General features: G+C 45.7%; 99 protein-coding genes, 1 tRNA gene and 3 pseudogenes. 52 read left to right on the forward strand and 51 right to left on the reverse strand.

What is annotated here, in order from left to right; all coding sequences use genetic code 11:
- From GXP22_09845 to GXP22_09860, 4 genes are all read right to left on the reverse strand, one after another.
- Positions 1–560, reverse strand: a 560-nt coding sequence (locus GXP22_09845) for a hypothetical protein (protein NOX09767.1), incomplete at its 3' end; no start/stop codon positions are given.
- A gap of 72 nt (positions 561–632) precedes the next feature.
- Positions 633–1160, reverse strand: a complete 528-nt coding sequence (locus GXP22_09850; GenBank protein ID NOX09768.1) for a prepilin-type N-terminal cleavage/methylation domain-containing protein — start codon at positions 1158–1160, stop codon at positions 633–635.
- A 3-nt stretch (positions 1161–1163) separates the two neighbouring features.
- The gene (locus tag GXP22_09855) at positions 1164–1574 is read right to left on the reverse strand and encodes a prepilin-type N-terminal cleavage/methylation domain-containing protein (GenBank protein ID NOX09769.1); all 411 of its coding nucleotides are present in this window, start codon (positions 1572–1574) and stop codon (positions 1164–1166) included.
- Positions 1571–1981 (reverse strand): type II secretion system protein, encoded by a 411-nt coding sequence (locus GXP22_09860; GenBank protein NOX09770.1) that lies wholly within the window; start codon positions 1979–1981, stop codon positions 1571–1573. Before GXP22_09860 ends, GXP22_09855 begins: the two co-directional genes overlap by 4 nt.
- A 144-nt stretch (positions 1982–2125) precedes the next feature.
- Between GXP22_09860 and GXP22_09865 the strand changes: the two genes are divergently transcribed.
- Complete coding sequence (locus tag GXP22_09865; GenBank protein ID NOX09771.1) at positions 2126–2506, forward strand: type II secretion system protein; 381 nt, start codon at positions 2126–2128, stop codon at positions 2504–2506.
- Positions 2507–2566: 60 nt separating this feature from the next.
- Here GXP22_09865 and GXP22_09870 read toward each other — a convergent pair whose 3' ends face one another.
- From GXP22_09870 to GXP22_09915, 10 genes are read right to left on the reverse strand one after another with little or no spacing between them, the layout of a single operon-like run.
- A complete protein-coding gene (locus GXP22_09870; GenBank protein NOX09772.1) occupies positions 2567–3799 on the reverse strand; it encodes a type II secretion system F family protein in 1233 nt (410 codons plus the stop codon).
- A gap of 14 nt (positions 3800–3813) precedes the next feature.
- A complete protein-coding gene (gene cpaF, locus GXP22_09875; GenBank protein ID NOX09773.1) occupies positions 3814–5688 on the reverse strand; it encodes a Flp pilus assembly complex ATPase component in 1875 nt (624 codons plus the stop codon).
- A 17-nt stretch (positions 5689–5705) separates the two neighbouring features.
- Positions 5706–6338: a hypothetical protein gene (locus GXP22_09880; GenBank protein ID NOX09774.1), complete on the reverse strand. Its 633-nt coding sequence runs from the start codon at positions 6336–6338 to the stop codon at positions 5706–5708.
- Between the two features lie 18 nt (positions 6339–6356).
- Positions 6357–6938: a PilN domain-containing protein gene (locus tag GXP22_09885; protein ID NOX09775.1), complete on the reverse strand. Its 582-nt coding sequence runs from the start codon at positions 6936–6938 to the stop codon at positions 6357–6359.
- Between the two features lie 14 nt (positions 6939–6952).
- Positions 6953–7909, reverse strand: a complete 957-nt coding sequence (locus GXP22_09890) for a pilus assembly protein PilM (GenBank protein NOX09776.1) — start codon at positions 7907–7909, stop codon at positions 6953–6955.
- A 3-nt stretch (positions 7910–7912) separates the two neighbouring features.
- Entirely contained in the window at positions 7913–8929 is a 1017-nt protein-coding gene (locus GXP22_09895; protein NOX09777.1) for a tetratricopeptide repeat protein, read from the reverse strand.
- A complete protein-coding gene (locus GXP22_09900) occupies positions 8926–9837 on the reverse strand; it encodes an AAA family ATPase (GenBank protein ID NOX09778.1) in 912 nt (303 codons plus the stop codon). Before GXP22_09900 ends, GXP22_09895 begins: the two co-directional genes overlap by 4 nt.
- 6 nt (positions 9838–9843) lie before the next feature.
- A complete protein-coding gene (gene mshL / locus GXP22_09905) occupies positions 9844–11577 on the reverse strand; it encodes a pilus (MSHA type) biogenesis protein MshL (protein NOX09779.1) in 1734 nt (577 codons plus the stop codon).
- Positions 11577–11927, reverse strand: a complete 351-nt coding sequence (locus GXP22_09910; protein ID NOX09780.1) for a hypothetical protein — start codon at positions 11925–11927, stop codon at positions 11577–11579. The genes mshL and GXP22_09910 overlap by 1 nt, the downstream gene beginning before the upstream one ends.
- A gap of 41 nt (positions 11928–11968) precedes the next feature.
- Positions 11969–12907: a dihydroorotate dehydrogenase gene (locus tag GXP22_09915; protein NOX09781.1), complete on the reverse strand. Its 939-nt coding sequence runs from the start codon at positions 12905–12907 to the stop codon at positions 11969–11971.
- A 56-nt stretch (positions 12908–12963) separates the two neighbouring features.
- On the opposite strand from GXP22_09915, the gene trmL reads away from it, so the two are divergent.
- Positions 12964–13428: a tRNA (uridine(34)/cytosine(34)/5-carboxymethylaminomethyluridine(34)-2'-O)-methyltransferase TrmL gene (gene trmL / locus GXP22_09920; protein NOX09782.1), complete on the forward strand. Its 465-nt coding sequence runs from the start codon at positions 12964–12966 to the stop codon at positions 13426–13428.
- On the opposite strand, the gene GXP22_09925 is transcribed toward trmL, so the two are convergent.
- From GXP22_09925 to GXP22_09940, 4 genes are read right to left on the reverse strand one after another with little or no spacing between them, the layout of a single operon-like run.
- Complete coding sequence (locus GXP22_09925) at positions 13425–14432, reverse strand: NAD(P)-dependent glycerol-3-phosphate dehydrogenase (GenBank protein ID NOX09783.1); 1008 nt, start codon at positions 14430–14432, stop codon at positions 13425–13427. The genes trmL and GXP22_09925 overlap by 4 nt on opposite strands.
- A gap of 21 nt (positions 14433–14453) precedes the next feature.
- Positions 14454–14948 carry a protein-export chaperone SecB gene (gene secB, locus GXP22_09930; protein NOX09784.1) on the reverse strand — a complete coding sequence of 165 codons (495 nt, stop codon included), beginning with the start codon at positions 14946–14948 and terminating at the stop codon, positions 14454–14456.
- A 28-nt stretch (positions 14949–14976) separates the two neighbouring features.
- On the reverse strand, positions 14977–15402 hold the full coding sequence (locus GXP22_09935; GenBank protein ID NOX09785.1) for a rhodanese-like domain-containing protein: 426 nt from the start codon (positions 15400–15402) through the stop codon (positions 14977–14979).
- 25 nt (positions 15403–15427) lie between these two features.
- Entirely contained in the window at positions 15428–15748 is a 321-nt protein-coding gene (locus tag GXP22_09940) for a winged helix-turn-helix transcriptional regulator (GenBank protein NOX09786.1), read from the reverse strand.
- A gap of 92 nt (positions 15749–15840) precedes the next feature.
- Here GXP22_09940 and GXP22_09945 point away from each other — a divergent pair, with 92 nt between their 5' ends.
- The 5 genes from GXP22_09945 to GXP22_09965 all read left to right on the forward strand — a co-directional run bounded on the left by GXP22_09945 (position 15841) and on the right by GXP22_09965 (position 21331).
- On the forward strand, positions 15841–17388 hold the full coding sequence (locus tag GXP22_09945; GenBank protein ID NOX09787.1) for a 2,3-bisphosphoglycerate-independent phosphoglycerate mutase: 1548 nt from the start codon (positions 15841–15843) through the stop codon (positions 17386–17388).
- Between the two features lie 58 nt (positions 17389–17446).
- Positions 17447–18565, forward strand: coding sequence for a peptidoglycan DD-metalloendopeptidase family protein (locus GXP22_09950; protein NOX09788.1), 1119 nt, complete (start codon positions 17447–17449; stop codon positions 18563–18565).
- 41 nt (positions 18566–18606) lie between these two features.
- Positions 18607–19995, forward strand: coding sequence for a S41 family peptidase (locus GXP22_09955; GenBank protein NOX09789.1), 1389 nt, complete (start codon positions 18607–18609; stop codon positions 19993–19995).
- A 128-nt stretch (positions 19996–20123) separates the two neighbouring features.
- Positions 20124–20828, forward strand: a complete 705-nt coding sequence (locus GXP22_09960; protein ID NOX09790.1) for a divergent polysaccharide deacetylase family protein — start codon at positions 20124–20126, stop codon at positions 20826–20828.
- Entirely contained in the window at positions 20783–21331 is a 549-nt protein-coding gene (locus GXP22_09965; protein NOX09791.1) for a DJ-1/PfpI family protein, read from the forward strand. The genes GXP22_09960 and GXP22_09965 overlap by 46 nt, the downstream gene beginning before the upstream one ends.
- Positions 21332–21335: 4 nt before the next feature.
- Here GXP22_09965 and GXP22_09970 read toward each other — a convergent pair whose 3' ends face one another.
- Complete coding sequence (locus tag GXP22_09970; protein NOX09792.1) at positions 21336–22628, reverse strand: MinD/ParA family protein; 1293 nt, start codon at positions 22626–22628, stop codon at positions 21336–21338.
- 326 nt (positions 22629–22954) lie between these two features.
- On the opposite strand from GXP22_09970, the gene GXP22_09975 reads away from it, so the two are divergent.
- The 10 genes and pseudogenes from GXP22_09975 to GXP22_10020 all read left to right on the forward strand — a co-directional run bounded on the left by GXP22_09975 (position 22955) and on the right by GXP22_10020 (position 31827).
- Positions 22955–23167, forward strand: coding sequence for a hypothetical protein (locus tag GXP22_09975; protein NOX09793.1), 213 nt, complete (start codon positions 22955–22957; stop codon positions 23165–23167).
- Positions 23149–23598, forward strand: coding sequence for a WYL domain-containing protein (locus GXP22_09980; GenBank protein ID NOX09794.1), 450 nt, complete (start codon positions 23149–23151; stop codon positions 23596–23598). The genes GXP22_09975 and GXP22_09980 overlap by 19 nt, the downstream gene beginning before the upstream one ends.
- Position 23599: 1 nt before the next feature.
- Positions 23600–26995, forward strand: coding sequence for a TM0106 family RecB-like putative nuclease (locus GXP22_09985; GenBank protein ID NOX09795.1), 3396 nt, complete (start codon positions 23600–23602; stop codon positions 26993–26995).
- A gap of 91 nt (positions 26996–27086) precedes the next feature.
- Positions 27087–28613, forward strand: coding sequence for a DNA recombination protein RmuC (gene rmuC, locus GXP22_09990; GenBank protein NOX09796.1), 1527 nt, complete (start codon positions 27087–27089; stop codon positions 28611–28613).
- A complete protein-coding gene (locus GXP22_09995) occupies positions 28603–29073 on the forward strand; it encodes a hypothetical protein (protein NOX09797.1) in 471 nt (156 codons plus the stop codon). Before rmuC ends, GXP22_09995 begins: the two co-directional genes overlap by 11 nt.
- Before the next feature lie 109 nt (positions 29074–29182).
- A complete protein-coding gene (locus GXP22_10000) occupies positions 29183–29416 on the forward strand; it encodes an AbrB/MazE/SpoVT family DNA-binding domain-containing protein (GenBank protein NOX09798.1) in 234 nt (77 codons plus the stop codon).
- Complete coding sequence (locus GXP22_10005; GenBank protein NOX09799.1) at positions 29416–29817, forward strand: type II toxin-antitoxin system VapC family toxin; 402 nt, start codon at positions 29416–29418, stop codon at positions 29815–29817. Before GXP22_10000 ends, GXP22_10005 begins: the two co-directional genes overlap by 1 nt.
- 198 nt (positions 29818–30015) lie before the next feature.
- Positions 30016–30087: pseudogene (locus tag GXP22_10010) on the forward strand (hypothetical protein).
- A 976-nt stretch (positions 30088–31063) separates the two neighbouring features.
- On the forward strand, positions 31064–31528 hold the full coding sequence (locus tag GXP22_10015) for a hypothetical protein (protein NOX09800.1): 465 nt from the start codon (positions 31064–31066) through the stop codon (positions 31526–31528).
- Positions 31519–31827 (forward strand): nucleotidyltransferase domain-containing protein, encoded by a 309-nt coding sequence (locus tag GXP22_10020; protein NOX09801.1) that lies wholly within the window; start codon positions 31519–31521, stop codon positions 31825–31827. Before GXP22_10015 ends, GXP22_10020 begins: the two co-directional genes overlap by 10 nt.
- Before the next feature lie 213 nt (positions 31828–32040).
- Here the strand turns inward: GXP22_10020 and GXP22_10025 are convergent, their stop codons facing one another.
- Positions 32041–33045 carry a WYL domain-containing protein gene (locus GXP22_10025; protein NOX09802.1) on the reverse strand — a complete coding sequence of 335 codons (1005 nt, stop codon included), beginning with the start codon at positions 33043–33045 and terminating at the stop codon, positions 32041–32043.
- Positions 33046–33170: 125 nt separating this feature from the next.
- Here GXP22_10025 and GXP22_10030 point away from each other — a divergent pair, with 125 nt between their 5' ends.
- The 6 genes from GXP22_10030 to GXP22_10055 all read left to right on the forward strand — a co-directional run bounded on the left by GXP22_10030 (position 33171) and on the right by GXP22_10055 (position 38087).
- On the forward strand, positions 33171–35306 hold the full coding sequence (locus GXP22_10030; protein NOX09803.1) for an ATP-binding protein: 2136 nt from the start codon (positions 33171–33173) through the stop codon (positions 35304–35306).
- A gap of 174 nt (positions 35307–35480) precedes the next feature.
- On the forward strand, positions 35481–36161 hold the full coding sequence (locus GXP22_10035; protein NOX09804.1) for an ADP-ribosylglycohydrolase family protein: 681 nt from the start codon (positions 35481–35483) through the stop codon (positions 36159–36161).
- Positions 36162–36635, forward strand: coding sequence for a gamma-glutamylcyclotransferase (locus tag GXP22_10040; protein NOX09805.1), 474 nt, complete (start codon positions 36162–36164; stop codon positions 36633–36635).
- A 263-nt stretch (positions 36636–36898) separates the two neighbouring features.
- The gene (locus tag GXP22_10045) at positions 36899–37057 is read left to right on the forward strand and encodes a hypothetical protein (protein ID NOX09806.1); all 159 of its coding nucleotides are present in this window, start codon (positions 36899–36901) and stop codon (positions 37055–37057) included.
- Between the two features lie 161 nt (positions 37058–37218).
- A complete protein-coding gene (locus tag GXP22_10050) occupies positions 37219–37623 on the forward strand; it encodes a HipA domain-containing protein (GenBank protein NOX09807.1) in 405 nt (134 codons plus the stop codon).
- On the forward strand, positions 37620–38087 hold the full coding sequence (locus tag GXP22_10055) for a HipA domain-containing protein (GenBank protein NOX09808.1): 468 nt from the start codon (positions 37620–37622) through the stop codon (positions 38085–38087). Before GXP22_10050 ends, GXP22_10055 begins: the two co-directional genes overlap by 4 nt.
- Before the next feature lie 70 nt (positions 38088–38157).
- Here the strand turns inward: GXP22_10055 and GXP22_10060 are convergent, their stop codons facing one another.
- On the reverse strand, positions 38158–38523 hold the full coding sequence (locus GXP22_10060) for a DNA-binding protein (protein ID NOX09809.1): 366 nt from the start codon (positions 38521–38523) through the stop codon (positions 38158–38160).
- Positions 38523–38762, reverse strand: coding sequence for a type II toxin-antitoxin system HigB family toxin (locus GXP22_10065; protein ID NOX09810.1), 240 nt, complete (start codon positions 38760–38762; stop codon positions 38523–38525). Before GXP22_10065 ends, GXP22_10060 begins: the two co-directional genes overlap by 1 nt.
- A gap of 190 nt (positions 38763–38952) precedes the next feature.
- Between GXP22_10065 and GXP22_10070 the strand changes: the two genes are divergently transcribed.
- On the forward strand, positions 38953–39465 hold the full coding sequence (locus tag GXP22_10070) for a hypothetical protein (GenBank protein ID NOX09811.1): 513 nt from the start codon (positions 38953–38955) through the stop codon (positions 39463–39465).
- Between the two features lie 19 nt (positions 39466–39484).
- Positions 39485–40195, forward strand: coding sequence for a flagellar biosynthesis protein FlgJ (locus GXP22_10075; GenBank protein NOX09812.1), 711 nt, complete (start codon positions 39485–39487; stop codon positions 40193–40195).
- Positions 40196–40280: 85 nt separating this feature from the next.
- Here GXP22_10075 and ubiB read toward each other — a convergent pair whose 3' ends face one another.
- Genes ubiB through GXP22_10095 form a run of 4 tightly spaced genes read right to left on the reverse strand, consistent with a single transcriptional unit; the run spans position 40281 to position 43714 of the window.
- On the reverse strand, positions 40281–41939 hold the full coding sequence (ubiB, locus tag GXP22_10080; protein NOX09813.1) for a ubiquinone biosynthesis regulatory protein kinase UbiB: 1659 nt from the start codon (positions 41937–41939) through the stop codon (positions 40281–40283).
- 7 nt (positions 41940–41946) lie between these two features.
- Complete coding sequence (locus GXP22_10085) at positions 41947–42567, reverse strand: Sterol-binding domain protein (protein ID NOX09814.1); 621 nt, start codon at positions 42565–42567, stop codon at positions 41947–41949.
- 14 nt (positions 42568–42581) lie between these two features.
- Positions 42582–43328, reverse strand: coding sequence for a bifunctional demethylmenaquinone methyltransferase/2-methoxy-6-polyprenyl-1,4-benzoquinol methylase UbiE (ubiE, locus tag GXP22_10090; GenBank protein ID NOX09815.1), 747 nt, complete (start codon positions 43326–43328; stop codon positions 42582–42584).
- A 23-nt stretch (positions 43329–43351) separates the two neighbouring features.
- Entirely contained in the window at positions 43352–43714 is a 363-nt protein-coding gene (locus GXP22_10095; protein NOX09816.1) for a DUF971 domain-containing protein, read from the reverse strand.
- Positions 43715–43772: 58 nt separating this feature from the next.
- Between GXP22_10095 and GXP22_10100 the strand changes: the two genes are divergently transcribed.
- The gene (locus GXP22_10100; protein NOX09817.1) at positions 43773–43931 is read left to right on the forward strand and encodes a hypothetical protein; all 159 of its coding nucleotides are present in this window, start codon (positions 43773–43775) and stop codon (positions 43929–43931) included.
- Here the strand turns inward: GXP22_10100 and hslU are convergent.
- The 5 genes from hslU to dapF all read right to left on the reverse strand — a co-directional run bounded on the left by hslU (position 43912) and on the right by dapF (position 48344).
- Positions 43912–45240: an ATP-dependent protease ATPase subunit HslU gene (gene hslU, locus GXP22_10105; protein ID NOX09818.1), complete on the reverse strand. Its 1329-nt coding sequence runs from the start codon at positions 45238–45240 to the stop codon at positions 43912–43914. The genes GXP22_10100 and hslU overlap by 20 nt on opposite strands.
- A 40-nt stretch (positions 45241–45280) precedes the next feature.
- Positions 45281–45820 carry an ATP-dependent protease subunit HslV gene (gene hslV, locus GXP22_10110; protein ID NOX09819.1) on the reverse strand — a complete coding sequence of 180 codons (540 nt, stop codon included), beginning with the start codon at positions 45818–45820 and terminating at the stop codon, positions 45281–45283.
- A gap of 74 nt (positions 45821–45894) precedes the next feature.
- Positions 45895–46806 (reverse strand): tyrosine recombinase XerC, encoded by a 912-nt coding sequence (gene xerC, locus GXP22_10115; GenBank protein ID NOX09820.1) that lies wholly within the window; start codon positions 46804–46806, stop codon positions 45895–45897.
- A gap of 6 nt (positions 46807–46812) precedes the next feature.
- On the reverse strand, positions 46813–47517 hold the full coding sequence (locus tag GXP22_10120; protein ID NOX09821.1) for a DUF484 family protein: 705 nt from the start codon (positions 47515–47517) through the stop codon (positions 46813–46815).
- Positions 47514–48344, reverse strand: coding sequence for a diaminopimelate epimerase (gene dapF / locus GXP22_10125; GenBank protein ID NOX09822.1), 831 nt, complete (start codon positions 48342–48344; stop codon positions 47514–47516). The genes GXP22_10120 and dapF overlap by 4 nt, the downstream gene beginning before the upstream one ends.
- Positions 48345–48519: 175 nt before the next feature.
- Here dapF and GXP22_10130 point away from each other — a divergent pair, with 175 nt between their 5' ends.
- Positions 48520–49200 (forward strand): VPLPA-CTERM sorting domain-containing protein, encoded by a 681-nt coding sequence (locus GXP22_10130; protein ID NOX09823.1) that lies wholly within the window; start codon positions 48520–48522, stop codon positions 49198–49200.
- Here GXP22_10130 and lysA read toward each other — a convergent pair.
- Positions 49184–50434, reverse strand: a complete 1251-nt coding sequence (lysA, locus tag GXP22_10135; GenBank protein ID NOX09824.1) for a diaminopimelate decarboxylase — start codon at positions 50432–50434, stop codon at positions 49184–49186. The two genes, GXP22_10130 and lysA, sit on opposite strands and share 17 nt — an antisense overlap.
- Before the next feature lie 4 nt (positions 50435–50438).
- Positions 50439–50564: a lipoprotein gene (locus tag GXP22_10140; GenBank protein NOX09825.1), complete on the reverse strand. Its 126-nt coding sequence runs from the start codon at positions 50562–50564 to the stop codon at positions 50439–50441.
- 208 nt (positions 50565–50772) lie between these two features.
- On the opposite strand from GXP22_10140, the gene GXP22_10145 reads away from it, so the two are divergent.
- Positions 50773–51435 (forward strand): alpha/beta fold hydrolase, encoded by a 663-nt coding sequence (locus GXP22_10145; GenBank protein NOX09826.1) that lies wholly within the window; start codon positions 50773–50775, stop codon positions 51433–51435.
- Here GXP22_10145 and GXP22_10150 read toward each other — a convergent pair.
- The 3 genes from GXP22_10150 to argH form a co-directional block, all read right to left on the reverse strand.
- Positions 51421–54279 carry a class I adenylate cyclase gene (locus GXP22_10150; protein ID NOX09827.1) on the reverse strand — a complete coding sequence of 953 codons (2859 nt, stop codon included), beginning with the start codon at positions 54277–54279 and terminating at the stop codon, positions 51421–51423. The genes GXP22_10145 and GXP22_10150 overlap by 15 nt on opposite strands.
- 37 nt (positions 54280–54316) lie before the next feature.
- Positions 54317–55132 carry a sensor domain-containing diguanylate cyclase gene (locus GXP22_10155; protein ID NOX09828.1) on the reverse strand — a complete coding sequence of 272 codons (816 nt, stop codon included), beginning with the start codon at positions 55130–55132 and terminating at the stop codon, positions 54317–54319.
- A gap of 97 nt (positions 55133–55229) precedes the next feature.
- On the reverse strand, positions 55230–56621 hold the full coding sequence (argH, locus tag GXP22_10160) for an argininosuccinate lyase (protein NOX09829.1): 1392 nt from the start codon (positions 56619–56621) through the stop codon (positions 55230–55232).
- 98 nt (positions 56622–56719) lie between these two features.
- Here argH and GXP22_10165 point away from each other — a divergent pair, with 98 nt between their 5' ends.
- Together GXP22_10165 and GXP22_10170 are read left to right on the forward strand one after the other, a co-directional pair.
- Positions 56720–57778, forward strand: a complete 1059-nt coding sequence (locus GXP22_10165; GenBank protein NOX09830.1) for a sensor histidine kinase — start codon at positions 56720–56722, stop codon at positions 57776–57778.
- A complete protein-coding gene (locus GXP22_10170) occupies positions 57778–58503 on the forward strand; it encodes a response regulator transcription factor (GenBank protein NOX09831.1) in 726 nt (241 codons plus the stop codon). Before GXP22_10165 ends, GXP22_10170 begins: the two co-directional genes overlap by 1 nt.
- Before the next feature lies 1 nt (position 58504).
- On the opposite strand, the gene GXP22_10175 is transcribed toward GXP22_10170, so the two are convergent.
- On the reverse strand, positions 58505–58993 hold the full coding sequence (locus tag GXP22_10175; GenBank protein ID NOX09832.1) for a thioredoxin fold domain-containing protein: 489 nt from the start codon (positions 58991–58993) through the stop codon (positions 58505–58507).
- Positions 58994–59035: 42 nt separating this feature from the next.
- On the opposite strand from GXP22_10175, the gene hemC reads away from it, so the two are divergent.
- From hemC to GXP22_10195, 4 genes are all read left to right on the forward strand, one after another.
- Positions 59036–59965 (forward strand): hydroxymethylbilane synthase, encoded by a 930-nt coding sequence (gene hemC / locus GXP22_10180; GenBank protein NOX09833.1) that lies wholly within the window; start codon positions 59036–59038, stop codon positions 59963–59965.
- A gap of 133 nt (positions 59966–60098) precedes the next feature.
- Positions 60099–60878 (forward strand): uroporphyrinogen-III synthase, encoded by a 780-nt coding sequence (locus GXP22_10185; GenBank protein NOX09834.1) that lies wholly within the window; start codon positions 60099–60101, stop codon positions 60876–60878.
- Between the two features lie 11 nt (positions 60879–60889).
- Positions 60890–61987, forward strand: a complete 1098-nt coding sequence (locus tag GXP22_10190) for a hypothetical protein (protein ID NOX09835.1) — start codon at positions 60890–60892, stop codon at positions 61985–61987.
- A gap of 1 nt (position 61988) precedes the next feature.
- Entirely contained in the window at positions 61989–63203 is a 1215-nt protein-coding gene (locus GXP22_10195; protein NOX09836.1) for a hypothetical protein, read from the forward strand.
- A 43-nt stretch (positions 63204–63246) separates the two neighbouring features.
- Here GXP22_10195 and GXP22_10200 read toward each other — a convergent pair whose 3' ends face one another.
- Positions 63247–63957, reverse strand: a complete 711-nt coding sequence (locus GXP22_10200; protein ID NOX09837.1) for a DUF445 domain-containing protein — start codon at positions 63955–63957, stop codon at positions 63247–63249.
- 57 nt (positions 63958–64014) lie between these two features.
- Between GXP22_10200 and GXP22_10205 the strand changes: the two genes are divergently transcribed.
- From GXP22_10205 to GXP22_10225, 5 genes and pseudogenes are all read left to right on the forward strand, one after another.
- Positions 64015–64998 carry a response regulator gene (locus GXP22_10205; GenBank protein ID NOX09838.1) on the forward strand — a complete coding sequence of 328 codons (984 nt, stop codon included), beginning with the start codon at positions 64015–64017 and terminating at the stop codon, positions 64996–64998.
- A gap of 5 nt (positions 64999–65003) precedes the next feature.
- Positions 65004–65969 carry a diguanylate cyclase gene (locus tag GXP22_10210; protein NOX09839.1) on the forward strand — a complete coding sequence of 322 codons (966 nt, stop codon included), beginning with the start codon at positions 65004–65006 and terminating at the stop codon, positions 65967–65969.
- Between the two features lie 153 nt (positions 65970–66122).
- Positions 66123–69797 carry a methionine synthase gene (gene metH, locus GXP22_10215; protein ID NOX09840.1) on the forward strand — a complete coding sequence of 1225 codons (3675 nt, stop codon included), beginning with the start codon at positions 66123–66125 and terminating at the stop codon, positions 69795–69797.
- Positions 69798–69969: 172 nt separating this feature from the next.
- Complete coding sequence (locus GXP22_10220; GenBank protein NOX09841.1) at positions 69970–71028, forward strand: mechanosensitive ion channel family protein; 1059 nt, start codon at positions 69970–69972, stop codon at positions 71026–71028.
- 264 nt (positions 71029–71292) lie between these two features.
- Positions 71293–71715 (forward strand): annotated as a pseudogene (locus GXP22_10225) (HipA domain-containing protein).
- A gap of 23 nt (positions 71716–71738) precedes the next feature.
- Here the strand turns inward: GXP22_10225 and GXP22_10230 are convergent.
- Positions 71739–71822, reverse strand: a pseudogene (locus GXP22_10230) (VPLPA-CTERM sorting domain-containing protein).
- 901 nt (positions 71823–72723) lie between these two features.
- Entirely contained in the window at positions 72724–73329 is a 606-nt protein-coding gene (locus GXP22_10235) for a peroxiredoxin (GenBank protein NOX09842.1), read from the reverse strand.
- Positions 73330–73495: 166 nt separating this feature from the next.
- Here GXP22_10235 and GXP22_10240 point away from each other — a divergent pair, with 166 nt between their 5' ends.
- Positions 73496–73801: a hypothetical protein gene (locus GXP22_10240; GenBank protein ID NOX09843.1), complete on the forward strand. Its 306-nt coding sequence runs from the start codon at positions 73496–73498 to the stop codon at positions 73799–73801.
- Between the two features lie 10 nt (positions 73802–73811).
- Here GXP22_10240 and spoT read toward each other — a convergent pair whose 3' ends face one another.
- The 5 genes from spoT to GXP22_10265 all read right to left on the reverse strand — a co-directional run bounded on the left by spoT (position 73812) and on the right by GXP22_10265 (position 79365).
- A complete protein-coding gene (gene spoT / locus GXP22_10245; GenBank protein ID NOX09844.1) occupies positions 73812–75968 on the reverse strand; it encodes a bifunctional GTP diphosphokinase/guanosine-3',5'-bis pyrophosphate 3'-pyrophosphohydrolase in 2157 nt (718 codons plus the stop codon).
- A gap of 116 nt (positions 75969–76084) precedes the next feature.
- Entirely contained in the window at positions 76085–76384 is a 300-nt protein-coding gene (locus GXP22_10250; protein NOX09845.1) for a DNA-directed RNA polymerase subunit omega, read from the reverse strand.
- 64 nt (positions 76385–76448) lie between these two features.
- Positions 76449–77063 carry a guanylate kinase gene (gene gmk / locus GXP22_10255; GenBank protein NOX09846.1) on the reverse strand — a complete coding sequence of 205 codons (615 nt, stop codon included), beginning with the start codon at positions 77061–77063 and terminating at the stop codon, positions 76449–76451.
- Positions 77063–78415 carry a Fic family protein gene (locus GXP22_10260; protein NOX09847.1) on the reverse strand — a complete coding sequence of 451 codons (1353 nt, stop codon included), beginning with the start codon at positions 78413–78415 and terminating at the stop codon, positions 77063–77065. Before GXP22_10260 ends, gmk begins: the two co-directional genes overlap by 1 nt.
- Positions 78416–78498: 83 nt before the next feature.
- The gene (locus GXP22_10265; GenBank protein ID NOX09848.1) at positions 78499–79365 is read right to left on the reverse strand and encodes a YicC family protein; all 867 of its coding nucleotides are present in this window, start codon (positions 79363–79365) and stop codon (positions 78499–78501) included.
- A 229-nt stretch (positions 79366–79594) separates the two neighbouring features.
- On the opposite strand from GXP22_10265, the gene rph reads away from it, so the two are divergent.
- Complete coding sequence (rph, locus tag GXP22_10270) at positions 79595–80311, forward strand: ribonuclease PH (protein NOX09849.1); 717 nt, start codon at positions 79595–79597, stop codon at positions 80309–80311.
- The gene (locus tag GXP22_10275; GenBank protein ID NOX09850.1) at positions 80308–80916 is read left to right on the forward strand and encodes an XTP/dITP diphosphatase; all 609 of its coding nucleotides are present in this window, start codon (positions 80308–80310) and stop codon (positions 80914–80916) included. The genes rph and GXP22_10275 overlap by 4 nt, the downstream gene beginning before the upstream one ends.
- 85 nt (positions 80917–81001) lie before the next feature.
- Here GXP22_10275 and GXP22_10280 read toward each other — a convergent pair whose 3' ends face one another.
- On the reverse strand, positions 81002–82048 hold the full coding sequence (locus GXP22_10280; protein NOX09851.1) for an efflux RND transporter periplasmic adaptor subunit: 1047 nt from the start codon (positions 82046–82048) through the stop codon (positions 81002–81004).
- 95 nt (positions 82049–82143) lie between these two features.
- Positions 82144–83013, reverse strand: a complete 870-nt coding sequence (locus tag GXP22_10285; protein NOX09852.1) for a phosphoribulokinase — start codon at positions 83011–83013, stop codon at positions 82144–82146.
- A 348-nt stretch (positions 83014–83361) separates the two neighbouring features.
- Here GXP22_10285 and sulP point away from each other — a divergent pair, with 348 nt between their 5' ends.
- The gene (gene sulP / locus GXP22_10290; GenBank protein NOX09853.1) at positions 83362–85125 is read left to right on the forward strand and encodes a sulfate permease; all 1764 of its coding nucleotides are present in this window, start codon (positions 83362–83364) and stop codon (positions 85123–85125) included.
- On the opposite strand, the gene trmB is transcribed toward sulP, so the two are convergent.
- The 3 genes from trmB to thiS are packed head-to-tail and all read right to left on the reverse strand — an operon-like array spanning position 85115 to position 86845.
- Positions 85115–85804 carry a tRNA (guanosine(46)-N7)-methyltransferase TrmB gene (gene trmB, locus GXP22_10295; GenBank protein ID NOX09854.1) on the reverse strand — a complete coding sequence of 230 codons (690 nt, stop codon included), beginning with the start codon at positions 85802–85804 and terminating at the stop codon, positions 85115–85117. The genes sulP and trmB overlap by 11 nt on opposite strands.
- A gap of 4 nt (positions 85805–85808) precedes the next feature.
- The gene (locus GXP22_10300; protein ID NOX09855.1) at positions 85809–86603 is read right to left on the reverse strand and encodes a thiazole synthase; all 795 of its coding nucleotides are present in this window, start codon (positions 86601–86603) and stop codon (positions 85809–85811) included.
- A 41-nt stretch (positions 86604–86644) separates the two neighbouring features.
- Entirely contained in the window at positions 86645–86845 is a 201-nt protein-coding gene (gene thiS, locus GXP22_10305) for a sulfur carrier protein ThiS (protein NOX09856.1), read from the reverse strand.
- A 171-nt stretch (positions 86846–87016) separates the two neighbouring features.
- Between thiS and GXP22_10310 the strand changes: the two genes are divergently transcribed.
- Genes GXP22_10310 through GXP22_10330 form a run of 5 tightly spaced genes read left to right on the forward strand, consistent with a single transcriptional unit; the run spans position 87017 to position 91359 of the window.
- On the forward strand, positions 87017–88129 hold the full coding sequence (locus GXP22_10310) for an HD domain-containing protein (protein NOX09857.1): 1113 nt from the start codon (positions 87017–87019) through the stop codon (positions 88127–88129).
- Positions 88126–88932, forward strand: coding sequence for an ABC transporter permease (locus tag GXP22_10315; protein NOX09858.1), 807 nt, complete (start codon positions 88126–88128; stop codon positions 88930–88932). Before GXP22_10310 ends, GXP22_10315 begins: the two co-directional genes overlap by 4 nt.
- Entirely contained in the window at positions 88932–89756 is an 825-nt protein-coding gene (locus GXP22_10320; GenBank protein ID NOX09859.1) for an ATP-binding cassette domain-containing protein, read from the forward strand. Before GXP22_10315 ends, GXP22_10320 begins: the two co-directional genes overlap by 1 nt.
- A complete protein-coding gene (locus GXP22_10325; GenBank protein ID NOX09860.1) occupies positions 89753–90748 on the forward strand; it encodes an MCE family protein in 996 nt (331 codons plus the stop codon). Before GXP22_10320 ends, GXP22_10325 begins: the two co-directional genes overlap by 4 nt.
- Before the next feature lie 8 nt (positions 90749–90756).
- On the forward strand, positions 90757–91359 hold the full coding sequence (locus tag GXP22_10330) for a hypothetical protein (GenBank protein ID NOX09861.1): 603 nt from the start codon (positions 90757–90759) through the stop codon (positions 91357–91359).
- On the opposite strand, the gene GXP22_10335 is transcribed toward GXP22_10330, so the two are convergent.
- Entirely contained in the window at positions 91344–91652 is a 309-nt protein-coding gene (locus GXP22_10335) for a hypothetical protein (GenBank protein ID NOX09862.1), read from the reverse strand. The genes GXP22_10330 and GXP22_10335 overlap by 16 nt on opposite strands.
- Positions 91653–91735: 83 nt before the next feature.
- Between GXP22_10335 and GXP22_10340 the strand changes: the two genes are divergently transcribed.
- The 4 genes from GXP22_10340 to GXP22_10355 all read left to right on the forward strand — a co-directional run bounded on the left by GXP22_10340 (position 91736) and on the right by GXP22_10355 (position 94923).
- The gene (locus GXP22_10340) at positions 91736–93442 is read left to right on the forward strand and encodes an AsmA family protein (protein NOX09863.1); all 1707 of its coding nucleotides are present in this window, start codon (positions 91736–91738) and stop codon (positions 93440–93442) included.
- Positions 93442–94527, forward strand: coding sequence for an A/G-specific adenine glycosylase (mutY, locus tag GXP22_10345; protein ID NOX09864.1), 1086 nt, complete (start codon positions 93442–93444; stop codon positions 94525–94527). Before GXP22_10340 ends, mutY begins: the two co-directional genes overlap by 1 nt.
- Entirely contained in the window at positions 94493–94765 is a 273-nt protein-coding gene (locus tag GXP22_10350; GenBank protein NOX09865.1) for an oxidative damage protection protein, read from the forward strand. Before mutY ends, GXP22_10350 begins: the two co-directional genes overlap by 35 nt.
- 82 nt (positions 94766–94847) lie before the next feature.
- Positions 94848–94923, forward strand: a tRNA-Phe gene (locus GXP22_10355).
- The last annotated feature ends 324 nt before the right edge of the window (positions 94924–95247 follow it).

The raw sequence follows: 95247 nt of genomic DNA on the forward strand, positions 1-95247 counted from the left end.
ATCATGCCACCACCCCCCATCATGCCACCACCCCCTCCCTCGGAGCATAGACCATTATTATAAATATCAAGCTGATTAATACTCGCCTTGTTTGTCATCATGCCTGAGTGATGTATTGCGGTGACTCCATTTGCACCAAAGACAGGTAGGGAGCTGTAGCTATTATCGGCACTGGGTGAGCACACAACGGTTGTTTGTATTGTCCGTGTATAATTAGCGCTGGCAATATCGGGGTCATAACCACTGGCGGTAATGAGATAGTTTCGTGTTACTGCAGGATTGGTGTCGGTAATGGTATAGGAGAAATCACCCTTGCCTGCCATAGTGGTTGTGACGGCAGCAGTGTAGGGGTTGTCACAATTATTGGATACTTGCGACTTACCGGCTTGCAGCCCCGCCTCTGCTAATAAAAATGCATTATCTGATGAGCGGTGTTCAGTAGAGAGCGCGACATCACCGACGTAGAGTTTGCCTACGACGGATCCAATAACACTGAGAACGATAATGATAGCAATAACCGCAATGAGGCTAACACCGGACTGGCGGGATTTTAGTTTCATGTGGTATCTCTTCATAATATTGTATTTCAAGCCTAGCAGGGTATCGGTCTGTTTTTTACAGACTAAAGCGATTTATGTGCAGTTATAGTTACGCAGGTAAATACTGCTTCGTAGTGGCAGTTCGATACCACTGGCTGAGGTTATTTTGTATTCTATAATGGTTTGTGCACAGAGCCCGTCACTGCTGGCATCATTCAATAGTGTGAAGATGGCATTGCCATTGTTCTGCGAGGCATTCCGTGCGATAGGGTGCCAGTTACTATCTCCTGCGCTTGATTTTCTTTCCAGGCTTGTGCCATTGAGGCGATATTCAACGGTCGGTATTGGACTACTACCCAGCATCTTGAAACGGATGCTGGTGCTTGATGTAATCACCACCTGGCTATCCTGGGCGTTGCGTAATTCCCGTGCTAGACGCTCCATGGGTAGGCGTGCCTGTGGTGTGAGTTCAGATAATTCAGCAGAGACGAGAGCTGCCTTGAGTTGCTGGCCGAGTACCTGGGCAAATATGGCAGAGATAATTCCCAGGATTACGATAACAATAACCATCTCGATCAGAGAGAAACCGGAGGATTTATTGTTGTGGGGGGTTGGTTGCATTCTTTATTGGATAATCAGGGCAGTGGATTGAGCCAGGGAATCACTGGTATTGCTGTCGGTAACAACAACGCTGAGTTGCTTGCACTCATTAGCAAAGGTCGGGCAGGGGGTAACACCTGCAGCAATGGTTAGCACGCTCATATTACGGGAGAAATCGGCATAGCCAATGGTCGTTAGCGCACCTTCATTGTCATCAATAATACTGGCATAACCCAGAGAGTCACTATAGGTGTTGGCCCATGCTTGTTCGATACGTTCTAACGACAGAAATTCTGCCTGCATCATCTTTCGTGGCAGGTGAGCCTTACCCAGGGTGGTGGTATAGATAAGAGCGGTCACCGAGCCAATCATACTTAACAGGACAATGGCAATAATCAGTTCAATCAGGGAAAAGCCGCTATTATGTTTATTCATGGCCCGCTGACCATGCCAGTTTCCGCCTCGATAAAGATAATATAGCTTACTCCATTACCTGATACGGTGGCTTGATTACTTCCCGAGGGTGCACCTATAGAATCAAAACTTATACTAAAGCTGGTGACACTGGCTCCGTCAAGGATATGGCTGGACAGGGTTCCACCGGAGTCACTAATGGTATATTGGCTGGATGAGGTGCTGGCAATCTGTATATTGCTGGAGCGACTAAGCGCCATGGTTTGTGTATAGCGAATATCCTGGGCCAGTTGTCGTGCCAAGGGTTGTATGGTGATGCTATCCGGCCAGCGAGCTACCGCTGTGACAGCGAGGATGCTGATCAAGGTGATTACCATGACCATCTCGATCAGGGTAAAGGCATTTTGTTTGTGCGCGGGTGACAGCATAATGATCTAATCATAAACCGCATCATGATTGTATGCCAATATTGTGATTATATTGATTAATATTTTAAAAACGCTCAAGGTATCGTGATGGGGGACGTTATGTCTCAGGATATTAATTAAAAAACAGCTTTTCGGAGAGATTATATGAATCAAGCAAGATATATAAAGCAGCAGGGCTTTACCTTGATCGAACTGGTTATGGTGATCCTGATTTTGGGTATCCTGGCAGCGACAGCAATTCCCAAGTTTATTGATATGCGTACAGATGCCGCTCTGGGTGCTGTTAAAGGTGTTGCCGGATCATTAGCTGCCGCATCAGCTTTAAATAAGGCAGCACGAACCTTGAATCCTTCAATAGGAGTTACCGTGACAAATTGTACTAGTCTTTCGAGTGCCCTGGATGGAGGACTGGATGTAAAATATACTATTACCTCTTCAGCGATTGCTAATAATGCAACGGCAACCTGTACGGTAACGGGTGAGCAGTCTCAGACAGCCACCTTTATTGGTCATGGTATAACCTAGTTAGTCGCATCAAGATCGATTTAAAAGGCCCGCATCATGCGGGCCTTTTACGTTGGGTCTTTAATGATTCATTGCCGCAGAACCCAGATCCCACATCGGCAGGAAGATGCCGAGTGCCAGCATTAATACTAATCCACCAATGAAGACAATCAGGATGGGTTCAATGGCAGCACTGAGTCCCTTGAGTTCATAGTCCACCTCGCGGTCGTAAAAATCAGCGACCTCCAGCATGAGTTGATCAACGGTACCGGATTCCTCTCCAACAGCCATCATCTGCAAGACCAGTGGGGTGAATATATTGGCAGCAGTGGCACTGCGGGTGAGGCTGTCTCCACGCTCAATGCCTTCTCGAATATAGCGCATTTTAGCGGCAATATAGTCATTATCGGCAGACAGGGCAATGGTGTTCAGTGCTTGCAGAATAGGTACGCCGGATGACATCGCCATGGAAAAGGCACGCATCAGTCGGCTCAAGGTGGCGCGGAGAATAATGCTGCCAACAATGGGTAAGCGGAGTTTGTAGTAGTCCCATTGATAACGCCCTTGTTTGCTATTGATATAGCGGCGTACAGAAAAAAACAGGAGGGTAATGCCTAGCAGGATGTAGGGCCAGAAATTGAGGGTAAAGTTGGAGATGGTGATCAATATCTGTGTTGGCAGGGGGAGCTCACTATCAAACGCCTTGAAGATATCACTGAAGGTTGGAATGACAAAGATATTAATAATAAAGAGCGCTGCGAAAATGGCAATAAAGACCATACTGGGATAACGCAGTGCATCTTTGATACGGTTCATGGTATCTTTTTCACGTTGCAGGTATTCCGAGAGTTGATTGAAGGCTTCATCAAGATTACCCGTCTCTTCACCCACCTTGATCATATTGACAAAGATAGCCGGGAAGGTCTTTGGATAGGTCGACATTGCAGAAGACAGCGGTCGACCGGATTCCAGTCCATCGACCACACCATTGAGTGACTTTGCAAATACCGGGTTAGTAGCAAGTTCGGCTAGACCCTTAAAGGCGCGTACAATGGGTAAGCCGGATTTTAGCAGGCTGTAACTCTGTCGCGAGAACAGGATAAGTTCATCTGTACCGGGCTCCTTTTCATTCATCTTTGCCAATAGATTCTTGAGGATATCGGGCTGAGTCGTCATCGTCTGTTGGGTGATATCAATAGGTGTCACACCATTATTAATTAACTGGCTGGCAACCTGATCTTTATTATCGGCATTGATTATCCCCTCGACCGGGTGCCCGGAAAGGTTACGGCCTTTGTAGATGAAATTAGGCATTAATCAGAATATCCCTAAACAAGATCATTGGCCGAGATATCGCCAGCGATACGTATCACCTCATCAATGCTGGTAATGCCTTGTTGGGCATACTTCAGCGCACAGAGATGTAATGGGTGAAAGTTGTTGGATTTTTTGGCCGTCTCGGCAAAATTGTGGGTGTCCTCATGGGTGATCGCCTGTAGCATGGAGGCATCAATCTCCAGAAATTCATACACACCAATACGACCATGGTAACCGGAGTGATTACAGATATTACAGCCATGGCCTTTTTTATAGCTATAGTGCTGTTCATTATTATTTGTAATGGCTGATATGAAGATTTTGTCTTGTTCGGATAGATTATGATCTTTGGCACAGCCGCTACAGACTTTGCGGATCAGGCGTTGCGAGATAATGCCAACAAGAGCAGAAGCCAGCAGGTAGCCTTTGGAACCCATATCCAGTAGACGATTTACAGTAGCAATGGCACTATTGGTATGCAGTGAGGATAAGACCAGGTGTCCGGTAATGGAGGCACGCAGGCCAATTTCGGCAGTCTCGGCATCGCGGATCTCACCAATCAGGATGATATCGGGGTCTTGACGCAGTGCAGTACGCAATACCTTGCTGAAGGTCAGATTAATCTTTGGGTTGACTTGTACCTGGTTGATCCGCGGCAGGCGGTATTCAACCGGGTCTTCAACCGTGATGATCTTCTTATGGGGATCATTGACATGGCTGAGTGCAGAATAAAGGGTTGTGGTTTTGCCACTTCCAGTAGGGCCGGTCACCAGTATCATGCCGTGTGGAAATTTTAGCAGGCGTTTGAATTGCTGGAGTATGGCATCGGGCATACCCAGGTCATCAATGGCTAGCTGCCCGGTTGACTGGTTCAGCAAGCGCATGACGACCGATTCACCAAATTGTATCGGCATGGTTGACAGGCGCACATCGATATTGTTTTTTTGTATCTTGATGTTAAAGCGTCCATCCTGAGGTTGCCTTTTTTCTGATATATTCAGGCCTGACATTAGTTTTAAACGAGAGACCAGTGCCGGGGCAATCTTAACCTCATCCATGATTTGTTCATGTAGGATGCCATCAATACGCTGGCGTATGCGTAATACCTTTTCATCGGGTTCAATATGAATATCCGAGGCGTTCATCTGTACCGCATCCTCGAACAGAGACTGCAACAGGTGAACAACGGGTGCATCAACAGCCATATCGGCATGTATGATCTGTTCCAGATCCAGATTGGCATCGGCCAGTTCCTCACCCAGGATCTCGGCATAACTGGTGATCTCTCCGGTCTTGCGGTAGATCTGGTCAATGACCTGAATAATCTCTGTCTCGGAGACAATCGCAAGTTGTATCGGTTGTTTGAGGAGCAGAGACAGTTGATCATAGGCAAAGATATCGGTGGGATCAGCCATGCCAATGAGGATGCCATCTTCGCCTTTTGCCAATGGAATGGATCGAAAACGTCGGGCGATCATCTCAGGAATAAGTTTTACAATATCCTTACTGTATTGATAGTGTCTGAGGTTAATTAGTGGGATATGCAGATGCTCGGAAAGAACAGTTAGCATTTGTTCTTCGGTGATGAGTTGCATATTAATCAGAACTTGACCGAGTTTGTGCCCGCTTTTTTTCTGTTCACTCAAGGCATTCTGCAGGTCTGTTTGGTTAATCAGACCTTCATTAACTAACAGGTCACCAACACGAATCTTTTTTTGTTTACTTGTTTGCTTATCCAGATAGGTTTGCAGGGTTTGACTGTTAATCAAATTAAGATTGATAAGGATATGTCCCAGCTTAAGACCGCTGATCTCCTGTTCATGGATGGCAGCATCCAGTTGCTCCTGGGTAATAAGGCCATCTTTTATAAGCAGGTCACCCAGCATACTATTGTTTTTTTGCATTACAAGCTGCCTACACTGATGGTATGCAGGTTGATTTCTACCTGTCCGCCAGCCTCATTACTTTCATATATCAGTTTATCAATGATGAGTCCCCAGGGGTTATTTTCAAGATAATAGATGTATTCAAGGTTATTGAGGTAGCCAGAACTAAAGTTGATATTAATCTCCTGGTATTGATAACGGGATAGCTGATCGTTTTTTTTGCCTTTATTTTCAAATAGAGGTCGGGCATTTTTTTTAGTGAGATCCCTGATCGGTACCAGTGGATTATTAATAATATAATCCAGTGCCTTGTGGGTGGTGGATGCCTTGATAAAAGCAGAGGACTTTTGCTTGATTTGTTGCGTCAGTTGATCAATCTCATTTTGTAAATTGAGGAGCTGTTTTCTGTTTTTATCAGCAGGATTTTTGCCGGTAATATTTTGTGCCGATTCAATATCAATTCCGGTCAGGATAATGGTGTTCTTAAGTTGTTCAATATCATTTAATACGCGGGTGTTTTCAGATGTAACAGATTGGGTCAGGACGATATCGATAATAGAGTAGGAGGCAATAATGGCGACCAGGCCGAGAATAACCTTTTCTCTTAAGGACAAGTTATTAAATGAATTATTTATATTGTCAGTGTTCATGCTTATTCATCAGCGCTCTTATTTATGGGTGCTTATGGTAAAAGAGTAATTGGTATCTTCTTCATTACGTTGTATATCAATCTTCTGAAAGATAATATTTTTTAGCGTCTCATCGGTGGATAATAATCGTATAAATTCAGGTAATAGCTCGGATTTTCGGGTAATCCCTGTTAACGTTATGCTGGATTGGGTACGGTCGATCAATATATTGGTGAGCCATAGTCCGGATAGGGTGTTATTGGCAAGACTATAGATATAAGTGGATATTTTATACTGTTCTGATGTTGCCTTGGTAATGACATCAAGTATTTGGTTTTTTTGTATTCTTTCACGCGCCAGTACCTGTAGTCGTTTACTAATACTGGCATTATCTCCCTGCTGTAAGGGCTGCAGTTTATCCTTAAGCTGATTCAGCTTAGCAACCTGTTTCTCCAGTTTATGCAGGGCTACCAGGTTTTGCTCAAGGATGCTGTCATTATAAAAATAATAGGATAGGTTGATGGCTATGGATACAACAAACAGGGTGATGATATGTGTTAGAGAAAAACGATTTTTATTCTGTTTGTCCTGACCCTGGAACAGATTGATTTGTTGTTTCATAATCAATAGTCCCTCTATGCCTCAGTCTCTTGCGAGTAATCGCGTAGTAGAGATCCGATGGCAGTAATGTATAGGGATTGTTCCTCGTCGGCAATGGCGGTATTGCAAGTAAAGACCTTGTTAATGTCAAAGGCCATAATATTGATATTTAAAATACTGGATAGATACTCTATTAATTCCGGCTTGTGTATTTTGATAGGAGATATTAATAGATTTTGGCAAGGTGCCTGGCCATAGTGGCTTTCGTAATAATCTGTGGAGCGCTGTATTTCGAGAATAATGGTATTAAGGGAATCATTATTGCTCTGATTGATATCCATGCTGTTGTTAATGGAGTCCAGACCAAAATTCAGAGTGCGCGCAAGATAGAGCAGACCTTCTTTTACAATAATAATAGTACTGTGAGTGGCCTCAATATTCAGATAGATCATGCCGGTTTTATGTTGTGGAAATAATGTGCATATATTGCGTAGAGCCAGTTCCTCGATATCAATGACTTGAAGTGCCAGTTTATTATTATTGATAAGGTTGCTGCGTTCCTCAATGGTTTCTTTTTTTGCCGATACGACATAGAGCATCTTTTTTTGATCATCATTATTATATTTATTAGGCATGTCGAATATATCAATAACGGCATCATCCGGCGAGTAATCGATCATGCTTTTTATTTGCCAGCGCATCGCCTGTTGCAATTCATCATCAGGGAGATTAGGTGCCTGCATATTAATAAGCTGGTAGTTTTCTGATTCCAGCACGGTATAGCAGACAGGATTAGTGAGAGCCTGTTCTTGTATCAGGACTTGCAGTGCTTGTTGCTGATCCTTTTGCGAAAGATAGGCTTTATGGGTAGCAAAATTAATACAGGGTTTTTCAAGATGGATATCAGACAGAGATACCATGCATATATTATTCTGTTGCAGGGAGATGCCAATCAGGTCGGTGCTTTTTTCTTTTTTAAGAAACCCCAACATGGTTCAATGAATGTCCTGATCGATGGGCTGAAGAGCCGCAATACGCTGATCAATATATTGCAGGATACGTGGACTAATATTGTTTGTATTGCTGGCATGGTTGAAGGCAGCAAGCGCTTTTTGGCGCTGTCCCTGTTGTTCTTGTGATATACCAAGACCTAGCCACCATAGACCATTATCCGGCATGGATTGCAATGCTACATTGTAATGTTGAATCGCCATGCGGTGTTGAGATAGTCGTTGGTAGATGGCGGCAATAAAGGCATGGTAACCAGCACTATTATTTGTTGAGGCCTGTAGTATATGCAGGGCATCCTGATCCTGTTGTTGTTCGAGTAATAATCTTGCCATCATCATTTCATAGTGATGATGTTGGGGCCATTTTTTTATCGCATTAAGTAGAACGGATTGAGCCTTTGGATAGTCACCCCTTTGTGTATAAATGCTAACCAGTGTCGCTCGTACATCGTGTTGAGCAGGGTTGTCTTCAAGATAGCGGGACAATGTGTTGATGGCTTGATTGTAATCGCCCTTATCAACATAGTTATTGGCATCAGCGATCAGGGTGGATGGTGTAATGATAGGTATTATTTTTTTGGGTTTGATCGCTTTAACAATAGGAGTTATGACGGTTTTTATTTTAGGCTCTGGCATTGGGACAGGCTTAATAACAGCTATCGTTTCAATGTTGTTAACAGCCGGTATAGACGGGGACGGGGGATCCGGAATCTCCGGAACAGGCTTAACGACACTAAGTGCTGGCTTCGGTACCGGTGGCGGTGTTTGTAGCACAGGCTTTGTTATTGTTGTTTTTTGTACCGTGGCCTCTGTCTCCATCCAGAAGTAGATTGATATAAAGGTGACAATAAAAATAACGGTGCCCGCTACTACTAGATTTATGTTGAAAAGGGGTTTGGGCTTGTTATGTGCTTTATGAAGGCCTGGCAAAGGGATGTCGGCGGGTTCTTGAGCCGATTGTCGAGTGTCCAGGTCGCTTAACATCTGATTAATAAGACTCATGATGAATTAACCAGAGAGTAACTCAGGTAAGCAAAAATAGCGCCTGCAGCAATCAGTAAAATTAGTTTAAGGCCCAGAATTATTCGGCTTGCAGGCAATGAGGCATCTTCGGTATCGTCTACTGCCAGTTTTGCATGTTTGCGTGTGATATTGATATCACCTTTACCATAGGCAGCCATTAGTGATTTATGGCACAGAATATTGAGCAGGCGAGGAATGCCTCGGCTGGCATTAAACAAATATTTCAGGGCATCTTTTTTGAAACAGGAGGGGCCATTCCATCCCGCATGGGTGAGTCGGTGTGAGATATAACCTGTGGCTGTTTCGTAGTCTAGTGGTTGCAGGGTGTAGGAAAAGGTGATGCGTTGTTTTAGCTGACGAAATTTTTTCAGGTTCAGGCGTTCATTCAGTTCGGGTTGTCCAAAGAGTACAATCTGAATCAATTTGAATTTCTCTGTCTCGATATTGGTAATTAAACGCAAGGCCTCCAGACTGTCATCAGGCAGTGCCTGAGCCTCATCAATGAGCAGGACGACCTTTTTATCCTGTTTGATTAGAGCAATCAATTTTTCGGTAATCAATTTAACCAGTTTATGTAGGCCGATATTTTCCTGGTGTTCGATGCTGAGTTCATCAGCAAGTGCAATGTAGAGTTCCAGTGGTGGCAAAAAAGGATTCGGTATATAGGCAGTGATAAAGTTATCCGCCATATTTTTTAACAGGGTTCGGCAGAGCATGGTTTTTCCTGTGCCTACCTCACCGGTTATTTTTATAAAGCCATCACCATGCGCCAGTGCGATCAAGATGGTATTGAGAGCCTCTTGATGATTGTTGTCTTTAAACAGGAAGCTGGTATCCGGTGTGATACTGAAGGGTAGTTCCTGTAATGAAAAATGTTTTAGATACATTGTTGATTACTTTTCATGGAGTAGGGGATAGGATTTTTTAATCCATTTTTGCCAGGCATAATCATTATTGACAACAATCGGGCGTATCAAGATAACCAATTCACTTTTTCGGGTGCTTTCTTTTTTATGGGAGAACAGGTTGCCGATAAGCGGGATAGAACGAAGACCAGGGATACCCGCATCATTGCTGCTTATGCTGGTTTTCATCAGGCCGCCAATGGCGATAATTTGACCACTCTGTGCGCGAATGATGCTATCAGATTCACGGATTGAACTAAAGGCAAGGGGTACGCTCATGGTGTTGTTGGCAGTAATATTAATCTGCTTGGTTTTTTCAATAACTTCACTAACGGTCGGATGAATGTGTAGGATGATGCTACCATTTTCATCAATTTGTGGAATAACATCGAGGGCAACACCTGAAAAGAACGGGGTCAGCTCAACATCAACTGTTTGATCCTGGGTTGCCGCTGTTGTGGTGGTGGTACGACTCTCAATATCGGTAACAAAAAATTCATCAGAGCCGACCTTGATAATGGCCTTTTGATTGTTGATGGTTGATATGCGTGGGCTGGATAGAATGTGTACATCCCCTTGTGTGCCCAGTAATTCAATAAAGGCATTAAAGCGGTCAAAGTTAACCGCCAGAGAAAACATGCCACCAAAGGCAGCGGCAGTCGTACCCTGTATAGGTGTGTAATTATTGGGATCAAGGATACCATTATTTCCGGCGATAGACGGGGTGGTGCTACTGCTTAACAGGGTGCCACCACCAACTTGTGCTGCGGTGATGCTACCACCACTATTGAGGGCTGCCCAGTTAATGCCCGATTGATAGCCATCATTGAGTGCAACCTCAATAATCTTGGCTTCAAGAATGACCTGTCGTTGTATGATCGATTGTGTCATCTCCAGAAAGTCTGCGATCTTTCTGATCTCGGAAGGCGTGGCATGCACCATTACAATACCGGATAACGGGTTAACAATGACTCTTTTGTCTTTGTCTTCACCAATGATTGTCTTTAGAGATTGTTCAAGTTCAGGCCAGAAGTCAGAATCAGAACTTGTATTGAGTTCGCTACCAGATACACTGGAGGATGCCAGAGTTTCATTATTGTTGTTGTTTGTATCGGTATCTGATCCAGTGGTGGTGGTTTTTGAGACCTGTCCCGAGCTAACCTGAATCTTTGAGTTGCCACTACGATTAATATTCAGATAATTGATATTGAAGATACGGGTTATCAATTTATTTGACAGCACCTCATAGCCGTTGGTTATTTTCATAAATTCATAACCGTATACGCTGCGTACCATTTTCATGGTCTCGTTCAGGGTGACATTTTTCAGGGTCAGGCTAATATTACCTTTAATGCCTGGGTGAACCACCATATTATAAGGGGTGTCTTTTACCAGACTCATAAAAAAGGCCTTGGCAGGTACATTGTCGGTTATTACATTAAAGCGTGGTTCGGTATTTATAGTGGATTTTTTGTGACTAGAAACAGGGTAGCTTGGTAATAGAGCCTGTGTGATATCAGCCGGTGGTAGAGTAGGTGGTACTATGTTTTTTTTGTTTTGATTAGGTTCTTTAACGGCGGCATGGACTGTCTCCATATTTTGTTTGGGGCGAACCTGATGAGCGGGATGACAGGCATACAGGTTGAGCAGAGCAAACAATATGATCAGTTGTAAAAAATATTTGCTAGTAACGGGTGTCATCTGTATAGAGGATATATTCATTAACGAGGTTCTTTTATTTTTCTGGATTTCAGGGTCAGTATAATGGCTTTTTTATTGCTACCCAGTTTTACAGTGTCTTTGTTAATAGCGATGATTTGAGCATTATTAATCGTATCGCCTGTGGTAAGGCTCTTGCCATTAATAATGGCAATGCGTCGTTGGGGGGCGTGTAGTATGGAATTGAGTATCCATTGCTGTTGATCGGTTTTTTGAACGGCCAGGGTATGGGTTGGAAGCGTCGGATCTTTTAGTTTTGCCTGGAGACCGTGGCTTGACCCTATGAATGTAAAAATCAGGGTGATTGATAAAATGGATGCGCTATATTTAATTAGTTTTATCTTATTTTCCATGCTGTTGTGAGCATAACACATTCATTTAAGTCTTAATGCAATTAGTTTAATTGCAGGCTTCCTCTCAGTTCAGACAGATTGCTCAGTTGATGACGTTGCAGGTAATCAATCAAACCTTGATTGATCTTTTTACAGATCAGCGGGTCATAGAATAGAGCTGTGCCAATACCAACTGTTGTTGCACCGGCAATAATAAATTCCAGTGCGTCTTCTGCACTATTGATGCCGCCTTGGCCGATAATGGGGATATTGTGTACCTTGCAGACTTGATAGACCTGGTGCACTTTTAACAGAGCAATCGGTTTAATTGCTGGCCCGGAAAGACCGCCCTGATTGTTGCCAATAATAGGTTTTCGATTTTCAATATCAATTGCCATGCCCATCAGGGTATTGATGGCAGCAAAGGCATCGGTGCCGGCTTCAATACAGCGCCGGGCATTTTCGGCAATATCGGTTTGATTGGGCGATAGTTTGGTGATCAGTGGTTTGCTGGTTGCCTTGCGACAGGCAGCCACTACGTTGGCAGACATCTCCACGTTATTGCCGAAGGCCACCCCCCCTTCCTTGACGTTCGGGCAGGAGATATTGATTTCAATGGCATCGACGGGCGAATCATCAAAGCGCTGACAGATTTCAGCATATTCCTCAATGGTCGAGCCTGCTACATTAGCGATAAAGCGGGTTTCAGAAAAATCGAGGTCAGGAAGGATTTGGTTGATAACGTGATCCGCTCCCGGATTTTGCAGGCCAATGGCGTTAATCATGCCCATTGGTGTTTCATAGATACGGTGTGGCGGGTTGCCCAGCCGGGGTTCCAGGGTTGTACCCTTGAGGCAGACGGCACCGACATCGTTATTGGAAAAACCAGCAATACGCGTGTATTCTTCTCCAAATCCAACACAGCCAGAGAGTAGTACCTGTGGCGAGTTTAGAGTGAGGCCGCAAAAGTCAGTTATTAATGGATTTTTATCAGTTGGCATGGCTCATCATAGCTTATTGATTAATTCATTTAGATAATACCTTAAGGTGTAGCGATATGTTTCATATTATTTTATATCAACCAGAGATCCCACCTAATACAGGTAATATTATGCGCCTTTGTGCCAACACGGGTTGTCAATTACATCTAATCCACCCGCTGGGTTTTTCGGTGGATGATCGTAGTTTACGCCGTGCCGGTCTGGATTATCGAGATGCTGCGGTGATGAAGGAATATGATAGTTTGCAGGATTGTTTGCAGCAGATACCAGTCACGCGGGTTTATGCTTGTTCAACCAAGGGAGCGCAGTCTTATCATAAGGTTGATTTTGCTGAGGGTGATGCCTTGTTATTTGGTCCGGAGACCCGTGGTCTGCCTGCCGAGGTATTAGACTCTTTGCCAGAAAATCAGGTGATACGGGTGCCGATGCAGGCGAATAGCCGGAGCTTGAATCTATCGAACACAGTTGCCGTTGTTGTTTATGAGGCCTGGCGACAGCAAGGGTTTGGGGGGGAGGTTTAGCCGAGTTCGGGCTTGCGTTCGCGTCCGAGCAGGGCTCGGGCGGCTGCTTGTGGTGCTATATTCTCATAAAGAACACGGTAGACCTGTTCGGTAATGGGGAGTTCAATCTGTAATTTTTTAGCCAGCTTCATCATCTCTTTGGTGGTGTTGGCGCCCTCAACAACTTGTCCGATGGATGCAATGGCCTCATCCTTGCTGTATCCCTGACCAAGAGCCATGCCCAGTTTTCGGTTACGGCTTTGGTTATCGGTGCAGGTCAGGATAAGATCGCCGACACCGGCAAGCCCCATAAAGGTCTCCTGTTTTCCACCAAGTGCGGTGCCGAGTCGGATGAGCTCGGCTAGTCCACGGGTGATGAGTGCGGCACGACTGTTGGCACCCAGACCAAGACCATCGGAGATACCGGCGGCAATGGCGAGAACATTCTTTAATGCGCCACCGAGCTGAACGCCAATAACATCATTGGTAGTGTAGGCGCGTAATGACTTGTTATGCAGTAATTGTGCAACGTTAGCGGCGGTTTCGGAGGAATTAGACGCAATTGCAACCGCTGTTGGTAGCCCGCTAGCAACCTCTCTGGCAAAAGTGGGGCCTGATAATATGGCGATGGGGTGATCCTTGCCGAGTATTTCTTCACCCACCTGATGTAATAGCTTGCCGCTATTCTGTTCAAGGCCTTTGGTCGCAATAATGAGTCGGGATGAGGGTTTTAATAGTCCGTCACAGATTTGTAGCTGACCACGAAAAGCATGGCTGGGAACAACCATGAGCAGGTCGGCTGATCCTTGTAAGCTGTCCTTAATATCTGGACAAATTTGTAGATTGGGTGGAAAGGCAATTTCAGGCAGGTAGGTTGAATTGCAGCGATCTTTCTCTAATTGCTGTAAAAACTCTGGTTTATGCCCCCAAAGGCGTACATCATGCCCATTTTGTGCTAGCAGAATAGCGAGCGCGGTGCCCCATGAACCGGCACCATGAACAGCGATTGGGTGATGTGATGCCATTATACCAGGGGCATTCCGGATTTAATGGGTGACTTCCGGGGTCTCGTTATCACCGTCAGTGGCTGCTTGTTGCTGGGCAGCCATCTGTTGTGTTTTCTGTGCGTATAAGGCCTCAAAATTTAGAGGGGAAAGCAATAATTGGGTAAATCCGCCCTTGGACACCATGCTGGCAGCCGCCTCTGAGGCATAGGGGTAAATCAGGCTGGGCGCATAGCTACCGAGCATGGGGCCTAGTTCTTCATCAGAAAAACCCTTGACCAGAAATAGCCCTGCTTGTTGTACCTCGGCAAGATAGGCGGTCTCATCACTATCTCCGACCTTGGCGGTAACAGTGAGTGACAGCATAACTTCAAATAGATCATTATCCCCTTTTTTAACCTCGCTATTAAGTTGCATATTGAGATTAGGTTTCCACTCCTTGGCAAAGATGCCTGGTGTGTTCGGGGCCTCGAAGGAGGCATCCTTTAAGTAGATTTTTTGCAATTCAAATCTTTTTGTATTTTCGCTATCAGCCATGTCGAGTCCCTGTATATTTGTGAAGTAATTATGCTTTGTTGATGGGTAGGTTGGCATTTTGCCATGCCATGAACCCACCATTTAGATTCTTTAAGTCGTTAAAGCCCAGTTTTTTTAATAGATTGCAGGCCTTTGCTGAACGATGACCGCTACGACAATAGACGATGACTGTCTTGTCAGGGCTCAGTTCACTATGGCGTGTATTGAGTTCGGGTAGCGGGATGTGAGTGTCGTCTTGCAGTGAGCCATTTTTGAGTTCATCGGCGTTGCGCACGTCCAGCAGAGTGATATCCTGTTCATTGCTCAGCTGAATCAATTGCTGAGGGCTGATGTCCGGAAAGCCACGGGTCTTGTGTTGTATTTCACCCAGGATCAGCATGCCAAGTAGCACAGCAAAGGCAAAGGATAGTTCCCAGTGGTTAGTAATGAACTCGCCGAGTTGAATAGTGTCCATAGTTTATATTCTTGAATTGAGTGGGTTAGGGTTGTCTTGAACAAAATACCTGGCGCATCATATCAATGAGTTGCAGGGTGCGGGTATCGCCAATGCGGTAAAAGACCTTATTGGCTTCTTTGCGTGTATTAAGAATGCCCTTGTCACGCAAGATGGCAAGATGTTGAGATATATTGCTTTGCGAGGTGCCTACTTTGGTAACAATTTCCTGTACGCTATATTCTGTGTCGCCTAGTTTACACAGGATGCTCAGACGCAACGGGTGCGACATAGCCTTGAGCGAACGTGAGGCTCGTTCAATATCCTCTGCCTGGGAGAGTAGATCTGCATCAGTGTTTTCACTCATAGTATTACCATTTAACTTATGCGGTTTGATTTATCATATCCTTTATAATTAAAACATTATACAATAATACTGTACTTTAGCGTGGAAATTTTATGCCAAATAATATCAAGCCAGTTGTTTTGTTGATCATGGACGGTTGGGGTTATAGCGAAGACCCTTTCTATAATGCCATTCATGCGGCGAATAAGCCGGTATGGGATGGCCTATGGAGTCAATATCCGCATACCTTGATACGCACCTCGGGTGCGGCGGTGGGTCTGCCCGCTGATCAGATGGGCAACTCGGAGGTCGGGCACCTGAATTTGGGTGCTGGCCGGGTGGTCTACCAGGAGTTTACCCGGGTTAGCCGTTCGATTAAAACCGGTTCTTTCTTTACTAATGCAACCCTGACCGATGCGGTTGATTTGGCAATTGAGAGTGATAAGGCGGTGCATCTTATTGGTCTGTTATCGCCGGGCGGGGTGCATAGTCATGAAGAACATATTCATGCGATGGCTGAGTTAGCGGTTAAACGGGGCTGTAACAAAGTCTATATGCATGCCTTTCTGGATGGTCGTGATACGGCGCCACGTAGCGCGCAGGAATCCCTGCAGCGTATGGATGATAAGTTTGCCGAGCTGGGCGTGGGTTGTATTGCCTCTGTTATTGGTCGTTATTTTGCGATGGATCGGGATCATCGCTGGGAACGAATTAAGTCCTCTTACGATTTGATTACTCAGGGTAAGTCTGCTTATCGCGCAGAAAATGCTGTTGCGGCTCTGCAAATGGCCTATGAACGTGATGAATCAGATGAGTTCGTTCAGGCTACCGCGATTGTGCCCGCAGGTGGTTCAGCGGTGCGGGTTGAGGATGGTGATGTCATCATCTTTATGAATTATCGTTCTGATCGAGCCAGACAAATTACCCGGCCCTTTATTGAACCGGTGTTTGATGGTTTTACGCGTGAATATGTCCCGAAACTGGGGCGTTTTGCCAGTTTGACAGAATATAAGGCCGACTTTGATGTGCCGGTTGCCTTTCCTTCTGAACGTCTACGGAATGTCTTTGGTGAATATGTTGCGAATAATGGTCTGCGTCAGATGCGTATAGCAGAGACCGAGAAGTATGCCCATGTCACCTTCTTTTTTAATGGCGGTGAGGAAGATCCCTTTGAGTGTGAAGATCGCATCCTGATCCCTTCGCCCTCGGTTGCAACTTATGATCTACAACCGGAAATGAGTGCGGATGAATTGACGGACCGTCTGGTTGAGACCATTGAGGGTGGTAAGCATGATGTAATTATCTGTAATTATGCCAACCCGGATATGGTCGGGCATAGTGGTCATTATGAAGCTGCGATTAAGGCGATTGAGTTCCTGGATCAGTGCTTAGGTCGGGTTCTTGTGGCGATACAGCATGTGGATGGCGACCTCCTGATTACTGCCGATCATGGTAATGCAGAAAAGATGCGGGATGAAGACACCGGTCAGCCACATACAGCGCATACTACGAACCCGGTACCTTTGATCTATGTCGGTCATCGGGGGATATTAAATGACACCGGTTCATTGTGTGATATTGCACCCACTATGCTGGAATTGATGCGTCTACCTATCCCGCAGGAAATGAGTGGTAGTAGTTTGATAGAATTTGTTGGTTAAACATTCATACGATAATGATTCACTCAGGCGCTGGGGGTTTCGTCTAGGGTGGTTGTTTTTGGGTTGTTTTTTTATCCCGCTGACGTGGGCGAATACGCAGCCTGATATTAATGCCGATAAAAATCTACAGCAGATTCGTGAACAGATTGAGCAGATTCGCAATAAAATAAGTCGCAATCAAAAAAAAGAATCGAAGTTGGAGACCGGGTTACGGACGCTTGCCTTAAGTCTTGCGCGTAGCACGCAGGTACTCAGAGATATTGAGCGCAGGGTTTATCAGCAGCAAAGGCAGTTGGATGAATTGCAACAAACCAGGGGTAGGCAATCACAACGACTGGATGAATTGAATGCGGATCTGGCAAAGGTTATAAAGGCTGCGTATGGTTTGGGTCGTCAGGGACGTTTGCGTTTGTTGTTGAGTAGTGAAGATCCTGCTGTGTTGGCACGTAATCAAATTTATTTTAATTATGTGGCGGATAGTCAGGCTGCTTTGATCAAAGAGATAGAACAAGGCATGGAGGCATTGTATAGTACGGAAAGTCATATTGTTGCAGGGAAGGAAAGCTTGCAGGAATTAAAGCGTAACAAGCTGGCAAAGCGTAATGACTTGCAGCAACAGCGGGCGCGTCGTCAGCAGTTGTTACAGGTGTTACGCAAGGATCTTGGTCAGCAGGAAAATATACTGGAGCGTTTATTGGCCAACGAAAGGCAATTGCAGGCGCTGGTGGATGAGTTGCAGTCTTTATCGTTAGAGGAAATGGAGCTACGCGAACAAGGCTCTTTTCGTGATATGAAAGGGCAGTTATCCCGACCATTAAGAGGGGAATTGTTACAGCACTTTGGCCGGCAACGTCAGGGTAGTGGTTTAGCCGCAAAGGGTGTGGTGATTCAGGCTGATGCTGGCAGTGCAGTGCATGCTATATTTAATGGTCGTGTTGTATTTGCCGATTGGCTACGTGGATTTGGCATGTTGATTATTATTGATCATGGTAGTGAATTTATGAGCCTGTATGGGCAGAATCAAAGCCTGTATAAAGAGGTAGGTGAGTGGGTCATGAGTGGTGAGGAAATCGCAGGTGTTGGGGATGGCGGTGTATCGGCACAACAAGGGTTGTATTTTGAGTTACGAGAAAAAGGCAGGCCTGTTAATCCTCAAGGCTGGTGGGTAACAGATTAGCCTGTGGATTCAGGTATTAATTTAAGGAAATGGTTAAGGGTATGAGATTAAAGACACAGAAATTATTATTCATATTGACAGGCGTTGTACTGGGAGCTTCCTTGAGTATAGGAAGTGGTGTGCTGGCAGAGCGTGATAATGGTCCGGCAGCATTACCATTGAAAGAGCTTAGAGAGTTTAGTGATGTCTTTAATCGTATCAAGAGTGATTATGTTGAAGAGGTTGATGATAAGGAGCTTTTGGAGAATGCTATTCGAGGCATGTTATCCGGGCTAGATCCACACTCAAACTACCTTGATACAGAAGAGTTTGAAGAATTACGTGTTGGTACTACAGGTGAGTTTGGTGGCCTGGGTATTGAAGTGGGCATGGAGGATGGTTTTGTTCGTGTGGTTTCGCCTATTGATGACACGCCAGCACAAAAGGCAGGTATGCAGTCGGGTGATCTGATTATTCGTCTTGATGATACCCCGGTTAAAGGTATGACCTTGCGTGATGCAGTGAAGATTATGCGTGGTGAGCCAGGCGAACCTATTATGTTGACCGTGGTACGAGAAGGTGTGGAACGACCATTAAAGGTAGAGATTATTCGTGCCATTATTAAGGTGCGTAGTGTCAAGAGCCGAGTCCTGGAAGATGGTTATGCCTATGTGCGTATCTCTCAATTTCAGTCAAAGACAGCAAAAAATCTGGATGAAGAGCTGGAGAAACTAAAAGAAGAGATGGGTGAGATCAGCGGTATGATCCTGGATCTGAGGAATAATCCGGGCGGTGTCCTGAACGGTGCCGTGGATGTCTCGGATGCCTTTTTGCAGAAAGGCTTGATCGTTTATACGGAAGGTCGAATTGATGATTCGCTGATGCGTTTTAATGCCAAGCCGGGGGATCTGCTGGATGGTGCCCCACTAGTCGTATTGGTTAATCAGGGTTCCGCATCGGCATCAGAGATCGTTGCAGGTGCCTTGCAGGATCATAAGCGCGCACTTGTTGTGGGTCGGAAAACCTTTGGTAAGGGATCGGTGCAAACCATTATGCCCCTGAGTCCGGAAACCGCAGTGAAGATGACGACAGCAAGATACTTTACGCCATCGGGTCGCTCGATACAGGCGGAAGGGATTGTGCCGGATATTACCTTTGAAAAATTAAAGGTAACCGTTGTTAAAACACCTTTCAAGGCGGTACGTGAGGCAGATTTAACGGGACACCTGGAGCATAAGAATTCAGAAAATGGTGATGCTGATATCGAGGCTGATAAAGGCAGGAAGAAGGGAAAGGTCAAAAATAAAGATAAAGATGATACTGTGAATAAGGATGATGCAACGGATAAGGATGAAGAGAAGGAGAACACCCTGGCAAAGACCGATTACCAGCTTTATGAGGCACTTAATCTATTGAAGGGTCTGGTTATTTATAAAGAGAGTCTTAATTGAGAAAAGTGTGTATAGCACTAGCTAGGGTGCGTATTACGCACCATAAAATTTTATTATTTTTATACTGTTTACTGGCTCCCAGTTTATTATCGGCGCAGCCAGCGGTAATTAGTATTATCCTGGATGATATGGGTGGGCATCTCGATGCAGCTCGTCGTGTATTACAATTACCGGGGCCGGTTGCCTGTTCCTTCCTGCCTTTGGCACCCTATACCCGCCAGCTTGCACAAGAGGCTTATGTGCAGAACAAAGAGGTCTTGTTACATTTGCCGATGCAGACGATGCGAGACCGACCGCTGGATGCCGGTGGTCTGACGCTGGATATGAGTGAGGCAGTATTTCTCCAGGTGTTGCGTGAAGATATTGCCAAGGTGCCTCATGTTAGTGGTATTAATAATCACATGGGTAGTCTGTTAACCCAGCATCCCGGTCACATGACATGGTTAATGCAAGAGATGGGTCGGCAGCAAGCCTTGTTTTTTATCGATAGTCGTACCACGCATTCCAGCATTGCCTATAACATCGCCCAGGAAAATAATATCCCTAGCGCAAAAAGAGATGTCTTTCTGGATGATGAGCGCGATGTTGTCTTAATTGAAAAACAGTTTGATCGTTTGCTGGATCTGGCGAGAAAAAATGGTCATGCCATTGCTATCGGTCACCCCTATCCAGAAACCCTGGCGGTACTGGAAAGGCGTTTAAGTCAATTGAGTAAAAAAATAAGATTAGTGCCACTCAATAAACTTCTTTTAATGCATGAAGTTGCTGATCTAGAGGAGCAGAAAAAATGGCAGACGTCCTTGTACCCCTCGCACAGGGCTGTGAAGAACTAGAAGCGGTTACGGTTATTGATCTGCTGCGTCGGGCCGATATTCATGTGACAACTGCGGGTCTGGATCAACATTCGGTCAAGGCATCGCGCGGTGTAGTGTTAATTCCGGATACCACGTTAGACAAGGTGTTGGCACAGCCCTTTGATATGATCGTGTTGCCAGGCGGTCTGCCAGGGGCCGATAATCTGGCGCAGGATAATCGTATTCAGCAGATATTACTTAAGACTCTGGAGCAGGGCGGAATGGTTGCAGCGATTTGTGCTGCACCGAGGGTGTTAGTGCGTGCAGGCTTATTACCGGGTAAGCGGATAACGTCATATCCCGGCACACTGGATCACATGGCATTAGATGGGATCAACCTGACTCAGGATGCTATTGTTGTTGATGGTCAGATTGTTACCTCGCGTAGTCCAGGCACAGCGATGGATTTTGCACTGGCGTTGATTGAAAAGCTGGCAGGGAGTAACAAACGAAAAGAGGTCGAAGCGGGTTTAGTGCGTTAACGCCTTATGCCTTTGTTGTCTGATGTATCTTATGTGGTGATGTGTCGTCATTGATGCCCTCTTGATCCGGGTTATGATAACTACAGATGAGATCAGCACGACCGGTACGTTTTACTTCATAGAGATCAATGGTGTTTTGATCGGAGCGCATAGGGGTCTTATCAAAATCATATTTGTTCAGGAATGGGCTGAATGTCCTGGGTGTAGTGGGTATCTGAGATACGGATCTTTTGGTTACTGGTGGTATTGAGACTGTTTCAGTCTGGGGTACCAGCGGCTCGTTACTCACAACTGGCATTTTCTTTAGTGCCTTGATTTCACTGCGTAATTCAGCGATTTCATCACTGATCTGATCGATCTTGACAGACATTTTCTGCGTCAGCTTGAGCAGCGCATCATCATTTTTATTCACAACCGTGGTTACGAAGGGTTGATCCTGTAGCTGTGGGCTATGGGGTTCTCTGGGGTCTTCTTTAGTATTATTTAACGTGAGAGGGCTATTTAATAGCTTGAGATAACGCACCCAGAAATCATGCAGGTCGATATTTTTTGGGTTGGCAGCGGCTTGTTTTGCAATCTTGTTGGCAATATCAATAATGCCCTTGGCAGCGCGAGATTCCGGGTAAAGAGCAATCAAGGCCTTTTGTGCTCGTACTGCCTCGGTCAATTTGCTGTCCTGCTGTATTGAACCCAGCATCGGGATGTCCGCATCCAGATAGGCCTGAGCCACCTCACTGAATTTCTCATAGGTATGGCGGGCTAATCCGTGTGACTTGGCCTGATTAACAATAATCTGTACCTGACCTTCAAAGTTGTTTAGATACAGTACCTTAAGCAGGGCATAAGCATCTGTTAGCGAGGTCGGTTCCGGGGTGATAATCAGCAGCACCTGTTGCGATGCCAGACAAAAGGCGATGACATTACGCGAGATACCCGATGAGGTATCAAAGATAAAGTAGTCGTAGTCATCCAGTCCGGAGAGCTTTTGTATCAATTGACGCATCTGTTCAGGGGTCAGATCCGCCATCATCTCCACACCCGAGCTGCCCGGGATGATATCCAGTTGATCAGAAACAGAGACCAGCAGTTCATCGAGTGTAATCTTGCCCAGGATGAGTTCATCAAGGGTGTGATCCGGCATGAGTTTTAGCAGGATGTTGATATTAGCCAGACCAAGATCGGCATCAAACAGGCAAGTACGACCACGGGTTCGTGCTAATTGCAGGGCAAGATTGACACTGATATTGGTCTTGCCGACACCACCCTTGCCACTGGTTATTGTAATTGTTGTTGTCATGGGATCCATACTATCATTCCAGAGGGGGTTCGTCACCCATATGTATACGGGTATCTCTAACCTCGGTAGAGTGCGTACCACGCACCAATATCTATCATTTTCTTATCAGTGGCTCACCCCGTGAGCCCCCACATCGAGTACACTTTAATGAGATTACGCAATATTTTTATTGATAAGTTAAGTGCTACAAATCCATCCGATATTCCTGGGGTCTCTCAGTTATCGTCTAATGGTTATTCGACTTCCGGTGATAGTTATGATCTTTGCAGGCGTGTTGTAGAAAAGAGAGTGCGCACTGAAATAGAGCCATTAGGTCGGCCATAAACATGGACAGAATGGAGCGCTTCTTTAAGATAGATCAGTTGTTGCGTCATGCACAGATGAATGAGGGCGAGATCTATGCCTTACTGACCATGCAGCAGTTATTATCCGGCATGCAACCGGGCTTGTTGGGTGATCATATCCAGCCCATTATGGAACGGGTGAATAAACTACCGGATTCAGCGAATCATAGTGTGTTATCTCACCACAACGCTTAATCTATTATCGGGATCACTGGTATCTGGATGCCTGGTGTCATAAGCGGGATGAATTGCGCATCTTTGCGGTTGAATCAATAAGGCAGGCAAACCAGATGGATGAAAAGGCAAGGAATGTCTCCGATAAATTACTCGATACCGAGCTAGGCAGTGGTTATGGTATCTTCACCGGATCAAAAACCAGGGATGCTGTATTGCGGTTTAACCCGATGATGGCGCGGTGGGTGGAGACCGAGGCATGGCACCCGCAACAAGAGTCTAGATATGATCGGGAGGGTTATTACCTGCTCTCCATTCCTTATGCCGATGACAGGGAATTGATGCAGGATATATTAAAGTATGGTGCCAATGTAGAGGTGTTAAAGCCCGCTGCATTAAGGCAACGGGTACAGCAGGCATTAATAGATGCAGCAACATTATATGAGGATTAAAATGTATAAAAAAAATAAATCGTTTGTTTTCTCTCCATCGGATCTAACGGTTTTTAGCGGGAGCCCCTTTGCCTCATGGATGGATCATTTCCATCAGTTCTTTCCTGAGGAGGATGTGAATGAGGATGATGACGATGATTTCATGCAACTGTTGCAGGAGAAAGGTTATGCCCATGAACAGGATGTTCTTCAACAGCTAAAGGAAAAAGGTCTATCAGTGATTGATATCGCTGATGAGGAGGATCCCTGTCAAGCCAGTATCGAGGCGATGAAGCAGGGCTATGATGTGATTTTTCAAGCCGTTCTCCAACATCAACCCTTCAGAGGCCACGCTGATTTTTTGGTCAAGGTTGCCGGTGATAGCGCGTTGGGTGATTATCACTATGAGGTCTGGGATAGCAAGCTATCAAAAAGTATGAAGCCCTATTTTGTCATCCAGCTTTGTTGTTATGAGGATATGTTACAGGCGGTTCAGGGCAGGCGCTCAGAAGAGATCGTGGTGGTGCTGGGTAATGGTCGCCATGAGCGATTAAGAACCGATGATTATTTTTATTATTATCTTTCATTAAAGCAGGCCTTTCTCGCGTTACATGAGGGCTTTGATCCCGAGCAACAACCTAACCCTGCCCATTTTTCATCCTGGGGTCATTGGAGCGACTATGCCAAGGCGTTATTGCTAGAGGTCGATCACCTGTCACAAGTCGCAACAATCACCCGTGCACAGATTAAAAAGTTTAATAAGGCAGGCATTACGACGATGCAGGGTTTGGTTGACAGCGATTGCCCGGTTATCACTGGCATTAATGCCTCAATCTATGCCCGACTCAAGCAACAGGCGACCTTGCAAAAGAACAGTGAGGGTAAAGAGTCTCCACTTTATGAGATTGTCCCGGAAGGTGAGGATAAAAAGGGGCTATCTTTGTTGCCGCCGCATTCTGATAAAGATGTCTTTTTTGATATCGAGGGTTATCCCTTGGCAGAGGGTGGTTTGGAATATCTATGGGGTAACAGCTATTTTGATGATAGCGGTGCGCGACAATTTAAAGACTTCTGGGCACACAATCAGGCGCAGGAAAAACAATGCTTTCAGTATTTTATACAGTGGGTGTATGGGCGTTGGCAGTCTGACCCTGCCATGCATATCTACCACTATGCCAATTATGAGATTGCCGCCTGTAAAAAACTCATGGGTCGCTATGGTGTGTGTGAAGACGAGCTGGATCAACTGTTGCGTAACGAGGTCTTTGTTGATCTCTACAAGATTGTAAAAAGCGGCCTGCTTATTGGTGAGCCACGTTACTCCATCAAGAATGTCGAGCACCTTTATCGCGGTAAACGAGAGACCGCTGTGGGTGATGGCGGTGCCTCGGTCGTGGTCTATGAACAATGGCGTGTTAATCCTGATGGTGAGACCTGGCAGGACTCGAAGATCCTGAAGGATATCCGTGATTACAATATTGATGATTGTGATAGCACACAGGAGTTAGTGGACTGGCTCAGGGCGCGTCAGATCGAGAACAAGATAGGGTATGACGGCAATAATGCGATTGTTGTGCCGGATATCCCGGAGCTTATTTCAGAACGAATACAGCTTAGGGATAAGTTGTTGGCCTGTGCCAATGAGATAAGAGAGAGCGATCCTGAGCGAGCGGCATTAACAGAAAATATGGCGTGGGCACTGGAGTTTCATCGTCGAGAGGCAAAGCCACTCTATTGGCGTTTGTTTGAGCGCATGGCAATGACAGATATAGAATTGCTTGATGACCTGGATTGCCTCGCCTGTTGTGAAAGAACAGAACGTGAGGCGTTTAAGCCAACACCGCGTGCACGTAATCTGGCGTATGAATATCGCTTTGATGTGCATCAGGAATTCAAGGCATCCAAGGCCCGGAGTTTTTATCTTCTAGGGTATTATAAAGAGGATGGTTGGCCCTTGGGTGTTACCTGTCTCAAGGATGAAAGTAATTTCAAAAAGGGTCTTGTGGTGATACAGGTCAAAGAAGAGCCACCCACATTAATATCTCTTATCCCTAATGAACAAATATCTGCCGAACCTATACCGGGTGCCATTAATCGTGTTGTTAAGGCGTATGATAAAAAGGGCGTTACTCAATCGGCGCTAATGGATTTTTTGCAACGGAAGCCACCACGCATTAAAGGATTAAAGCGCAGTCAGCCCATTGTCTCAGCACATGATCCAGAGCAGCGGCTTGAGCAGATTACCCAGGCGATTATTAATTTAAAAAATTCCTACCTGACGATACAAGGGCCACCCGGATCAGGCAAGACCTATACCGGTAAGCATGTGATTGCCGCATTATTAAAACTGAATAAAAGGATCGGGATTTGTTCCAATTCACACAAGGCGATTAATAATCTATTAATCGGTGCGGTAAAGACCTGTCAGGTACAGGGTATTGAGGGTTATTTTGCCTGTAACAAGAATACGGACCCTGAACTGGAGGAGCTGGATGTTGAGATTATAGGCAATCCTGCTATAGCCAATCATATCGACGGTCCCTGCATCATTGGCACCACCGCCTGGGGTTTTAGTCGCAAAGAGCTGGAAAAGAGTTTTGACTACCTGTTTATTGACGAGGCAGGGCAGGTGAGTGTGTCTAACCTGATAGCCATTAGTCAGGCGACCAACAATCTGATCCTGATGGGTGATCAGATGCAGTTAGGGCAACCGACCCAGGGCAGTCATCCCGCAGAGAGTGGTTTGTCAATACTCGATTATCTATTACATGATAGCCCCACGATCTCAGAGACTATGGGTGTTTTTCTTGCCATGACCTATCGTATGCATTCAGCGGTTAATGATTTTATCAGTCATGCCATCTACGAAGGTAAGCTGGAATCTGACCCCGATAATGATCAACAGCTTATCGCCGTGCCCAAAAACTATCAAGGTCCATTAGATAAAGAGGCGGGCATTATTTATATACCTATAGACCATGAAGGTAACCAACAGGCGAGTGATGAAGAGGTCGCCGCTATCAAGAAACTAAGCAAGCAATTATTAGGTCGAGAGTTTACCGATAAAGAAGGCAATCAACGCAAGATCGGATGGGATGATATTCTTTATGTCGCACCGTATAACCTCCAGGTGACCAATCTACAAAAGGCACTAGGAAAGAAAGCCAGAGTTGGAAGCGTGGATAAATTCCAGGGACAGGAAGCCCCCATCGTATTCCTGAGTATGTGTAGCAGCGATGCCGGTGATTCACCACGCGGTATTGATTTCCTGTTTGATAAACACAGGATTAATGTCGCAGTATCAAGGGCACAGGCAATGACCATCGTAGTTGCCAACCCCACTTTAAGGATACAGAATGCAAGCAATATAAAACAGCAGAATGCAATCAACATCTTTTGCCGATTATCATCCCGGTAGGGTGCGTACTACGCACCAATTCAATTAAAGAGAAACAAACATGATCATTGATATAGTTATTACATTAGTCATTGCCACCATCGCCACAACGATGGGCTACTTCATCAGCCGCAGCAAGGCCAACGCAGAACTCGCGCGCCTTCAATTAGATGCCGATTTAAAACAACAACAATTAGCCGAGCTGGAATCAAACAAGACAGAACAGCAGCAAACCATAGATGCCTTAAAGACAGAACTAACCGATAGCAAGACAAACCTGGCACTTGCCAAACAACAGTTAGAGAGTATCCAGTCACAGTATAAAGAGGTACAAGAAAAACACGCCGATGCGCAAGGCAAGTGTAATCAATTACTCACCAGCCTGTCCGAACAAAAGAGTGTTTCATCATCAACCCAGGCCAGCCTCAATGCCGAGAAAGACCGAGCCAATAAACTCAACACAGCGTTAGAGGCCGCTCATTCCGAACTAAAACAGGCACGACAGGAAGCCGGTAAGCTAACAGCAGAGAATGCCGAGTTACGCACCAGTCAACAGGAAAAGGAAGCCGGTTTCAAAAAACAACTCGCCCAGTTTGAAGAACAAAAGGAAACCTTGAAAAAGGAATTCAGGATTGTCGCCAATGAAATTTTTGAGGCCAAGGGCAAGACCTTTACCGAAACCAGTAAGGAATCACTCAGTGCCTTACTCAATCCATTTCGTGAACAGATGACCGCATTCAAGGCCAAGGTTGAAGATATCCATCACAAGGATACCCAGCAACAGAGTGAGATGAAAACTGAATTAAAAAATCTGCAAAAGATGAATCAGGAGATTACCGAAGAGGCACACAATCTCGCCACCGCATTAAAAGGCAAGAACAAGATGCAGGGTAACTGGGGTGAGATGATCCTGGAGAATGTGCTGGATCGTTCCGGTCTGGTGCTAGATAAAGATTACAAACGAGAGGTGAGCTTTAATACCGCAGAGGGTCGCAGTCGCCCCGATGCCATAGTCTATCTACCCGATAATAAACACCTGGTGATTGATGCCAAGGTATCACTCAATGCCTACACCCGTTATGTGAATGCCGAGGATGAACTGGAACGTGAACAGGCGCTCAAGGAACATATCGCAGCTTTTGGTGATCGCATCAAGGAATTGTCAGACCGTAATTATTATGACCTCCCCGGACTGAACTCACCCGATATGGTGTTTATGTTTGTACCGATTGAATCCGCCTTTGTTGAAGCACTCAAAGGTGATGAGATGTTATTTCAGAAAGCACTGGAACAAAATGTATTGGTAGCAACCCCGACCACATTATTAACCAGTCTCAATATCGTGCGACAACTATGGCGCTTCGAGGATCAAAATAAAAACACCGCCGAGCTAGCAGAAAAAGCCGGCAAGATGTATGACAAGCTCAATGGCTTCCTTGTCAGTATGAAAACGGTGGGCTCATCCCTGGATAAGGCAAAAGAGACCTACGATAAGGCCTATGGGCAGTTATATACAGGGCGTGGAAATCTAATCAAACAGGCCAATGAGTTCAAGAACCTGGGTGTATCGGTTAAGGCCGAGTTACCACAAGAGTTAGTGGATAAGGCCGAATTGGAATTGATTGGCCATGATAAATAAAATATTGGTTTTGGTCATTGATTATGATTATTCCTGGAATAGGTCAGTTATTGCCTGGTTTCCACATTACTATTTTAAGTTGTCATTTGGTTTGCAGGATCAATGCGCAAAAATTCTTTCTCAATATCTTGATAAGTATTCGGTGGAAATCAATGAAAATACGATTACTGGAAATAATGTAGATCAGTTGAGATTGAGTATTAATAATTGGCTACATGAAAACCCTAAAGCTCTACAGCGTTTGATGTGTTATGTTCCCTATCGTTTATTAACACCATTTTGTGAACATGAGGTTCAAGGTATTAGTGATGGTGCTAAGCATCGGACAATAGGAGAATATGCAGAGGAGTATTTTGAGCAACCTGGAGTTATTCCAGGTATTAACTTATCAATTATTCATATTATGATGGAGAATGAGAAGCAGATCTGGGGTGATCCGGCTTATCCGGTGGTGGATTAAGGTCAATACTTGTAGATATTTCCCCAGACACCAACCAACCTCGTTTATCTTGCTATTACACTTAATTAATATATACTTTTTGGTATATACTAAAATAGCGGGTGATAATATGGGTGTGCAAATAGCCAAGGTATTTATGAATGGACGTAGCCAGGCGGTTCGTTTACCTAAAGAGTATCGCTTTGATACTGATGAGGTTTATATTACAAGGCAAGGGGATAACATCATTCTTTCGGCAAAAGAACCAGGCTGGGATGAGTTTTTTGATTCCTGCTCCGTTTTTGGTAATGATTTTTTGCAAGATAGACTTGATGAGCAACCACAGGAAAGGGATTTTGATTGATGTATATGCTGGATACCAATATTTGTATTTATGTTTTAAAAAATCACTCGAAGAAATTGAGATACAAATTTAAAGCGATAAAGAATATTTGTATTTCATCAGTGACTTATGGGGAGCTGTGCTTTGGGATAGAGAATGGAAATAATGCTTTAAAAGAAGATCGGTGGCGACAGCTGGATCTTTTTACACAAAGGCTATTGATAAAACCTTTGGGTGAAAATGCTGCCAGGCACTATGGCTTGATTAGAGCACAACTAAAAAAAGAAGGCAGGGTAATTGGTAATAATGACCTTTTTATTGCGGCACATGCTCGCAGTATTGATGCGGTATTAGTGACGAATAATGTGGGTGAGTTTAATCGAGTGCCGAATCTTGCTGTTGAAAACTGGGTTTCGGCGTAGGCATTAGAGAATATCTGATAGAACGCATTGTTACCGGTATGCCATTGAGGTGAAGGTCTCTGCGACCTTAAGTAATGGAGATTTTAATGGGCTGAAGCGCTTTAAAAATATTGCAGGAGACAAATTTAAAATGGGCATCTTGCTTTATGATGGTGATCATACGATGGCTGGAGTAGTATGATAATGAATATGATGGATAATAAGGTGGGTCGTAATGATCCATGCCCCTGTGGTAGTGGCAGAAAATATAAAAAATGTTGTCTACAGAATGAGAGTATTGAGGGTCGCAAGGGAGCTGGGCCTGCGGCGGGTGCCTCTGATGATTTGCGTGAGGCCATGGAGGGTCAGGATTTTGGTTCAATGGAGGAAATGCAGGCGTTTGTTGAGCAGCATACTCAGCAGCGTAATTCTGCACCAATGGATGACTTTCATGGGCTTTCACCGAGTCAGATGCATCCGCTACTGAATCAGCCCTTTAGTTCACCGCAGTTGGTCACTTTTTTCGATGGTCTGGATGATGTGCCGTCTGCACCTATTATGATGCTTTTTGGTTTATTGGTGGATGCGCTGGATGAGAAGGGTTTGAAGCCGACGGCCAAGGGTAACTTACCGCGTAATTTTTGTCGTGAGGCGGCTTTGAGTTATATCAATGAAGAGGGTGATCAAAGGTTTGTCCGGTTTGGTAAGATCAATAAGGAAGAAGATTTTTTTGATTTGCATATAGTCCGTCTGGTCGCTGAGATGGCAGGTCTTATTCGTAAGCATAAGGGACGTTTTATTCTGAGTAGTGAGTGTCGCAAATTGTTGGCTGAATCGGGGATGAGTGCGATCTATCCACGATTGTTCATGGCCTATGTGGAGAGCTTTAATTGGGCCTATAGAGATAGGTTTCCTGATATTCCGTTTATTCAACAATCCTTTCTTTTTACGCTCTATCTGCTCTATCATTATAACGATAGCAAACGGCTGATGAGTTTTTATGAAGAGGCTTATATCAATGCCTTTCCGATGTTGCTGGATGAATTTGGGGAGAACGAATACATTAAGCCAGAGAGGGAATTAGCTTTTTGTTATTCATGTCGTAGTTTGACAGGGTTTTCTGCTTTTTTGGGTTTGGTGCGGCTAGAAAAATGCATGCCGAATGATCATTTCGATCATGAGTATCGGGTTGTAAACTTGCCTTTGTTACATCAGGTCGTTCAGTTTCATCAGGGTTTATGAGAGTGATGTGCTAGAATTAGTGACTATGGATACCCAAATATTACAGAACAATATTGAGAGAATGGAGAAACTTGCCGTTCGCTTAAATGAGTCAGTGAAACGCATTGATGCCATCATGCCTCTTGATCCGGAAATATTTGACCCGGATCAGGTCGATTCGGATGAGCTGTTATTTCTGGATGCCTTTAGAATACGGTTTTCGGATCTCCAGGATGTGATTGGGCATACTATATTTTATATGGTGGCACTGTATGATCTGGATGAATCTCCTGCACAGCGATTATCGACTCGGGAAAGAATCCATTTAATGGAGCGCAAGAGCTTGATTGATGCCTCTGAATGGAATGAATTAAGAGAAATCAGGAATGGTTTTGCTCATGAATATCCGGATGCCTCCTCTGAAAAGGCAGAGGCATTGAATGCGGCATGGCGATACAGTTCTAAACTGATCGTGCTGAGCAAAAAATTAAAGGCCTATCTATGCGGCTGACTGAACGACAAGTCACAGCTATTCAATTAGTCGCGGATAAATTTTTGCAGAATTATCCAGATGCTGGCTTATGGCTATTTGGTTCTCGCCTGAATGATGAGGTGCGGGGTGGCGATGTTGATTTTTGTCTTTTTTTAACAGAGAACAATATAGAAAAACGGGCAAAACTAAAACGGCAACTGCGGCCTGCGCTGGAAGAGGCTGTTGATATTAGCACTGATCTGATAATACAGGATCTTGATTCGCCTTTAAAAGCCGTGGCACGAAAGGCTCAGGAGGAGGGTGTCAGGTTACGGTGATTTCTGATGCTCTGAAGAAGGTCGGTTATCACTGGCATAGTCTATTGGCGCAATTAGAGTAATTGCGCCAGTGGTAGTGGCTTGCCGCCGATAACGAATGCCATTTTTTGTTATTAAAACGGGTTGTATTGGATGAGGTGCAACGGCATTTGGCGATCAGATTTTTGCTGTGCCGTTATGGTCATAAGGGAAATGTGCTAATCAATAAGGGTATCATTCATCCGTGTATGTCATGTACATCTCCCTGACTATCCCTGCAAATTCCCGTCTTAACGCAATCGGCTTAACCACCTCGACCTGATCGCCAAATCCGAGCAACCACCAGCGTAATTGATAGGTGTCTTTGACGGTGGCGCGGAGTTCTTTGCGGTCATTATCCAGCGGGGTAATCCTCTGATCCTTGCTCAGTGGGGTCTCTGTCAGGTGATGGATGCTGGTGTTACTAAAATAGGCTACCAGCTTGATATTTTTGTCACCGGGCAGTGCATATTCTGTGGTGCCGGTGGCTATATAATCATCCAGATTAAAATTGTCGGGGCGTTGTAGGGAGGTATCCATGATCTCTGTTTGTATAAAACGATGCAGGGCAAAATGGCGAATGTCTTCGTAGTCCCATAGCGTGGCAATTAGATAAACCACGCTGTCGCGGAAAATCAGGCCGAGTGGATGAAATTCATATTCTGCGATATCGTCCTGTCTGTTTTTATAACGCCCACGGAACTGTTGACCCTGTAGCAGGGCATCGTAGATAACACTGAGTACGGTTTGATTAATACTTGCCGGAATCAAGGGTTGTGTCCGCGCTACGATCCGCACATGATCGGACCAGTTACCGAGTGAATTATTATCAATCTTACTCAGGATTTTGTCGGCACTGCGAAAGTAGGGTTGTAGTTGTGTGAGTACGGCAGGGGGAATCAGGTTGATTAAAAAGGTTTGTGCCAGCTTGAAGGTGAGCGCGGTGGATGGATCAATTGATGGCATATCGTGGAGTTCTGCATCCTGTCGCCATGACCAGCCAATCTCATCCTTGTTACCATCGTTGACCAGTTCTGGAAAGATGCTGGATAGATTACTCAGATCACGTTGGGTATTACGGCGTGCGGTATTAAAACCTTCGGCCTGTAGCTGTTTGGTGAGGATTCTGGAATTGGTTTTTTTGGGTTGACGTGGAATCATCTTGAGCATCATCCACTGTCTTAAGAGCGCATCTGACATAATTGGCCTTTTTAGTATCGCGTCATATAGTGACGCTACACTGCTTTGTTGATCTATTTTATTGCGTGATGTCTGTCATAATAGTGTCCATAGCTTGTTGATGCAAGTTTTAACAGGAGAAGATTATGATCAGTTTTTCTTTAGTTCGACCCGATGTAAAAAGGGGTGTTTGTTTGGCTTCTGAATATACGGATGTTATAAAATTATGGACGCTGAGAACAATATGTTTGTTGCCCAATATAAAAAGAAAGCATAGTAGTTTCAGGCATAGTGGCGATATTACCAGTGACAGGGAGATACTTGAGGCAATGGATATGCTTGAGTTGGAAAATTCCGATATTAAGGCACGCGCCCTTAAACGAAAGATTTATTCTGTTCTGGATGAGGTGGAGCAGAAAAAAGATCTGGCGATTGGTGGGGTATTAGAGGCTAATCTCACATTATTGCAACAGCATCTGGATCTTCACCATAGTGATATATTGATCCTGGCCTTTCTGACGCTGGTGGAAATGAATCCGGGCATGAGAAGTGCGGTGGATACTCTGGGTGAGATCAGTGGCGATGGTCTGATTAAAACAGTGGCTTCGATACTGGATATTGATCGGGTCGATATTCGTCGCTCACTTTCGCGTGATGGGATCTTGATTCAAGCAGGCCTGCTCAAGTTTGATCGTGATGGGCCTAACGAGATTTATCGTAAGCTGGATCTGCTTGATGATCTATCGGATTCATTGCTTAGTCAGCATGACAACATCTATGACATGCTGAATGGCTATCTCTCCAGGGGTAAGAACAGTGAGCTTGATAAAGTGGATTTTGATTATCTGGATTCACAAACTCAGGTGTTGTCTCAACAGATTGAAAAGGTATGGGATACACGGTCGAAAGGGACGAATATTCTGGTTTATGGGCCGCCGGGTACGGGTAAGAGCGAGTATGTGCGCCTATTGGCACAGACCCTGGAGGCCAATTTTTATGAGATCAATACGGAAGATTCGGATGGTGATTCACTGGCCGGCTATAATCGTTTTCGTTCCTATCAGTTGGTGCAACGATTGATTGCGCGTCATCAGAAAGCATTGGTGATCTTTGATGAGATCGAGGATGTCTTTCCACGGCAATCTTTTTCGTTTTTTGGTAGAGCGACGCATAAGAGTGCGGGTAAGGCATGGGTTAACCGTCTGTTGGAAGATAACCCCATTCCGGCTATCTGGATTAGTAATTCAGTGGGTGAACTGGATCCCGCTTATCTGCGTCGATTTGATCAGGTGATAAAAATGGATACCCCACCGCTCAGTGTGAGAAGACGTATTCTGGATAAAAGCCTGTCAACATTGAATGTATCACCACAGTGGACAGAACGGGTCTCTGAAAATGCGGCATTGGCACCGGCTATTGTCACGCGTGCAGCCAAGGTTGTTGCTATGACAGCCGGGGCATCTGATCAAAATGTCATTGAAGGTCGGCTGGAACAGTTGATTGGTAGCACGATGGAGGCGATGGGGTATTCAGATATCCTGTTTAATCGACAGTTGAGTCCTTTAGATTATCATCTGGAATATCTCAATACCGATATTGATATTGAATCTTTGGTATCCGGTTTGGCTAAAAATCCTGTGGGCAGGTTTTGTTTATACGGTGCACCGGGAACAGGTAAGACAGAGTTTGGTCGTTATGTTGCCAAGGCAATGGATAAACCCTTGTTGGTGAAGCGTGCCTCTGATTTGCTTTCAATGTATGTTGGCGAGGCTGAAAAAAATATTGCGGCCATGTTCAAAGAAGCACAACGGGATGACGCTGTGTTATTGCTGGATGAGGCGGATAGTTTTTTACAGGATCGTAAGGGAGCACATAATAGTTGGGAGGTTACCCAGGTTAATGAGCTTCTGACGCAGATGGAGGCCTTTGAGGGCTTGTTTATTTGTTCAACAAATCTAATGGATAACCTGGATGCAGCGGCATTGCGTCGTTTTGATTTCAAGATTAAATTTGATTATCTTGGCAGAGATCAGGCATGGTCACTCTTTAATCGGCTGTTAGAAGCGCATGGCGATAAGGTGCAGATAGATGCAAGTCATCGCAAGGTGCTTGATGGTATAAGAAACCTGGCACCTGGAGACTTTGCGGTTATCGCGCGTCAGCAACGTCTATTTAACAAGCCACTAACCCCGGATGTCTTATTAGAACGCTTGATGGATGAATCTGATTTTAAGTCGGATGGTGATAAACAAGCCATGGGATTTACTGCGAAGATTCATTAAGTAGGTGCGTTGATGTTTCGTTTAGCCTGGGACAGGAATTGTTCTTATCCAACAGAGACACGCCGTGAATACATCCATGTAGGCTCGACAGCCGCGTCCATGCGGCTGACGGTCTCTGTTGGATAAGAGCAATACCTGTTTGTTGAGTTAATGCGGTTATAGTTAGGAGAAGTAATGAAATTAATAGAACGTTATCTCAGTAGTACCGGGCGTTGTTTTGATATTGGTGGCGCTGTGCTTTCGGCATTAATGCGCTATGAGAAATCAGGCGAAGCGTATGCAGGAAGCGCTCATCCACAGAGTGCAGGTAATGGTTCACTCATGCGCCTGGCACCGCTTGCTCTTGCCTATGCCAATAATCCTGAGCAGGCTATCGAACTCTCAGGGCAGATGTCACGCACCACGCATGGTGTAACTGTCGCAATAGATGCCTGTCGTTATTACACTGCTTTGATTATTGGTGCCCTGCAAGGTCGTTCAAAGGGTGAGTTGATGGATGATCGTTTTAACCTGGTTGAAGGTTTGTGGGACAGGCAACCTCTGGTTAAAGAAATTGATGAAGTGGCACGCGGTTCATTTCAGTTTAAGCATGCTGATGAAATCAAGGGTTCGGGTTATGTAGTGGAATCACTGGAGGCATCACTCTGGGCCTTTTATACCACGGATAGTTTTGAAGAGGGTGTATTAGCGGCGGTGAATCTAGGTGATGATGCCGATACCACCGGGTCTATCTATGGTCAGCTGGCCGGTGCTTATTATGATATTGACAGCATACCGCAACACTGGCGAGACAAGATTGTTAGCTCGGATCTTATTATTGATCTGGCAGAGAAGATGATGGAGTGTATCGATTAAATGGAATTAGATGATCAACGATTATATTTTGCCTACGGTATGAATACTAACCTGGAAGGGATGAAGGTACGGTGTCCACAGGCCGAACCGATTGGTCAGGCCGTGTTACAGGATTATCGCTTAGTCTTTAGAGGGGTTGCCGATATCGAGCCAGCAGATGGTGATGAGGTTGCGGGTGTCTTGTGGTGGATCACGCCTGATTGTGAGGATGCGCTGGATATTTTAGAAGGCTATCCCTACATGTATGGAAAAAGGGTAGTGAGTGTTACCCGGCCAGAGGGTAATGTAATGGATGCGATGGTCTATTACATGATGGATCAGGATGCAGAGGCATCCCCGAGCCATTTTTATATGGATGAACTGATTAGTGGTTACCGGACATTCAAGCTGGATCTTAATCAGTTAACCGACGCAGTCAAATCTTGTTCGGAGACATTGACAGAGAAAGAGATAAAAAATCAGTATGGCTTGTAAAGGTAGGGTGCGTACTACGCACCATGATCTATGGATTCCCGTCAGTGAGATTTATTGAGCCAGCCATTGGAGACCAAGCCAGATAGGAATGAGGCGCGTGCTCGTGAGAATCGGGGTATTCAAGGAGGGGTGAAATAAATGCCTGAAATAGGTGTCATATTAGGGCGTAGCATGAATCCTTATCTTGAACAGTTAGGCCAGACTCTACGTATGGAGCGTAAAAAAAGAAGTTTAACCAGAGCGATGCTGGTGCTCGTGCGGGGGTGTCTCGACAGGATATCTCTGAAATAGAAAACGGGTCTTTTAAGGGGAGCATCCTGAAGGCTCAGGATTATGCCATGTCATTGGGTTATACCTTGTCGCTGGAAATTAAACGCCGACCACAATTGTCTGAATTAGAAGAACTATTCGATGAAGATTAATGCAAAAGGTCGTATTCAGAATATCAATATTAAGGTGGTAGGTAGACCGGCTGGAGTGCTTAATAAAAAGTCTCAATTGGAATTCACATATCATTCTGATATCAGTAATGATATATCGGTAACCATGCCATTGAGTACGCCACATTATCAACGTGGATGAGATGCTTTTTTTATCGTTACAAGGACTCACGGGTATTGGTTGCCTTGGTTATGAGACAGCCGGTATTGAGTCAGAAGATATTGGCGGAGAAAAACTTTCAGAGATTCTTGCCTGGCAAGGTAAAGATGATTTATTTGAAGAGTTGCTTAATAAGTATTTGCTACAGTCGACGCTTAGCGGTGTGCAACCTAAAGTCATAGTGCCAGAAGAACAGACTGGATTGGAAAAGGGGGCATTTATTCTTCCTTCTCTAATCGTAAAGACCAGTGATGAGGATTATCCTGAGCTTGCGATTAATGAATATATTTGCATGAATTTGGCAAAGGCCTGTCAAATAAAAACACCTGATTTCTGGTTATCGGATAATCAACAGATCATAAGTATCAGGGTAGTTATGAATCTATAGGTAAGGCACTTAATCTGTATTCATCTACTCCTAAGGAAGATATGGAAATATTTTTTAAAATGGTTGTGCTCAGTTGTTTGGTGGGAAATGGTGATGGCCATTTAAAATTTTTTTCTATGTTGTATGATCATCCTGATAATATGCGTTTAAGTCCTGTATATGATGTTGTTAACACGCAAATCTATATGCCAAAGGATACGCTTGCGTTAAATTTATCTAAATCAAAAGACTTTCCTGATCGACGAAGAATGATTGCCTTGAGTCAGTCATTGGGGATAAAAAATGGAGAAATGATCCTCGATGAAATGGCAGGTATAGTTCGAGAACAGCTCGATAAGTTATCTGATTATACTGAATTAATGGCGCTTGATATTAAAGCTGCAATATTAAAAAACCTTCATTTAGTTACAACGCGTACAGCAATTAAAACACACTCATCAAGAAGGTATACTAAACATCATTGAGTGCAGAGTCTCATTTGTGCAACACTGGAATAGTGGTGTTAACAGGGATCGGTTACGGGCTGGCGTCATTCTATTTCAGTTCATAATCCTGGATCAAACTTTCGGTAGGAATTTTTAGTCCGGCATGTAGTTTTCTAATCATGCTTAATGTTAATTTGCGTTTGAAATTGAGCACTTCAGATACACGGCCAGATTGTCCAATATAGGGTATTAAATCTTTATTCTTCAGGTCGTATTGCTCCATACGGAAGCGAATGGCTTCCACAGGGTTGGGTGCATCGACAGGGTAATGTTGTGCCTCATATTTCTCAATTAATGTTACGAGTATATCAAGCTTATCGCCTGCCGCCGTATCAAGACTGGCATCCATTAAATCATTAACCTGTGCAAGGGCGGCATTATAGTCTGCTTCACATTTAATGGGTGTGATATTCATTATATGGTCTCCACATTGATAGTATCGTATTGCTGATGAGTGCCCACAAAGCGTATGTAGACGACGCGGCTATCCTTGAGAATACTTGCATTGCGGAATTGTGCTTTAACCTGTTGAGGTGTTTCCCAGTTGGCTTCAGTAACCTCTTTATGCCAGGCTGCCAATGGGGCTTGAGCGTCGGCATATTCAGGATGTGACTGCCAGAACTCACGCAGTGTCCGTTTTGCGATGATTCTCATCATCCCATTATGGGAGTTTTTTTGTAAAGTCAATACTTACTTATAGAATTAATACACACTTGGTGATAACCGATTTTATTATCAGCATCCCGGCCTGATTTAATTTGTGCCTAAATATGTATCGTTCACCTTGATTTTTACCATTTATAAGTTACAATGTAACATGTAAACAGTAAAAAGGAGGTGTGTCATGTGTCCAGTGGTTAGAATACCGGAACAGACCTATAAACGTTTAGAACAGCATGCGGAGGGTTTTGATAGCCCGGCAAGGGTGGTTGAGCGTCTGCTGAATCACTTTGAGGGTGTTGAGGATGTGCTGTCTGATAAGTTATCGAGTCGTGCTGCAAAAAGGAGGCCGCGTGAGAAATATTCCTTTAATAAGCAGGTGCTTGGAAAAGGCAGGATGGTCTTAGCCGTGGTGAAGGCATACCAGGTGGATCACCCGGATGCATCATTTGCAGATTTAATTAATGTTTTCCCTGAGGGGCTTCAAGGGTCAATGGGAGTTTTCAGCGAGCAGGCCAAGGCGCAGGAGATCTTTGAGCGAACAGGACATAAGCGACATTTTATCAAGGATGCTGAGCTTATTAAGTTATCCGATGGTGTGATTGCGGTGAGTACAGAATGGGGTGCGGGTAATATTGAGGCCTTTATTCAGAATGCGGCATCATTAGGTTATGTGGTATCTTTGTTAAATGATTAGGAACTCTCAGATTAATTATATGAATGCAAGATGGCTTTATGTTTTTTTCATCATAAACAGTTTGTTTTTTTCAGTGGCACTAAAGGCGCAGGAAAAAATAACAGCTCAGCAGGCGAGTGTTTTTGATTATTCACAGGTCAGGACTGTTGCTGAAAAGAAACGGATTTTTTTCAGCATTCTGCGTCCGATTATATTAAGTGAGCTTCAGCTTATTGCTGAAAAACGTCAGCGCATTATTCGGGCACGGGATAAGGGTGATGATATTTTATGGATAAAGCAGTTGGCGACTGAGTACAAGATTCAATGGGATGATAGCAACCCGGACTGGGATCAATTGCTGCTTCGTGTCGATGGTCTGCCGGTGGATCTGATTATGGTGCAGGCGGCGAATGAATCGGCTTGGGGGCTGTCTCGTTTTGCGCGGCAGGGTAATAACCTGTTTGGTCAATGGTGTTTCAGTAAGGGTTGTGGTCTAGTGCCGGGGCAGCGTACGGAAGGCGCGCGCCATGAGGTTAGACGTTTTTCCAGTATCAATGAATCCATTACCAGTTATGTTCACAACATTAATACATTTGGTGCCTATCGGGAGTTGCGTAATCTTCGTGGGCAATTACGCGAGCAGGATAAACCACTGGATGCTATTTTTCTTGCACAGGGATTAAAACAGTATTCCAGTCGGGGTATGGCCTATGTTGAAGAGATTCAATCAATGATAAGGAGTATGAGGTAATCTTATAGATGGATTCCCGCCTGCGCGGGAATGACAGAGGTTCGGCGGTTTAAGGTAGGGTGCGTATTACGCACCACAGGGCTAATTATTTTTCTTCATCCCAGGTATATAAAAACAGTACTGCCACTCCTAACCCTCCGAGTACCCAGGATAATAGCGGCACACCTGCGATCATGCGAGGTGAATAACCATCGAGTCCAAAGATCAGTGCGGCACTGATAATCAGGCCGGTTCCCAGTATGCTGGAGATGGTGCGTTTATTGGATCGTTTGATCTCGTTACGCAGTTCTCTAATTTGCTGATCGGCATCTTCGAGTTGTTCGGATAACTTGGCAGAATTTTCCAGGCTCTGGTGTACTAACATGGGTATTTTAGGTAATAGATCGCGCAACTCGGGCAGGTTCTTTGTTACATCCTTGAATATGCTGCTCACACTATTGCGTTGATACATCCATTTTTCCAGGAAGGGCTTTGCGGTTTGCCACAGGTCAAGATCGGGATAGAGTTGGCGGCCCAGGCCTTCGATATTGAGCAGGGTCTTTTGTAGCAGTACCAGTTGAGGTTGTACCTCCATATCGAAGCGGCGTGCAGTCTGGAACAGACGTAATAATAATTGGCCGAAGGAGATGTCTTTTAGCGGTCGTTCAAAAATAGGTTCACATACGGTGCGAATGGCGGCTTCGAATGCTTCGATGCGTGTGCCCTTGGGCACCCAGCCGGATTCCACATGAAGCTCGGCTACTCGTTTATAATCACGCTGGAAAAAGGCAAGGAAATTACCTGCCAGGTATTGTTGATCCTCATCACTGAGTGAGCCGACAATGCCGAAGTCGATAGCGATGTATTGTCCCTGCGGGGAGACAAATATATTACCGGGGTGCATATCGGCATGGAAGAAATTATGCTGGAACACCTGGGTAAAAAATATCTCTACACCTTGTTCGGACAGACGTTTCAGATCGATGCCATTGTCTTTCAGTGCGCTGATATTACTAACGGGGGTACCATAGATACGTTCCATGATGATGACGTTGGGTTTACAGTAAGGCCAGTAGATCTCGGGCACATAGAGAAGGTCTGAATCAGAAAAGTTACGGTATAACTGTGAGGCATTGGCTGCTTCACGCATTAGATCCAGTTCATCAAAGATGGTGCGTTTGAATTCCTCAACAACCTCGCAGGGGTGCAGACGTTTGCCATCTTTCCAGTAGTGTTCGGCTAATTTGGCGATATACCCCAGCAGGTTAACATCCTTACGAATAATGTTTTCAATACCAGGGCGCAACACCTTAACCACGACATCACTGCCATCGGGCAGGGTTGCACTATGTACTTGTGCCACCGAGGCAGAGGCGAGTGGTGTTTCATCAAAATGATCAAAGAGCTCACTGATGGGTTTCTTGTAGGCCTTTTCGATAATTGCAATGGCTTGTTGGGATGGAAAAGGGGGGACGCGATCTTGCAGATGGGCGAGTTCATCGGCGATATCGTTAGGCAATAGGTCACGTCGGGTTGAAAGAATCTGACCAAATTTTATAAAGATGGGGCCGAGTTCAATCAGTGCCTCACGGATGCGTTGGCCTCTTGGTTTGCGTTTGCGTTTGATCCAGTTCCAGGGAGCTAGATAAAGTATAAAATGAAACGGTCTGAACAAGTGTGTTGCTAGCACGATCTCATCCAGTCCATGTTTAGCCAAAACATAGTTGATGTGTAATAGACGTGCCAGTTGTTTCGGGGATATCATTAATCGCTTACTCTGATTTCTCTTTTGCCCATTGTTGCAGACGTTTTATTCTTGCTTCGAGCCGATCACTATCATAACGTAACTGGTCGACATCGTTATAAAAGTTTTCCAGTTGAATGGCGGTTGGCAAAATTCTTTTTTCTTCCTGTAGATATTCTGTCAGGTCTTGTCCAAGTATCTTGGCACTTTGTTGGGTATAAGCCTTTGCCTTGCGGGTATTTCTCACTATCTGATGGGCGGCAATATCACCTGTAACACGTGAGAGCAGGTCTTCCCAGTCGATCTCAATAGCGTTTAATATATCGCGGAATTGTCGCCCGGTTTCCAGGTCGCCGCGCATCTCGATATTGGTGGAAAACAGGCTGCTCTTGTCCGATCCATGAATGCTTAAGTGTAACAGGTCAAACAGACTACAATAGATGCGGGTATCTGGTTTGTCTTCGTAGCTGGATAGTATCTGGATCTTGCTGTCGGTTGGCAGGAAATAAAATTTAATATCGGGGGTGGTGATGTTTAGCAGGATAACCTTGTCTTCTAATTGTTGCAGTTGACTCGCAATCTCGGGATCAAGTCCTAATACGGTATTGATCGCGGTTTCGAGGCTGGCAGCAAGTAGAATGGAATTCATAATGAGCTATTGGATTAAAGCTTGTATCCCCGGTGTAGGGCAACAATGCCGCCACTAAGGTTAAAGAATTCACAACGCTCAAAGCCGGCATTCTCCATCATTTCCTTGAGTTCTTCCTGCGGTGGGTGCATGCGGATGGATTCCGCTAGATAGCGGTAGCTTTCTTCATCATTGGCAATAAGCTTGCCCATGAAGGGCAGGATCTTGAAGGAATAAAAATCATAAAATGGTTTCAGTCCAGGGGTAACGGGTTTGGAAAACTCAAGTACCAGTAGTTTACCCCCCGGCTTGAGGATACGCTGCATGGAACGCAATGCCTTATCTTTATCGGTGACATTGCGTAGACCAAAGGCCATGGTAATACAATCGAAATAATCATCCGGAAAAGGAAGTTCTTCGGCATTGGCTTGCACATAATGAATATTGCCACTCACACCCTGGTTTAACATTCGGCTTCTGCCTTCTGCAACCATAGAGGCATTGATGTCGGCAAGAATAATCTCGCCTTCAGCACCCACCATTCTTGACATGCGCCCAGCAAGGTCACCCGTGCCACCGGCCAGATCGAGCACCTTGTGACCCTTGCGTACACCACTCAGGTCGAGGGTGTAACGCTTCCATAGACGATGGATGCCGAGTGACATGACATCATTCATAATGTCGTAGTTACTGGCGACGGAATCAAAGACCTTGGCGACCTTGCGTGCCTTTTCCTTGACAGGAACCTGTTGAAAGCCAAAGTGTGTCTTTTTTTCTTCCATCGTTATTGTCCGGATTGCTGTGCTTAGGCGTCGTTGGGTATTTTGTGCCCAGCCTCTTTGAGTTGTTGCAGGTACTCAGCCCAGTATTTGTCGTGGTTGCTGGCTAAATCATACAGCGTCGTCCAGGAATAGATACCGGTATTGTGATTGTCATCAAAATGTAGCTGTATGGCATAGTTGCCTACGCTATCGATCTTGTCGATGGCGACATCCGCCTTGCCAATTTGTAGTGTGCCTTGACCGGGGCCATGGCCCTGTACTTCGGCGGAGGGAGAATTGATCCGCAGATATTCACTGGTCAGGGTGAATTTCTCACCATTACCAAAGGTAAGGTCGAGGGTACGAGCCTTTTTGTTTAACTTGATTTCGGTTATATGGATACTCATTGTTTAGTCCTCTAATGTGCAGGGAGAGTCTCTGATTCAAGGCTTACGAATCCGAGAAATGAATGGTCTATCTTTATCAGAGACACGCCGTAAATACATCCCTGTAGGCTCGACGCCCGCGTCCATGCGGGCGACGGTCTCTGCTAAAGACAGACCCTCCATGTCTCTCGCAGTTAATGTATTCATCGGCGCCTTTTCTATAAAATATATCGACTAAGATCTTCATCCTGCGCCAGATCGCTCAGGTTTTTATCGACATAGATCTCATTAATTAATAAGGTGTCACCAGAACGATCGGATGCCTCGTAAGAGATGCCTTCTAACAGACGTTCCATAATGGTATGCAGACGACGGGCACCAATATTCTCGGTACGCTCATTAATATCAAAGGCGACACTGGCAATACGTTGGATGCCGCTATCATCAAATTCGAGATTGACCCCTTCGGTCTTTAACAAGGCACTATACTGTTCGGTGAGTGAGGCATCGGGTTCGGTTAGAATTCGTGCAAACTCTTCGGCACCGAGGGCATTGAGTTCGACCCGAATCGGCAGGCGACCCTGTAGTTCGGGAATCAGATCCGAAGGCTTGGATAAATGAAAGGCACCGGATGCGATGAACAGGATATGATCGGTCTTGACCATGCCATGTTTGGTGGAGATGGTGCAGCCTTCAACTAAGGGCAGCAAGTCGCGTTGTACGCCTTCACGCGAGACATCGGGGCCGCGACCTTCCGAGCGTTGGGTTACTTTGTCAATCTCATCGAGAAATACGATACCATTTTGTTCGGCAATCTCAACAGCGCGTAGTTTGAGATCATCCTCGTCAACGAGTTTGGCTGCCTCTTCATCCTGCAAGATCTTCCAGGCATCCTTGACCTTGAGTTTACGGCTGCGAGTCTTGCCACCCGACATATTCTGGAACATGCCTTGTAACTGGTTGGTCATTTCTTCCATGCCGGGGGGTGCCATGATCTCAACCCCCATGCTGACACTCTCAACATCAATACTGACATCTTTATCATCCAGCTTGCCTTCGCGTAGCATCTTGCGTAGTTTTTGTCGGGTATCCTGACCACTCTCCTGATCTTCGGCCGCCTTGCTTTCTTTGGGTTGTGGAAACAGGGCATCCAGTAAACGATCTTCAGACGCATCAGCGGCGCGATGTTTAACCTTTTCCATTTCCTGTTCACGAATCATTTTGATGGACATATCCACCAGGTCACGAATAATGGATTCAACATCACGCCCGACATAACCCACCTCGGTGAACTTGGTCGCCTCAACCTTGATGAAGGGGGCGTTCGCCAGTCTTGCCAGTCGGCGGGCAATCTCGGTTTTACCGACCCCGGTGGGGCCAATCATAAGAATGTTTTTGGGTGTGATTTCGTTACGCAGGGATTCATCCACCTGCATCCGCCGCCAGCGATTTCTGAGCGCAATGGCAACGGCACGTTTGGCCTCATTCTGGCCAATAATGTGTTTATCGAGTTCCTGAACTATTTCTCTGGGTGTCATTTCAGACATGGATACTAACCTGCTTTGTTGTGTTGGGTGATGGACTGAATTAAATATCCAGCTCTTCAATAGTAAGATTGTGATTGGTGTAGATACAGATGTCACCGGCAATATGGAGCGAGGCCTCAACAATGTCGCGTGCGCTCATCTCGGTATTCTCTAGTAGTGCCCGGGCAGCGGATTGTGCAAACGGGCCACCTGAGCCAATGGCGATTAGGCCTTGTTCGGGTTCGATAACATCACCATTGCCGGTAATAATCAATGAGGTGGTTTTATCCGCAACGGCAAGTAACGCCTCCAGCTTGCGTAGCATACGATCAGTGCGCCAGTCTTTGGCGAGCTCTACCGCAGCACGGGTAAGATTACCGTGATGCTTTTCCAGTTTGGCCTCAAAGCGTTCAAACAGGGTAAAGGCATCGGCAGTACCGCCAGCAAAACCGGCAATGATCTGATCCTTGTACAGGCGGCGTACCTTGCGTGCATTACCCTTCATAACGGTATTGCCCAGGGAAACCTGGCCGTCGCCACCAATAACAACCTGATCCCCTCTGCGTACAGAAAGTATGGTTGTGCCTCTATATTGTTCCACGCATTAATCTCCTCATATCGGGGACGCTATTCTACACGAAATCACACTAAAAGGATTAGCTACGGTGTGTCGGGTTATTTTTTCCGTGCCCGTGGATGCGCCTGATCGTAGCTTTGTGCCAGATGTTGAAAATTGAGGTGGGTATAGATCTGGGTGGTATTGATATTGCTATGACCGAGCAGTTCCTGTACTGCACGCAGGTCACCAGAGGATTCGAGCAGGTGGCTGGCAAAGGAGTGACGCAGCATGTGCGGGTGTATTTTTCCTGTAAGTCCTTGTTTCCTTGATAATATTTTTATCCGTTCCTGTATGGATCGGTGGCTGAGTCGATTACCATTGCGGGCAACAAAGAGGGCATTATTATCTGTGTTGGCATATTGAGCCCTGAGTTTAAGCCAGTTTTTCAGTGCTGTTTGTGCCATGCGGCCAATCGGTAGGATGCGTGTCTTTGAGCCCTTGCCCAGTACCTTTACCAGACCCTGTGACAGGTCAATATCATTGAGATCGAGGTTGGCAAGCTCGGCCAGTCGCAGGCCAGAGGAGTAAAAGAGTTCTATTAAGGTAATATCCCTGGTTACCAGCGGTTTATTTGATGAGTTTTGAAGCAATTGTTGCATCTGATCAACACTCAGGGTATCGGGCAGGTGATGCCCAGTTTTGGGTGCGCGGATGCCTTGTGCCGGGTTGTATTTTATCTGACCTTCACGTATCAGATAATTAAAAAAACTACGCAGAGCGGATAGTTTGCGTTGGATACTGCGTCCGCCCAGACCATTCCGGTGTTGTTGAGCCATTAAGTGACGAACATGATGGTTACGCCATTGTTGCCAGTCAGACGGGAGGGCTTCCTGGCTATCCCGGCGCAGGGTATGGATATCTCTTTGATAATTACTAATAGTGTGGGGTGATAAACGTCGTTCATTCTCCATATAGGACAGAAATGCGGTTATCCAGGGGTCTTCGGGGCGTATGGGCGCGGCTGGCATAGGCGTTTATGAGGCCACTACTGTGCTAATAACCTTTTCGGTTAATTTTGCTAGATAGTGTAGAAAGTGTACGTCCATATCACTATGAAAGCGTTCCTTGTCGCAGCTACCCAGGCTTAACAGGCCGGGTTTTCCGTTATCATTGAGTGGAATTAGTGCGGCTGATTTTATAGGGTTGTCTTGTTTATCAAATAGATAGTCGTTCTGTATGGGGGCTAGTGCAATACAACGTGGTTGATCACCCAGTAGTTTACCCAGGTTCATTTCATTGAACTCATCGAGATTATAGACCTTGATTGATGCGGGTAAATCCTTCGTGCCAATATCAGCATCCAGATGCAGGCTGATGACATCGACCTGAAAGCCATGGCATAGACTGTCATGCAGGCTGGAATAGAGCGCCTTCAGATTAGTGATACCGATCATCTGTAAGGATAGTTCCTGTAGACGCTGGCTGATGGCATCATTGTCCTGGCCAATTTGTATTAATTCAGCAAGCTGTTGTTGCGCCTGCTGACTTTTTTTGCGTAACAGATCGGTTTGTCGCTCAATGAGAGAAATCGCATTACCACATTGATGTGGTATCTGCAGGTCACGGGCAAGATCGGGGTTACGGTTAAAAAAATCAGGGTTTTCAGTAAGATATATTGAAACCTGAGTTTCATCAAGAGGGTTATCAAGGCTCTCTTCGGTATTTTGTATTTGGCTCATAGCTCAATTTGTCCTTCAAAAACGCGAGTGGCGGGGCCACTCATATAGACGGGTTCATGCTCACCCGACCAGTTGATTATAAGATCTCCCCCGCGCAATGAAACCCGTACTTCGGATTCCAGTTTGCCGAGTAGTCGTCCCCATACCACGGCGGCGCAGGCTCCGGTGCCACAGGCCAAGGTCTCGCCTGCGCCACGTTCATAGACGCGTAAACGGATATGAGATGGTGTGATAACCTGCATAAATCCGGCATTGACGTGTTGTGGAAAGGCAAGGTGAGACTCGATCAGTGACCCGAGTCGTTCCACAGGTGTTGTGTCAATATCATCGACCAAGGTGACTGCATGGGGGTTACCCATGGAGACAACACCCATGATAATGGTTGGATTGGTGCCCTCCAGTGGGTATTGGATAGCTTGTTTTGATACCTTGAAGGGTATCTTGTCAGGCTCAAGTTGGGGAATACCCATGTTGACGCGAATAAGCCCGTTTGATGAGCGCTGTATCTCTATTATGCCACCTGATGTCTCTACCTTAAGGTTATCTGATGAACTTAAACCCTTTTCATGCACAAACAGGCTAAAACATCTTGCGCCATTCCCACATTGCTCAACCTCGCCACCGTCGGCATTAAAGATACGGTAGCGAAAATCAAGTGCGGTATTGTGGGGGCGTTCAACTAACAGCAACTGGTCACAACCCACACCGGTATGGCGGTTGGCAATAGTGCGAATCTGTTGAGGATCAAGGGTAATATCCTGATTAATAGCATCAATGACGATAAAATCATTGCCTAATCCATGCATCTTGGTGAATTCAAATCTCATTGGGATCGGTTTACTTTAAGTGTCCTGACGACTAAACTATACATTAGTTGTAGTGTACAACTGCGGAGGGGTTTATTAAAGATCTTCCTTTTTTTGCCGTAACTTAATGGAATGGTTACGTGGTTTGGAGTTTATGGTGTTTAAGCATATTTTAAAAAAGACAGGTTTGGTGTTTTTGAGCCTGATTTTCATGGGAGCCGTTCAGGCAACCCAGTATACCAATGTGATGAATCAATCGAATGCCCTTGCCGATGATGTCGATTATCTGTCGGTTACGATGAATGAGCGTTGGGATGGGTCGAATTATGCGGTGGATCTCCTGATTGAAACCCTTGCTGCGCTGGATAATATTGCAGGTTCCAATTATGGCATACAGGCGTTTGGTTTTAATCTGCCAGGCATTGATGATTTGTCTTCTCGTTTCGGTGGTGGGGGTGATGGTAAGCATCATGGTAAGCACGGTGCTCATCATAACACTGGCACTACAGGCAGTAGTTTTATCACTGGCCTGCCATCGGGGTGGGGTATTAAAGAAGACAGTAACATGAGTGAGTTTGGTGATTTTGATATCCGTGTTGCGGGAAAGGGCAGTTCACGTACGCGCCAACTTAGTTTTACTATTAATGGTGTGCAAATGAAGGATGTGGATATCTACTTCTTTGCTGCCCATGTCGCTGGTTTTAATGCTATTAAACAAGAGGGGCATCATAAGGATAAGATTACTAGTGCCTTTTTTGGTAATGATGAGCCCAGGATTCATGCGGTGCCACTGCCGGCCAGTATCTGGTTGTTTGGTGCCGGCCTGATGGGTATCGTCGGTGTGGCCAGACGTCGTCAACTCAGTCAGGCAAAATAGTTTCACCCTCAAAAAGATCTCTGATCGTTTCTCGTTTGCGGATCAGGTAGGCCTGATCGTTATCGACCATTACCTCAGCAACACGGGGTCTTGAGTTGTAATTTGAACTCATGGTAAAGCCATAGGCACCCGCTGAATATATGGCTAGTCGATCTCCTTCCGTTATGCTCAGCGTTCGTTGTTTGCCAAGAAAATCACCACTCTCACAGATGGGCCCAACAATATCATAGGTTTTTTCATTAGCCGATGAATGCTTACTAATGGCCTTTATATCTTGCCATGCTTGATATAGCGCGGGGCGTAATAGATCATTCATGGCGGCATCAATAATGGCAAAATTACAATACGTTGTGCATTTGATGTATTCAACGGTAGTTAGCAATATGCCTGCATTACCTACAATCGAACGGCCTGGTTCAAGGATAAGTTCCAGTGGGCTGTCGCTAAGTTGTTGTAGTAACGGCTGGATATATTCCATGGGTGAAGGGGGTGTTTCATTGTTATAGCAGATGCCCAGACCACCACCCATATCAATATGCTGAATGAGGATATTGTTTTCTTTTAATTCATCGACAAGTGATAAGACACGATTGAAGGCATCTTGAAAGGGTGCGGGTTCGGTAATCTGTGAGCCAATATGGCAATCAATGCCGACAATATCCAGGTTGTTCATACGTGAGGCTTCAACATAAATTGATAGTGCATCATTGATATCAATGCCAAATTTATTTTCTTTTAAACCAGTGGATATATAAGGGTGTGTTTTAGGGTCAACATCGGGGTTGACGCGTATGGAAACGGGTGCCTTACGATTTAGTGATGCAGCAATATGGTTGATGCGTTCAAGCTCTGCTTCTGATTCAACATTGAAGCAGCGAATACCAACCTCTAATGCCCGTTTTATTTCATGCGATTGTTTACCGACACCTGAGAAAATGATCTTTCCGGCTTTACCACCTGCAGCAAGTACGCGTTCAATCTCGCCAATAGAGACAACATCAAAACCGGAGCCTTTTTTTGCCAGCAGGTTAAGAATGGCAATATTGGAGTTTGCCTTAACGGAATAACATATTAGATGTGGATGTGATTGCAGTGCATCTTCGTAGGACTGCCATTGTGTCTCTATGGCTGACTTTGAATAGACGTAGCAGGGCGTTCCAAATTGGTCAGCAATAGATGCTGTGGAAACGTTTTCGGCATAGAGTGTATTATTGCGGTGTTTGAAGTATTGCATAGCTTTATGGGTTTGTTGTTTGTTGGGTAGAGTCGGGTAGATAGAGATTGCCTTTTTGCCCGCAGCCAGTAAAGAAAATGGAGGTCATTATTAGTAGAGTGACTAATAAAGGTGTTGTCCTTTTTTGCATGTGGGTAGTCTCGTCTGGATAATGATTTGTTTATCAGTATACAATAAACCTGATTTTTTTTTATAGATAAAGTATTTTTCAAATAAAACATGTTCTTTGTGGAGTGGGTCCCTGTCTCTTGTAGTTAATTAGAGTTTCAAGGTAGGGTGCGTGCTACGCACCAATAAAGATCCCCGCATAGGCGAGGATGACAGGTTAGAGGGTATTTATGAATGCAGTTGAGATTAATCCAGCAGGCAAGGTGCGTGCGAGTGTTATCTGGTTACATGGTCTGGGTGCGGATGGCCATGACTTTGAGGGTTTGATACCGGAGCTTGGTTTAACCGAGCGGGGTGTGCGGGTGGTATTGCCCCATGCTGATGTCCGTCCGATGACTTTGAATGGTGGTGCGGTAATGAGAGCCTGGTATGACCTTTATGGTCTGGATTCAAATGCAGTGGAAGATATTGAGGGGATACGTGCGTCCAGTCGGCAGTTGGTGGAGTGGATTGATAATGAAAGAGAGCGGTTTGATCTTTCTGCTGAGCAAGTAGTGGTCGCCGGTTTTTCTCAGGGGGGAGCCCTTGCCTTACATGCCGGGTTGGGATACGCAGAGTCCCTGGCCGGTATTCTTGCGCTATCGACCTATCTACCTGATGCGGAAGGTATTGCGGTAGAGGGTTTAAAAAAGAACATTAATGTACCCTTGTTGATGGCGCATGGTATGCATGATGATGTGATCTTAGTAGATATTGCCAGGCAGGTGAGGCAGTATTTAAAGAGCCTGGGTTATGCTGTGGAGTGGAAGGAATATGATATGGCACATGCCGTATCGTTGGCAGAGATTATGGATATTCGTAATTGGTTTAATAAGGTTTTACAGCTTATTTAGCGCCTGATTAAGCATGTTCTCAATGCGTTTTTTATAGTTCAGGTAATGTACGGTTTGCAATGGGGTCTTTGATTCTTTAGCCAAGGCAGTGTTTGATATATCTATGTCAGTAATATGAATAGGGTAGGGTTGGCCGCCACTACGCAGGCCTAATACATATTGGGCGACACTGTTAAAAAGCTGGTCACCATGTTCGATATTGGAGAATTCCTTTTTATTGCAGTACAAGGTGAAACTGGTTTGACCATCATCCTGGGCATCGCTGATGACCTGGATATCAAGGAAGTTTTTAGACAGGCGTTTGTGATTAAATTTCTGAACCTTGACGTTGATTTTATTCTTTGTATTAACACTAACCTGGTAAAAACCAGGTTCTGTTATGGGTGGTGGGTTTGAGTCCAATTGATTTAAAAAGCTTCGTCGATTATTGATATTGCTTAAAAAACGATAGAGTTGCCCTAGCAGACTTGAGTGATCATGGAAGGGAATCTTCTGATGAAATAATGAACCCTTTTCATCAAGTATATAGACCTGTGCATAATCCTTGATCAGTTGGTAAAAAACTTGTGTATGATCGGCTTGATTTAAGGCAAAAATCTTGGGTAAAGGCGTGTCTTGTAGGATATAACGATCAATAATTATGGGGCTAAAGACCTCTTGTGGTTTTGATAGATGTTCCAGCAGGGCATTGAATGATCCTGAATGTGTGTATTGTAGCAAGTTGTTTTCAGGCTGTAATATGTAATAGATTTTACCTGCTTGATAGATATATCTTGCCTGTGGTTTTTTATCTTCTTGATAATAACTTTTGATGATTTCCTTGAATAACAAGGTTACTCGTTTGGCGATATCATTGCCTCTCTTGGAAGAGAAGCTATAGCAAGAGGGCGTGCAGGGAATATTGTCTTCAGTCGTTGGGTACCTTGAAAATGAGTCGCAGATACATCGAGCCAGGGCATGGTAACTTTCATATTTTACAGCGAGTACCTCTTGCCATGAAGTGACTAATACCTGCTCGAAGGTGAGTGCCAGGTTTTCATAGCGGCTGCCAAAATTCAGCGAATCAGTTCTGTCCGAGATTAAAACGACACCCTTTTTAGTGAACGAGTGCATGGGATCCAGGCCAACATTAATAAAGATTCCATTCTTGTAAAGATGTGCCGGTCTTGCCAGGTTTTCCATATCAATGGGGGGGATTTTAGCCTTGGGAAAAAGATGTTCAAGGCCATCGATAATTGCCTGTAGCTCGTGAGTATCCATGGTGCAATCATCAGGTTTTAGACTGACCATGGTTGCCTTGGGATTAAGCACGCGGTTGAAATAACACCATGCTAGTATCTCCAGCAGGTTACGTGTGCGTTTTAGTGGTGACATTATGCTGTCAGCGATGGATGGAACGTAGCCTTGATACAAGGCCCAGCCGTCATGTGATTTGTGTTGAATCTCATGGATGGATAGCCGCTCTTCTGACAGGTCAATCTCGGCACTGGGGTTGACGATTTCAATCTTGCCAGCCTTGCGTTCAAAGGCACTATAGAGACGACGACCTAACAGGTTAATCTCTTCCGGACCAATGGTGAGTTCGTCGGCATGTTCACGCGCAAATGCAGACAGGAGTTGATAGCTCTGGGTGAGTGAGCTGATCATTGAGTTGCGTTCTTCGATGACCTGTTGAATCTTCCATGAAGAACGCTGATCAAGAATTACAAACTGTGATGCCCCCCAGCCCCATTGGCCGGCGATCTTTTTGATCGCCTTGTGTTGCCAGGTCTTGTTGAGGGTTGTTTTGCTGAGTTGGCGGTCAACCTTGTAATAAAAGCAACGCCTGGCCAGTTCGACGCGATCATGATCACCTTGTTCCTTCAGATATTGTTCGGTTTTTTCTTCCATCAAGACGTAGGGGTCAAGGCGATTGATATCTATCTCACCTTCATAAACGGCTTTTTTATAGGATAGACTTAGCAGGTCAACCTTGGGGTAGGCGTTGGCATAGGTCTCCATCAGCATGATTTTTAATACGGCTTTGTGTGGCGAATCGATACCTTTATGCAATTGCCAGAGGGCGGCACCAAAAAACTCACCTACCGGGAATGCCCCTAGATCACCAAAATCAACAAATTCATCGAGTTCAATAAGGCGCTTTTCGATTAATTCCTGTTTGTATTCTTCATATTGTTCCTCATATTCAGCAGGGATCATTTGCCATATAGGAGGGTTTCCGGCGATTAACAGGCCGGTTCGATAAAATTCATCCAGTAGTAGGTGATATTGTGCTGTGCCACTACTATCCTCGGATAGTGCGCTGAGCTCACCGCGACGGAATTCTTCATCACTCATAATAAAGAAATGGGTCTCCAGGCGCAGTGTTGTAGCCCACTCCTCAATATCATCAGCTTTACGTTGTAGCTCTTTGCGTTGACCGGGATCAATATCCGCATTGATGCAGATCCATACATCAAAGTCACTTTTTTTGGTGTATGCAATCGTTCCACTGCTACCCATAAGGTAGATCGCCAGGATGTCATAGCTGTTTTTCAGTTTGTTATTGTATTTGAATCCACGGGCTATTTTTTTAGCGACCTGTATGGAGTTTTTGTCAGGGGTGTAGAGGGGGATGCCATTAATAGTGTCATCAGACTGGTAACCGGGTAACAGGGTATGATTGGTATGAAATAACAGGGGCAATAAATCAATAAAGGCACGTTGTCGTTCACCGATGGCCTCTCGCGTGCGTAGTAGTCGCTCATGATTGATGCCTTTGAAACGACGACTTATACGTTGGATCTTTTCGGCATCAACAGGGAACTTGCCCTTTTTTTCAGGGGTTTTTTTTACGGTAGCCATTAACACGTACTATACAGGAACGAGTGTAAAATTATTCTTATGAAGCAAGTGCCCCACTGTTTTGTTCATTTTTTTCATGTTTCATATTGAGGATAGCACGCTCAATCAGGGTCTTGCTATGGTCATTTTTGCGCCACTCGGCGACACCATAATAGGACCATATTTGTTGGTTATCTCCTGATATTTCTTCTTGAATCAATCGATTGAGATGTTCGTCAATCTTCTTTGTCAGGCTTGTGCTTTCATTAATGCCTGTTTCTGGCAGTGCAATCAGGAATATGTCATTTTCGATGTGGCTAACCAGATCGGCCCAGCGTAACTGGTCTTTTAACATTTGGCTAATGGCAATAATCAGATCACTATGGTTGCCATCACCACAGACATCAAGGCAGATAACAGAGACGGTATTGCCGTAGCGTCGGCAGCGTGAGAGTTGGGGTTCTAGTGCCAGCATAAGACCACGCTGATTGAGCAGGCCGGTGGCGGGATCAGTGATACGTTCGGTGGCTAATTGTTCTGCTAAGGTGTCTCTCTCGGAGGCAAGTTGTTGTTGATGGGTGATGTCACGTAGTATATGTGCACTATGGATGTTGTTTTCAGGTGAATCGGGTAGCGGAATCGATAAGGCTTGATAGATGCGTTCTTCACCGGAAGAATTAGTTAATTGGATGGATTTTTGCTCGACCAGCAGTCTTTGTATCTCGGCTACATTATCTTGATGGCTATGATCCATCAGCTTGTTAGCGGCCTTGTTATGGCTGATGAGGGTTTTGTCCTGATCTAACAGAAAGATGGCATCAGAGCAGTTTTCCAGCAGGGTGGCCATCTGGGTTTTACACAGCGATTCTGTCATTATTTATCTCAATATATAGTCGTAGTCTCCGTGTTACGGCATGAGTGAGATAAACTTTAGGTTATTTTATTGGTGCGTAGTATGCACCCTACCGCGGTCATCTCTGTAGTTCGCTCCTGGCGCGTTTAATCGCTATGCGTACTTGCTCAGGTGCGGTACCACCGAGGTGGTTTCGGGCTGAGACTGACCCTTCCAGGCTGAGTATCTGGAATACATCGTCTTCAATGGAGGGGGAGAATCGTTGTAGTTCTGATAATGACATCTCAGCCAGATCCTTGCCCTGATCAATGCCATAACGGACTGATTTACCAACAATTTCATGTGCGTCTCTGAAGGGTATACCTTTTCTCACCAGGTAGTCGGCAAGGTCGGTAGCGGTGGCAAATCCGAGTCGAGCCGCTTCACGCATGTTTTCTTTGCGCACCATAATATGAGGGATCATATCAGCGTATAGGCGCAGGCAACCCTTTAAGGTATCTACAGTATCGAATAGAGGCTCCTTGTCTTCCTGGTTATCCTTGTTGTAGGCCAGTGGTTGCGCCTTCATCAGGGTCAGCATGCTGACCAGGTGTCCATTGATACGCCCGGTCTTGCCACGAATCAGCTCGGGTACATCCGGGTTTTTCTTTTGCGGCATGATGCTGGAGCCGGTGCAGAAACGATCAGGTAACTCGATAAAATTAAACTGTGCTGATGACCACAGGATCAATTCTTCGGAGCAGCGTGATAGATGAGTCATGATTAGTGCCGCCGCGGAGCAGAATTCAATAATGAAATCGCGGTCACTAACGGCATCTAGTGAGTTGTAGGCGGGGCGTTCAAAGCCAAGCAGTTTTGCGGTATAGGCGCGGTCAATGGGAAAACTGGTGCCGGCCAGTGCTGCTGCGCCCAGGGGCATAATATTAACCCGGGTCTGGCAGTCAATCAGGCGTTGACGATCACGCTCAATCATCTCAAACCAGGCCATGATATGATGGCCAAAGGTAATGGGCATGGCTGTTTGCAGGTGAGTAAAGCCGGGCATAATGGTGTCGGTTTCGCGTTCTGCCAGGGTAATTAATGACTCTTGCAGGCGATGGACTTCACTCAGGATAAAGTCAATCTCCTCGCGCAGATAGAGCCGCATATCGGTGGCTACCTGGTCATTACGTGAGCGTCCGGTATGCAGTTTTTTCCCTGCATCACCAATACGTTGGGTTAGTTGAGCCTCGATATTCATGTGAATATCCTCCAGCGCAATAGACCAGTTAAAATCGCCTTTTTTGATATCGCTACGGATGTCTTCCAGACCATTGGTGATGGCATCACACTCTTCTTGAGTCAGGATATCGACATGTTGCAGCATACGGGCATGGGCAATAGAACCATTGATATCATGATCGTACAGGATATGGTCAAAGGGGATGGAGGCCGTGAAGCGTTCGACAAATTCATCGGTTGATTCGGTAAAACGCCCACCCCAGAGTTTGTCCGTGGTCTCTGAACTCATGATCTTTAACCTGTATGCTGATTGTAATTGGTAAATTATAACATCAGCTGTGATCCAGGTACTTGCATGTTTTTATACAAAATTCGACACTATGGCGTATGAATCAGGAAATCAAGACATCAGAAAACAGTAACGGCGTGTTTCTACCCGCATTTTGCGGTATTCGAGCCGTCTTTACTATTGTCATTGTGGCGCAGTTGTTGGCCTTTGTCTTGACTCTGGTGGCAGCAACGACAGAGTTGGAGTTCTGGAATAAATTAGCGCTGGTCTCTTTACTGGTGCAGTGGATTGCCTTGTCCAGTGCGTCCTTGTTGTGTTTATTGCATCCGGTGTTGAGTCGATACAATAATGTTGTTGTAGCCAGTATCAGCTATTTTTTATTATTACTGGTAACGCTGGTTATTAGTGAGCTTGCCTATTGGTTGATCCTGTATGAGATGGAATACAGTATTTATGCCGGCGCAGGGCATATAGGATTTATTGTGCAGAATATGGCAGTGAGTGCCGTGGTGAGTGCCGTGGTGCTGCGTTATTTCTACATGCAGTATCAATGGCGACAGCAAATTAAGACCGAGGCATTGGCTCGATTTCATGAGCTTCAGGCGCGGATACGACCTCATTTTCTGTTTAATTCGCTCAACACTATTATCTCCTTGATACGCGTACAGCCGGATCAGGCTGAGGAGGCGGTACAGGATTTGGCGGATCTTTTTCGTGTCAGTCTGGGCGATCAGGATGGCAGGATCTCTCTGGCCAGGGAGATGGAGATTGTGCGGCATTATCTGCATATTGAGTCTTTACGTCTGGGCGATCGCCTACAAGTGGAATGGGCGATTGATAAACTGCCGATGGAGCTAATGGTGCCTCCCTTGCTGTTACAGCCTCTAGTTGAAAATGCTGTTTACCATGGTATTGAACCGATGCTGGAGGTGGGCACGATACAGATTAGTGGCGAGCAACAAGAGGGTATGATCAGGATTGTTATTGAGAATCCGGTGGATGCCAGTGCTAGCCCTGTTTCCAGGGGGCATCAGATCGCGATTGATAATATAAAACAAAGGCTTATGATTTGTTATGGGGGTGTTGCACGGCTTACGGCTGAGTGTTCAGAGGGGGTTTTTAAGGTCTTGCTTGAGATTCCTGTGGTGGATAAGTAATGAACATTCTGATTGTCGATGATGAGCCTCTGGCGCGTGCTCATTTGCGTCGTATGATTGAGACCGATGATCAACATCAGGTTTGTGGTGAGGCGGGTAATGGTGCGCAGGCATTATCAAAGATAGTGGATTGTGAGGTGGATGTTGTATTGCTGGATATCAGGATGCCCGGCATGGATGGGCTGGAGGTGGCGCGACATCTAACCCAGTTAAAACAAGTCCCCGCCGTTATCTTTACCACCGCCTATAATGATCATGCCCTGGCCGCCTTTGAGGCGCATGCGCTGGACTATCTACTAAAACCGGTACGCCAGGAACGTCTGCTGGAGGCGTTGGCTCAGGTGAGTCAGTTGAATCGGGTGCAGGCGCGGGCGGTCTTGCAGGATATTGCTGGCCGCAGCCAGATCTGTGTGCGTTGGCATGGTGATCTGCACCTGGTTCCACTGTCAGACATTCGTTGTTTTCGAGCTGAGCAGAAATATGTGGTGATTAATGATGGTGAACATGAGTATTTGTTGGAAGAGTCGCTAAAAAGCCTGGAAGCGGAGTTTAGTGCTGATTTTATTCGTATTCATCGCAATGCACTGGTATCAAGGCATTGGATTGAGAGGCTGGAGCGGGATGAAAAAGGGCAGCAGCAAATTTGCCTGCGTGGGATTGAACTGAGTCTGGAGGTCAGTCGCAGGCATTTGGGTGAGGTGCGTGATTTTATTAAGGGCGACTAGGCTATTCCCGGATTGTGCGTAACGCGTGCTTGATATTATTATCCAGGTAGGCAGCGTATAGCTCAGGGGTATTGATGCCGACCATGCGCTTGGCAATTTCATTGCCATCAGGGTCGAGAAATAACAGAGTGGGTGCAAAATCCATCTGATAGTGAGCGTTAAGCTGTTCAATAGTCGCGGGTTTCCCGGAAAAACTGATGATGTTATCGTCATCGTCATCAATCATAATCTTCCGGATAAGGATCTTATCATCATAGCTATCATCAATTAACATAGGCAACAGGATCTCTTCCTCCAGTAGCGCACAATACGTGCAGTCAACATAGGCGGCATAGAGGATTATGAGCAGATTTTTTTTGGAGGCTGTTTGAGCGGTTTCTTGTAGATCCGTGGTTATTATAAGCTGGGGCACCCGGTTTGCGGCCTGTGACAGGCTGAAAATGAGTATAGTCACTATAAACAAGGCGGTTTTTTGATAGAATCGTTCCATACCCTAATCATCGGCTATTGTAGAAATAATTGGAATTTTTTTATGCAACAACAGATTGTACGAATAGCGACACGCAAGAGCGCGCTCGCAATGTGGCAGGCAGAGTTTGTTCGTGATCAACTATTGGCGGCTCACTCTGGTCTGGAAGTTGAGCTAGTCACTTTTACTACCTTGGGGGACAAAATTCTCGATAGTCCTTTATCCAAGATCGGTGGTAAGGGTTTGTTTGTTAAGGAACTGGAGCAGGCTTTGCTGGATGGTCGGGCGGATATTGCGGTGCACTCGATGAAGGATGTACCGGCAGAGTTTCCAGCGGGTCTAGGGCTTGCGGTGATTCTGGAGCGGGAAGATCCGCGTGATGCCTTTGTCTCTAATCAATATAAAAAACTGCTGGATCTGCCGCAGGGTGCGGTGGTCGGCACTTCAAGTCTGAGACGGCAGTGTCAATTGCGGGCTTTGCGTGCGGATCTGGTCATCAAGGATTTGCGCGGTAACGTGAATACCCGTTTGAGTAAGCTGGATGAGGGTCAGTATGATGCCATTATTCTTGCTAGTGCGGGTTTGATTCGTCTGGATATGAAGGATCGTATTACTGAATATCTGGCGCAGGATGTGTTATTACCGGCGGTGGCACAGGGTGCTATTGGTATCGAGTGTCGTATTGATGACACTGAGCGCTTGCGCTTGATTGCGCCTTTATCACATGGGGGAACGGAGATTCGAGTACGTGCCGAACGTGCGATGAATCTGCGTCTAATGGGGGGTTGTCAGGTGCCGATTGCGGGTTATTCAGAGATTGATCACGGTATGATTGTATTGCGTGGTCTGGTCGGACGTATTGATGGTAGTGAGATTATTGAGTCGGTTATTAGTGGGCGACCGGAGGATGCCGAGGAGTTGGGGCAGGTGTTAGCAGATGATCTTCTGGCGCGGGGGGCGAAAGCGATTTTGGCAGAGCTTGAAAGTGAATAGTTAATCTGGAAGATTGTCATCTTCGCGCAAGCGGGGATCTATTGGTTTTGTTGGTGCGCAGTGCGCACCCTACCGGGTGGTATTTATTGGGGTAGGGTGCGTATTACGCACCATGTGAAATAATAAAGGTTCTATGAGACATAAGTTGATTGAAGGAATACCGGTATTGGTTACGCGTCCTGATGCGCAATCACAACACTTGTGTGATTTGATTAAGGGTGCGGGTGGGTGCTATTTTCGCTTTCCGGTGCTGGAGATAGTGACTAGTGATAAACCCGAGCTATTACAGGCGGCTATTCAACAGCTTGATCAATTTGATATTGCTGTATTTATCAGTGCCAATGCGGTAGAGCGTGTGATGTTGCCTTTACAGGCAAGCAGGGATTGGCCGCAATCAGTACAGATTGCGGTGATTGGTAAGCGCTCAGCTGAGGAGATGGGGCGATTGGGTTTAGCGGTTGATTTATGTCCAGAACATCAATTTGATAGTGATGGTCTGTTGGCATTGCCTGCATTACAGGCAATCGGTGATAAGAGGATTGTAATATTTCGTGGTAATGGTGGGCGTGATTATCTGGCAAATCAGTTGCGTGATCGGGGTGCTGAGGTTCATTATGTTGAGGCTTACCAGCGCCGTAGGCCGCTTGATTGTGATCTTGAGGGGCTTAAGCAGTTTTTACAGCAGGACAAGTTTATTATTACCGCTTATAGTAATGAGAGTCTACAAAATCTGATGGATATGGTGGATGATCAGACGCGAAATATTTTGTGTGCGCAGTTGCTTGTGGTGGTTAGTTCGAGGATGAAGCCTCTGGTAAGCAAGCTGGGTTTTGGGCTTGAGCCTGTTGTTGCCCAAAGTGCTCTGGATGAAGATGTATTATTGGCGATAGCAACAGCACAACAACAGATGTGATGGAATATTGAATGACTAAAGAAACAGAATTACAGGATCAGGACAAGAAGCAGGGGGCTGCTGATAAGAAAGTACCTGTGCAGAAAAAGGATCAAGTGGAACAGACCTCAACGGGTTCTTCTGGTGGATGGTTGATGGGGCTGGTCTTTATCTTGTTACTCGGTGCTATGGGTGGCTTTTTCTGGATGGGTCAACAAGATCATATAAAGGCTCAAAAGAAGGTGCAGTTTCGCTTGCAAAAAGAGCTGACTCAATTACAACAGTCGTTTGATTCATTAAAGGCGGGTAAGTCTACCGGTGTGGCACCCTTGCAAAAGGAATTGTTATTATTGCAGCAACAGCAGGAAGTTTCGGAAAGAGAGTTTAAAAAACTGTCCTCTGTTATTTCCATTAGTGGTGATCGTGTTCATCTGCATGAGGCGCGTTACCTGCTTTATATTGCTAATCAACAATTACAGTTTAACCGGGATATTGATAGTGCTATCGCTGCCTTGGAAAAAACGGATGGCTTATTGTTAAATGAAAAAGATCCAAGCCTGTTACCGGTACGCAAAAAGATTGCCCGTGAATTACTCACGCTCAGGTCGCTGGATCAGGCTGATATAGAATCAACGGCGATTCGTCTGATTGCTATAGGCGATAGTGTTTCAAGGCTGCCATTAAACAAGGATATCAGGGTGGCAGAATTCAAGTTAAATGGTTCGGCATTTAATATGGAGGATGTGGATTTAACGGATTGGGAACTGGTGCTGGAACGAATCTGGGCAGAGTTTAGAAAGCTACTGGTTATTCAGCATAAGGATGAAGTAGCTATTCCGATGTTGATGATCGAGAATGAATATCTGCTGCGTAATAACCTCCAATTAAAGTTGGAGATGATGCGGGTCGCATTGCTGAACAATCAACAAGACTTGTATAAGGCATCAATTAATACCGCTATTCGATGGATAGAGTTGTATTTTGATCTGACCGATACGCAGGTTATTGCAGTAAAAGGTGAGCTGGATCAATTCAAGGCACTGAATATTAATCCTGCTTTTCCTGATATATCAGGTTCACTAAAGTTGTTGCGGGCACAGATTGATCAGACAGCGCAGGGAGTTCAGTAAGGTGCGGTTTTTTATTGTTGCGTTGGTGTTGTTACTAGTGAGTGTCATCGCCTCATTGTTTTTGATTGAAGATACAGGTTATGCATTATTTCAATATGGCGGATGGAGGATTGAGACCAGCCTAAGTTTGTTTGCTGTGTTGTCCGTGCTTACTTATTTCGTTATTTCTTTTCTCGTTCGCATTGTGTCCGGTTTTTTAAATGGCCCAAAAAGTATCCGTTTATGGGGTAAGCGTCGGAGCAAGGTTAAATCCCAAAAGGAATTAATGAAAGGTCTTTTCTTGTTGATTGATAGTAACTGGTCGCGCTCGGAAAAGTTGTTGTCACAACATGCTGAAGGTAGTGATCTTGCTGTGATCCATTATCTTGCGGCCGCCCTTGCCGCGCATCAACAGCATTCGATTGAATTTAGAGATCATTATCTGCGACTAGCTACAGCCAGTATGCCTGATGCAGATCTTGCCGTAGGTCTGGCACAGTCCTGGTTTCTTATACAGGATAATAATGAAGAGTCTGCGCAGAGACGGTTGGAGCAGTTACATGCTGATTATCCAAAAGATGCTATGGTGCTGAGCTTGCAGTCACAGTTATATCAACGCCAGTTTGCCTGGGAAAAACTGGAGGCATTATTGCCAGCATTAAAAAAGCGCAAGGTACTGTCAGTGGATGGGCTGGATCATTTATATCAACGGGTTTATCTCGGTTTAATGGAGCGAGTTGAGAATAATACGCAGCCTGATGAGTTGTATAGTGTCTGGAAGAGATTACCAAAAGTGTATAAGAAAAATGAGGTGTTACTGCTCAGATATGCATTATTGTTACAGAATCTTGGTCGGGAGAATGAAGCCGAGAGGGTGATTGAAAATCGTTTGCGGGAGCAATGGAGTGAACGCTTGATCAATGCCTATGCTCAAGTCGAGTCTAAAGATGCAGTGGCTCAATTATCATTAGCCGAAGGTTTTTTGTCCGGGCATGATAAAAACCCAATATTGTTGATGGGTCTAGGACGTTTGGCGATTCGTTGTCAGTTATGGGGCAAGGCGCGTAGTTATCTGGAGGCCAGTTTGGGGATAATGCCGAGTCTGGAGGTTTATCAGATATTGGCTACATTGATGGAGCAGTTGGGTGAAGAGGAGTTATCACATCAATATTATCGTGAGGGTTTGGCGCTGGCTTGCGATATTGGTGCGCAATGCGCATCATCAATGCAGTCGTAGGGTGCGTACCACGCACCAGCAGTTGGTGCGCAATGCGCACACCCTACCTTACTATGGTTTGTGCGCTAACGGCACCAATTAATCCACCAAACACACCCCCCCAGATAACCAGCCAGCCCAGGTGTTGTTGAATCATATCTTGTATGATCTGTTTGACCAGTTGTGGTGTGAGTTCATCCAGGCGTTTTTCGATAATATCAGCGATTTTGGTACGCATATCCTCAAGTACATCCGGCTGTTCAATCTCCTGGCGCAACAGTTCTCTGAAGGAATCGCGTTCAGTAATGGTAATCAGGGATTCCTTCATTTTATCCATAAAGGGTTCCTTGAGGGGTTGTAATGCCGTTTCACCGCCAAACATCCCCAACATACTACCGAAAGAGGACTCCATGATGACCTTTACCAGTGCGTCAAAGGATTCACTCAGATCAATTTTTTTGATGATGGGTGTAAACTGAAAGTGATCCGTTGGGCTGTTGCTATCACTCAGGAAGCGATCAATATTTTCTTTGGTGAAAAACTGCTGCATCATCAGCCTGCGAATGCCGCCTTTGAAGTCCTCGAAGCGTGCAGGAATAACACCTGAGCCATACAGACCAGGCACTTTTTCAAACAGCATGTGTATCGCCAGCCAGTTGGTAATTGCGCCGGATAGAGAAAATAGACCGATGTAGAGAATGAGTGTATTGGCGTAAACAATACCCATTGCCAGGATAATTAAGCTGATTATGTTAGTTAACAGGCTTTTATTCACAAATATGTCCCAAATTTAAGTGAGGAATGTCATTAATCCAGTATAATGCCTAACGATATGGCTACACCAATTTTAATATGTGATGACTCAAAACTTGCGCGCAAGCAATTAGCAAGGGCGTTGCCTGATTCATGGGATATTGATATCAGTTTTGCGGTTAATGGACTGGATTGTATTGAGAACCTGGGTGTCGACGTGCGCTTTTTATTCCTTGATCTTAATATGCCAGAGATGGATGGTTATGAGGTCTTGCAGTGGATTCAGGATCAGGGCATAGACATTGATGTCGTGGTCGTCTCGGGTGATATACAGGCTGAGGCACAGAGCAGGGTGATGGATCTGGGTGCGCTGGCATTTATCAAGAAGCCGGTCAATATGGGCGAGTTGATCGGTTTATTGCGCGATGAAGGCATAAGCTTTGAGGGTCAGTCATTACGCAGAGAACAAAGTGTTGAGGTTAATGTCCAGGAATACTGTCAGGAGATTGCCAATATTGCTATGGGGCAGGCGGCTAGTCTGTTGGCGCAGGTTCTAGGGGCCTTTGTCTTAATGCCGGTGCCCAAGGTGAATAATATTGAGGGTTGTGAGTTACATATGGTCTTGGCGGAGGTGCAGAATAAGGATGCTGTATCTGCTGTATGTCAGGGCTTTATTGGTTCTGGCATTGCCGGTGAGGCATTGATGATCTTTCATGATGCCAGTTATGACGATATGGCGAAGCTAATGAAGTATGAAGCCGATAGTGAGGCGGACCATGAACTTGAGCTATTAATGGATCTGGCGAACCTGTTGATTGGTGTTTGTATAAAGGGTATTGCTGATCAACTGGGCACGATCTTTAGTCAGGGGCATCCAGTGGTTCTCGGTCGTCATACTGATATTGCTTCGTTGATTGAGCGCAATACCAGTAAGTGGAGCAAGATTTTAACGATTGAAATGAGTTATGCCATCGAGGGATACAATATTAATTGTGACCTGTTGTTATTGTTTACCGAGGATTCGATTCAGGCAATCGAGACTCGTATGCCCATAATGGTGTAATTATTATGTCTAGCGCAATGATTGATGTAAAAGAGTTTCACTGGTTAATGGATATGTTGCAGTCCATTGATGTGGGGCTGGTGGTGCTTGATCGTGACTATAAGGTGCATACCTGGAATCGTTTTATTGAAAACCATAGTGGTATCTCTTATGCCAATGCACTGAACAATAGTATCTTCAAACTGTTCCCTGATCTTCCTGAAAAGTGGTTTAAGAATAAATTCGAATCTGTTATTGCGTTAAATAATCGCGCCTTCACGATATGGGAACAACGCCCTTATCTATTTCAGATAAAAAATCAGCGTCCGGTAACCGGGCATGCAGAATATATGTTTCAGAATGTCAGCCTGATACCTCTGGTATCGGTTAATACCGAGGTCAATCATGTTGGGCTGATTATCTATGACGTGACCGATGCCGCCTGTAGTAAACGTGATCTTGAGGCAGCGAATAATCAACTGCAACTGATTAGTCGTCGCGATGCACTAACGGGTATTAATAATCGTGGTTACTGGTCGGAGTGTTTGGAGCTGGAGTTTAATCGTTACAAACGTTACAAGAGTCAGGTGAGCCTGATTATGTTTGATATTGATAATTTCAAGAATGTAAATGATGGTTTTGGTCATCTGGCCGGTGATGAAGTGATTAAATCGGTTGCACATACCTTGCAGTCATCGATTCGTAGTACAGATATTTCGGGTCGTTATGGTGGTGACGAGTTTGGCCTTATTCTTCCCGAAACAGAACGTGATAGCGCACTTTATTTTGCCGAACGTTTTCGCAAAAAAATTGAAGCGTTGGAAGTTGTGTTTGAGGGTGAAGTTATTAAGTACACTGTGAGTATTGGTGTTGCTGCGATGGATGATAATGCCAAGACTCCTGAAGACTGGATTCAGTATACGGATAAGGCGTTGTACGAAGTGAAAGAGGCGGGGCGTAATCTTGCTATTGCTTATGATCCCGATAAGTAAATTAAATTAGTTCCTGGCATGGATTGCCCATTCTTATCAGAGACACGCCGTGAATACATCCATGTAGGCTCGATGGCCGCGTCCGTGCGGCCAACGGTCTCTGCTAAGAATGGGCAATCCATACCTTTTAGGGTTTAGTGGGTTGGTTACGAAATGAACAAATTTATTCAGACATTAGAAAAACGAATCCTGGTTCTTGATGGTGCGATGGGTACCATGATTCAGAGCTATGGCTTGGATGAAGATGGTTATCGTGGAGAGCGTTTCAGCGATCACCCCTGCGATCTGAAAGGTAATAATGATCTTTTATCGATTACCCAACCAACGATTATTCGCGATATTCATAAGGCCTATCTTGAGGTGGGTTGCGATATTGTTGAGACTAACACCTTTAATTCTACTTCTATCTCACTCGCTGATTATCAGCAGGAAGAACTGGTTTATGAGTTGAATGTGGCAGCAGCGCGTGTTGCCAAAGAAGCAGCGGATGAGTTTAGTACAGCAGATAAACCGCGATTTGTCGCGGGTGTGTTGGGGCCGACTAACCGTACTGCCAGTATGAGTCCTGATGTTAATAATCCAGGTTTTAGAAATATCAGCTTTGATGCTCTGCGTGATACCTATTACGAGGCAACTCGTGGTCTGGTGGATGGCGGCGCTGATCTTATCCTGATCGAGACCATCTTTGATACCCTGAATGCCAAGGCAGCGGTCTTTGCCGTGAAGTCTTATTTTGAGGATAGTGGTCATACGCTTCCGGTCATGATCTCCGGCACCATTACCGATGCCAGTGGGCGCACACTCTCCGGGCAAACTGTGGAGGCCTTTTATAATTCTCTGCGGCACATGGAGCCGGTTTCGATTGGTTTTAATTGTGCCCTGGGTGCAAAACAACTACGCCAGCATATTGTTGAGTTATCCGGTTTTGCCGATTGTGGAGTTAACGCGCACCCCAATGCCGGTCTGCCCAATGAGTTTGGTGAGTATGATGAATCACCTGAAGAGATGGCGCAGGAGATTGGTGAGTGGGCACAGCACGGATACCTTAATATTATTGGTGGTTGTTGTGGAACAACCCCGGCACATATTAAGGCAATTGTGGATGTGGTTGCAGAATGTAAGCCGCGTCAGATTCCTGCACATGATTATACTTTGAGGTTAGCGGGCCTTGAGGCTGAAAATGTGAATGATGATTCTTTATTCCTGAATATTGGTGAGCGTACTAATGTTACTGGATCAGCGCGTTTTAAACGGCTGATCCTGGAAGGTGAGAATGATATAGCGCTGGATGTTGCGCGTGAGCAGGTCGAGAATGGTGCGCAGGTGATCGACATCAATATGGATGAGGCGATGCTGGATGGCAAGAAGGCGATGGCTGACTTCCTGAATTTGATTGCCTCTGAGCCGGATATCTCCAGGGTTCCGGTGATGATTGATTCATCCAAGTGGGAGATTATTGAGGCTGGTCTGAAGTGCATACAAGGTAAGGGCATTATTAATTCCATTAGCATGAAGGAAGGTGAAGAGGCTTTTATCAAACATGCTCAACTCGCCAGAAAATATGGTGCGGCAGTCATTGTGATGGCCTTTGATGAGCAAGGGCAGGCGGATACCCGTGAGCGCAAGATTGAGATCTGTTCCCGCGCTTATAAAATTCTAACCGAGCAACTTGATTTTCCAGCAGAAGATATTATCTTCGATCCGAATATCTTTGCCATTGCCACCGGGATTGAGGAACACAATAATTACGGACTCGATTTTATTGAGGCAATCTCTAGCATCAAGCAAAACTTGCCTCATGCCAGGATATCCGGTGGCGTATCCAATGTATCTTTTTCCTTTCGCGGCAATAATGTTGTGCGCGAAGCGATCCATGCCGTATTTCTTTATTATGCCGTTAAGGCAGGTATGGATATGGGTATTGTCAATGCTGGGCAGTTGGCAGTGTTTGAGGATATACCGGCTGAGTTGCGTGACTGTGTGGAAGACGTCGTATTAAATCGGCGTGATGATGCTACGGATCGTTTACTCGATGTTGCTGAGCGTTATAAGGGTGATGCCGTTGCCAGCGTGCAGAAGGAGGATCTGGCATGGCGTGATCTGCCGGTTAAAAAACGTCTGGAACATGCGCTGGTAAAAGGCATTGATAGTTATGTTGTCGAAGATACCGAAGAGGCGCGTCTTTCTGTTGATCGTCCGATTCATGTGATTGAAGGGCCATTGATGGATGGCATGAATGTTGTGGGTGACCTGTTTGGTGAAGGTAAAATGTTTTTGCCCCAGGTGGTGAAGAGTGCTCGGGTGATGAAAAAGGCGGTGGCTCATCTGTTGCCCTTTATTGAGGCTGAGAAAGGTGAAGGTACGCGTTCCAAGGGCAAGATCCTGATGGCAACGGTGAAGGGTGATGTGCATGATATTGGCAAGAACATTGTCGGTGTCGTGTTGCAGTGTAATAACTTCGAGGTGGTGGATCTGGGTGTGATGGTGCCAACTCAGAAAATACTCGATGCTGCATTGGCAGAAGATGTAGATTTGATTGGTCTGTCCGGTTTAATTACGCCCTCACTGGAAGAGATGACGCATGTGGCAAAAGAGATGCAGCGCATGGGTCTCAAGATGCCATTAATGATTGGTGGTGCAACCACCTCGCGGGTGCATACTGCGGTAAAGATTGAGCCGAATTATCAAGGTGTCTCGGTCTATGTGAAGGATGCCTCGCGTGCTGTAGGTGTTGCACAAAATCTGATCAGTGAAGATTTACGTGAGGATTACATCAATAACCTCAAGCAGGAATATGAACTGGTTAGAGAGCGTCACAAGGGTAAGGTGCGTAAGACGGACTGGTTGACCCTTGAAGCTGCACGCGAAAACAGGATTAAGATTGACTGGGATAAAACAGAAATTATACAGCCCCGGGAGATGGGCGTGCAGGTGTTTGATGACTGGTCGCTAGAAGATCTTAGAGAACATATCGACTGGACACCTTTCTTTAAGGCGTGGGAACTAGCTGGACGTTACCCTAAAATCCTTAAGGATGAAAAGGTCGGTGTAGAGGCACAGAAATTATTTAATGATGCACAACAGATGCTGGATAAAATCGTCACTGAGAAATGGTTAAAGGCGAAGGCGATTATTGGCCTGTTCCCGGCTAATCAGGTGAATGAGGATGATATCGAGATCTATACCGATGAGACTCGGGAACAGGTATTGATTGAGTTGCATCAGCTACGTCAGCAAACGCAAAAGCCACCGGGTCGTGCCAACAAGTGTCTGTCTGATTTTGTGGCACCGAAAGAATCCGGTTTGAAGGATTACATGGGTGCCTTTGTTGTCACTGCTGGAATTGGTATTGATGAGCATGTTGAGCGTTTTGAAAAAGAGCATGATGATTATCAGGCGATTATGTTGAAGGCGTTGGCTGATCGGCTGGCTGAGGCTTTGGCAGAATCTCTGCACAAACGTGTGCGTAAGGATATTTGGGGCTACAGTGGTAATGAGTCACTGGATAATGATCAACTAATTAAAGAAACATACAAGGGTATTCGTCCGGCACCGGGTTATCCTGCCTGTCCAGATCATACGGAAAAGGATCTGTTATGGGATCTTTTGCCAGTGAAGGAAAAGACCGGGATCTGGTTAACAGAATCGAAGGCGATGGTGCCCACGGCTGCGGTTAGTGGCTGGTATTTTGCCCATCCTGATGCGCATTATTTTGCGGTGGGGAGGCTTAACAGGGATCAGGTCGAGGAGTATGCTGAGCGTAAGGGGTATTCGGTGACGGATATGGAGCGTTGGTTGGTTGCTAATTTGGGGTATGAGTTGGAATGATGCTTCTGGTGGCCTTCGATTCGAGGCATGGGTTACTCCTCTTTATCAGAGACACGCCGTAAATACGTCCATGTAGGCTCGATGGCCGCGTCCATGCGGCCAACGGTCTCTGATAAAGAGGAGTAACCCATACCTCTCGCAGTAGAAGAATAGTAAGGATGGGGGGTGTTCAATGAGTGAAGATTTGATCGGTATTATTAAGTCCTATGTCTCTAATGATTATCTACAGGCATTGGTGCTTTTGCTGGGCTTTGTCTTATTGGCTCGATTGATTAAGTGGTTACTTATTCGCAATCTGAAGAAATGGGTGAAGCGTACCCGTTCAGGTTTTGATGATGTACTGGTTGGTCTGCTTGAAACACCTGTGTATGTCAGTATTATTTTATTTGGTACCAGCTTATCACTTGGACTATTGAGCCTTCCTGATCGTGCGCTGGAATTAATGGTCTCCATTATCCAGACCTTCCTTGTCGTGGTCTGGAGTCGGTTTTCAATGCGGCTACTGGCAGAGTTGTTAACGCTATTCAGTGAAAAAACAGATTCATATATAAAGAGCCAGACCCTGCCTCTGTTTAAAAACCTGGGTTCCATTATTGTTTTTATTATCGCGCTCTATTTTATCTTTTTGGTATGGAATATTGATGTCACCGCCTGGGTCGCCTCAGCAGGTGTGATGGGTATTGCCATTAGTTTTGCCGCCAAGGATACCCTGGCTAATCTGTTTTCAGGTGTCTTTATTCTGGCTGATGCCCCTTACCGTATTGGTGATTTTATTGTGCTTGATACCGCTGAGCGCGGTATGGTGACGCATATCGGGATTCGTAGTACCCGGCTTTTGACTCGGGATGATGTGGAGATCACCGTACCCAATGCGGTGATGGGTAATGCCAAGATTACTAACGAGACCGGTGGCCCTTATTCCAAGAATCGTCTACGAGTAAAAGTGAGTGTCGCCTATGGTTCAGATATAGATCAGGTCAGGGCGATACTGATTGAGATTGCCGAGCAGATCGAAGATGTGTGTGATACACCGGAACCCAGGGTTCGCTTTCGTTCCTTTGGTGATTCAGGTCTGGATATTGACCTACTGTGCTGGATTGCCGAGCCAGTGGTTCGGGGGCGGGTAAAGGATGCAGTAAATACCGCCATCTACAAACGCTTCATGAGAGAAGGGATTGAGATTCCTTATCCTAAACGTGATGTCTATGTGCGGGAGATGGGTGAGGGTTAGCCCTGGATTGTCGGTTGGTTATCTCCACTCCGAACCGGGGACATAGCCGATTTTTGGCTGTGTCCCCTTAGGCTATAGAAAAAAAACGAAGTGCCCCTGTTTTTCCCAGCAATCAGAAGATTTTATCTCTTCTGGGGGAGAATATTAAGCTTGCCTGTAAACGGCGCAAGTATAGTCAGACACTGATTGCCGAACGCACCGGCCTAAGTCGATTAACTGTTCGAAAAATTCAGCAGGGTGATTTAACAGTTTCTATTGGTCATTATGTTGCCGTACTTAGTGTGCTTGGTTTGGTTGCAGACTTTGCAAAAGTGGCAAGTGATGATGAGTTGGGACGAAAGTGCAAGTTACCTGGAGTTAGCTCAGTTTTTAACGGCTCATGGGTCCAACACAAAAGATGACCTGGCTGAGCTATGGCGTCGAATGGTTTTTAATATTGCTGTCTCGAATACGGATGATCATTTAAGAAACCATGGTTTTATCTATCACAAGGGAGGGTGGTTATTAGCACCTGCCAGCGGATTACATTGAAATATTAATGAAGATGATGCGCTACAAATTAAAAACAAGGTTCTATCGAGTGTTAGGAATTGGGGGCTTATTGCTACAAAGGCTGGAATAAGCAGAGCCGAACAGCCGTTTATGGCCCCCGCTTTTAATATAGAACCGGTAAATAATTCTGTGTAACACTACCGGGCAGGCCGTCCGGATTATTTTTTACGTCTTGCGACACCCATTAGACCCAGTAAACCAGAGCCGAAGAGCCAGACTGCTGCGGGTACGGGTACCGCAGAAATGCCATTGAGGCGAATATTATCTAACGCAGCCGTGCCAAGCACTTCATCATAGAAAAATACATTGTCTATACGACCATCAAAAAATTCTCCAAAACCAGGGTTTTTACCAATGAAGGTTGTTGTATAACCCGATCCCTGTGTAGCATTTGTTGATTGAGTTATCCCGTCGATATAAAGTACGACATTACCCGCGACTTGATCGTAGGTAACGGCGATAAAGTTCCATGTACCGGTATAGGCCGGGGTGTTGCCGAGAACACCGGCACCGGTGAATGCCGACCAGCCCAGGGCACCACCGCGATTATCCAGACCAAGGGTGCGATCATAAAATATGTTGTCATTTGATATCACTTTACCCATGTTTAGTACATCTGTCTGTACCCAGGCACCCATGGTGAGTGTAGGCATTGAGCTTGGGTTAATATCAATGGGGATCTCGATATAGCTGCTTCCACTAAAATCATAGGCTTGTCCGGTGTATCCAAGTGCCTGAACTGCACCCACAATAGCGGTGGGATTATTAGCGTTGCCGGAGACATCATTGGCATTGCCGTCAAAGGGGTAGTAAGCAATTAAATGGGCGCTGGCTGTACTTGTAATCAGGACGCTGATAAGAGCGGCACCAATGCGGGTTAAAAGTTTCTTATTCATTTTTTTCTCCTCAATTTAAGCGATAGGCTTTTTATTTGTATATTGAGGTAATAAGCAATAATTGCGCCATTAATTTTATTTTTAATAAAATCAATTGGTTGTTGTTTTTTTGGGAAGCTATTGTGGTGTAGTGGTGGTGGATGTGTAAAAAAACACGAAATGTCTTAAAAATAAAAAAGGCCGCTTGGCATTTAATCCCGGCGGCCTTTTTTACTAGATCCCCGCTTTCGCGGGAATAACCAAAGAGTTATAGTTTGTCGGCATTATCCTTAAGATAAGCAGCAACACCATCAGGGTTGGCATCCATACCCTTGTCACCTTCGGTCCAGCCAGCAGGACAAACCTCACCGTGCTCTTCATGGAATTGCAGGGCATCAATCATGCGCAGCATCTCATCAATGTTACGACCTAATGGCAGGTCATTAACGACTTGATGACGTACCAGGCCTTCCTTGTCGATCAGGAATGAACCACGGAATGCAACGGCACCATCAGGTGTTTCCACATCGTATGCCTTGCAGATGCCATGGGTCATATCGGCGATTAATGGGTAACCGACGGCACCAATACCGCCATCATTGATGGCAGTGTTACGCCATGCATTATGGGTAAAGTGTGAATCAATAGAGACACCAATCACTTCAACATTACGCTTTTTGAACTCGGCCAGGCGATGATCAAAGGCGATCAGCTCGGATGGGCAGACAAAGGTGAAATCCAGAGGATAGAAGAAGATCACGGCAGCTTTGCCCTTGATCTCGGTTGAAAGGGTGTATTCATCTACGATGCTACCGTCACCAAGAACGGCGGGGGCAGTAAAATCCGGGGCTGGGCGGCCAACAAGTACGCTCACAGTATTTCTCCTTAGTATTTCAGATTGGTAAAAATAGAGACCATATAATACCTTATAATTATAGTCAAGTATTGTCCTGATTAATATTATTTTTCATTTTTAGCTAAAGGTTTCCCTGAATGGTTCGATTAAGTCGCGTTAAGTTAAAATTACAGGTGTGTATAAAATGATTGAAGAAATGGAAACACCGCTTTGGGACGTTGCATTGGAGGCCCTGGCACGGGATCACTATCTAAAACAAGGTGATTCATTATTTTTAAATGATTTCAAGGGGTTGGCAAAGAATCACTCGATTCGTCTGGATGATATTATGGAGACGCTGTTTCGTCTGGTGATTCATGGGAAATGGCAATATCAGGGTGAAAATATTGAGATTACTGAAGATACCCTGGATGCCCTGTATGTTAATCGGCGTTTGAAGGAAGAGGATCTGGATAAATTCAATGGTGGTTGGCAACCATTATCGAGTTAGGGTTTCTAGTTTACTCTTTCCAGCGACTAATTCGCATGACGGAGGGGATCTTGCGTACATGACGCATGACCTTTGCCAAGTGCTTGCGGTTTTGTACGGCAATGGTGAATAGCAGCGTGGTATTGGAACTGTCTTTTTCATCAATATGTACATTCTCGATATTGGAATCAGTATCCGCGATAGCCGCTGCAACGGTAGCTAGTACGCCCCGTTGATTATTCACCTCAACATGAACCTCTACTGAAAAATCACTGTCGATATTGGCTTGCCATTCGACATCAATCCATTTTTCAGAGTGTGGGCGTATGTCTGCTATATTCTTGCAGCGATCATAATGGATCACGATACCCCGTCCGGTGCTGATAAATCCTGCAATCGGGTCACCGGGTATTGGGCGACAACAGCGAGCATAGCTGACCACGATTCCTTCGGTTCCCTTGATGGCGAGTGGTTGTATATTACGATTTTTCTCGTCATCGCTTGCTTCATTCTCCTGTAGTGGCACTAGTTGCCTTGCAACCAGTAAGGCACTACGGTTACCGATACCGATATCCTCCAGTAGTTCGTTTATATCCTGGAAGCCGCTGTCATTCAGGAGTTGTTCAATCTGTTGTTGCGGGATGTTATTGAGATCGGTTTCCAGACTGCTTAAGGCCTTATCTAATAGGCGTTGCCCCAGATTAACCCCTTCTTCATGATGAAGATTCTTCAGGTAATGTCGAATATTTGCTCGCGCCTTGCCGGTGACGACAAAATTGAGCCAGTTGGGATTAGGGTGAGCACCGGGTGCAGCAATGATTTCAATGGTCTGCCCGTTGTAAAGGGGACTGCGTAGAGGTGCCAGTCGTCGATCAATCTTGGCAGCAATGCAGGTGTTGCCGACATCGGTATGCACGGCGTATGCAAAATCAACGGCGGTTGCGCCACGCGGGAGCTCCATGATCTCTCCATTTGGGGTGAAGATGTAAACCTTGTCTGGAAAGAGATCAATTTTGACATTTTCAAGAAACTCAAGTGAGTTACCGGCATTGGTTTGTAGATCGAGTAATTCGCGTAACCATTCTCTGGCACGAGTTTGTGCACCACTGGCGGCCTTGTCTTCACTCTTGTAGAGCCAGTGAGCGGCGATACCAGCATCGGCGACGCTATCCATATCACGGGTACGAATCTGTACTTCGATGGGGACACCGTAGGGGCCAAACAGTATGGTGTGCAGCGATTGATAACCGTTGGATTTGGGGATGGCGATATAGTCCTTGAACTTTCCCGGTACTGGCTTATACAGGTTGTGCATAATACCGAGGGCACGGTAACAGTCATCAACCTTGTCGACGATTAAACGAAAGGCGTAGACATCAAACACCTCGGCAAAGGGCAGAGATTTCTCAATCATCTTCAGATAGATGCTGTAGAGATGTTTTTCTCGTGCTGATGTAGTGCAGTGCAGGTCTTCTTGTTGCAGACGTTTTTTAATGCTGTCTTCGATAGTATGCAGTATCTCTTTGCGGTTGCCGCGCGCCTTTTTGATGGCATCGGACAAGATTCGATAGCGCATGGGAAAACAGGCGGCAAAGCCCAGATCTGCGAGTTCGAGGCGCATGGTATTCATGCCCAGGCGATTAGCAATCGGCGCGTAGATTTCCAGTGTTTCCCGGGCAATGCGACGCTTTTTGTCCGGGCGCATTACGCCCAGGGTTCTCATGTTATGCAGGCGGTCGGCGAGTTTGACCATGATGACACGGATATCACGCACCATAGCGAGGATCATTTTACGGAAGTTTTCAGCTTGTGCCTCGGCCTTGCTTTCAAATTTGATCTGGGTAAGTTTACTGACACCATCGACCAATTCGGCGACCTCTTTGCCAAATTCACGTTCCAGTTGTTCTTTAGCGGTTGCCGTATCTTCGATGACATCATGCAGAATGGCAGCGACCAGGCTATTAGCATCCATGCGCATTTCGGCAAGGATACGGGCGACAGCAACGGGATGGTAGATATAGGGCTCACCGGACATGCGGTGTTGGCCTTCATGTGCCTCAGCGGCAAACAGATAGGCACGATAGACATCACGTACCTGCTCGGCTGGAAGATAGGCCTCCAGTAGCGAGCACAGGTCACTGACCAAAAAACGCAGGTCAGTATCGTTATCTGTTGTATCAGCGGTCATTTATTTCCCGTGAAAAGAGCACTATCGATAGCTTAACATTCTATCGGGCAGGCATCATAGGGAAATAAATTAAGTGGGGTAAAGAGAACTCTTACCCCAATAGTTATAGCTTGTGATCAGACCTTGGTCTCATCATTTTCAGCCTTGGTCTCGGTATTGACGACTTCATCGGTCTTTTCATCGTCAGGAAAATCACCAAATATTTCTTCTTCTGGTGGGGTTTCCTTGAGGATCTCAGGGCCAATAATATTTTCCGAGATCTCACGTAGAGCCATTACCGTTACTTTATCCTTGTCCCAGGACAGCGTGGTCTCTGCGCCGCGTGCCAGCTGACGGGCGCGTTTAGCCGCAACAAGAACCAGTTCAAAGCGGTTCGCTACATTATCCAGACAATCTTCAACAGTAATTCGTGCCATATGTTCTCTCGAGCTTGTGTTCTATTCAAGGGTCGCACAGTTTAACGTAATTCAAAGACTTAGGCTAGCCCGATAATAATTCATTGATGATATGTTGATGATGCAGGCTTTGTTTCTCGATGGTGAGGTGTTTGCTGCACATAATGGCATCGAGTTCAGCAACCGCGGTATCAAAGTCATCATTAATGATGAGGTATTGATATTCATTATAGTGACTCATTTCCTGTATCGCTGATTGCATACGGCGTGCAATGATCTCCTCAGAGTCCTGGCCACGGGCATGCAGGCGGTCATCCAGTGCTTGTTTTGACGGGGGCAGGATAAAGATATTAATGGCATGGGGGAGTTGCGCGCGAATCTGGCGCGCACCCTGCCAGTCAATATCCAGTACCACGTCTTTACCTTTGGCAAGTTGGTCTTCCACCGAGGTATGTGAGGTGCCATAAAAATTATCAAACACCTGGGCATATTCAATAAATGCGCCGTCCTTGACCATGGTCTCAAAAGTTTTAGTGTCAACAAAGTTGTAATCAAATCCATCTCTTTCACCAGGGCGCATGTCACGCGTGGTGTGTGAGATAGAGAAACAGACGTTACCGCGCTGTTCCATAACCTTGCGTACCAGGCTGGTTTTGCCTGCTCCGGAAGGGGCTGAGATAATATACAGGTTACCTTTCATTAATTTGCTATCCTCTGTTCCAGGTCACTGGGGGCAACAAAATAATAACGTTGCCCCTGTTTGGTTTTAATCAGTAGTTTCAATTTGTCTGCCATTATAAGCAAATCCTTACGCGCCACATCATAGGATATCCCATGAGAGCGCTGATGTTCCTGTACGACATAGCTGAAACGTGGGTGTTTAAGCGCATGTCGCAACAAGGCCAGTTGACGAAAGTTTAATTTCCCATTCAGGCGTGGATTATCAATTAACAGGCGTTCTGCTTCATTGATTGCTTTTGTTTTTTTATCAAGAAAAGAATGCAGGTCATCAACGGCTTGATGAATCACTTCTAGTTGATGGATCAGGAAATAAGTTAAATCACCGTTATCTGTCTCGGTAAAAAGAAAGGCCTTGCTATACTGTCCAGGAGCCTTCTTGATTATCCGGGAAATAGAAATAAATTCCATTAGCCAATATCCCTGTGTTGTCATTGACCAGTAGAATAACGCCCTTGCTGTACGGCCATTCCCATCACAAAAGGGGTGATCGTAGGCCAGCATAAAATGCAGGCTTATGGCCTTTATGACAGGGTGTAAAAAGGTGTGCCCTTCTTGAACAGGATTATTTGCAAAATCACAAAGTGCCTGCAATCTTTCTGGTAGTTGATCAGCTGTTGGGGGAGTGTGCAGATATTTTTGGGTGGCTCTGTCAACGACATGAATCTCATCATCATTGGTACGAAAATGCCCCGCTTCATGCTTGTCCAGTGTGTCACGCGTCAGTATGCGATGCAGTTCAAATACCAGCGAAGGTGTCAGGGGCTCATCTTTCATTTCTCGAATAAACTGCATCGCTTGATAGTTATTCAGGATCATGCGCTCACTGGTATCTTGAGGTGCCCTGTCTTGACGAATCATCTCCTTGGCAACATCGCGTGTAGTGGAGGCACCCTCAAGTTGACTGGAATTAATAGCTTCTTCAATCAATGAGCGGATTAAATAGGTGTTACGGGTTTGTAAATTGCTTATTGCATCACTGGATTGAATGTTTCCGGCAGCATAACGGTCGAGCCAATGCAGTTCGTGCAATATCTGATCAGGCACAGAGAATTGAAAATGAGTACCGCTTTTATCTTTTAGGGGAAGGGGACGGTATATGTTGCGACGAGCCTTTTTAGTAGAAAGCCACCATTGTTCATTATTTAACCCATTGGGTGCGGGTAAGTGCCGGAGTTTGTCCCAGTGCAGATAGCGCCCTTTTTCATCGATTGGGCTATTTTGTTGCATTACACGCAAAAGAATAGCCGGTTCATTTTCCATAATCGAATGTAAAAGTGTATCAAAATCAGGTGGTGATACGGGTATTTTCATGTATATTTATATCATTAAAACAATGAATTATGTCTAATATACATAATAGTATACTTGCTTTTAAAAAACAAGTATATCGGATGTTACTCCACGTTCTGAATCTGTTCACGCATCTGCTCAATGAGTACCTTGAGTTCGATGGATATATTGGTTGTTTCGCTATCAATAGACTTTGAACCGAGGGTGTTCGCCTCACGGTTCAGTTCCTGCATTAGGAAGTCGAGTCGTCTGCCCACGGGTTCATCCCGTTGCAGCACATCTTCCACCTCCTGGATATGCCCTTCCAGTCGGTCCAGTTCCTCGGCAACATCCATCTTCTGCGCCTGGAACACCAGTTCCTGTTCGAGTCGCCCCTGATCAATCTCGGCATTGATCTCGTCCAGGCGGGCGGTGAGGCGTTCCCGGATTCTTTGTTGAATCTCAGGCATCCGGGTCTTTGCTTGCACCACCAGGGGCTTCATGGCATCACAGCGTTGTTTGATAAGCTGGAAGATCTTTTCACCCTCGCGTTGGCGGGTCTCAATCAGCTCCTGCAAGGCCTGTTTATGAAGCGCAAGGATGGCCTGATGCAGATTTTTCTTATCAGGGCTACTGGTTAGCAGAATCCCCGGCCAGCGTAATAAATCGAGTGGGTTGAGAATAGCCTGCTCGGGCAAGCATTCATTGATTTCATTACAGGTCTGAATCAGGTGTTTCAGTGCGGTCTGATTGACCTTCAGGCTATCCGTTGGTGTATCGCTTGGGGTAAAACGGAGCGTGCATTCAATCTTTCCACGATTGATGCCCTGGCTAATGGATTCCCTGATAGCCGTCTCCATGCTCTTTAGCTCTTCAGGACAACGGATATGGGGCTCAAGATAGCGGTGATTTAATGAACGTATCTCCCAGCTTAGCGCACCATATTCAGTATCCGCTGTTTTGCGGGCAAAGGCAGTCATGCTGCGTATCATAGGGAAGTCCTTGTGACCTTGATAATTTGCCCTTAATGTTAACACGAAACGGGGACAGAGCCGGTTTTTGGCTCTGTCCCCTCAAGAACGTACCACAAAAACAAAAAAATCAATAACGCCTGTATTTTCAAGAGCTCTGACCCCTTGATTTAAAAAAGGAGTATAATCAATGCCCTTATCGTAGGGTGCGTATCACGCACCAAATATAATTATTTATTAAGGATAGCGTATGCGCCCAAGTAATCGTGCGACTGATGAGTTGCGTTCAGTAAAATTCACCCGTAATTATACCAAACATGCCGAGGGGTCTGTGCTGGTGGAGTGTGGTGATACCAAGGTTATTTGCACTGCCAGTGTTGAGGAGCGGATTCCTGGGTTCTTGCGTGGCAAGGGGCAGGGATGGGTAACGGCTGAATATGGCATGTTGCCGCGTTCAACCGGTTCGCGCATGGGTCGGGAGGCGGCGCGTGGCAAGCAGGGTGGTCGTACCATGGAGATTCAGCGTCTGATCGGGCGTTCATTGCGTGGCATTATTGACCTGAAATTACTCGGTGAGCGTACCATTGCGATTGATTGTGATGTCATCCAGGCGGATGGTGGCACCCGTACCGCGAGCATTACCGGTGCCTATGTTGCCCTGTGTGATGCAGTTGCTTATCTGTTGGATAAAAAGCTGATTGAAAAAAGCCCGTTAACGGCACAACTAGCGGCTATTTCGGTAGGTGTCTATAAAGGGGTACCGGTACTAGATCTGGATTATGCCGAGGATTGTGAGGCCGAGACGGATATGAATGTGGTGATGAATCATGAAGGTGGCTTTATTGAGGTGCAGGGTACAGCCGAGGGACACCCTTTCTCTGCCGATGAGATGACAGCTATGTTGGCACTGGCTCAGAAAGGGATTAACGAGTTATTGCAATTGCAGATAGAAGTATTGAACACATGAGTAAAAAGATTGTGCTGGCCAGCAATAATGCGGGCAAGGTGCGTGAGTTTAATGAATTACTCAAGGATCTTGATGTTGAGGTGGTGCCGCAGTCCGAGTTTGGTGTGGTTGAGGTTGAAGAGACCGGTTTGAGTTTTGTTGAAAACTCGATTCTCAAGGCGCGTAATGCGGCTGAACATACCGGACTTCCAGCGCTGGCGGATGATTCAGGGCTGGAGGTGGATGCCTTGATGGGTGCGCCAGGGATCTATTCAGCCCGTTATGCGGGTGAGGGTGCCAGTGATTTGGATAATTCACAGAAGCTGTTGGCGGCACTGAAGGATGTGAAGGGCGATCAACGCAGTGCGCGTTTTCAGTGTGTGATGGTGTATATGCGCCATGCCAGCGACCCGGTTCCTATTATCTGTCAGGGCACCTGGGATGGGATAATCCTGGAGCAACCGCAAGGTGATAATGGCTTTGGTTATGATCCGGTGTTTTATGTGCCAGAGAAGGCGTGTTCATCAGCCGAGCTGAGTGCTGCGGTGAAGAACTCATTGAGTCATCGTGGTCAGGCCGTGCAGCAGATGATAGAGCAGTTGCGCAGTCTAGGTTCCCCGAGGTAGGGCATGGGGTTCCCACGCAGGAGCATGGGAACCAGAGTGCGGTTAGGGTTTTCTCGTTCCCATGCTCCTGCGTGGGAACGCATACCTATTTGCGCGTAATAACATCCATACCATCACTCAGACTAAGAAAACCGCGTGTAACAACGGTAGTTCCTGCGTCCAGCCCCTCCAGGATCTCGACTTTATCATTAAAGAATCCCCCTTCCTTTACGCTGATACGTTGAGCCTTTTGCTGTGGGTTAACAATAAATACAAAGCTGCCTTGTTCATCGCTACGCAGGGCGGTTAGTGGTATGAGCAGGCGTTGATGGGGGTTGATATCATATCGTATACGACAGAATTGTCCTGCCCGAGCCTGTGCGGGTAGTGTGTCTAGTTTTAATTCCAGTGTCATCTTTAGTGTCTGTGGATTAACCAGCGGGTGTATGCGATTGATGCTTGCCGGGTAGTAATCATTGCCCAGGGCATCAATGCGTAGTTGTGCGGGATGCCCTGTTTGTAGTGACTGAATAAATCGCTCCGGAACTTCTGTCTTTGCGTACAGGCTGTCGGGGTCTATCAACCCCAGGATTAACTGGCGTTGTTCTGCAATATCACCCGGTTCAGCCAGGCGTTGTGTGATGATGCCAGTAAAAGGTGCTGTAAGGCGTGTGTTTTCAAGTAGTATCTGCAACCGTTTTTGTTCTGCCTGGGTGATTTTTAAGCTTGTTTCTGCTTCAATCAGGCGTTCTTGGGCGACCAATTGTTGTTTGATCAATTTTTGTAATTGCGCTAATTGATAATGTGCCTGCTTGACCTCCGCCTGTACTTTTTCCAGTTCGGCCTGAAGCAGTCGATTATCCAGTCGAGCGATGATAGCGCCTTTTTTTACACGGTCACCAGGGTAATAGGGTAGGGCATCGATACGTCCGGCACCCTGACTATAAATTCCGACCTGTCGTTGAGCAACTAGCACACAGGTGCTATTTAACGTTTGTGCCAGATATTCAGATTGAACCAAGCGTGTCTCTACACGATGCCCGGATCTTTGCTTGGAGGCGAATGGCTGTGATGTTGTTGAATTATTATCACAGCCGGTTAATAGCAGGCTGGCTGCCAGGATAAGGCTTAAACTGAATTTGAGTGCAAACATAGAGCCCTAGTATTCAGTGAAATCATATTGGAATCAACAAATAAAAAGGCCTGCAATATTTAATTACAGGCCTTTTTGCGGTACTTCAGTGATGTTTACTTGTTATGGAGCATGTTATCAATGATAGGTGCCAGGATAATCTCCATGGCAAAGCCCATTTTACCGGCTGGAACAACAATAGTATTGCGGCGTGACATGAATGAGCCATCCAGCATATTCAGCAGATGCGAGAAATCGACCCCTGTTTTAGCTGGGTCACGGAAACGAATGACAACAAAGCTTTCATCCGGTGTCGGGATATCGCGCGCGATAAACGGATTGGATGTGTCGACAGTGGGCACACGCTGGAAGTTGATGTCCGTGCGTGAAAACTGTGGGGTAATATAATGCACATAGTCTGGCATACGGCGCAGGATGGTATCTACCGTTGCTTCAGCAGAGTAACCGCGCTCAGCAGAGTCACGATGAATTTTCTGAATCCATTCCAGATTAACAATAGGCACTACACCAATGAGTAGGTCAACTTGCTTGGCAACATTAACGTTGTCTGTAACAACACCACCGTGTAGTCCCTCGTAGAACAACAAGTCTGTTTTATCATCGATAGCTTCCCATTCGGTGAACTCACCCGGGTTTTGACCATAAGGCGCGGCCTCTTCCTCGCTGTGCAGGTAGTAGCGGCGTTTACAGGCACCGGTATCGCCATAGGTCCTGAAGGTCTCTTCTAATTTATCAAACAGGTTGGCGTTTTCGCCAAAGTGACTGAAATTAGAATTGTTATCAGTTTCAGCCTCAGCCATTGCTGCCTTCATGGCCTGACGGTCATAGCGATGGTAGCTATCACCTTCGATCACCAGTGGGTTGATGTTTTCACGGCGGAAGATATGTTCAAAAGCGACTTTTACGGTGGTGGTTCCTGCGCCGGATGATCCGGTCACGGCGACCACTGGGTTTTTCTTGGACATTTAAGTTCTCCTTAAAAAATAATTTGTTATTGGTTAGCGTCGCGCTCAATAATTCTGGCTGCAACGGTAATAATTGTGTCGTTTACGGTGCCAGACCTTAAGTCTGTCCTCATTATTAATTGAGGTGAAACGCCAATTATCGCACTTTTTGTAGAAATGAACCAGATTTATCATGATGGCGTGTGTAATCATAGTATGGTTATCGATTTTTTAGTGGAACTGATTGTAAAATAGGCGGTTTTTCGCGTTCGTGTTATATTGTCTGCTTGTGTTTGGCTGGGCTTTATTGGGGGGTAATTAACGGTGGCAAGTGTTAGGAATGTATTGCTCGAGTGGCAGAGAATGCTGATGCCTTTTTTTAGCTGGATCGGTGATTTGCGTGATATCAATATAGTCCGTGCCGATATTATGGCGGGCATTACTGTTGCACTGGTGCTGGTGCCGCAGTCGATGGCCTATGCACAGCTGGCCGGTTTGCCCCCTTATTATGGTTTATACGCCTCTTTTGTACCCCCGATGGTTGCTGCCTTGTTTGGTTCTTCTCGTCAGTTGGCAACGGGCCCGGTTGCTGTGGTTTCTTTGATGACGGCTGCTGCGTTAGAGCCTTTGGCGAGCAGTAATCCAGAGGGTTATCTGGCCTATGCGATGTTGCTGGCTATTATGGTGGGTGGTTTTCAGTTTTGCCTGGGCATGTTTAAGCTGGGTATCCTGGTGGATTTTTTGTCACATCCGGTTGTTATCGGTTTTACCAATGCCAGTGCATTGATTATTGCGACCTCTCAGTTGGGTAAGTTATTTGGTGTAACGGTAGAAAAGGCCGTGCATCATTATGACACGGTGTGGAATACCATCCTGGAGGTCTTGGAGGCATCCCATATGGCGACGGTTAGCATGGCTGTGCTGGCTTTTTCTATTATGATTCTGCTCAAGCGTTTTGCGCCTAGGGTGCCTGGGGTGTTAACGGCGGTTGTCGTAACCACTGTATTATCATGGTACGTCAATTTTGATGAGCAGGGTGGCCGTGTCGTGGGTAGTATCCCCGAAGGTCTCCCTGCTTTTGCTATTCCTGCGATTGATCTGACGGCTGTATTGAATTTGATGTCAGTGGCCGTCACGATTGCCTTGATTGGTTTTATGGAGGCGATCTCCATTGCCAAGGCGATGGCTGCGCGTACCCGTCAGCGACTGGATGCTAATCAGGAGCTGGTTGGACAAGGTATTAGTAATATCGTATCCGGTCTGTTTGGTAGTTATCCTGTCTCTGGTTCCTTTTCTCGTTCAGCGGTGAATATTGATGCGGGTGCCATCACTGGCTTCTCAAGTATTGTCACGGGTCTGGTCGTTGGTGTGACATTGTTGTGGTTAACGCCTTTGTTATATCACCTGCCACAGGCAACATTAGCAGCCGTGATTATTATGGCGGTTATTAACCTGATTAAGATTTCTCCCATTATTCATGCCTGGCATGCAGAACCCCATGATGGTGCCGTTGCTGTTATTACCTTTTTCCTGACCGTATTATGGGCACCCCATCTGGATCGAGGGATTATTGTCGGTGTGGCTCTGTCTCTGGGTCTGTTTGTTTATCGTACCATGCGTCCAAGGATGGCGGTGTTGTCTCGTTTTCGTGATGGTACGATGCGTGATATTACAGTGCATAATCTATCGACCTGCGAAAATATTGTCGTTATGCGTTTCGATATGTCACTGTATTTTGCTAATGCCGGTTATTTTGAGGATCGCGTACTGGAGATAGTGGCAGCAAATCCCGCGCTTAAATTTATCATTATTGATGCCAGTGCGATTAATCAAATGGATGCCACCGGTGAAGAGGTGCTGCATCATCTGGCGGAACGTCTGAGAGGTGCGGATATTGAGCTGTTGATCGCTCGTATGAAACGTGAGTTTGTACAGACTTTGCAGCGTACCGGTCTGATTGATTATATGGGTGATAATACCTTATTCCCACGGGTGCAGAATGCTGTGGATTATGCCTGGAGCAAGTTAGGAAAAGGGCATAAGGATAGCTGTCCGTTGAATACAGTGGTTGCCAGAGAGGCGGGTAAAGCTGTTATCAGTGAGGTAACTAGCAGTGAGGAAGCTAAGGCCTAAGCTCAAAGACAAGATCCCAGACACCATGACCTAAACGCTGGCCACGCCGCTCAAATTTGGTGATGGGACGGTAGGCGGGGCGAGGTGAATAGTGGCCTGGTCCGGCCTTGTTTTGGAAGAGAGCTGATGCCCCCATATTAGCCATCATGCATTCCGCATAATCCTGCCAGTCTGTTGCCATGTGAAAGTAGCCGCCGGGTTGTAGTCGATCGGCCACCTGTTGGATAAATGACTCCTGCAGGATGCGGCGTTTGTGGTGGCGTTTCTTGTGCCAGGGGTCGGGGAAGAAGAGGTAGACTGCTGCCAGACTATTCGATGGAATCATCTGTTGCAGTATCTCTACTGCATCTTCATTCATTACCCGCAGGTTGCTGATTTGGCGCTCACGGATCTGTATCAGGAGATGGCCAACGCCCGGCCGGTGAACCTCGATACCAATATAATTATTTTCAGGATGATTGGCAGCAATCTCAGCCAGAGATTCACCGTTACCAAAGCCGATCTCGATAATGGTGGGGGCTACGCGCCCAAAAACAGCCTCAATATCGAGCTGATCTGTACTCATATCCAGACCAAATTCTGGCCATAAGATCTCTAGCGCGTGGCGTTGTCCAGGGGTAAAACGCCCCTCGCGTTTAACGAAGCTGCGGATGGGGCGGTGCTTTTTAAGCGCGTTCACAGGTCTAGAAAAAGGTGCCGTCCACGGGGGATGAGGCACTGGCAAAACGCTTGCGTGGGATGCGACCAGCACGATAGGCCTCACGACCTGCCTCAATCGCTTTTTTCATCGCTGAAGCCATCAGTACAGGGTTAGCGGCACCGGCAATAGCAGTATTCATTAAGACCCCGTCACAACCCAATTCCATAGCAATAGCGGCATCGGAGGCAGTGCCGACACCGGCATCCACAATAATAGGTACATTCGCATTCTCAACAATGGTGCGAATATTGTAGGGGTTGCGGATGCCCAAACCGGAGCCAATGGGGGCTGCCAGTGGCATCACGGCGACACAACCCATCTCTTCAAAGCGTTTGGCGATAATAGGGTCATCATTGGTATAGACCATGATATCGAAGCCATCCTTGATCAGGGTCTCGGCGGCACTCAGAGTGGCGGTAATATCGGGAAACAGGGTCTTTTCATCACCCAGCACCTCCAGTTTAACCAGCTTGTGACCATCCAGTAGCTCGCGTGCCAGGCGACAGGTGCGCACGGCATCCTCTTCGGTATAACAACCGGCTGTATTGGGCAACAGGGTATATTTATCCAACGGGATGACATCCAGTAGATTTGGTTCATCGGCATTCTGTCCGATATTGGTGCGACGAATGGCAACCGTGATAATCTCGGCACCACTGGCCACGGTCGCCTCCTGGGTTTCATCCAGGTCTTTATATTTGCCAGTACCGACTAATAGTCTTGACTGGTAACTCTTGCCAGCAATAATGAGGGTGTCATTTTCGTTTGTTGTCGTCATAATAAATCGCAGTATTTTAATGTGTTACAAGGGGTTAGTGTTTATCCGCCGCCGATAGCATGGACAATCTCAACCTGATCATCGGTCTGCAGGATGTATGCCGCATATTCACCACGCAAAACAATCTCTTTATTGATTTCCAACGCCAGCCGACGATCGACAAGATCGAGCTGTTCGATGAGTGCCTGTGCAGTCATGTTGTCAGCAACTTCGGTGCGTTCGCCATTAAGAATGATATGCATGATATATAGTTGATCAGGGGGTTTCTTTAATAGGGTTTGTCGAAACGTCTATTTTAGGCAACCTCTGATCAATTGTATACAATTGATCAGAGCTTATCCTTACTATTGAATCCTGTTTGGATCTATGTAACTGTAGTTTGTATATAATTATTAAAATAGGGCTGCATTAATATGAGCGAACATCATGATGTTCTGGAGTTTTTGAACGAGCATCTACCAATCCATGATAAGTTGGTGGCTATGCATCGCTCTGTGCAGGGTTCTTTTCCGTTTATTGCGCGTATTGCCGTGGCGCTCTATGACCCCAAAACTAACATTTTAAAGACCTTTTTGCATAGTAGTGGTGAAGATAATCCACTGGATCATTATCAGGCCTCGCTGGATGATGCACCTTCACTAAAGACTATTCTGGACGAGGGTCTGCCCCGGGTGGTCAATAATCAGCTAACCGTTGAGTCGGGGGACAGCCATCATACCAAACGCATGGGTCGTCAGGGTTATGAGGCTAGTTATACCTTACCCATGTTTGATGGCGGCATCTTTGTGGGCTTTATGTTTTTTAATTCCTATGAGGCTGATGTGTTCTCAGAGGCCGTCTTGTGCCAGATGGATGTGTATGCACACATGATTTCGCTCATAGTCATCCATGAAATCAGCGCGGTTAAGACCCTGGCTGCAGCAGTCAGGAGTGCTGAACGTATTACTCATGTAAGAGACCCTGAGACAGGTCGGCATCTGGATCGTATGTCACATTATAGTCGACTCATTGCACGTTCATTGGCCGATCAATATGGCTTGGATGATCATTATATTGAACATATTTTTATGTTTTCTCCACTGCATGATATTGGCAAGATCGGTATTCCTGATCGCATTCTGTTGAAAGCCGGTAAGCTGGATGAAGAAGAGCGCAGGATTATGCGTACGCATGTGCGTAAGGGTCGTGAGATTATTGACGGCTTCCTGGCGGATTTCCATCTACAAGATGTGGAACATATTGATATGTTGCGGAATATTGCTGAGAGGCATCATGAGGCGGTTGATGGTAGTGGTTATCCGGATGGTGAGCGTGGTGATGGCATCCCTTTGGAGGCGCGTATTGTGGCGGTTGCCGATGTGTTTGATGCCTTGACCAGCGAACGTTCCTATAAAAAGATATGGTCAAATGATCAGGCAATAACGATGTTGCACGAGTTAGCTGGTCAGACCCTGGATAAAGATTGTGTTGATGCTCTGATAAAAGAATTGGGTGAAGTTGAGGTGATTCAGGAGATGTTCAGGTGAGCTCGTCAGGGACGATCATTACCCGGCTTGAATTATTAGGTCGCGCTAGCGTTGAATTTGTTTCGACGCTGGGCTACGCGGTCTCTTTGTTATTCGAGTGTGTTTATTGGTTGGCGTGGGGCTGGAAACGGGGGCAGCGGGTGCGTTTGTCTGCTGTTGTGATGCAGATGATGGAGATTGGTGTACATGCCATCCCAATTGTTGCCGTCTTGTCTGCAACCATCGGGATCATGTTGGCGATTCAGGGGATTTATACACTTAAGGCCTTTGGGGCAGAATCCAGAGTGGTTATTGGAGTTGCCTTTTCGGTGGTACGAGAGTTTTCTCCCCTGATAACGGCAATCCTGGTGGCTGGACGTTCGGGGTCTGCATTGGCGGCGCGACTGGCGACAATGAAGATTAATCAGGAGATTGATGCGCAGATTGCGATGGCGATTAATCCGGTACGGTTTATTGTCGTTCCCGCCTTGGTTGCTATGTTGATTATGCTACCTGCCTTAACTTTTTTTGCTGATCTGGTGAGTTTGTATATGGCAGGTCTCTATGTGCAATTTGAATTGGGTCTGAGTCTGGCTGCGTATGCGCAACAAACCATTGAGATCCTCTCTCTGGATGATTTAATGCATGGTCTGGGCAAGAGTATTTTGTTTTCTATTTTGATTACCTTGATTGCCGTAGTGAATGGTGCCTCCGTGGTCGGTGGCGCAGAAGGTGTTGGTCGCGCAACGACGCGCTCGGTTGTGCATGCTATTACCGCCATTGTTATTACAGATATGTTATTTGCCTTATTGGTGACACGTTAATGAGTAATCAGGCAAAAATTATTGAGGTTCATGATCTAGTGACTCACTATGGTGAGCGCAATATTCTGAAGGGCGTCGATATGATGGTTGAAGCCGGTGAGATCAGGGTCATTATGGGCGGGAGTGGTTCTGGGAAAAGCACTTTATTGCGTCATGTTATGGGTTTGGAACAAGCAACATCCGGTTCTATTAAGATATTAGGTGAAGAGTTGGAGTCACTGGATTCCTGTGCTATGGATCAGTTGCGTAAAAAGACCGGCGCGGCTTTTCAGGGCGGGGCGTTGTTTAGTTCGATGAGTGTGGGTGAGAATATTATGCTGCCCCTGCTTGAGCATACTCAGCTGGATCGTAGCACTATGGAAATCATGGTGCGCATGAAGCTGGAGATTGTTAATCTCTCAGGTTTTGAGGATCTGATGCCTTCAGAATTATCCGGTGGCATGATTAAACGTGCCGCCCTGGCGCGAGCTATTATCATGGATCCTAGATTACTTTTTTGTGATGAGCCTTCAGCCGGTCTTGATCCGGTATCGGCATCGGCACTGGATGATCTTTTGTTAAAGATGCGTGATAGTTTTGGTATGACCATTGTTGTTGTTACACATGAACTGGAAAGTATCTTCAAAATTGCAGATTGTGTAACCGTATTGGATAAGGGGATGATCCTTTTTTCCGGCACAGTGGACGATTTACGCAATAGCGATAATCAACGCATTCAGAATTTATTAAATCGACAATCAGAAGAGGACATGATGACACCGGAAGAATATTTACAACGCTTGACGGGCGAGCGCTTATCTGAGGATGGAGTGGTTCTGTTATGAGAAACCCAAAGGTTAATTATTTCGCTGTAGGCTCCTTTGTGTTGCTCATGCTAGTGGGATTGATTTTTTCCATGGCACTATTGACCGGGCGTACCAGTGACACCACGACCTATTATGCCGTTTATGACAATGTGGCTGATGTGAAATTTGGCACGCAGGTGTTATATGAAGGTTATCCGATTGGCCAGGTTGAGCAAGTGACACCTTTTAGCGAAGGGGCAAGGGTGCGTTTTAAAACAGAGCTTAGTGTGTTGGAGGATTGGCATATCCCGGATGATAGTAGCGCACAGATTGTATCCAGCGGTTTACTGGCGCCGGTTACGATTAATATACAGGCCGGTAAAAGCACAGAGTTCTATCAATCAGGGGGTACATTGATTAGCCGCAATGCTACGGATATGTTTGCTGTGATGTCTTCGGTTGCCAGTCGGGTTATGGATCTTTCTGAAGAAGGGATCAAACCCTTACTGGAAAATATGAATAATACAGTGACAGGTTTTAGTGGTCTGCTTGAAAAAGATGTGAGTGGCTTGATGAAAGAGCTTACTGCCCTGGTACAGGGGTTGAACCGTGATGCACCTGCGATTACTCGTAACCTGGATGGCTTTGCAGAAAACATGAATGCCGGGAGCCAACAGCTTCGACAGATGATCGATGCGGCAGATCCTGAGCAGGTTAGGGTTACTATGAATAATATTGTCGCTACGGCAGAAAACTTTGCCAGTTTATCCGGTGATCTGAAGGCCAGCCGTGAACAGTTGGATCTTGTCTTGAGTAATAGTAATCAGTTGATCGATGATAATAAATCGAATGTAAAGGGTTCGTTAGAGCGCCTGTATCATGTGCTGGATTCACTAGCCAGCCATATTGACAGTATGAATTACAATCTTGATCGTACAGCACGCAATATGAAGGAGTTTAGTGCGCGTATCAGACAAAACCCCAGTCTTTTAATTAGCGCAGATTCGCCGAAAGATGAGGCATCACAATGAGTGTGTTCATGAAAGTTGGTCAATCGCTGGTGTTGTTGGGTGGCCTGTTATTATTGATGAGTTGTAGTCGAGTGCTACCTAAGGACTACTATTATCGTGTACAACTGGATAATACCGCTATTGTTAAAGAGCAGACACCTTTAATAAAAAGTGTTGTCGTGCAGAATTTTCAGGCGCTAGGATTATTGCGTGAACGTAATATAGTTTATGTGCCTGACAGCAGCCCCAATGAAGTGCGTCAATATAACTATCATTCCTGGATTGAGGTACCGGCGATACTGTTCCAGCAATTAATGGTAGATTTCCTGCAGCAATCAAACCTCTCAGAACTGGTGGTCACGCCACGTATGCATGTTGATGCAGAATATGAGATCAGGGGGCGTGTCGATCGTTTTGAGCTGGTACAGACTGATAGTCCACGAGTAGTGCTTAAGATGGAGATTGTTCTTCGGTCAGTCAAGCAGAATCGGATGATCTATCTGGGGCGTTATCAGCAAGAGATTCCATTGTTGAAGACAGGGGTTAATGCATCGGTGAGTGCGTTAAGTGATGCGGTCAATCAGGTCTACCAGCAGTTTTTCGCTGAATTAAGAGATTATTTACTGGGTTGATCCTCGGGCTCTGAGGTACTGGGTTTTTCTTTTTCAAGTGGGACATAGAAGTAGGGGATAACGATGATCAGGATGAAACCAACAATATTCAGTGCCCATTCCACCCACTCAGTATCGACGAAGAGTGCAATGAGCATCAGGATAGAACCGGGGATCATGGCAATCAACCAGGGGGTGTAGGTGATATCAGAGATCTCGCCGCACTGCGCGCAGTCGGCGGTAAGGCCGGGGCTTAGAATGGCTTTGCGAAATTTGGATATACCGGGTTTATTGCAATGTGGGCAGGTAACCATTGTTCTTCTCTGTTGCAGGGTTGTTTGATTCAGTTATGAGTATACAATAAGTTGAATAGGAATGTCTGCAAAGGAGATTTTAGGTGAAGATCATAAAATATTTTTTAATGTCTCTAGCGGTAATCATCGTGATTCTGGTTACGTTACCTTTTGTTATTGATGTGAATGATTATAAAGAAGATATTGTTCAGGCAGTGTATCAGAAAAGCGGTCGGGAATTACAGATTAACGGGGTGATCAAGCTCTCTGTCTTTCCGTGGATGGGCGTTAGTCTGGGTGCGACCCGTTTAGGTGATCTGGTACAGATCAGTAATGCGCAAGTCAAGGTGAAACTAATTCCACTATTGAGTGGTAATGTGGAGGTTTCGCGGATTGTTGTTGAAGGTCTTCGACTTGATTTAATTACAGAAAAAGATGGCAGTAATAACTGGGAAGACTCATCGGCAGCGAAGAATAATCAGTCCGTAGATAAAAATAGCAGTGCCTCGAACAGGGCAGGCGATGTAATGGATTCGCTGCGTGTTGACGGGGTTGAGATAAGGGATGCTGTTGTCAGTATCAAGGATTATCAGAAAAAAACAAATATCAGAATTAGTGATATCTCTCTGTTAACTGAGGCGATTGTTCCGGGGCAGCCCTTTGCTATAGCGCTGAATCTTAAGGTTAATGGATTAGAGGGTCTGGCGGCACAAAAACAGCCCTTAGCACTTAGTTTGAAATCGAGGATTAACCTAGGCAAGGATGCGATTGATATCGAACAGATAAGGCTGGGGTTGAGTGATAGTTCTTTAACAGGCAACATTCATATCGCTCGTTTATCGCAACCACAAATACGCTTCGATTTGAGTCTGGATAAAATTAATCTGGATGACTATGTCGAGAAGAAGGATGCACCGGTTGAAAAGAAGGCCTCTTCACATAACCGTGATAAATCTGTGGCGATGCCGCTGGATGCATTGCGCAAACTGGATTTGAAAGGGAAATTTCAGCTGGGAGAATTGCAGGTCTCTGGCGTAAAGGTTCGGGATGTGAAGATTTCTCTGTTGGCGAAAAAAGGTGTTATGCGAGCCTATCCGCTCACTGCATCACTATATGAGGGTCGTTTTAACGGGGATATGAAGATGGACTTTACCGGCTCAGTCCCCGTGTGCTCTATGGTAAAAGAGATATCAGGGGTGCAGTTGGGTTTATTGCTTAAGGATGCGATGGCTACCGATGTACTCAGTGCCCGTGGTGATGTCATGCTTAAACTCAATATGAAAGGAGATAGCCCGGCTACGATGCGTAAGAGCCTGAATGGCACAGCATCCATTAATCTTGCTGAGGGTGTAATCAAGGGTGTGGATATTTTAGGGACGATTGAGGATGCTTATAACAAGATCAAGGGCAAAGCCTCGTCATCTGCCGAGAATAAGAAAACGCCCTTCAGTTCCTTCTCTGCCAGCGCCAATATCCGCAATGGTGTGTTGCGTAACGATGATTTGCAATTGGCATCACCGCTGTTGTCTGTGCGTGGCAAGGGTAAGGTTGATCTTGTTAATGAGCGCGTAGATTATTTATTAACGACCAGAATTAGTGGTGATACTGGTCGTGGTCTGGCGCGTTTACGGGGTCAGGATGTTCCGATTCGTGTGAAGGGTTCATTGACTGATCCTGGTTATTACCCGGATTTGGGGAGTATCCTCAAGTCGCAAGCCAAGAAAAAACTGATGGATAAGGTCTTTGGTACAGATAAAGGCGGTTCCACCAAGGATAAGCTGAAGAAATCATTGAAGAGTTTGTTTCGTTAGTGAGGTCGTTTGCTGAGCGAGTTGTCGCGTGGTATGCGTTGCATGGTCGCAAGGATCTGCCGTGGCAACAACAGCCGACACCCTATCGGGTATGGATATCCGAGGTGATGTTACAGCAGACCCAGGTCGAGACAGTTATTCCTTATTATCAACGCTTTATGCAGTCTTTTCCGGACGTTGAAGCTCTGGCGCAGGCGACGCAGGATCAGGTGTTAGCACATTGGTCAGGGCTGGGTTATTACGCGCGTGGTCGTAATATTCATGCAACAGCGGGTATTGTTGTTGAACAATATAAAGGCATTTTCCCCACTGATCTTGATCAGGTTATGGCTCTCCCCGGGATTGGACGTTCGACGGCAGCAGCGATCCTGGCACTGTCCGCTGGTATACCTCATCCGATCCTGGATGGTAATGTAAAACGTGTATTGGCACGGGTGCATTGTGTGGAGGGTTGGCCAGGGCAGTCGCGGGTAGCAGCAGAGTTATGGTCATTAGCAGAACGCTATATGCCACAGCAGGATGTGCGTGAATATACCCAGGCGATGATGGATCTAGGTGCCGGGGTTTGTACGCGTCGTCAACCGGCGTGTGGGGTGTGTCCACTACAGGTGGATTGTCAGTCGTATAAAAGCGGTCGTCAGAGTGATTTTCCAGGCACTAAAGCACGCAAGAAACTGGCAGTGCGTAGCACGCAGATGTTGATTTTATGTACTCCCGCACAGGAGGTGTTGCTGGAATTGCGTCCACCCACAGGTATTTGGGGTGGTCTATGGAGTCTGCCGGAGTTTGATAATGATGAAGATTTGGTACAGGCATGTCAGCAACGTCTGGGTTATTCCATTCAATTGCTTGAACACGGGTCTGTGATACGCCATACCTTTAGTCATTTTCATCTGGATATCACCCCGGTGCGAGCCGTGGTTGAGGATACCCTTACAGATTCTGTGTTGGAAACTGATGATTATGTCTGGTATAACATTAAGCAATCATCTCCAGGGGGCATGGCTAGTCCGGTGCAACGTATCCTGGAACAACTTAAAGAGGCTTGTAATGACACGAATGGTGCAGTGTATAAAACTGGGTAAAGAGGCAGAAGGCTTGGATCAGCCGACTTATCCGGGTGAATTAGGTCAGCGGGTATTTGAAAGTGTCTCCAAAGAGGCATGGCAGATGTGGATGCGTCATCAGACCATGTTAATAAATGAAAATCGTCTATCACCTATGGACCCCAAGGCACGGATACTTATTGAAGGTGAGATGGAGAAGTTTTTCTTCGCTGGTGGTGCGGATGAGATTGAGGGTTATGTGCCGCCTGCTGATTGATTAGAGCCTCTTTAATGACAAAATGTTGTTAATTAGGGGTGTTCGAGCGCCATTTAACGGTTATAATGTCGCCTCCCTACAGGGCCCGATAGCTCAGTCGGTAGAGCAGAGGACTGAAAATCCTCGTGTCCCTGGTTCAATTCCAGGTCGGGCCACCATTTAAGTTACTGATTGATAGCTGCTTTTCTGAATGTTTCAGGAGTGGCTATTTTTTTGCGCGGTGGAATAAAATCCTCTACGGTTTTTGCAGGAACTATGGCATAAACGAAACGACAACCCATTTTCTCTGCCATTTGCTGCATGATTTATTAATAAAATTGTTTATACTTATGCCATTCTAATTAGAGTCTCCTCAGAAAGAAAATACCCTTATAAAAACAACAAGATAGGGTTAAATCATGTATAATAGATGCACGAAAACTAACGATATCACCCCAAAAAGCGTGCACCATCATGATTCGATATACCAGTGAAAACCAACT

This window comes from Gammaproteobacteria bacterium (genome assembly GCA_013151035.1).
Classification (GTDB): Bacteria; Pseudomonadota; Gammaproteobacteria; order JAADJB01; family JAADJB01; genus JAADJB01.

Coding starts and splice junctions, on each gene's coding strand:
- GXP22_10020 (NOX09801.1), top strand. CDS start 31,519: ATGCGGCTGACTGAACGACAAGTCACAGCTATTCAATTAGTCGCGGAT.
- GXP22_09885 (NOX09775.1), bottom strand. CDS start 6,938: ATGAAACAACAAATCAATCTGTTCCAGGGTCAGGACAAACAGAATAAA.
- GXP22_10285 (NOX09852.1), bottom strand. CDS start 83,013: ATGTCCAAGAAAAACCCAGTGGTCGCCGTGACCGGATCATCCGGCGCA.
- GXP22_09970 (NOX09792.1), bottom strand. CDS start 22,628: ATGACAACAACAATTACAATAACCAGTGGCAAGGGTGGTGTCGGCAAG.
- ubiB (NOX09813.1), bottom strand. CDS start 41,939: ATGATATCCCCGAAACAACTGGCACGTCTATTACACATCAACTATGTT.
- GXP22_09910 (NOX09780.1), bottom strand. CDS start 11,927: ATGGAAAATAAGATAAAACTAATTAAATATAGCGCATCCATTTTATCA.
- GXP22_10000 (NOX09798.1), top strand. CDS start 29,183: ATGGGTGTGCAAATAGCCAAGGTATTTATGAATGGACGTAGCCAGGCG.
- GXP22_10265 (NOX09848.1), bottom strand. CDS start 79,365: ATGATACGCAGCATGACTGCCTTTGCCCGCAAAACAGCGGATACTGAA.
- GXP22_10260 (NOX09847.1), bottom strand. CDS start 78,415: ATGAAAATACCCGTATCACCACCTGATTTTGATACACTTTTACATTCG.
- GXP22_10250 (NOX09845.1), bottom strand. CDS start 76,384: ATGGCACGAATTACTGTTGAAGATTGTCTGGATAATGTAGCGAACCGC.
- GXP22_10280 (NOX09851.1), bottom strand. CDS start 82,048: ATGTTTGCACTCAAATTCAGTTTAAGCCTTATCCTGGCAGCCAGCCTG.
- GXP22_10330 (NOX09861.1), top strand. CDS start 90,757: ATGAAAGTTGGTCAATCGCTGGTGTTGTTGGGTGGCCTGTTATTATTG.
- GXP22_10350 (NOX09865.1), top strand. CDS start 94,493: ATGACACGAATGGTGCAGTGTATAAAACTGGGTAAAGAGGCAGAAGGC.
- GXP22_09890 (NOX09776.1), bottom strand. CDS start 7,909: ATGTTGGGGTTTCTTAAAAAAGAAAAAAGCACCGACCTGATTGGCATC.
- dapF (NOX09822.1), bottom strand. CDS start 48,344: ATGAGATTTGAATTCACCAAGATGCATGGATTAGGCAATGATTTTATC.
- metH (NOX09840.1), top strand. CDS start 66,123: ATGAACAAATTTATTCAGACATTAGAAAAACGAATCCTGGTTCTTGAT.
- GXP22_10170 (NOX09831.1), top strand. CDS start 57,778: ATGAACATTCTGATTGTCGATGATGAGCCTCTGGCGCGTGCTCATTTG.
- GXP22_10310 (NOX09857.1), top strand. CDS start 87,017: ATGAGCGAACATCATGATGTTCTGGAGTTTTTGAACGAGCATCTACCA.
- GXP22_10335 (NOX09862.1), bottom strand. CDS start 91,652: ATGGTTACCTGCCCACATTGCAATAAACCCGGTATATCCAAATTTCGC.
- GXP22_09925 (NOX09783.1), bottom strand. CDS start 14,432: ATGGCATCACATCACCCAATCGCTGTTCATGGTGCCGGTTCATGGGGC.
- xerC (NOX09820.1), bottom strand. CDS start 46,806: ATGCCAGCCGCGCCCATACGCCCCGAAGACCCCTGGATAACCGCATTT.
- GXP22_09900 (NOX09778.1), bottom strand. CDS start 9,837: ATGTATCTAAAACATTTTTCATTACAGGAACTACCCTTCAGTATCACA.
- cpaF (NOX09773.1), bottom strand. CDS start 5,688: ATGCTGGGTGACCTGCTTATAAAAGATGGCCTTATTACCCAGGAGCAA.
- GXP22_10145 (NOX09826.1), top strand. CDS start 50,773: ATGAATGCAGTTGAGATTAATCCAGCAGGCAAGGTGCGTGCGAGTGTT.
- GXP22_10155 (NOX09828.1), bottom strand. CDS start 55,132: ATGACAGAATCGCTGTGTAAAACCCAGATGGCCACCCTGCTGGAAAAC.
- GXP22_09965 (NOX09791.1), top strand. CDS start 20,783: ATGGCAGACGTCCTTGTACCCCTCGCACAGGGCTGTGAAGAACTAGAA.
- GXP22_09935 (NOX09785.1), bottom strand. CDS start 15,402: ATGGACACTATTCAACTCGGCGAGTTCATTACTAACCACTGGGAACTA.
- rph (NOX09849.1), top strand. CDS start 79,595: ATGCGCCCAAGTAATCGTGCGACTGATGAGTTGCGTTCAGTAAAATTC.
- GXP22_10050 (NOX09807.1), top strand. CDS start 37,219: ATGCTTTTTTTATCGTTACAAGGACTCACGGGTATTGGTTGCCTTGGT.
- GXP22_10300 (NOX09855.1), bottom strand. CDS start 86,603: ATGACGACAACAAACGAAAATGACACCCTCATTATTGCTGGCAAGAGT.
- GXP22_10075 (NOX09812.1), top strand. CDS start 39,485: ATGAATGCAAGATGGCTTTATGTTTTTTTCATCATAAACAGTTTGTTT.
- GXP22_10085 (NOX09814.1), bottom strand. CDS start 42,567: ATGAATTCCATTCTACTTGCTGCCAGCCTCGAAACCGCGATCAATACC.
- GXP22_10150 (NOX09827.1), bottom strand. CDS start 54,279: ATGGCTACCGTAAAAAAAACCCCTGAAAAAAAGGGCAAGTTCCCTGTT.
- GXP22_10070 (NOX09811.1), top strand. CDS start 38,953: ATGTGTCCAGTGGTTAGAATACCGGAACAGACCTATAAACGTTTAGAA.
- hemC (NOX09833.1), top strand. CDS start 59,036: ATGCAACAACAGATTGTACGAATAGCGACACGCAAGAGCGCGCTCGCA.
- GXP22_10065 (NOX09810.1), bottom strand. CDS start 38,762: ATGAGAATCATCGCAAAACGGACACTGCGTGAGTTCTGGCAGTCACAT.
- GXP22_09865 (NOX09771.1), top strand. CDS start 2,126: ATGAATCAAGCAAGATATATAAAGCAGCAGGGCTTTACCTTGATCGAA.
- hslU (NOX09818.1), bottom strand. CDS start 45,240: ATGTCTGAAATGACACCCAGAGAAATAGTTCAGGAACTCGATAAACAC.
- argH (NOX09829.1), bottom strand. CDS start 56,621: ATGAGTTCAGAGACCACGGACAAACTCTGGGGTGGGCGTTTTACCGAA.
- GXP22_10325 (NOX09860.1), top strand. CDS start 89,753: ATGAGAAACCCAAAGGTTAATTATTTCGCTGTAGGCTCCTTTGTGTTG.
- GXP22_10275 (NOX09850.1), top strand. CDS start 80,308: ATGAGTAAAAAGATTGTGCTGGCCAGCAATAATGCGGGCAAGGTGCGT.
- GXP22_09995 (NOX09797.1), top strand. CDS start 28,603: ATGATAAATAAAATATTGGTTTTGGTCATTGATTATGATTATTCCTGG.
- thiS (NOX09856.1), bottom strand. CDS start 86,845: ATGCATATCATTCTTAATGGCGAACGCACCGAAGTTGCTGACAACATG.
- GXP22_10210 (NOX09839.1), top strand. CDS start 65,004: ATGTCTAGCGCAATGATTGATGTAAAAGAGTTTCACTGGTTAATGGAT.
- GXP22_09850 (NOX09768.1), bottom strand. CDS start 1,160: ATGCAACCAACCCCCCACAACAATAAATCCTCCGGTTTCTCTCTGATC.
- GXP22_10005 (NOX09799.1), top strand. CDS start 29,416: ATGTATATGCTGGATACCAATATTTGTATTTATGTTTTAAAAAATCAC.
- GXP22_10140 (NOX09825.1), bottom strand. CDS start 50,564: ATGCAAAAAAGGACAACACCTTTATTAGTCACTCTACTAATAATGACC.
- lysA (NOX09824.1), bottom strand. CDS start 50,434: ATGCAATACTTCAAACACCGCAATAATACACTCTATGCCGAAAACGTT.
- GXP22_09945 (NOX09787.1), top strand. CDS start 15,841: ATGCCAAATAATATCAAGCCAGTTGTTTTGTTGATCATGGACGGTTGG.
- GXP22_09955 (NOX09789.1), top strand. CDS start 18,607: ATGAGATTAAAGACACAGAAATTATTATTCATATTGACAGGCGTTGTA.
- sulP (NOX09853.1), top strand. CDS start 83,362: ATGCCTTTTTTTAGCTGGATCGGTGATTTGCGTGATATCAATATAGTC.
- mshL (NOX09779.1), bottom strand. CDS start 11,577: ATGAATATATCCTCTATACAGATGACACCCGTTACTAGCAAATATTTT.
- GXP22_09855 (NOX09769.1), bottom strand. CDS start 1,574: ATGAATAAACATAATAGCGGCTTTTCCCTGATTGAACTGATTATTGCC.
- rmuC (NOX09796.1), top strand. CDS start 27,087: ATGGGCTACTTCATCAGCCGCAGCAAGGCCAACGCAGAACTCGCGCGC.
- GXP22_10205 (NOX09838.1), top strand. CDS start 64,015: ATGGCTACACCAATTTTAATATGTGATGACTCAAAACTTGCGCGCAAG.
- GXP22_10185 (NOX09834.1), top strand. CDS start 60,099: ATGAGACATAAGTTGATTGAAGGAATACCGGTATTGGTTACGCGTCCT.
- secB (NOX09784.1), bottom strand. CDS start 14,948: ATGGCTGATAGCGAAAATACAAAAAGATTTGAATTGCAAAAAATCTAC.
- GXP22_10165 (NOX09830.1), top strand. CDS start 56,720: ATGAATCAGGAAATCAAGACATCAGAAAACAGTAACGGCGTGTTTCTA.
- GXP22_10175 (NOX09832.1), bottom strand. CDS start 58,993: ATGGAACGATTCTATCAAAAAACCGCCTTGTTTATAGTGACTATACTC.
- trmL (NOX09782.1), top strand. CDS start 12,964: ATGTTTCATATTATTTTATATCAACCAGAGATCCCACCTAATACAGGT.
- spoT (NOX09844.1), bottom strand. CDS start 75,968: ATGACCGCTGATACAACAGATAACGATACTGACCTGCGTTTTTTGGTC.
- GXP22_10190 (NOX09835.1), top strand. CDS start 60,890: ATGACTAAAGAAACAGAATTACAGGATCAGGACAAGAAGCAGGGGGCT.
- GXP22_09860 (NOX09770.1), bottom strand. CDS start 1,981: ATGCTGTCACCCGCGCACAAACAAAATGCCTTTACCCTGATCGAGATG.
- GXP22_09915 (NOX09781.1), bottom strand. CDS start 12,907: ATGCCAACTGATAAAAATCCATTAATAACTGACTTTTGCGGCCTCACT.
- GXP22_10035 (NOX09804.1), top strand. CDS start 35,481: ATGAAATTAATAGAACGTTATCTCAGTAGTACCGGGCGTTGTTTTGAT.
- GXP22_10025 (NOX09802.1), bottom strand. CDS start 33,045: ATGTCAGATGCGCTCTTAAGACAGTGGATGATGCTCAAGATGATTCCA.
- GXP22_10320 (NOX09859.1), top strand. CDS start 88,932: ATGAGTAATCAGGCAAAAATTATTGAGGTTCATGATCTAGTGACTCAC.
- GXP22_10060 (NOX09809.1), bottom strand. CDS start 38,523: ATGAATATCACACCCATTAAATGTGAAGCAGACTATAATGCCGCCCTT.
- gmk (NOX09846.1), bottom strand. CDS start 77,063: ATGAAAGGTAACCTGTATATTATCTCAGCCCCTTCCGGAGCAGGCAAA.
- GXP22_10030 (NOX09803.1), top strand. CDS start 33,171: ATGATCAGTTTTTCTTTAGTTCGACCCGATGTAAAAAGGGGTGTTTGT.
- GXP22_09985 (NOX09795.1), top strand. CDS start 23,600: ATGTATAAAAAAAATAAATCGTTTGTTTTCTCTCCATCGGATCTAACG.
- GXP22_10095 (NOX09816.1), bottom strand. CDS start 43,714: ATGAGTATCCATATAACCGAAATCAAGTTAAACAAAAAGGCTCGTACC.
- GXP22_10100 (NOX09817.1), top strand. CDS start 43,773: ATGAATGGTCTATCTTTATCAGAGACACGCCGTAAATACATCCCTGTA.
- GXP22_09940 (NOX09786.1), bottom strand. CDS start 15,748: ATGAGTGAAAACACTGATGCAGATCTACTCTCCCAGGCAGAGGATATT.
- GXP22_09870 (NOX09772.1), bottom strand. CDS start 3,799: ATGCCTAATTTCATCTACAAAGGCCGTAACCTTTCCGGGCACCCGGTC.
- ubiE (NOX09815.1), bottom strand. CDS start 43,328: ATGGAAGAAAAAAAGACACACTTTGGCTTTCAACAGGTTCCTGTCAAG.
- GXP22_09895 (NOX09777.1), bottom strand. CDS start 8,929: ATGAGTCTTATTAATCAGATGTTAAGCGACCTGGACACTCGACAATCG.
- GXP22_10120 (NOX09821.1), bottom strand. CDS start 47,517: ATGAGCCAAATACAAAATACCGAAGAGAGCCTTGATAACCCTCTTGAT.
- GXP22_09960 (NOX09790.1), top strand. CDS start 20,124: ATGGGTGGGCATCTCGATGCAGCTCGTCGTGTATTACAATTACCGGGG.
- GXP22_09880 (NOX09774.1), bottom strand. CDS start 6,338: ATGAACACTGACAATATAAATAATTCATTTAATAACTTGTCCTTAAGA.
- GXP22_10040 (NOX09805.1), top strand. CDS start 36,162: ATGGAATTAGATGATCAACGATTATATTTTGCCTACGGTATGAATACT.
- GXP22_10240 (NOX09843.1), top strand. CDS start 73,496: ATGATTGAAGAAATGGAAACACCGCTTTGGGACGTTGCATTGGAGGCC.
- GXP22_09975 (NOX09793.1), top strand. CDS start 22,955: ATGGACAGAATGGAGCGCTTCTTTAAGATAGATCAGTTGTTGCGTCAT.
- GXP22_10015 (NOX09800.1), top strand. CDS start 31,064: ATGGATACCCAAATATTACAGAACAATATTGAGAGAATGGAGAAACTT.
- GXP22_10220 (NOX09841.1), top strand. CDS start 69,970: ATGAGTGAAGATTTGATCGGTATTATTAAGTCCTATGTCTCTAATGAT.